This is a genomic window from Bradyrhizobium genomosp. III, assembly GCF_000261705.1.
GTDB classification, from domain to species: Bacteria; Pseudomonadota; Alphaproteobacteria; order Rhizobiales; family Xanthobacteraceae; genus Bradyrhizobium; species Bradyrhizobium ottawaense.
In genome coordinates this window covers 1-83432 of the sequence record NZ_AJQF01000351.1, presented here as the reverse complement: position 1 = coordinate 83432, position 83432 = coordinate 1, and the positions used below count along the sequence as shown (strand labels likewise).

The window sequence follows — 83432 nt, the reverse complement described above, 5'->3', positions numbered from 1 at the left end:
TCTTCATGGCGTCGGAGAGGAACTTGCCGATCTCCTGGTCGCCGTTGGCCGAGATGGTGCCGACCTGGGCGATCTCGTCGTTCGAGGTGACCTTCTTGGAGTTCTTCTGGAGGTCTGCAACGACGGCCTCGACCGCGAGGTCGATACCGCGCTTGAGGTCCATCGGGTTCATGCCGGCGGCAACCGACTTGGCGCCTTCGCGCACGATCGCCTGGGCCAGCACGGTGGCGGTGGTGGTGCCGTCGCCGGCCGCGTCAGCGGACTTGGAGGCGACTTCGCGCACCATCTGGGCGCCCATGTTCTCGAACTTGTCCTCGAGCTCGATCTCCTTGGCGACGGTGACGCCGTCCTTGGTGATGCGGGGAGCGCCGAACGACTTGTCGAGCACGACGTTGCGGCCCTTCGGACCGAGCGTGACCTTTACCGCGTTGGCGAGGATGTCGACGCCGCGCAGCATCTTGTCGCGCGCTTCAACCGAGAATTTGACTTCTTTGGCTGCCATCTGGAATTTTCCTTGAGGTTGACTGGAGGGAGAGAGGGGCTCTTAGGCCGCCTTCTTCTTGGAAGCGGGGACGTCGAGGACGCCCATGATGTCGCTTTCCTTCATGATCAAGAGATCGACGCCGTCGATCTTGACTTCAGTGCCGGACCACTTGCCGAACAGCACGCGGTCGCCGACCTTGAGGTCGATCGGGATCAGCTTGCCGGCTTCGTCGCGGCCACCGGGGCCGACGGCGACGACTTCGCCCTGGGAGGGCTTTTCCTTGGCAGTGTCGGGGATGATGATGCCGCCGGCGGTCTTCTCTTCTGCGTCGATGCGCTTGACCACGACGCGGTCGTGAAGCGGACGGAATTTCATGCAGCTCTCCTAAGCATTTGCACGAGTTGATGATTTTCGTCTGTTAGCAATCTGTGCCCGCGAGTGCTAGCACAGGCGAGGCTGAAATAGGACAGGAATTTTGCGGGAGCAAGGGCTTCTAGCAGAAAAATCAGCACCCGGAAGCGCGGACTGCCAGAATCTCTTTTCCATCGTTAACCGAGGCCGAGCCGTATTAGCACGGTGATCCATCTGCTGCTAACGCATTGAATTTCAACAGCTTGTTAAACTTTTGGGCTTGAGATGGGTTGTCAGTTTGCGTCACATTTCTCTCATGTGAGCGCATCAGTACCGGGTGGCTCGTAAGGCGCACACCGACCAGGCCGCCCCTTGAATGCGCTCCTGCAAAGGAGGTTGGCATGGGCGTGCGGAGTGGGGGCGTTTCCGAGGACTTTCGGAAACAGCTTTTAGGTTACGGGCTGACGACGGCACAAATCCTCTACCGGATGCCGGATCATCCCTCGCTGCTCCAGACCTACGTCTGGCAGAACTACGACATGTTTCCGAAATTCCCGGCGCTGAAGGATTTCCTGGCCTTCTGGCAGGAAAAGCTGGACGGTCCCCTCCATTCGGTCACCGTCGCGCACTCCAAGCTGATCAAGCCGGCCGAGCTGCGCGCCGTGGATGGCGTGTTCCGGCTGCATTGAGACGAATATCGGTCTCGTAGGGTGGGCCAAGGCGCTTAAGCGCCGTGCCCACCATCTCTCCATGATCGCGCGCGGAAGGTAGGCACGCTTCCGCCGTCGCTCTTCGAGCTATGGCGGACCAGTCGTTTTGCCAACCCTACCGATATCTCCCTTGCAGCTCGTCGGACGAACGCACTATTCCCGGGATCGCCTGAGGGGCGATCAGGCGCCCTCGCAGCAATAGCGTCTCCACATCGCGCGATAGGCCTCGTCGACCGCTCGCCCGTATGAGACGGGGTTGCTGGCGGCTGCGGCCCGGATCTTGTCGGGCAGCTCGCGGCGCAACCTGTCGAGCTCGCTGATCTCAGAACCTCGGCTCGTTGCGATTTCGATATACGCCTCATGGCTGTCCGTGACCCAGTCCGGCAAGCCGAGAGCGGTGAGGATGGAGCCGGCAGCACGGCTGGGCAGGCTGTTGCCGAGCTTCGCCACCACCGGCACGCCCATCTGCAAGGCTTCCCACGTGCTGACGCCGCCGTTCTGCGGGAACGGGTCGAGGCAGATATCGACGCGATTGAACGATGCCAGATGTTCGCTTCGCAAGGTGGCGCCGAGCAGATCGACGCGTTCGGCCGGCAATCCGCAAGCCTCGAACCGCGCCAGCAAATTTTCGCGGACCAGCTGGTCGTCCAGCGCAACATCCTTGATCAGCAGTCGCGAGCCCGGCACCCGCTCGAGAATCCTGGACCAGACTTGCGCCGCCTCGTCCGAAATCTTGCTGATGCGGTTGAAGACGCCGAAGGTGACGAAGCCGTTCGAGATCGCCGGCGTAGGTGCCCGCGGAATCTCGGTCGGCAGCGAGGCCAGCGTCACGAAGCACGGCAGGTCGACAACGGTCTCCGCAAACAGATGCCGAACCTCGAAGGGAATCGCGACCGGGTCCGAGAACAGATAATCGATCGTCGGCAGCCCGGTGCCAGTGCCGTGACCCCAGCCGTGCACCTGGATCGGTGCAGGCTTGCGCGCAAACACGCCGAGGCGGTTGCCTCTGGTATGGCCGGACAGATCGATCAGGATGTCGATGCCGTCGGCGCGGATCTCGGCGGTGAGGCGATCTTCGGTCCATTGCGAGGCGTCGCGCCAGCGATCGGCGATCCCCTGAAATTCACCGGTCGTCGCATCCACTTTCGACGAACAAGCGTAGCACACGACCTCGAACTGTGCCCGGTCATGGTGTTGGAGCACCGGCTTGAAAATCAACGCAGCCGAATGCGCGTTGAAATCCGACGAGACATAGCCGAGCACCAGACGGCGGTCCGGATCGCGGTTGTTGTCATGCGGGCCCGCCGCGCCTGAAGCGATTTTCGCGCCGACACGCTCCCACCACACCTGACGCGCCTGCTGATGCCGTTCAACGGTGGCGTCCCCCGCAAAATCGAGCGTGAATATCTTGTTGGAGATCGCGCTCTGCAGGTCAGGCTGGATGTCGAGGGCTCTGTCGAAACTGGCGAGGGCTTCGTCGACCCGGCCAAGTCCGGCGAGGCAAAGACCCAGCACCAGGTGAGCTTGAATGGAATCGGGATCGATCGCCAGCGCCTGCTGGCAGTCGTGGGATGCGTGGGCAATTTGCTGGATCTGGAGCAGGACACTGGCCCGCGCGAGCCACCCATTCGCGTCGTCGGGTGCCAGCGCAATTGCCTGATTGCCGTCTGCCAGCGCTTCGTCAAATCGCTGAAGTTCCCGTAAAGCCGTGGCACGGTTCGCCAGCGCCGCGGCATAGTCGGGCTTGATCGACAGCGCGCGGTTCAAGCTTGCGACGGCCTCGTCATAATTGCGTTGACGGCACAGCGCCCAACCCCGGCCGTTGTGGGCTTCGGCAAGGCTTGCGTCGAGTGCGATCGCCTTGTCGTAGCTGTGAAGCGCCTCCTCGTGAAGATCGAGGGCCACGCTCGCGTTACCGAGATTGGAGAGGGTTGCGGCGTGGTTGGGCCGCAAGGCGAGGGCCTTTCGATAGCTCGCGCAGGCCTCGTCGTGACGGCGCAGCCCGTTGAGCGCGACGCCCAGCCTCATATGAGCATCGGCAGATTGCGGATCCACGGCGACCGCCCGGCTCAGCAGGATTTCGGCTTGCTGAAAATTCTTGGCGTCGGACTCCAAAGCACCGAGCATGTGCAGCGCCATGAATTGGTTGGGCGCGAGCTGCAGGAGTTGCCGATAGGCAGCCTGGGCCTCGGCGAGAAGCCCCATCTTGTGTAGCTGGAGCGCATGCCCGAGCAACGGCAGCACTTCGGCTTTTTGCCGTTTCTGAAGCCGGGCATTTTGAAATGCACGCTGACCTACGCTGTTGCCCATGGCTTTAATCCCCCAGAATCTCTCTTCGAGATTAATTCAGCGGGAGAACGAATACGAGACGACGGCCGTTCGCCACGACAGCTTGGGACAAGCTACGACCGATCGGGTCATTGAGCCGCTAGCCTTGCGCCCGGCAATTGCCGCCTCATCCAAGACTGGATAATCTGTGCTCGGGTTGTACCCGTCCGGCGGGCGCGCTCAGATCAGGGAGGCAGACAATGGCCAAGCAAAAGGCATCAAGACCCGCAACGAAGACCGCAGTGAAGAAGCGGAGCGGCGCCAAAGCGGCGGCGCGATCCTCGGCACGCAAGGCGGTGAAGGCAAAGGCTCGCACTGCCGTATCGAAGAAGCCCGCACGTCCCAGGCAGCGCATCGCGATCAGCCATCACCGCGAGGAAGACTTCAAGGCCGATGGCCTGCGCGCTTACGCGAAATACCGCGACCTCGGCATCGCCGACGCTAGCCATGGCCTCGCGCAAGCGCACGTGATCCGGCTGCAAGGTCCTTGCGATCCGGCTGAGGTGTCAAAGCTGCATTTTCACGACGTCGACTTCCAGATGGTCTACGTGCTCAAGGGCTGGGTGAAGACTTATATGGACGGGCAGGGCGAGACGTTGATGAAAGAAGGCAGCGCCTGGACCCAGCCGCCGAAGATCAAGCACATGATCCTGGATTATTCGGATGACGTCGAACTGCTGGAGGTGATCCTGCCGGCGGAGTTCAGGACGGTGGAATTGAAGGCGTAGGCCGATCTCTCTCCTACGTCATTGCTGTGATGGGTACGTAGCCCGGATTGCGCTGCATTCCATCCGGGCTGCAGGACCGTCGCGACTCCAGCCCCCACACCGCCATCAAGCACGTCGTCAGCGTTCTCGTCACGATCGCTAAAAAGCACGCGATCTGGGAAACCGGGCAATTACCAGTCGGATGGTTTCAGCTGACCTGCAGGGCGGGCGCTAACCAATCGAAAATACCTCTCGCGGCAACTCAAGGATGTGAAAACGCGGGAGTGCTTTCATGGCGACCAACACTTTTGGCCGACGCGGCGTTACGGCGCCGCCGTCAAGAGCGTCGTTTCAACCCGTCGCCGCGCCGACCGTGCGGGAGATCGTGCGCGACCCCGCTCGGCCCTTGCCGAGCGAAGGGACGCTTTTTGGCGATAACAGGCTTCTGGCCGATATCCCTTTCCTCACCATTGGCCTGATTTTCGGTCTGCTTTTGATCTTCGCTCTGCAACGCAGCCTGGCCATCGACGTTGCGCGGGATGGTGACCTCGACGTCCGCTCGCTGATCGCCCAGGGCGCGTCGGGCTACGATCTCGTTGTCGGACGAGGAGAGTGGTGGAGGATTGGCCTTGCGCCGCTGCTGCACGGCAGCGGGTGGCACCTCGTCAGCAACTGCATTGGGTTGTTCATCGTCGGCGTCAGGCTGGAGTCTCTGATCGGCCGTGGCTGGTTTGCGCTGATCTTCGTCGCCAGTGCAGTGGCGGGCGAGGTCGGCTCTCTGCTGGGCAATGGCCCCGGCACGGTGGGCGTGGGCGCGTCCGGCGCCATCACCGGGCTCATCGCCGCGCTGTTCGTCGCGAGCTTCGAGCCCGAAGCGGACGCCGATCAAACCATATCGAGACTGAAGACGTCGCTCTTCTTCGGTGTTCCCGCACTGCTGCCGCTGGCATTCGGCGCCTCGGGCAATGTCAACTATTATGCCCATGCAGGCGGTGCGGTGGCCGGTGCCGCGCTTGCGATCACGCCGTGGCTCGCCTTCTGGTCCTATGACAGCCTGCCGCGGAGCGCCGGCATGACGTTGCTTGCAGCATCCCTCGGATCTCTGATCTGAGCCGGCTTCGCCGCCGTTCATTATTCGTCCTACATGGCCGATGCCGTGCACTATATCCGCGCGTCGGAAGTGCCGGCGAAGGCTGACGAGATGGTCAGCCGGTCGTTCGATCTCGTCACCCGCTACCCAAAAGACGCGCGGGCCCACGTGTTCCGTGCGGTCTTCTTCCTGGAACAAGCCAACCTCAGTGCCGCCGAGACGGAGGCGCGAACCGCCCTGTCGCTCGCCGCTTCAGATGTGGCGGGTGGGCCGGTGCGCTCCGGGGCACAGGGCTTGATGGCGGTGTTGCTGTGGGCGCAGGGACGAACGAGCGAGGCGAAGGCCATGGCGGTCGAGCCCTGCCGTGCCAAGCTGGCCGAGGTGCGCCGCATCTTGCAGAAGTCGAAATTGTGCAGTTGACCAGGCTACGGCATCACCACGGGTCACGTGATGACCCCCACCACCGCCCCCATCAAGCACGTCGTCAGCGTTCCTGATACGATCGACTTCAATCCCAGCGCGTTGATCTCCTCGCGCCGCTCCGGCGCCATCACGCCCAAGCCGCCGATCATGATGCCGAGGCTGGCGAAGTTAGCGAAGCCGCACATCGCGTAGAGCATGATCAGTCGCGAGCGCGGGTCGAGCGCATCGCCCGGCAGCTTCGCAAAGTCGACATAGGCGATCAATTCGTTGAGCACGGTCTTGGTGCCCATCAGGCTACCGGCCGTCACCGCCTGATCCCATGGCAGCCCCATCAGCCAGCACACCGGCGCCATCACGAGACCGAGCAGGCGCTGCAACGAGATCGCGGCGCCGCCAACATTCGGCAGCAGGCCGAGCATGGCGTTGACGAGATAGACCAGCGCCACCAGCACCAGCAGCATGGCGACGATGTTGATCAGCAGCTCGATCCCCGCGCTGGTGCCTTTCACGATCGCATCCATCGTGCTGGAGACTTCCATCTCCGGATCTTCGAGCGTGCCGCCGGTACGCGTGTTGGAGGTTTCAGGCACCATGATCAGGCTGACGAGGATCGCGGCCGGCGCGCCCAGCACGGAGGCGATGACGAAGTGCGCGGCCGCGTCGGGAATGAGAGGAGCAAGGAGCGTCGCATAGAGCACCAGCACGGTGCCGGCGATGCCCGCCATGCCGCCGGTCATCACCAGGAACAATTCGCTGCGAGTCATCTGCTTCAGATACGGCCGCACGAACAGCGGCGCCTCGACCATGCCGAGAAAGATATTGGCGGCGGTCGAGAGGCCCACCGCGCCGCCGACGCCGAGCGTCCGCTCCAGCAGCCAGGCCATGCCGCGCACGATCGGCGGCAGCACGCGCCAATAGAACAGCAGCGTCGTCAGCACGCTCATGACCAGCACGATCGGCAGCGCCTGGAACGCCAGGATGAAATCGGCGCCAGGCACCTTGAGGTCGAAGGGCAGGGCGCCGCCGCCGACATAGCCGAACACGAAGGCGGAGCCGGCGCGCGAGGCCGCGGAGATCGCGCCGACCGCATCGTTGATGGCGCCGAAGGCGTGCGCGACGACCGGCAGCTTCAGGAGCACGATCGCGGTGACGAAGGTGGCGACGAGGCCGATCGCCGCCTGCCGCAGCGACACGGCGCGCCGATTCTCCGCCAATGCGAAGGCGATCAACAGCAATGCGAAAATGCCGAGTGCCGATTGCAAACGCAGCATGATGTCCCCAAACCCTCAATGATTATGGCCGGGCCGGCGCTGCAAAGGCAATGCCGGGAGCCGCTAGAAGCGGCCCACTGTTGACAAGCGGGGCCACCTCGGCCACGCGGGGGCCTTCGACAGTGAGGGGGAGAGCGGTCCGAGGGTGACCCAAAAGGCGATGCCAGAGCAGCTAAATTCCGGACATCCGCCGGTCAGCGCCCGCGCGCTCCTCGCCCACCGCGCGTTCCTGTTCTTCCTGCTCTCGCGCAACCTGTCGCGCTTTTCCAGCCAGATCGCGGCGGTCGCGATCGGCTGGCAGATCTACGATCTCACCGGCTCGGCCTTCGACCTCGGCATGGTCGGCCTCGTGCAGTTCCTGCCCACCGCGCTCCTGGTGTTCGTCGCCGGCCACGCCGCCGACCGCTATGAGCGCAAGCGGGTGGTCCAGCTCTGCCAGCTCGTTGAAGCGGCGACCGCGCTCTATCTCGCAATCATCACCTATCTCGGCGCGGTCGGCGAAGTCCAGATCTTCATCGCGACCTTCGTGCTCGGCATTGCCGGCGCGTTCGAGAGCCCGACCACGGCGGCGCTGCTGCCGCTGATCGCGCCGCAGGGCTCGCTTCAGCGCGCCACCGCAGTCTCCAGCGGGGCGGCGCAGGTCGCGACCATCACCGGCCCGGCGCTCGGCGGCTTCGCCTATGCGGTCGCCCCGCATCTTGCCTATGCCATGATGGTGCTGTTCTGGATCTTCGGCATGATCCTGACCGGCTTCATCCGGCCGCGTCCGCAGGCGATCGCGAAGCAGGGGATGGACTCGGACAACATCTTTGCCGGCGTTCGCTTCATTCGCAGCAATCCGGCGATCCTTGGCACCATCTCGCTGGACCTGTTCGCGGTGCTGTTCGGCGGCGTCACCGCGCTGCTGCCGATCTATGCCCGCGACATCCTGCAGACCGGTCCGGTCGGGCTCGGCGTGCTCCGTGCCGCGCCGGCGGTCGGTGCGCTCCTGATGACCATGGTGCTGGCACGTCACGCCATCTCGAGGCACGTGGGCCTGCGCATGTTCCAGGCCGTGATCGTGTTCGGCCTCGCCACCATCGTATTCGCGCTGTCCTCCTGGATGTGGCTGTCGGTGCTCGCGCTCGCCGTGCTCGGTGCTGCCGACACGATCAGCGTCGTGATCCGCTTCTCGCTGGTGCAGCTGTCCACGCCCGACGAGATGCGCGGCCGGGTCGGCGCGGTGAACTTCCTCTTCATCAACGCCTCGAACCAGCTCGGCCAGTTCGAAAGCGGAGTGGCCGCCGCACTGCTCGGCGCCATGCCGGCCGCCGTGCTCGGCGGCGTTGCCACCGTTGCGGTGGCGCTTTTGTGGATGAAGCTGTTTCCGAGCCTGCGGCAGGTGGAGAGTTTGGAGTAGGGGAATGTCTCGTGTCCCGGACGCGGTGCGGAACGAAGTGACGCGCCGCTGAGCCGGGACCCAGGAGGCCAAGCACGAGATCGCGGAGGCATGGGCCCCGGCTCAGCGGCGCGTCATTGCATGCCGCGCCGCGTCCGGGGCATGGGACTGGATGCCCCCCGAAAGTCTCGGACAAAGCACAGAGGAATCAAAGAGATCCCTACTGTGCATGGGGTTGTTTTCGCAATTTTGAGTTCAGCCCCGCCCCACGAACGGCATCTTGGTCGCCATCACCGTCATGGTCAGCACGTTGGCATCGAGCGGCAGGCCGGCCATGTAGGCCACGGCATCGCCGACCGCTTTCGCATCCATGCGCGGCTCGTGCTTGGTGGTGCCGTCAGGCTGCAGCACGCCGGGGCCGTTGACCATGCGATCGGTCATCGGGGTCGCGGCGTTGCCGATGTCGACCTGGCCGACGGCGATGTCGTACATGCGGCCGTCGAGATTGCTGGCCTTGGTCAGGCCGGTGATGGCGTGCTTGGTCGAGGTGTAGGCCGCCGAGAACGGGCGCGGCGCGTGCGCCGAGATCGAGCCGTTGTTGATGATGCGGCCGCCGCGCGGGGTCTGATCCTTCATGATGCGGAAGGCGTGCTGGGTACACAGGAACGGCCCGGTGAGGTTGGTGTTCACCACCGCCTGCCACTGCTCGAGGCCGAGATCCTCGAAGTTGACGGCGGGGGCACCCATGCCGGCATTGTTGAAGAGCACGTCGAGGCGGCCGTAGGTCGCCTTCACCTTGTCAAACAGTGCCGCGATCGAATCAGGCTTGGTCATGTCGGCGGTGACGCACAGGCTTTTGCCGGCGGGGCCGAGCTTTGCCGTCTCCTCGAGCATGTCGAGCCGGCGGCCGACCAGCACCACGGTGAAGCCGGTGTTCATCAATGCCAGCGACGCGGCGCGCCCGACACCGGTGCCGGCGCCCGTCACCACTGCGATCTTCTTTGCTTCGCTCATTGTTTCCTGCCTTTTCTCATGCTGTCAGGTTTTGGGTTCTTTTTCGTTCTTGTAGGGCGGCCGCGGAATGTTCTGGTGCGCCGCGCGCAGCGCCGCCGACCAGCGCGAGCGCAGATCGTGGAAATAGGGCTCGCCCGCCTCGATGCGATGGTTGAGATCGGCCTCGCAGGCTCCGGCGCGCACCACCAGCACGTCGATCGGCAGGCCGACGCCGAGATTGGAGCGCATGGTCGAATCCATCGAGATCAGGCCGGTCTTCAGCGCCTCGTACAGCTCGACGTCGTAATGCATGGCGCGGTCGAGCACGGGCTTGCCGTATTTGTGCTCGCCGATCTGCAAGTACGGCGTATCGGTGGTGCACTCGATGAAATTGCCGGCGGTGTAGATCATGAACAGGCGCATGCGCGAGCCCTTGATCTGGCCGCCGAACAGGAACGAGACGTCGAACGAGACGTCCTCGGATCTCAGCGCGGGACCTTCGGTGGCGTGCACGGCGCGGATCGCCCGGCCGATGCGCTGGGCGGCCTGGAACATGGTCGGCGCGTTCATCAGCGTCTCGACCTCACCCGTGTTGGGGTCCTCCAGGCCTTCGGTCAGCGTGGACAGCACCGACTGGCTGATGGCGAGGTTGCCGGCGCTGGCGATCGCCATGATGCGCTCGCCGGGCTTCGAGAAGATGTGCAGCTTGCGGAAGGTCGAGACGTTGTCGAGGCCGGCATTGGTGCGGGTGTCGGCGATCATCACCAGACCGTCCCGAACCAGGATTCCGCAACAATAGGTCATTTCCAGTCCCCGAACGCGTTTGCGCGGAATTACTAGCCAATTTCGGAGGCCGGTCCAACCCCCGATTCCCATGGGAAGGTCGTCATTCCGGGAGCGGCAGCTAGCTCTGTCACTCAATCCGCCGCATCCACGAGAAACGCCTCGTCAACCGGCACGCCGAGTGCCGTGACCAGCCGGTTGGTCTCCGCGGCCATGCCGACGATGGCGAGCATCTCGGCATATTCGGCCTCCGTCATGCCCTTGGCCCGTGCAGCGGCGGTGTGCGAATGGATGCAGTAGCTGCAGCCATGCGCGATGGAAACCGCGACATAAAGCATTTCCTTGACCTTGGGATCGAGTGCGCCGGGAGCCATCACCTCCTTGATGCTCTCCCACGTCCTGCGCAGCGTCTTCGGATCATGCGCCAACGCGCGCCAGAAATTGTTGACGAAGTCCGACTTCCGCACCTTGCGGATATCGTCGAAGACGGCGCGCGCTTCGGTGGAGAGTTCATCGTCCGAAAGCAGCTTTACAGTGGCCATTGGTACCTCGCGGGGGGCAGCTTCGATCCCCGCGAGTGTAGCACGACCCATGCTTCGGACGGCTGCGCCTAGCTCTGCCGTTGGGATTGCGATTGCGACGGCCCGCCGCGGCCGGCCTGCTCGACCTTCACGGCCACGGCCAGCGTCTCAGCGCCGCCGCCATAGCGGGTGCCACGCACCGGGGCTGCGCCGAGATAGTCGAGGCCGATCGCGACGCGGACATGGGCGTCGGTGGCGCAGATGCTGTTGGCGGGATCGAATCCGACCCAGCCGAGATCGGGAACGTAGGCTTCAGCCCAGGCATGGCCGGCGTCCTGATGCACCGTGCCGTCCGAGCGCAGGAAGTGGCCGGAGACGAAGCGCGCCGGTACGCCGCCGGTGCGGGCGCAGGCAATGAAGATGTGCGCGTAGTCCTGGCAGACCCCGCGCTTGAGCGTGAACGCCTCCGCCGCCGAGGTTCCGCTGTTGGTCGGGTCCTCGTCGAAGGTCATGTGATCGCCGATCTCGGTCATCAGCGTATGCAGGAAGCCGAGCGTGTCGCTCTCGGCCTCGCTGCGCAACTGGCGCGCAACCGCCATCATCGCCGGATTGACCGAGGTGAGATCGGTGGCGCGCAAGAACATGCCGGCCGGAAAACGCTCGTCGGTCCCGCGCAGCACGCCGCCGGTGTCGTGGGTCTCGATCAGGCCTTCTGCGGTGATCTTGATGTCGCCGACAGGCCCGCAGGACAGCACATGGGTGACGTTGCCGAAGGCGTCCTCGTGGGTGTCGAGCTTGGTGTCGGTGGAGACGTCGATCTGCCATTCCGCCACATACTGCCCGTCATGGCTGCCGGGCGTCATGCGCAGGATCTGGATCACGCTGGTGGCCGCCGGCTCGTAGCGATAGGTCGTGGTGTGCAGGATTCGCAGGCGCATGGTGGACCGTGTCGTTAGTGGTTAGGCCCGACTGTCGCCGCAAAGAAGCTCGTCGTGCCCGGGCTTGTCCCGGGGATCCACTTTCTTCCTCGTCGCGCGAAAGCAAGAACGTGGATGGCCGGGACAAGCCCGGCCATGACGGTATCCCATGTCGTCAGCCGGGTGACATCAGATCAAATACTGCTTCGTGATGATTTCGCCCAGCCTGGAATTGTCGGTGATGAATTCCTGAATGAATTCATGCACGCCATGCTGGAAAATGTCGTTCATATTGCTGTGTTCCAGCCGGTTGCGGATGCCGCGGGCGTGGCGCTGGGCCGGGCCCTGGCGGCCATAGGCGACACCGATCTGGTCGAGGTTGCGCACGAGATTGCCGTAGCAGCTGGCCAGCGAGCGCGGCAGCGTGTCGTTGAGGATGAGCAGGTCCGCGATCAGCCACGGCTTCAGCGTCTCGCGATAGACCCAGTGATAGGCCGTCAGCGCCGAGACCGAGCGCAGGATCGAGCTCCACTGATAGAAATCGAGCGGGCCGCCGACATGCTCCTCCTCGGGCAGCAGCACGTGATACTTCACGTCGAGAATGCGCGCGGTGTTGTCGGCGCGCTCCAGATGCACGCCCATCCGCGAAAACCAGTAGGCGTCGTTGCGCAGCATGGTCCGGTACGCCGAGCCGTCGAAGCGCAGCGAGGTCTCCTGCACGAAGCGCAGGAATTTTGCGAGGTCCTCGCGCGTCGAGGTGCCCTTGCTCCAGACCGCCTGAAGCTCGATCCAGGCCGAGTTGATGGTGTCCCACATCTCGCTGGTCAGCGCGGTGCGGACCGAGCGCGAGTTCAGCCGCGCCGCCTCGATGCAGTTCCTGATCGAGGATGGGTTGTCCACGGAGAACGAGAGGTAGTCGACGACGTTGTGCTCGTTGGCTTCCTCGTAGGTCTGATAGAAGCTGGCAGCGACGCCGGCGGTGAGCAGCGCCGAGTCCCATTCATTGGTCTTGCCAATATAGGCGGCGGGAAGCGCGGTGACGCGCAGCGTCGCATCGATGGTGCGCGCGAGATACTCGGCCCGTTCGACGTAGCGGGCGAGCCAGTAGAGGTTTTCGGCGGTACGCGACAGCATCTGACTACTCGTCCAGGATCCAGGTGTCTTTGGTGCCGCCGCCCTGGCTCGAATTCACCACCAGGGAGCCTTCCTTCAGCGCGACGCGTGTCAGGCCGCCCGGCACGATGGTCGTGCTCTTGCTGCCGGTGAGCACGAAGGGGCGCAAATCGACGTGGCGCGGGGCGAGGCCGCTTGCGGTGCAAGTCGGGCAGGTCGAGAGCGCCAGCGTCGGCTGCGCGATGAAACCTTCGGGCTCGCGCTTGAGCTTCTCGCGGAACGCTTCGATCGTCGCCTTCGTCGCGGCGGGCCCGATCAGCATGCCGTAGCCGCCGGAGCCGTGCACCTCCTTGACGACGAGCTCGCTCAAATGATCCAGCACATAGGCGAGGTCCTTCGGCTCGCGGCAGCGCCAGGTCGGCACGTTCTTCAGGATCGGCTCCTCGCCGAGATAGAATTTCACGATGTCCGGCATGTAGGAGTAGATCGCCTTGTCGTCGGCAATCCCGGTGCCGACGGCGTTGGCGAGCGTGATGTTGCCGGCCGCATAGGCCGACATCAGCCCGGGCACGCCGAGCGCGGAATCGGGACGGAAGGTGAGGGGATCGAGGAAGTCGTCGTCGACGCGGCGATAGATCACGTCGACCCGCTTCACGCCCTCGGTCGTCCGCATGAACACTTCGTTGTTCTTGACGATGAGATCGCGGCCCTCGACCAGCTCGATGCCGAGCTTGTCGGCGAGGAATGAGTGCTCGTAATAGGCCGAGTTGTAGACGCCGGGGGTGAGCAGGGCGACCGTCGGCTCGCCCGAGGCGCTGAGCGGCGCGACGGAGCGGAGCGCCGAGAGCAGCTCGTCCGGATAGCGCTCGACCGGCGCCACCTTGTGGCGGGCGAACAGATCCGGAAACAACCGCATCATGATCTCGCGGTTTTCCAGCATGTAGGACACGCCGGACGGCGTGCGCGCATTGTCCTCCAGCACGATGAAGTCGTTGGCATCGACCCGGACGATGTCGATGCCGGCGATGTGCACATAGACGTCGTGCGGCACCTGCTGGCCGTTCATCTCGGGCCGGAACACCGGGTTCTGGAAGATCAGATCGTCGGGCACGATCTCGGCGCGCAGGATGTCGCGGCCATGATAGATGTCGCGCAGGAACATGTTGAGCGCGCGCACGCGCTGCTTCAGGCCCTTCTCCAGCAGTGCCCATTCCTTGCCCGACATGATCCGCGGGATCACGTCGAAGGGGATCAGGCGCTCGGTGGATTCGGCCTCTCCATAGACCGCGAAGGTGATGCCGATGCGGCGGAACAGCAGCTCGGCCTCCTGGCGGCGATATTCAAGCGCCTCGGGAGGCGTCTCCTTGAGCCAGCGCGCCAGCTCCTGGTAGGCGGGGCGAAGGTCCCCGCCCGGAATATTCATTTCATCAAACGCGACTGCCATAGATGCCGACTGTTCTCCGCAAGGCGTTGCGCCAATGGACAGGTCGCCAGGCCCTGGTGAAGCCGCAACGTCCTGACCATGCGGCAAGAGTGCATGACTTTCATGTGGTAGCAAGGGCCGGGCCAGCGCGATAAGCATGGACTGGCAGCATTTGTCGGGGATGGCCGGCGGCTTGCCTGAAAAAATGGCTGAGGACTGCTTATTTCGACAGCAAAACCGCGTGACTTCAACGCGTTACCTCGGCAAAGTCGGCGCCACAGGTGAGGGACTTAAGTTATGAGCGAGATCGTCACGGCGGGCATTCTGGTCATTGGGGACGAAATCCTGTCCGGCCGGACCAAGGACAAGAATATCGGCTTCATCGCCGAATACCTGACCAATATCGGCATCGACCTGAAGGAGGTCCGGGTCGTCTCCGATGACGAGTCCGATATCATCGCTGCCTTGGATGCACTGCGGCATCGCTACACCTACGTCTTCACCACCGGTGGCATCGGGCCGACCCATGACGACATCACCGCCGACAGCGTCGCCAAGGCGTTCGGAGTCGGCATCGACCACCATCCGGAGGTGGTCGCCCGTTTCAAGGAGCGCTGGAGCGAGCAGGATCTCAACGAGGCCCGGTTGCGCATGGCCCGCATCCCCGACGGTGCCGAGCTGATCCAGAGCGCGACCATCCTCGCGCCCGGCTTCAAGATCGGCAATGTCATCGTGATGGCCGGCGTGCCCTCGATCATGCAGGCGATGATGGACATCGTCTCGCCCAAGCTGAAATCGGGCGTGCGCATGCTCTCCGAATCGGTCCGCGCCAATGCGCGGGAAGGCGACATCGGCAGCCCCTTGCGCGCGATCGCCGCCGCCCATCCCGACACCATCATCGGCAGCTACCCCTTCATGGACGAAGAGCAGAAGCCGAATACGAACCTCGTGGTGCGCTCGCGCGATGCTGACAAGCTCGCGGCAGCCATGAGCGCGGTGAAGGAAATGCTGGCAGGATTGAACATCACTCGTTAGCAGGGAATTTGCCGGCAGGCGAAGCAGGAGACGACAATGGCAGGTGAAGCACCGGAACTGAGTGCGCAGGAGCGGGCGGGCAGGGCCTTCCCGGTCTCGTGGGACCAGTTCCACCGCGACTGTCGGGCGCTGACCTGGCGGCTCAACGAGGTCGGCCCGTTCCACGCCGTGATCGCGATCACCCGCGGCGGCCTGGTGCCGGCCGCGATCGTGGCGCGCGAGCTCGGCGTGCGCATCATCGATACGGTCTGCGTCGCCAGCTACGACCACGACAAGCAGGGGGACCTCCAGGTTCTCAAGGGTATTTCGGAACAGGCCATGAAGCTTGGTGGTGGCACTGGCAAGGGGTTGTTGATCGTCGACGATCTCGTCGACACCGGCAAGACCGGCAAGCTGGTGCGCGAGATGCTGCCCGACGCGCATTTCGCCACCGTCTACGCCAAGCCGAAGGGCCGCCCGCTGGTCGACACTTTCATCACGGAAGTCTCGCAGGATACCTGGATCTTCTTCCCCTGGGACACCGCGCTGTCCTACCACCCGCCGCTCCGCGACGGCGCGGCGTGACCAAGTGGGAATGGCGGGGGGCGAATGGCGAGTAGTGAATCCCCAATTCGCAATTCCCCATTCGCCACTCGCCCGCTCCAAAACCGCGTCACACCGCTCGGCGACATCATCGCCACCCCGCATCGCGGCACGTTCACCGGCAATCGCGGCATCATCCACGATCCCGCGACGAAGACGCTCCTGAAGAAGCGCTGGTCGTCGCCGGCCTGGATCACATGCCTGTGCGAATTCCGCGGCTGGCGCCGGCCGGTGATGGCGCGGCGGAGCTGGACCGAGCTGTTCTTTCTCGACGAGGCCACCGCCTTTGCCGCAGGTCACCGGCCCTGCTTCTTCTGCCGGCGCGAGGATGCCAACCGCTTTCGCGCGGCGTGGGAGAGGGGTAATGGCGTGAGCAAGGTGAGTGCGAAGGCGATGGACGCCCAGCTCCACCTCGAGCGTCTGGATCATGGCCGCAAGCGCCTGCACGCAGTGCCGGTGCCGCTCGCAGAATTGCCCGACGGCGCGATGGTTCAACGGGGCGAGGAGAGCTTTCTGGTGGTGCAGGGAAGGGCGCTGTTATGGTCGCCAGCCGGCTATGCCCCCGCCGAGCGCGAGCTGGAGAGCCCAATGCTGCTGACGCCCCCGTCCACGCTGCGTGCGCTGAACGCTGGATATCAACCGGCGCTGCATCCGACCGCGCTGGACTAGCAGGGCGGCCTGCGGATCCCAGCCGTCACCCGAGCTTCTCGCGCGCCAGCGCGGCACCGGCGCCGAGCGCCATCAGCTTGGCTTCGGCGATCTCGCGCCGCATCGGGGCCATGCCGCAATTGGTGGTGGCGATGATGTTGCTCTTGGGCACGAATTTCGACACCGCGTCGATCACCTTCACGACATCCTCCGCAGTCTCCACCGTGTCGCTCGCAACGTCGATCACGCCGGCCTGCACGATCTTGTTCTTGAGCAGCGCCAGCAGATCGAGCGGCACTTTCGAATTGCGGCATTCGATCGCGACCTGCTGGATCGGGCTGGCGTCGATCGCCGGAAAGATCTGCTCATACTGCCGCCATTGGCTGGCTAACGTTTCCTTCCAGTCGGTGTTGGCCTTGATGCCGTAGCCGTAGCAGATGTGCACGGCGGTGGCGCAGGTGAGGCCCTGCGCGGCGCGCTCCAGCGCCTTGATGCCCCAATCGTTGACCTCGTCCATGTAGACATTGAAGGCGGGCTCGTCGAACTGCACGAGATCGACGCCGTCGGCCTGCAGCGCCCGGGCCTCCTCGTTGAGCAACTCGGCAAAGGCAAACGCCATCTTGACGCGATCGCCATAGTAGCGGTCGGCAATGGTGTCGATGATGGTCATCGGGCCGGGCAGGGTGAACTTCAGCTTCCTCTTCGTGTGCGTGCGCGCCGCGCGCGCCTCGAAGGCATGGACGCGGCCCTTGAGCCGGAGCGGGGCGACCACCTGCGGCACCATCGCCTTGTAGCGGTCCTTGCGGATGCCCATCTCGACCTTGTGCGCGAAATCGATGCCGTCGATCTTCTCCAGAAAACCGTGCACGAAATGCTGGCGGGCCTGCTCGCCCTCGGTGAGGATGTCGATTCCGGCGTCCTCCTGGATCTTCAGCCAGATCAATGTCGCGTCGCGCTTGGCGCGGAGCAACTCCTCGCCCTGTGACTTCCAGGGCGCCCAGAGCATATTGGGTTCGGCAAGCCATTCCGGCTTCGGCAGGGAGCCGGCGATCGTGGTTGGAAACAGCATGGCGGCCCTCCCGGCAGGTTGTGTTGCGCCCCTTCCTGCCATGTCCTAACGTCGAGGTACAGAACAACAAAAGTCGTTATTTTAGCTGGCGGCATCGACAGGGAAGGCCAAAGGATGCCGAGGGAAAGGTCATGATCGATCTCCATTACGCGCCGACGCCGAACGGCTGGAAAATCTCGATCATGCTGGAAGAGCTCGGACTTCCCTATACGGTGAAGCCCGTCGACATCCGCGCCGGCGAGCAGTTCAGTCCCGAGTTTCTGGCGATCTCCCCGAACAACCGCATCCCCGCGATCGTCGATCACGCACCCGCCGACGGTGGCAGCCCGTTCCCGGTGTTCGAGACCGGCGCAATTCTGATTTATCTCGCGGAAAAGACCGGCCGCTTCCTGGCCGCCGACTTGCGCGGGCGTTCCGCCACAATTCAATGGGTGATGTGGCAGATGGCCGGCCTCGGGCCGATGCTCGGCCAGCACGGGCATTTTGCGCTCTATGCGGCGGAGAAGATCCCCTATGCGATCGAGCGCTACCGCGACGAGGCGGCCCGGCTCTACGGCGTGCTCGATCGGCAGCTGGAGAAGACCGGCGCATATGTCGCCGGCGACTATTCCATTGCCGACATCGCCTGCTTCCCCTGGACCATGACCCACAAGGCGCAGGGCTTTACGCTCGACCACTATCCGAACGTCAAACGCTGGTATGCCGAGGTCCGCGCCAGGCCGCAGGTGCAGGCGGGGCTTGCGATCGGAAAATTCGTGAAAGAGCCGTTCGACGAGGAATCACGCAAGATCATGTTCGGCCAAAGGGCTAAGGAAGTGTTGGGAAGGAAGTGACGGCCACGCCGTCATTCCGGGGCGCGACGAAGTCGCGAGCTATGGTGCGCAATTGCGCACCCGAGAATCCATCGGGCCGCAGAGCCAGGAGCGAATGGTTTCCGGGCTCGCGCCCAAGAGGGCGCGCCCCGAAATGACGAGAGCAAAGGAAACGCCATGATCGAATTCTTCTTCGACTGCTCCAGCCCCTGGACCTATCTCGCCTTCCACAACATCCGGCCGCTCGCCAAGGAGCTGGGCGTCGAGATCGTCTGGCGGCCGATCCTGGTCGGCGGCATCTTCAACACGGTCAATCCGAGCGTCTACGCGCAGCGCGAGACGCCGGTGCCGCTGAAGGCGCGCTACATGAAGAAGGATCTTCAGGACTGGTCGCGGTCGGCTGGCCTTGCGATCAAGATGCCCCCGACGGTGTTTCCGGTGAACAGCGTCAAGGCGATGCGCGGCTGCATCTGGCTGGCCGCGGACATGGTGCCGTTCGCGACCGCCGTGTTCGATGCCTATTGGGGCGAGGACAAGGATATCTCGCAGGACTCCGTGCTCGCCGAGATCTGCAGGAAGGTCGGCATCGACGAGCCGAAATTCTTCGCCGGCATCGCCGAGCAAGCGATCAAGGATCAGCTCAAGGCGAATACGGAAGAGGTCGTCGCGCGCGGCGGCTTCGGCTCGCCGACGATTTTCGTCAACAAGACCGACATGTATTTCGGCAATGACCGGCTGCCGCTGATCCGCGAGGCGCTCAAGCGCAGCAAGGCGAGTGCGGCCTGATGGTGCGCGCCGTCGTCTGCCACTCGCTCGGCGAGCCCGAAACCTTGCGGCTGGAAGAGTTTCCGTCGCGCGCCCTAAAGCCGGGCGAGGTGCGGGTCGCGATTCGCGCGGCCGGGCTGAATTTTCCTGATGTGCTGATGGCCGCCGGCCAATATCAGCTCAAGCCGGAGCTGCCGTTCACGCCCGGCATGGAAGCTGCCGGTGACGTGACCGAATTGGGTGCGGAGGCGAAGGGCGTTTCTGTTGGCGACAAGGTCATCGTGAAGATGCGGCACGGCGCATTCACCGACGAAGCCATCGTCGCGCCGTCGCAGCTCACCCTTAAGCCGTCGACGTTCGACTACGCCGAGGCTGCGACTTATCTTGCCGGCCATGGCACGGCCTATCATGCGCTGATCGATCGCGGCCGGATCGAGCCGGGAGAGGTGCTGCTGGTGCATGGCGCCGGCGGCGGCACGGGACTGGCGGCCGTCGAGATCGGCAAGATGCTGGGCGCGACCGTGATCGCGACGGCGTCCAGCGACGAGAAGCTCGCCATCGCCAAGGCCCGCGGCGCCGATCATCTCGTCCGCTATGACCGCGAGCCGTTTCGCGACGCCGTTAAACGCATCACCGACGGTCGCGGCGCGGACGTCGTGTTCGATCCCGTCGGCGGTCAGGTTTTTGAAGACTCGATGCGCTGCATCGCCTGGGGCGCGCGGCTGCTGGTGATCGGCTTCACCGGCGGCATCGGCTCGGCCAAGACCAACCTCCTGCTGATCAAGGGCGCCAGCGTGCTCGGCGTGCGCGCTGGCGAGGCGGTACGAAAGAACCCTGCGCTGGGAGAGGCGCGCCTGAAGGCGCTGCTGCAATGGGCGGAGGAGGGCAAGCTGCGCCCCAACGTTTCGCATCGCCTGCCGCTGGAAGGTTACGCGAAGGCAATGCGGCTCTTGATGGACCGCAAGGCAATCGGGCGTGTGGCGCTGATGATGGAGTGAAAGTGCCGTAGGGTGGGCAAAGGCGCTCTTGCGCCGTGCCCACCATCTCTCTCGATGGCGAAAAGTGCGTGGGCACGCTTCGCTTTGCCCACCCTACGAGAGCGTCACTTGTACTCCCGTTCCGTCCACCACGGGAAATAGTCCGGCATATCGCTGGACACCTTGTTCTTGAACTGCGCGGGGCGCTTTTCCAGGAACGACACCACGCCTTCCTTGACGTCGTCGGAGCGGCCGCGGGCGTAGATGCCGCGGCTGTCGACCTTGTGGGCTTCCATGGGATCGTCGGCGCCCATCATGCGCCACATCATCTGGCGGATCAGCGCGACCGACACCGGTGCGGTCTTCGCCGCGAATTCCTTGGCGAGCGCGCGGGCGGTCGGCAGGAGATCGTCAGGGGCGACGACCTTGCTGACGAGACGACCCGCCAGTGCCTCCTGCGCCGGGAAGACGCGGCCCGAATAGCACCATTCCAGCGCCTGCGAGATGCCGACGATGCGCGGCAGGAACCAGCTCGAGGCCGCCTCCGGCACGATGCCGCGCTGGGAGAACACGAAGCCGAACCGCGCGGCATCCGAAGCGATGCGGATGTCCATCGCGAGCTGCATGGTGACGCCGATACCGACCGCAGGGCCGTTCACTGCGGCGATGACGGGCTTGAGGCACTTGAAGATGCGCAAGGTCACCTGGCCGCCGCCGTCGCGCACCTGCGGATCGCTGTAGTCCACCTTGCCGTCGGCGAAACGTTTGACGGGGCCGCGCCGCGCGTCGCGGTCGAACGTGTCGGCGCCGGACGACAGATCCGCGCCCGCGCAAAAACCGCGGCCGGCGCCGGTGACGATAATGGCGCGGACGTTGTCGTCCTTGTCGGCGGCGTCGAACGCGTCGATCAGCTCTCCTTGCATCTGCGCGTTGAAGGCGTTGAGCTTGTCGGGCCGATTCAGCGTGATGGTGAGAATCTGCTCGGCGACCTCGTATTTGATCGTCTCATACGCCATGGCGGTTTCCTTCCTTGTTTCTTTATCGGTCTCTCTACCACGTCATTCCGGGGCGCGCGAAGCGCGAGCCCGGAATCCATCTCTCGGCATCAGTAGTGCCGATGAATGGATTCCGGGCTTGCGCCAAGAGGGCGCAACCCGGAATGACGACGGTGCGATTAGTTAGCCGGCGGCTTCGGCCAGGGTCGTTGCGGCCCGCGTAGGCCCTCAAAAGCCTTGGCCATGCCGAGCACGCCGATGTCGTCGAAGCGGCGGCCGACGATCTGCACGCCGATGGGAAAACCCTTGGCGTCGAAGCCGCCGTTGATCGAGATGGCAGGGTTCTCCGACATATTCCATGGCACGGTATAGGCGATGTGCTCGAACGGTTTCATGGGGTCGTTGGTCGGCGAGGCCCAGTCCGCCGGATAGTTCACGTTCGGTGCGGTCGGGGAGATCACGTAATCGAGCTCGCAGAACAGCTTCGACGCCGCCGCGCGGATTGCCATGGTCTGGTTGAAGCCGCGGATGACATCCACGCCCGACAGCTTTGCGCCGGATGCGCCCCATTTGAAGATATAAGGCAGCACCTTCGCCTGCTCGGCCGGCGTCAACCTGGCCAGATCATCCCACATCCGCGCGCGCCAAAAGTTGTCGAGGCCGTCGAGCATCTCGCGGGTGAGGATGCCGTCGACCTCGGTCACGACGCTGCCCGCGGATTCGAACGCTTTCGCCGCCTTCACCGCGACCTCGCGCACTGGTTTCTGCAGCGCCAGGCCGCAGCCGGGATCAAGCATCAACCCGATGCGGAGTTTGCGCGGAGACTTCTCTGCTCCCTTCCAGTTCAGCGGCTCGGCGGGCAGGCTCATGCCGTCGCGCCGGTCGGGCTTTGCGATCACGCTCATCATCAGCGCGCAATCGTCGACTGTGCGGGTCATCGGACCGGCGACGCGGCCGACATAGGTGGGGTCGATCGGCACGCGGCCGAAGCTCGGCTTCAATCCGACGAGGCCGCACCAGCCCGCGGGCAGGCGGACCGAGCCGCCGATATCGGTGCCGAGATGCAGCGGACCGTAGCCGGCCGCGGCCGCAGCGCCTGCGCCCGCGCTGGAGCCGCCGGGATTCTTCGAGAGATCCCAAGGATTGCGCGCGAGTGCGTGGAAACTGGAGAGTCCGGACGACAGCATGCCGTAATCGGGCATGGTGGTCTTGGCGAAGATGACCGCGCCGGCCTCGCGCAGGCGCGCGGCGGGCGGGGCATCCTTCTCGGCCGGCACGAGCTTGACGCTGGCAGCGCCCAGCGGCACCGGCACGCCCTTGGTCGCGATGTTGTCCTTCACCGTGACCGGCACGCCGTCGAGCGCGCCGGACGGCTCGCCGCCGGTCCAGCGCGCGGTCGAGGCCTTGGCGGCCTCGCGTGCGCCGTCGGGATCGAACGCATAGAGCGCCTTCAGATGCGGCTCCCACGCAGCGACATGCGTGAGCAAATCCTCCAGCACCTCGCTCGGCGAGAACTGCTTGGCGCGATAGCCCGCGATCAGATCGACCGCGGACAGATCGTGCAGCGAGGTGACGGCATCTTCGACGCTCTTCTTATGCATCGCTAGCCCACCGGCATGCGCGTTTCGATGATCCGGGCGAACATGCTGGCGCCGATCGGCAGGATCTTGTCGTCGAGCACGAAGCCGGGATTGTGCACGGGCACGTTGCCATCATGGCCGACCCAGAAATAGGCGCCGGGAATGGTCTCCAGCATGTCGGCGAAATCCTCGCTGCCCATCTTGGGCTGGGCGCGGGTGATCACGTTGGCGGGGTCGACGATGGTGCGCGCGACGTCCTCGACCACCTTGGACTGCTCGACCTGGTTGACCAGCACGCCGAAGGTGTCGCGGATGTCGACGTCGATCACACACTGGTAGGCGCTTGCGATGCCTGCGCAGATGGTGCGGATGCGTTCGCTGACCAGGGTGCGAACTTCCTTCGAAAAGGTGCGGATGGTGCCGCAAAGATGCGCGTCGCCGGGAATGACGTTGTAGGCGGAGCCCGCGTGGATCTGGGTGATCGACACCACCGCGGCCTGCAGCGGCTCGACGTTGCGGCTGACGATGGTCTGGATCGCCTGCGCCAGCGTGGTCGCGATAATCACCGCGTCCTTGGAGCGCTCGGGCATCGCGCCATGCGCGCCATAGCCGGTGATGCGCAGGTCGAAGAAGTCGGCGCTGGCCATCGCCGGGCCCGGCAGGATCGCGATCTCGCCGTGGTTGAGGTCGGGAGCGTTGTGCAGGCCGTACAGCTCGTCGCAGGGGAATTTTTCGAACAGCCCGTCCTTGATCATCGCGCGGGCGCCGCCGAGGCCTTCCTCGGCCGGCTGGAAGATCAGGTGCACGGTGCCGTCGAAGTTCTTGGTCTCGGCGAGGTAGCGCGCGGTGCCGAGCAGCATGGTGGTGTGGCCGTCATGACCGCAGCCGTGGAAGCGGCCGGGGATTTTCGAGCTCCACTTCAGATTGGTGTTCTCTTCCATCGGCAGCGCGTCCATGTCGGCGCGGAGGCCAATGCGCTTGTTGCCCGAACCCTTGCCCTTGATCACGCCGATCACGCCGGTGCCGCCGAGACCGCGATGCACCTCGATGCCCCAGCTCTTCAGCTTGTCGGCGACGATGCCGGAGGTGCGCACTTCCTCGAATCCGATCTCGGGATGGGCGTGCAGGTCGCGGCGGATGGCGGTGAGCTCGTCGGCGTAACCGTCGATGCGGTCGATCGTGGGCATGGGTTCTGTCCAGTTAGCTTGAGGGAGGCGAGAAAACGGGGCCGTTCGGCTTGATGCGAATGCCCGGCCGCAAACGCGTCCAGGGCAGGGTGGCGGTGTCGGCCGGCATCGCGCCGGGCGCGGCGCAGATCATCAGCTTTTCCGCGATCGGCTCGAAATCGGCGCGGAAGTGCACCGAGCTCTTGTTGACCAGAATCTTCTGTTCGGTCGGCTCGATGCCGACATAGCGGTACATCGCCTGGTCGGCGAGCTGCGCCTTGTGCGAGGAGACGACGACGCGGACGTCGCCGATGCGCAAGGCTGCCGAGGGACCCATCTCCATCTCGCGGCCGCCATAGTAAGGGCCCGGCGCGATGAAGCGGCCGTCGGACAGCTTTTCGACCACGAAGGTCTCGCGATAGGGCTCGTCGCCGGGGATGCCTGACTTGCCGCCGAGCGACAGCGTCACGGTGGCACCGACGCCGGCATCATGCGCGGCCTTGGCCGAGACGGGATCGTAGATCGCGCCAGTCGCGGCGCTCGCTCTGTTGCGCACCAGCGCGCGCAGCATGCCTGTGGTGTCGGAATCGCCGCCGGCGCCGGGATTGTCCTGGGTGTCGGCGATGATGATCGGCTTGCTCGCGCTCTTTGAAAGTTCCATGGCGTGGCGCACGCCCTCGTCGGGCGACCAGATCTTGCCGTCGAAATCGTCCTCGTGGCTTTCGATCAGCTTCACGATCGCGTCGGCGGCGCGGTCGGCATCCGCTTGCGTCCTGCCATAGGCGAACACGCTGGGGCCGCAATCGCGGAAATCGGCGGCGGGAAAGCCCGGCGCGAAAGACAGCGTCGGAACCGCATCGCTCTCCAGCGCGGCGAGCTGTTCGTAGATGCCTTTGGTCGGCTGGTCGTTGGTGCATTGCCAGCTGATCGGGATCAGGAACGGCAATTGCCGGAACGATTTGGCAAAGCGCTGCTTGGACTTGAGCAGCAGCGCGAGATGTCGCGCAGAGGCGCGGCCGGTCTCGGCCATGTCGACATGGGGGTAGGTGCGGTAGGCGATCAGCGCGTCGGCATGCGCGATCATTTCGGGCGTGACGTTGGCGTGCAGGTCGAGGCTGGTAACCAGCGGAACATCGTTGCCGATGACGCGGCGCACGCGCGCCAGTATCTCGCCTTCGCCGTCGTCGAGATGCTCGGTCACCATCGCGCCGTGCAGGTCGAGATAGACCGCATCGAGCGGGCCGGCAGCTTTGATGCCGTCGACCATCACCTTCACGATGCGCTCGAAGGCGTCCCTGGTGACGTGCGCCGACGGGCTCGCGCCGCAGGCGATCGTCGGAACAAGTTCCCAACCGTTGGCCTCGGCGCTGTCGACGAAGCCGGCAAGGCCGACATTGATGCGCCGCATCACCTTCAGCACGTCGGCGCCTTCAGTCATCGCCGGCCAGCCGCCGCCATGCTGGAAGTCGGCGAAGGTCGCCTTGGTGGGAGCGAAGGTGTTGGTCTCGTGCAGGAAGCCGCCGACGGCGATGCGTGTCATTCAGTTCAGTCCAATCAATCAAGAGGGCGCGACGTTAGCCTTGGCCCTGCGGCGAGAGCAAGGTGGGACGCACTCGCGCCGCGCATAGGGTCAAGCTGTTTTGGGAATGGTGCTCCGCCGTCCTTCCGGGGCGCGCCCGCTTGGGCGCGAGCCCGGAATCCATCCGACAGACTCTGAGGCGCGATGGATTCTCAGGTGCGCAATTGCGCACCGTAGCTCATCGCTTCGCGATGCCCCGGAATGACAGCGGTGAGTGTCGCTACGCCGTGGCCGCCACGCCCTCTGCCACCGGCCGGAAGTTCGCAAAATCCCAGTCGCGCCCCGGAGCGGCGTCCAGCAGAGCCCTGGTGTAGGCCTCCTTCGGATGCGTCAGCACCTCGGCAGCCGGGCCTTGCTCGACGACGCGGCCGTGCTGCATCACCACGACCTCGTCGCAGATCTGCGCTGCGACACGCAGATCGTGGGTGATGAACAGGATCGCGATGCCGAGACGCTTCTGGATCTCGTCGAAGAGTTCCAGCACCTGCGCCTGCACCGAGACGTCGAGCGCGGAGACGGCCTCATCTGCGACCAGCACGTCCGGATCGAGCGCGAGCGCGCGCGCAATGGCGATGCGCTGGCGCTGGCCGCCGGAGAACTGGTGCGGATAGCGCGATACCGCGTCAGCGGGCAGGCCGACGAGCTCGAGCAGCTCGCGGGCACGTTTCATCGCATCGGCATGCGCGACGCCGTAATTGATCGGGCCCTCCGCAATACTCTCGCCGACGGTGACGCGCGGGTTGAGCGAGCGATAGGGATCCTGGAACACGATCTGGATCTTTTGCCGGTGCGGCTGCAGCAGGCGACGCGAGATGCCGGCGATCTCGCGGCCGGCGAGGCGCACGCCGCCGGAGGTCGGATCGATCAGGCGGACGATGCAGCGCGCCACGGTCGACTTGCCGGAGCCGCTTTCGCCGACGATGCCGAGCGTGCGGCCCTTGCGCAGCGTCAGCGTCACCTTGTCGGCGGCGACGACCTCGCGGCCTTTGCCGAAGAAGGCGCGCTCTTTATAGACCTTGCTGAGGTCGTTGGCCTCCAGCACCACCGGCTCGCGGCTCTCCTCGCGCGGCGGCCGCGGCACCAGGCTCGGCACCGCCGAGAGCAGGTTGCGGGTGTATTCCATGGTCGGATTGCGCAGCACGGTCTCGAGCGGGCCGGTTTCGACCAGCCGGCCCTGCCGCATCACCGCGACGCGGTCGGCGATCTCGGCGACCACGCCCATGTCGTGGGTGATGAACAGCACGGCCGTGCCGTGATCGCGCTGGAGCTCGCGGATCAGGGACAGGATTTGCTTCTGCGTGGTGACGTCGAGCGCGGTCGTCGGCTCGTCCGCGATCAAGAGCTTCGGCTCCAGCACCAGCGCCATCGCGATCATGATGCGCTGGCGCTGGCCGCCGGAAAGGCGGTGCGGGTAGGAGGCGAAGATGCGCTCGACCTGGGGCAGGTGGACCTGTTCCATCATGTCGAGGATGCGCTTCTTCCGGGCCCTGGCGTCGAGATTGGTATGCGCGCGCAGCACCTCGTCGATCTGCCGGCCGACCGGCACCACCGGATTGAGCGCGGTCATCGGTTCCTGGAAGATCATCGCCATCTGCGTGGCGCGGAGCTGGCGCAAGCGGCGGTCGGTCGCGGTGAGCAGCTCTTCGCCGACCAGCTTGATGCTGCCGGCGGTCGGAACCAGCGTGCCCTTCGGCAAGAGGCCCATCGTGGTCAGCGAGGTCACCGACTTGCCCGAGCCGCTTTCGCCAACGAGGCACAGCGTCTCGCGCTCGCGGACCTGGATCGAGATGCCGTCGATGATCTTTGGGCCGCCCGGCTTCTTGCCGACGGAGACGACGAGGTTGTTGATGTCGAGGACGGTGTTGGTCATCAGGTCACTCCATCGTCATTGCGAGGAGCGAAGCGACGAAGCAATCCAGAAGTCCTTCCGCGGATGCAGACTGGATTGCTTGGCTTCGCTCGCAATGACGGAATAAGGGGCAGGGCCGGCGAGACAAATCACTTGCCTTCCCGCTGCTTCATGCGCGGATCGAGTGCGTCGCGGGCGGCGTCGCCGATCAGATTGATGCTGAGGATGGCGATCGAGAGCAGAAGGCCCGGCCAGAAGATCAGCGACGGCTTGATCTGGAAGTACTGGCGGCCCTCGGCCATGATGTTGCCCCAGGTCGGCGTCTCCGGCGAGATGCCGGCGCCGAGGAAGGAGAGGATCGCCTCGGTGAGGATGGCGCTGGCGCAGATATAGGTGCCCTGGACGATCAGCGGCGCCACCGTATTCGGCATCAGATGCCGCCACATGATCTTCGGCAAGGACGAGCCGACCGAGATCGCCGCCTCGACGTAAGGCTCCTCGCGCGCCGACAGCACGACCGAGCGGACCAGGCGCGCCACGCGCGGAATCTCGGGGATCGTGATCGCGATCAGCACGGTCCAGAGGCTGGCACCGGACAGCGACACCACGGCGATCGCGAGCAGGATGCTCGGCATCGCCATCAGGCCGTCCATGACCCGCATCAGCACGGCATCGACCAGCTTGAAGAAGCCGGAGACGAGGCCGATCGCAAGGCCGATGACGATCGACAGGATCGCCGAGCCGATACCGATCAGCAGCGAGATGCGGCCGCCATAGACGACGCGCGACAACAGGTCACGACCATAGGCATCGGTGCCGAGCAGGAATTGCGCGGACGACGGCTTGAGCCGTTGCGACGGCGCGAGCTGGATCGGATCATGCGGCGCGATCAGCGGCGCCAGGATCGAGATCAGGATGATCAGTGCGAGCAAGACTGTCGCCGTGGCGATGATCGGCGTCGAGGTGAGGAAGCCGAAGCGCGGCCGCAGCGGCGACGTGATCGGAATGGAGGACTGGGGAAGGGTATCGACCGACATGTTTGTCCTTATCCTTGCCTCAGTACCGGATCCGGGGATCGAGCAGGGTGTAGGCGACGTCGATGAGAAGGTTGACGACGACATAGATCAGCGACGTCAGCAGGATCATCGCCTGGATCACCGGATAGTCGCGCGCCAGCACCGCATCCACGGTGAGGCGGCCGATGCCGGGAATGTTGAACACGCTCTCGGTGACGACGACGCCGGAGATCAGCAGCGCAAAGCCGGTGCCGATCACGGTGATGACGGGCACGGCGGCATTGCGCAGCGCGTGGCGCATCATCACGGCGACCTCGTTGATGCCCTTGGCGCGCGCCGTGCGCACATAGTCCTCGCCGAGCACGTCGAGCATCGCCGCGCGCGTCATGCGCGCGATCAGCGCGATGTAGATGAAGGAGAGCGCGCAGGTCGGCAGGATCATGCGCTCGAAAAACGGTCCGAAGCCGTTAAAGATGCTGCGGAAGCCCTGCACCGGCACCCACCGCAGTTCGATCGCGAAGATCTGGATCAGGATGTAGCCGACCACGAACACCGGCACCGAGAAGCCGAGCACGGAAAGCCCCATCACGAAGCGATCGATCCAGGTGCCGTGCTTCCACGCGGCGATCACGCCGAGGGGAACCGCCACGATCACGGCGAGGATGATGGTACACAGGGCAATCGAGATCGACGGCTCGACGCGCTGGCCGATCATCTTCATGACAGGCAGATTGGAGATCAGCGAGGTCCCGAGATCGCCGTGCAGCAGCTTGTTCACCCAGGTGATGAACTGCACGATCAAGGGCTCGTTGAGGCCGAGCGAGGTGCGGATGCGCTCGAGCCGTTCCGGCGTTGCATTGTCGCCGGCGAGGATCGCGGCGGGATCGCCGGGGGTGAGGCGGAGCAGGAGGAAGACGAACAGCGCGACGACGCCCATCACGGGCACGGCGGCGAAGATTCGGCGAAGGAGATATCCGAGCAAGTTGGATCCGTCAGATTAGAGTAAATCGGCGGCAGCGGTCATAGCCTGTTCTGCCACCAGCCTAACATTTCAGCAATTCCCGTGCCATCAGGGCCACAGTTTTTGCAGTGCGGTCAGCTGTTTTGGCGACCCCTCTTCAAGGGGGCCAGCGGAGCGTGCCCGCCAGACGAAATATCGCGGCGCGCCACGCGCGCTCATCCAATCCGGTCACTCCAACGTCGCAAGCAGCCCGGCCATCAGCCGGCCGCGCTCAACGAGACTCTCGACTTCGATATACTCCTCTAACGTGTGGCCATTGGCTCCGCGCACGCCCAGGCCGTCGAGCGTCGGGATTCCCATCGCACCGGTGAAGTTGCCGTCGGAGCCGCCGCCGGAACTCGCATGCGGCAGTTCGGCGCCAAGCGACTTGGCGATGCCGCGCGCCTTCTCATACAACGCCATGGTGCCGGCATCCGGCTCCCACACCGGACGCGTCACCCCGCGCGTGACCTTGAAGGAGACATCGTTGGCCGTGCCCGACAGCGCCAGCATCCGCTCGACGCCGCGATCGAGATCGGCCTGCCGCTTGGCCATGGAGAGCGCTTCGCCGGTGGCGGTCGTGGCAACGCAGTTGACCCATTGCCCGCCATGCACGACGCCGACCGAGAAGGTGCAGTCCTCCGTCGTCATCGCGTCGATGGCGAGAATCTGCCGCGCCATCTCGCGGATCGCCGAGCGTCCCGCCGACAGCGTCGCGCCGGCGTGGCTCGGCCGGCCCGTCGCCTCGAGATTGAAGCGCGCGATGGCGTAACGTCCGGTGGTGACGCCGTTGTCGGCACGGCCGGGCTCGGGCACCAGCACATATTTGTTGCGCGCGGCTTCCGCCTCGATGATGTCGCGCGTCGAGGGCGTGCCGACTTCCTCGTCCGGCGTGAACAGCACGGTGATCGGCAGCGGCGTGGTGAAGGATGCACGCGCCAGTTGCCGGATCGCTTCCAGCGAGAGGTAGTTGCCGCCCTTCATGTCGTAGATGCCGGGGCCGTAGCACCGGTTGCCCTCGCGCCGCCATTTCAGCTTCTCGATGGTACCGACCGGGTGGACGGTATCCATATGGCCGGCGATCAGGATGCCCGGCTCGCCCTGTTTCGGATGCGGAAAGCGCGCGCGGATCACGCCGCCGAAACCTTGCCGGCCGGCGATGCGCTCGATCGTCGCACCCATGATCGCCATATCCCGCGCTGCGATATCGAGCATGCGATTCACCGCACCGGCGTCCCAGGTCGGGCTTTCGCATTCGACCCAGCCGCGCAGACCCTGGAGCATCGCCTCGGAATCGAAAGGAAGATTGGCTGGATTCATCTCAATGTCTCTCAAGCTTCGAAAGATGGAATGCGCATTGCATTGCTGCGGGGCAGGACGAGTGGAGAGTGTTGTAGAGCCAAACCGATCCTTGTGGAGCCCGTGCCCGCGCCGCCAGGGCTTGCAGCGAAACCGGATTGACGCGCTCGGCACTGTCTGCAAGTCTCGAAAGATAAAGGCATTGCATGAGGTTAGTTCGCCCAAGGAACGAGCCGCATGCTTAACCAATAACCTGCCTTTGAACAGTTTCACGTCAGGAGAAACTTTTTATGTTCCACTTCATGCGCCGGGGGCCTCGCGCGTTTGCCTCCAAACTTGCGCTGTCTGTCGTTGCGCTTTCGACGGCGCTTGCCTCGCCAGTGCTTGCAGCCGGCAAGACCATTACGGCGGTGATGCATTCGGATCTGCGCATCATCGATCCGATCTTCACCACGGCCTACATCACGCGTGACCATGGCTACATGGTCTACGACACGCTGGTGGCTCCCGATTCGAGCTTCAAGATCCAGCCGCAGATGGCGGACTGGAAGATCTCCGACGACAAGCTCACCTACACCTTCACGCTGCGCGACGGCCTGAAGTGGCATGACGGTGCGCCGGTGACGGCGGAAGATTGCGTCGCCTCGCTGAAGCGCTGGGCCGCGGTCGACGGCATGGGCCAGAAGCTCCTGGACTTCACCGCGAGCATCGAGGCGACCGACGCCAAGACCATCACGCTGAAGCTGAAGGAGCCCTACGGCCTCGTGCTCGATTCCATCGGCAAGCCGTCCTCGCGCGTCGCCTTCATGATGCCGAAGCGCCTCGCCGAGACGCCGCCGGACAAGCAGATCCCCGAGCAGATCGGCTCGGGCCCCTTCAAGTTCGTGGCATCGGAATTCCAGCCCGGCGTGAAGGCCGTCTACGTCAAGAACACCGACTACGTGCCGCGCAAGGAGCCGGCGAGCTGGACCTCCGGCGGCAAGGTGGCGAAGGTCGACCGCGTCGAATGGATCACCATGCCGGACTCGCAGACCGCCGTGAACGCGCTGCAGTCGGGCGACATCGACTTCATGGAAAACCTGCCCTACGACATGCTGCCGGTGCTGGAGGCAAACAAGGAGATCACGATCGAGGTCTCGAACAAGTTCGGCTTTCAGACGCTCGGCCGGATGAACTTCCTCTATCCGCCGTTCGACAACGTGAAGGTGCGACGTGCCGCTCTTCTGGCGATGAACCAGAAGGACGTTCTCGACGCGCTGGTCGGCAATGCCAAGTACCAGAAGATCTGCGGTGCGTTCTTCGTTTGCGATACGCCGTTCGCGACCGAGGTCGGCGCCGAGACCCTGGTGAAGGGCAATGGCATGGCGGAGGCCAAGAAGGCGCTCGCCGAGTCAGGCTATGACGGCACCCCGGTCGTGGTGATGGCGCCCGGCGACGTCACCACGCTCAAGGCCCAGCCCATCGTCGCGGCCCAGCTGCTGCGCGAAGCCGGCTTCAAGGTCGATCTGCAAGCGACCGATTGGCAGACGGTGGTGAGCCGCCGTGCCAGTCAGAAGCCGCCGAAGGAGGGTGGCTGGAACATGTTCTTCACCAACTGGGTCGCGGCCGACGTCTCCAACCCGATCGCCAATCTCTCGATCGGCGGCCAGGGCAAGAAGGGCGGCTGGTTCGGCTGGGCGGAAAGCGCCAAGATCGAGCAGCTCAAGGACGCGTTCGTCCGCGCGCCGTCGATCGACGAGCAGAAGAAGATCGCCGCCGACATCCAGAAGGAAGCCTATGAGCAGGTGATCTACATCCCGCTGGGGCAATACCTGCTGCCGAGCGGCTGGCGCAAATCGCTGACCGGCGTGCTCGACGGCCCGGCGACGCCGCTGTTCTGGAACGTCGACAAGTCGGAGTAAGGGAGGCGAATTCACGTAGCCTTCGTCGTCTTCACCACGCGGCGCCGCTGTCATCAGCGGCGCCGTTGTCTTTTGTGGTCTTGCGCCGGCGGAAAAGGCGTTGCGGCTTTTAACCTTTCCAGTTTCCAGTCATTGCTATTTGTTTCAATCTTGAAATAGATGCGTCGTCCTTACGCATCACTTTCCCTCCTCAACCTGATTCCCGTGCCGATCGATTTTGCATTCCAGGCGATGGCCGAACGGTCCGATCGCGCGCCGGCACGTTGGCGGCGGCCTTTCCTGCATTGGCTCGATGGCGTCGAGGCGGGCTGGGCCGTTCCGCTCCTCATCGGCTGCTTCGTCGCGATCTGGACGCTCTATCTGGCGATCGCCTATGCCGGCGGCGGCCTGCACCCTGATACGCTCGAGGCCTGGATGCTGGGGCAGCATTTCGCCTGGGGCTATCACAAGCATCCGCCCTTGACCGGTTGGATTGCCGCCAGCTGGACCTCTGTCTTTCCGCTCAGCGATTGGTCGTTGCAATTGATGGCGATGGCCAATGCCGGGCTTGCGCTGATCTTCGTTGATCGGATCGCGCGGCAATTCGTGACCGGGCACAAGCGCATCCTGGTGCTTTTGCTCCTGATGCTGACGCCGGTCTATCAATTCCATGCCCAGCGCTTCAATGCCAATTCGGTGCTGCTGGCGGTCTGGCCGCTGGCGACCTGGTGCTTCCTGCGCGCATTCGAGACGCGCGCCCCGCTGTGGGCGGTCGCAATGGGATGCACGACGGCGCTGGCGATGGTCGGCAAATATTATTCGATCTTTCTCGTCACGAGCTTCGCGTTTGCCGCGCTGGCGCACCCGGCGCGGCGCGCTTATTTCACCTCCGCTTCGCCCTGGATCTCGGTCGTCGTCGGGCTCGCGGCGCTGTCACCTCACGTCTATTGGCTCGCGACGACGGGCGCGTCGACCTTCACCTACGCGCTGGCGCACACCGGCGGCAACGCTGCGACCTCACTCGGCGAGGCGAGAAACTTTCTGCTGGGGCTGGCGGCGGCGATGAGCATGTCGGCCGTGTTCTGGGTGCTCGTCGCAGGAACGCGCTTGAAGCGGTTTCCCGCGGACTTCGCCGCAATGGGCCCGGGCCTGCGGCTCTTGTTCTACGTCACGATGGGCACGATCGTGCTGCCGGTGGTGACGTCGCTCGTGATGGGCACCGATCTGCCGTCGCTATGGGCGCTGCAGGGACTGTTCCTCTTCACCGTTCTCGTGGTCTGCGGGACGAGCTACCCGATCGAGCGCTTCTACACGGTCAACCTCACCGTGATCGTGGCCGGCGTCGCGCTCGCGGCCGTCCTGATCGCCGCGCCGATCCATGCCGTCTATCGCAATGATCACGGGTATGAGGAGGGCCGGAATCTTTACGCCCAGGCGGCTAGTGAATTGACGCGCGAGTGGCGGGAGCAGACCGGCGTGCCGCTGAGCGCGGTGAGTGGTGATGGTTCGCTGGCCTTCGCCTCCGCGTTCTACAGCCCCGACCATCCACGTCATGCGGCGCCCTTCGAGTACGAACAGACCTTGGGCTTGCCGCGCAAGACGTCGCTCGACCGCGGCTGGGCCGCGCTGTGTTTCCGCGACCAGGAATCTTGCACGCGGTGGATGGCGTGGGCGTCCTCGCAGACCGGGCACTTCGTCAGGCGCGAGTTCACCGTGCGGGCCACCCTGTGGGGGCGGCCCGGTCTCTCGCGGGAGGTGGTCGCTCTGATCGTGCGGCCCCGGGGAATGCGGATGATACCCAAGAGCGCTGCGGATGATTTCAGCGCCAGCAGGCGCGGTTCGGAATAGGCTCCGCGCTCAGCAATGACTATCGCGGATCTGCTCGAGGCCCTCGCTCGCCAAAGGCGTCGTCAACGTGGCCTGCTCTGCGCTCGGCTCCGAACGTTCCGTCTTCCGCCGTTCGACGTCGTGGTGGTCGTCCCGGTGTTCCGGTTCCATTGAATGTGACCTCTCGAATTGCTGCAGGACAACATCGAGGCGATCGGGAAGTTCCTTAAGCGACGGGACGATGATACGGCTTGAACAGCCGGCCCTTTTCCACCACCAGCACGATCGCGAGCGCAGCGAGCGTCGACAGGAAGAAGCCGATCGAGAACGGCAATAGCGTTCCGTCGAAGCTCTGTCCGATCGCCATGCCGACCACGATTCCGATCAGCGTCGTGATCGAGCCGTAGAGCGAGGAGGCGGTCCCGGCGATGTGGCCCTGCGGCTCCATCGCGAGCGCCGTGAAGTTGGCAACCATCATGCCGAACGAGAACATCATCAGAGCCGAGAGCACCATGAACAGAGCAAGCGGCAGGATGCCGAGCATTTCCGTCAGCAGCATCACGGCAGCGACGATTGTGTAGAGCGTCAGCGCGCCATGCGAGATCACGCGCATGCCGAGCCGCCCGACCAGTCTCGCATTGAGGAAGCCGGCGACGGCCGTGCCGGCTGCAATCGCGGCAAAGGCGAGTGGGAAGTAATGGCCGAGGTGATAGATGCCGGTGAAGACCTGCTGGGCGCAGAAGACAAAGGCAAAGAGCGCGCCGATGACGCTGCCGGCGGCCGTGGCATAGCCGATGGTCTGGCGATTGGTCAGGGTCTGCCGGAATGCCGAGAGCACATCGGCGGGCGCCAGCGATCTACGTCCGGACTCGGGGAGGGTTTCCGGCAGCCGCAGCACGCACCAGGCGAGTGCGAGCAGGCCGTACAGCATCAGTACGACGAAGATGCCGCGCCACGCCGTCACCAGCAGTACCGCCTGTCCGAACGAGGGGGCGATCACGGGCACCGCGATGAACACCATCATGGCAAGCGACATCACGCTCGCCATGCGGCGGCCGACATAGCAGTCACGCACGATCGAGGTCGCGATCACGCGCGTGGCCGAGGTGCCGAGCCCCTGCAGCGCGCGCGCCAGCAGCAGCGTCTCGAATGAGGGTGCCGCGACCGCCAGCACGCTCGCCACCGCATAGACCGCCATGCCGCCGAGCAGCACCGGCCGGCGGCCGAAGCGGTCCGACAGGGGACCCATGACGAACTGGCCGGCGCCGAAACCGATCAGGAAGGTCGACAGCACCAGCTGGAGATGGTTGGCGACGGGGATGTTGAAGGCTGCCCCGATATTGGGCAGTGCAGGCAGCATCATGTCCATCGCAAGCGGATTCAGCGCCATGATGGACGCGATCACGATGACGAATTCTGGAAATCCCATCGGGCGGTGTCCCGCGGACACCCAATCGTCGGCATTGACGTCAGACAAGAAGCTCACCTCTGAAATTGAGCGACTTTATCCATCGCTCATGCTGCGTTGCACAACCCATGTTTCGGGATGGCTGGCAGGCGGAGGAGGGGCGGACAAGAATTGGTGAGGGGAAGCCCCCGCGCGAGCCGACCGCGGGTCCTGCTATGGCCCGGAAACCAGTGATTCACCATCCCTCCCTAAAGATCGGCGCCGAGCGGGGCAGGTCGGGTCCGGCGGGATGAAACGGAAACGCCTCCTGTCCACTGTGGCGGCCGATCGATGAGGCGCCGCGCCGGCGCCGAGAGAAACCAGGCCAAACAAGGTATCCGATTGTGTCTGATGTCAGCGGTACAGCACGTTGGTTGGAGCCCTCGGCCGACATGGCTTCGAGGCGTAACCTCTGGCTTGCCTGCCTGATCGCACTGACCGCGCTTCTGGTGATCGGCAATCTCGCCAGCGACGTCGGGCTCGATGTGAAATATGGCTGGGACACTCGCGTCAATTGCGCGGCGGTGGATGCCTATGCCGGCGGACTCGATCCCTACTTCGTCAAGAACCTGAAGGGCACCAAGCTCTCTTACCCCTATCTGCCGGTGACGCTGGAGGCCTTCCGTCCCTTTTGCGCGGATGGCATTCTGGTCGCTCATTACAAAACTATCTTTCCCGTGCTGGCCGTGCTCTGCGGCCTTCTCTTGCCAGGTCTTGGCTTGCCCGGTCTTGGCGTGCCCGGTCTTGGCCGAGCGCGCCCGAGCGCTCGCGACGTTGGGCTCAGGGTGCTCTGCGCGCTCGGCGCATTCGTCGGTTTCGAATGGGTCCAGGCGTCGGGCAACTTCGCGATCCTGAGCGGCGTGCTGACCGCGATCGCGCTGAGGCTTCTGCTTTCTCCGCCCGCATCCGGAGCGGCAGAGGACCGCAGCTTTCCGTCGCGCCTCGCTGGCGCCGCGCTGCTCGGCCTCGTGATGTCGTTCAAGCTGGTGTTCTTTCCCGTGCTGGCCGCGCTGTACTTCCTGCCGCTGCCGCGCCGCCGCAAGCTGATGCTGATCGCGATGGCTGTGTTCAGCTTCGCCTTGCCGATCCTGATATCGCGGCTGGCATACCCCGATCTGTTCGCGAGCTGGCAACTTGCGGTGGCCGGAAAGATTCCGGACCAGCACCTCGTCGAGCTGTTCGAGAGCAATCCGTCCCTGCTGCTGCTGGCGCGGGATCTGATGGGGCATGTGGGCCTGATCGATAGCAAACCGGCGATCTTCGCAACCTATGCCTTCGCCGTGACCGCACTGGTGCTCGTGCCGTTCGCCCTGTCCATCCTGCGCTTGATCGGGAGCCGCCCGGCGCACGAGGGAGATTCGCTTCCTGCGCGAGTGGATCGCTGGCTGATGGATCACCCCCGTGCAGCCATGCGCATCACGGTGCTGGCGATGTTTGCGCTCTATCTCAGCTCGCCGCGCCTCAAGGAATATGCCTTCTTCGAGCTCGCGCTCTATGCCGCGATCCTGCTGGTCGATCTTCCAGCCAGGGCACTGGCCGCCGCGCTCACCGTCGGTCTCCTGATGCCCTCATTGATCTTCGTGACGGGGAGTTCCCCCGAGGACAATTCCATCCAGCTCTTCAGCGGGCTGATGTTCTTCTGGGTCCTGCTGCTCGACGCCCGTCATGCGGGCCGGGTGCCGGACACGGTCCAGCTATAGCCGTGGCGGTGGTAGAGCCGAACATCCCCGAATCCGCCATCCGACAGCAGTGCCTCCGCTTCGGCGCGCGTGTAGTATTTCGCGTAGGCGGGATTGAGCTGATCGTAGATGGTCAAGCGGCGAACGCTGCGCGGAAACTTCGCCAGCACCGAACGCATGTAGGACCGCATCGGTAGCGGCAATATCCGGCACAGCCCGATATAGGCTGTCAGCGCCCATTCCAGACCATGCGACAGCACCACCAGCAGCCGGTGCGGCAGCAGCACGGTGAGCTTGCGCAGCGGGATCGCGAGCGACAGATAGGTCTCGTTGCCTTCGTAGCCGTAGAGCCAGACGATGCAGCGTCCGCCGGGGCGCAACGCATCATAGGCCGCGTGAACCACCGGCGCCGGCTCGGGGATGTGATGCAGCACCCCCATCGAAACCACATAGTCGAGCCCGAGATCGGGCGGCAAGCGGTCGCCGGGCGCCTGCAAATAGTCGATGCGCTCCGCGCGGGCCGCCGTGTTGTCCTTCAGGACCAGCATGGCATCGGAGGGTTCGACCGCGACGACACGATCCGCTCCGGCATCGAGCAGCATGTTGACGATGCGTCCCGTGCCGCTCCCGATATCGGCGATCCGCTTGCCCTTGACCTCGTCGAGGGAAAGCAACGGACCGAACAGATCGGCAAGCAGGTCCGCCGAGCCGTAATAGGCGGGGTTTTCGCGGAACGCGGTCCATTGCTCGCCGAAATCGTTGATCGTCTGGTCCTTCAGGTCCGGCATGTGCCCGCTCCCTACGCTCGGCGCGGCGAGGGGGTCGCAAGCCCCGTCAACCAGATGCCCAGCGTCAGGATCGGCCACAGCGCGAACGCATTGTCGCTCCTGGCCTCGCGATGCGCAGTCCACAGCAGCCGGATCGCCTCCGGTTTCAGGAAGGGCGCAAAAACGTCGGCCTCCCTGTCGAGCACCCGGTCGCAGATCGGCCGCAGCCCACCGCGTCGCATCAGTTGCGCGATCGGCACGTTGAAGCCGCGCTTGCGCGACCATGCGGCCTCTCCCGGCATGCCCAGGCGCTCGGCGAGTTTGCGCAACACATATTTCGGTGCGCCCTTGGGCCAGGGATTGAGCAGCGAGACATCGAGGCTGCCGGCGAGGTCCATGACCCGTCGATCGAGGATCGGCACGCGCACTTCGAGACCATGCGCCATGCTCATGGCATCGACCTTGGTGAGGACGCTTTGCAGATGGAAGCGCTGGTCGGCGATCAGCGCCCGATCCAGCACGTTGTCATGCGGCTCCGAATAATATTCGGCGTATTCCGCGAACGGGTCAGTCGATGCAAGATCGGCCATACCGCGGTCATAGATCTTCTCGGCGAGAAAGCGGGGAACGAGCCGCCGCCATTGCAGATGCGGGCTGTTGCCGGCTTCGCCCAACCCGAGTGCGAAGCGGGCGAGTTGCGCCGCTGCCGGAAGCCGCTTCTCGTTGCCGCGCACCGACGCATAGGCGAGGCGTCCGGTCAGCCCGGCAAGGCCGCGCGGAACGACGTGGCGCGCGCGCTCCGCCATCATGGTCGCGGCATAGGTCTCATATCCGGCGAAGAACTCGTCTCCGCCATCGCCGGACAGAACCACCGTGGAATGCCGGCGGACCGCACCAGCCAGATGATAGAAGCCCAGCGCGCCCGTGTCGGCGCATTGGCCGTCGAAATGATAGACCACCGCCCGCAGCGACGCCTCGGCATCCTCGCCCGCTTCCCCGTCGATGACGTTGAGCGACAGGCCGGCGGCGGTGGCGATCTGCTGCGCCACCGCGGTTTCATCATGGCTTTTCTCGGTGAAGCCGGCCGTGAACAGCGGCGGCTTCAAGCCGAGTCGGCCGAGCGTCAGGCTGATCAGCGAACTGTCGATGCCGCCGCTCTGCAGCACGGCGAGCGGCACGTCGCTCACCATCTGGCTTTTGACCACGGTCTCGATCGTCGATTGCAGCCGGACAACGGCTTCGTCGAGGTCGCGGATCGCAGGCGCACGCACCGGCCGCCAGAAGCGTCGCTCGGTTCGCTCGCGCTCGGTGAATCCGATCATCGTGCCGGGCGGGAGCTGCTTGATGTCCTGGTACAGGCTCGTTTGCGTCCCTGGATGGCCTGCGGCGAGATAGGTATGCAGGGCCACGGGATCGATCCGCGCGGTGAGGTCTCCGCCCGCCGTAAGTCCCTTGATCTCGCTTGCGAACAGAACGCGGCTGCCGTTCTCGGAATAATACAGCGGCTTGATCCCGATGCCGTCGCGCGCCAGGATCAGGCGGCGCTCCTGCCGATCCCACAGGCCGATCGCGAAAAATCCCTCCAGGCGTTCGAACATCGCCTCACCCCAGGCGAGATACGCGTAAGGGAGGATCTCGGTGTCGCAGGTGCTGCGAAAGCGGACGCCGAACGATCGCTCGAGCTCGCTGCGCAACTCGTGATCGTTGTAGATCTCTCCATTGTAGGTGACGACGATGCGTTCCGAGGCATCGAGCATCGGCTGGCGCCCGGCATCGGAGAGATCGCGGATGGCGAGCCGGCGGTGGGCGAGGCCGACGGGGCCGTCCAGCCAGGTGCTCTCGCCGTCCGGCCCGCGATGGACCAGCGCTGCCGACATCGCCGCAACCGCACGGCCGTCGGCGGGCCGACCGTCACGATGAAAGATGCCCGCTATGCCGCACATCGCGTTCCCTTGCCGCGGGAGGTCATGGTCGCTGATTCATGATCTGCTTCAGCAGCACCGCGAGCAGTCCCATGGCGACGACGAGAATGCTGAGCAGGATCGCGCCGACGCCCAGCACGAAGGCGCTGACGACCTGCAGGATGATCCCGCCGATCAGCGAGACCAGCGCGAGCGCCATGCACATCATCGCCAGCAGCACGAAGATCTTCAGCGGATTGTAGTAGGTGCAGGCCTCCAGGACGTATTGCAGCGTCCGAATGGAGTCGCGGAACAGGTTCACCTTGGAGCGGCCGATGCGCTCCTTGTAGTCGATGTCGATGTAGTCGACGAACTTCGCGTTCATCATGTAGGCGAGCGTCAGCGACGTCGTGAAGCTGAAGAGGTCGCTGACATGCTCGAAATAGGAGATCGCGACCTGCCGGCCGAACACGCGCAGGCCGGAATTGATGTCGGGGATCTCGCGGTTGGCGGTGAATTCGACGATCGCCTTGAGGATCGCGCGCAATGGCGATTTCAGCCTCGACTCGCGGTAGTTGGGCCCGGTCCGGGCGCCGACGACCATGTCGAACCCCTGGTTGAAGCGCGCGACCAGCGCCGGGATCGTCTCCATCGGGTAGGAGCCATCCGCGTCGCTGATGACGATCGTGTCGTAGGACGCAGCGCGAATTCCATCCTTCAGCGAGCGGCCATAGCCGATGTTGTGGGGATGCCTCAGCACCTTTGCACCGGCCTGTTCGGCAAGCTCGCCGGTGCCGTCGGCCGAACCATCGTCGACAATGATGATCTCATAGGGAGTGAGCTGAGCGCCGTCGAGGGCCGCCTTGGCTCGATCAATGGTTTCAACGATGCCGTTGCGCTCGTTGAGCGCAGGAATGACGACTGAAATCATAAGCGGCGTGCAATGCAGGTGACGGATTGCCCAAAGAAGCTTCGCGAGAGCGGATCGAGCGCCCGCGACAGCGGCACGGCATATTTGTCGAACAGGGCGATCTGCCCGTTGACGGCGGCATCGTTCAGCGACTGATGCCGCTTCAGACGATTGGCAAGCCATCCCAGCCCGCCGATCGGATTGAAGTAATTCAGCCGGACCAGCTCGACCGGTTGATCGGCGAGCAGCTTGGCGAGGCGCGCGGTGGTGTAGCGGCGGCAGTGTCCCGCCAGGCGATCGAGATCGTTGTAGAGCAGCATCAGGGCGGGAACGCTGATCAGGAGATGGCCGCCGGGCTTGAGCACCTGGACCAAATTGGCAACCGCCGTGGCGTCATCCTCGATGTGCTCGAGCACATTGATGGTGAAGACCGCATCGACGCCTTGGGGAAACAGGGAACTCAGCTGATCGCGGACCAGAATGTCGCAGACGGCGTACTTGCGATCGGGCATCGCCTTGGCGGCACGTTCGACGCTTTCGCGGTCGTGGTCCACGCCGCAATAATCGCCCAGCTCGCCCAGCACTCTGCTGTAGAGCCCATGCCCGAACCCGACCTCGAGGATCGCACCCTTCAGGTAGGGACGGAACTGGTCGATAACCCAGTTCATGTAGTTCTGCGCGTCGGCGATTGCGCTCGAATAGGTATCGGCCCCGACTTTCAGGCCTTCCGTCGTGGACTGGGCGGGAAAGGAGGTTTGAGCCATGGAGCCTGCGCCTTGTTCTCGCTCGGGTTAGCAGCGAGCGCCACATTTCTCAAGGACATGTGCAGCACAATCGCCTTAAAGTTGACGGCTCGTGCGACAGGAACATGATGTGCTCCGACGCGCGCTCGATGCGCTGAAATCCCGCCTCGATCATCGATCCGTCGCCTGCTTTCGGTGAAGCGGCTGCTTGGACTCGGGCGAGGGCGATCTTCAGATGCTGAAGCCGTGCAACAGAGCTGTTGGGCAGATCGAGACGTCACCGGAGGCGTGTTCGATGATCGCTCAGCTGAAGCGGAGGGTAGACCGCCTTCATCGCGGAGCATCAAATCTCGTGGTGCGGGCAGCCGGGGTCGAACCGGCACAGCGCTTGCGCACCGAGGGATTTTAAGTCCCTTGCGTCTACCAATTCCGCCATGCCCGCTTGATCCAACGAGATCAAACACTTAAGTCCATCCTGGCCGTCTGGAATTGGCGCGTTGCGAGCCCGGAGGGACGGTTCTTCCTTAAGCGAGCCGGGCGCACAAGGCAAAGCCTCAATCCGGACATCTGTTGTTGCTTTAGGCATTCTCAATCCACGGGGACTATTCATCCGGCATGGCTGCTTCGTTTTCCACTTCGCCGCGCGGCTTCGGCGCGCTCCTCGCGCTGCTTGCGGCCGGCGCCGCGCTGTCCGGCTGCGCCGGCATGAGCGAGACGGTCGCGCCGGCCTTTGCCGATCCCGCCAAATACGAATTGTACGACTGCAAGCAGCTGGAGACCGAGCGCAAGTCGCTCGCCAAGCGCACTGACGATTTGCGGGGGTTGATGGAGAAGGCGGAGACCGGGACGGGTGGCGCCGTGGTGTCCGAGCTCGCCTATCGCAACGACTATGTTGCCGTGCGCGGGTCGGCGCAAATGGCCGAGGACGCCTGGCGCCGCAACAAGTGCCGGGAAACGCCGCCGGAGGCGACCCCGCCTGCCACGCAATTGTCGCCCGCGGCGGCTGGCAAGCCCGCTTCGAAATCCGGGAAAATGTCCCGCTGAGGCGCCGCGCTGGAGGCGCTTCGCATCAGGGCCGCCAGCCGTAGATCCAGTCCTGCCGCGCCAGCATGCGGTCCGGGCCGAGCGCGCGGATCGCAAGATCGCGTGCGGCCGCAAGCGGCCCGCCGAGATGATAGATGCGGCCCTGCTGCCGCGCGGTCCGCTGCACCCGCCGCACCCGCGCCTGACGGGCACGGCCGTATTGCGTCAGCGCAGCACTGATGCCTGCCGTGCTCTCGGCGGCTTCAAAGCTCAGATGCCGGGCGAGCACCGCGGCATCCTCGATCGCCATGCCGGCGCCCTGGGCCGCAAAAGGCAGCATCGCATGCACGGCATCGCCGAGCAGCGCCACCGGACCTCTGCTCCAGGGGCAGCCGTCGGGCACGCCGAACAGCGCCCATTTCCGCCAGCTGTCGACCGTGGCCAGCATCATCCGCGCCGAGGCCGGCCAGCGCGGCGCGGCGAAGGCGTCCATCACTTCCAGCGGATCGCCGGGCGTGCTCCAGCCCGGCCTGTTCCAGGTGCCCGGCAGCACAGCGACCACGTTGATCTGGCGTCCGCCCGCGATCGGATAGGCGACGAGATGGGCGTTCGGCCCCATCCACAGCTGCACCCGGCGCGCGGTGTAGTCCTTTGGCAGTTGCGTGGCATCCAGCGTGCCGCGCCAGGCGATCAGCCCGGAGAAGCGCGGCTGCACCTCGGGAAACAGATGCTGGCGGACCGTCGACCAGATGCCGTCGGCGCCGATCAGCGCGCTGGCGAGATCGCTGCGGCGGATCGTGCCGCTGCGATGGACCACCGTCAGCCCCTTGGCATGAGGCGCGACATCTTCGAAGGTCGCGCCCAGCTTGAGGTCGATGTCGGGATGATCGGCGACAGCACCGGCCAGCGCGGATTGCAGGTCGGCGCGGTGCACTACCCAATAGGGAGCGCCGGCCCGCAGCGAAGCTGCCTCGCCGAGCGGCATGCGCAAAAGCTCGCCGCCGGCCCGCGCGCTCATGATCGAGACCGCCTCCGGGATGACGGCGCGCAGCCTGAGGCGCTCGGTGAGGCCGAGCTCGACCAGCACGCGGCTGGCATTGGGGGAGAGTTGCAGGCCGGCGCCGACTTCCTCGAGCCGCTCGGCCTTTTCCAGCACAACGATGCGGAAGCCGCGGGCTGCCAGCGCCAGCGCGGCCGTCAGTCCACCGATGCCGGCACCGGCGATGACAATCGTGCGGGAGAGCGCCACCCCTGACCGATGGAAACGGTCAGGCCACCTTGTCCTTCAGGACGCATTCCGGCGGGCGGGCTTCGCCCGCCTTCAGATCGGCCGCGAAGCGGTACAGCGTCGAGCAGTAGGGGCAGATGATCTCGTTGTCGTTGCCGAGGTCGAGGAAGACGTGCGGATGGTCGAACGGAGGGTTGGCGCCAACGCACATGAACTCTTGCGAGCCGATCTCGATGACGGGGACACCGGCATCGTTATGGAAGTGCGGGACGACATGGTCGGACATCGTAACTCATCCTGGAGTGGCAATGGCGGCAGACACAATCACGAACTGACGCGGCATCTTTAAGGCGCCGCGGACCATACTGGTGGGTGTGGATGATTGCTAGTCCAGCGGAACCGAAAGGTTCGCAATTGCCCCATGCTCATTTGCTCATGCAAATTCGACACAATCTTAAGGCCTGAGAGAAGCCCTTCTTTCGTCGGGGACGTTGTGTCGCAATTTTGGCATACTATGTCTGTGGACGAGCAAATTTGCGCCGAAAGACGAATCGACCGGCGCAAGGGATCCCAGGGACTTCCGGGCTTTTCCACATGAAGTGGCTGCGAATCACCACAGCGTTGACCGGTATCGCCGCGTGCGGCTTCATGCTCGCGCAGGTAGCACCGCACGCCCGCGAGGCCGGCGCGATCCTCGCCGCCCAGGATGATCCGGCCGTGCTCTCCGAGCTGAAGCTCGATGCATTGCTGCGGCAGAACGACCATCTGGTTCAGGACAACATCGAGGCCGCACTCGCCGCCGGCGATGCGGATCTCGCCGACAGTTTTGTCGCGCTCGCGCGCGACCGCAACATCGCGCTGCCCGACGACCTCCTGGGCCGCGTCAATGACGCGGTCAAAGCCGAAAGCTCCACCTCGCATTTCGCCAAACGTTTCGCCACCGGCCTCGTCACCGGCAATGCCGACGATGTCGCGAGCCTCTCGGGGACGGTGGCGGGCGATCTCTTCGTGATCGGCGACATCAGGGACGTGGTGCGCGAGGGCAAGCATCTTGCCATGGGCGAGGACACCGACCGGCTCGTGCTCGGGCTTGCGGCGGCCGGCCTTGCGGTGACGGCGGCAACCTACGTGTCCGTCGGTGGTGCCGCGCCGGTGCGCGCCGGACTGACGCTGGTGAAGGATGCACGCAAAGTCGGGCGGCTCGGCGAGGGGCTGGCGGTCTGGGCCGGCCGTTCCGCGCGCGAGGTCGTCGACACGCCGGCGCTGTGGAATGCGGTGGTATCAGGCTCGGTGCTGCGGCCGGGCGAGACCGTCAGCGCGATCAAGGCGGCGTTCCGGGCCGAGAAGGCCGGTGCGCTGGTCCGGCTCGGCAAGGATGTCACGCGCGTCGCCGAGAAGACCGGCACGCGCGGGGCGATGGACACGCTGCGCATCGCCGAAGGTCCCAAGGATGTCGCGCGCGCGGCGCGGCTTGCCGAAGCGCAAGGCGGCAAGACGCGCGCGATCATGAAGCTTTTGGGTCGGGGCGCCCTGCTGCTGATCGGCGGCGCGTTCAATCTGGCGCTCTGGCTGCTCAGCGCGGCACTGACGCTGTTCGGCCTTCTCTCCTCCATCAAGGCGACCACCGAGCGCCTGACCCAGGCCTGGTGCGATCGCAAACGGGCGCGGCGGCTTCGCCGTGCCCGGATCGCCGCGGAAGCTGCTCTGGCCAACGCGGCCGTCACGGCGTGAGGCGCGCGGCGCTCCAGGCTATTGTTTGAGCATGATGTTGCCGGAAAACCGCTGCACGCTTTGCCGGATCGTGCTCTAAGATCAATCACTCCCCACAACACCACGGAACTGCTGATGCCGAGCTTTCACAACGGCGCCGTTGAAATTGCCTATCTCGATGAAGGCGAGGGCGATCCGATCATCCTGGTGCACGGCTTTGCCTCGAGCAAGAACGTGAACTGGGTCTATCCGACCTGGGTCTCGGAGCTGCGCAAGAACGGCCGCCGCGTGATTGCGCTCGACAATCGCGGCCATGGCGAAAGCGCAAAGCTCTACGAGCCCGCGCAGTATTCGATCCCGACCATGGCCGGCGACGTGCTTGCGCTGATGGATCATCTCGCCATCCCGCAGGCCGACATCATGGGTTATTCGATGGGCGGACGGATGGCGGCGTGGCTCTCCCTCAACGAGCCGCAGCGCCTGCGCTCGGCAATCCTCGGCGGCATCGGCATCGGCGGCCTGATCGAGGGCACGGGCCCCGGCGAGAACGTCGCCAAGGCGCTGGAAGCGCCAGATCTCGACGACGTCACCGATCCCGTCGGCCGCACCTTTCGCGCGTTCGCCGATCAGACCCGCTCCGACCGCCGTGCGCTGGCCGCCTGCCTGCGCGGCACACGCGACCTCATGACGAGGGACGAAGCTGCGCGTATCGACGTGCCCGTGCTGATCGCGGTCGGCACCACCGACGACGTCGCAGGAAGTGCCAGCGCGCTCGGTGCGATCATCCCCGGCTCCGAAGTGCTCGACATTCCGAACCGCGACCACATGCGCGCGGTCGGCGACAAGGTCTACAAGACCGGCGTGCTGGATTTCCTCTCGCGCCGCGGCTGAGGCATGGTGTCTGAGGCCAGGAGGTTGTTGCCCCGCTATCCTGAAATGTCCCATCACAAGGGGCTGTCCGCTCCCTTCAGGTCCGCGCGAACCCGGGGCGCTTGCACGTAAGATGCCCCCCGCGTGAGGCGGCTATTTTGGGAGGCGACTGTAATCTATGCCCAGCCCGGGCGCGTCGCTCCGCCTCTTCGACTCGAAGGCGGAGATCTTCCAGTTCTGAGAGTCGGGAAGAGAGGTCGTTCAGCCGTTGGGCGAAGAGGATCGCGCAAGACTCCTTCATCAACGCCTCCCGCTCCAAGCTCGGGCCGACTGCGTTGCCCTAGGGGATGGGCGGCGGGAAAACAGGATACCCGTCCAACCGTTCCACTTGCCGTTGAGGCTATGACTTTCGGCATATGGTCCTAACCTGGCGAGGGCACCAAAATTCTCGAAAGAGAGACTTGGCTGGTACGCCGGCCAAATCTCGATTTTTGGCATCGAGGTGCTTGTATGTCCTTTGACGCGATGGCCGCGGCGGTCGATTGGTTAGATGCCTACCGCGCCGGCGATGTTGACACGATCTTGCGGATGTACGCTGAAGACGCGGTCATCGTCTGCGGTTGCGGTTGCACGAAGACCATTACAGGGCCCGAAGGTCATCGCGCGTATTGGGTCGATCGGATGATCCAATATCCTGCGTCGAAGCTCGACAACTTACAGCAGGCGGAGGAGGGAGCGCTGATCTCTTACGTCGTGCGTGAAGGCCTGGTCAGCGCGGTCTTGAAGTTCAACGCCGCTGGCCAGGTAGCGGTGCACACCTGCGGACCTTCAAACTGACGTGCGATAGGAAAGCCGCCATCGCGGGCAACGGGATGCGAGCTGGTGCCTCTCCCGGGAACACGGTCCTTCCGCTCGATCGGGAAACACGTGGTAACCCATTTGTGGTTCCGGCAGCCGCGATCCTCGCTTTCCCGAGGCCCTTTTCGCCTGTGCGTTCAGGATTGGGCTCGGAGGAGCACCGCTATGAGCGCGGCAGCCAAGATCACTAGCCATATCAACGAGACGATCGTGGAGGCGAAGTGCCAATCTACGTCGCGGCGCCTGGGGTGCATTGTGTCTCCTTCCGGAGGCCGCGCGTCGGCTCAGCGGCCTCTATCGTCCTTCCCGTTGGGGCTGCCATCGCGGCCGCCATTGCCCCAGCCATTGTTGCCATGGTGCTGATGGTCGTGGTGAACCGCCCTCGCGCCAGACTGTGCAATCGCGTTGGACGTGAGGGACGTTGATAGCAAAAGGGTGATGGTCGGCGGCGTCACGGCGGCGAACTTTCCGCAGGTCTTCAAGAATTCCCGTCGGTCGTCGTCTTGGTCTGGCATTGCAGTGTCTCCAGAGGGGTAAAGCGATTAAATCATATTAAATAAATTAAATAAATTAAATTTTGTTCCTGGGAACGGGCGGGAATTCCGGCGCCGGGCGCTGACCTTTCGGCATCCTGGAGTCCGCTAAGGGTTATCGGACCTCAGCTCGAGGCGGGTTGGAACGTCGGCAAAGGGGCCCACGAGCGGACGTGCAAGCGGGTCGCTCGAGAGTGATTGGAGTCCGCCCAGGGGCTGCTATCGGACTCTGGTTCTTTGCCGACGCGGATAGGCTGTTGAACGCCAAGTCAGTTCCGGGTGTTGCTTTCGATGAAAGCGTTCGCTGCTCGGACGAAACCAAGCGCGATGACTCTTCATTCCAATCTCATGGCGCTTTGACGTCGTCGCCAAACCGCCGCGCCAGCGCCGCCAGCACCACGAAGGTGGCGACCCATACCATCCGCGCGCCATAGCGGTCGTGCGGGCCTGAGATGACGGCACAGATGAAGGCGTTGCCGAGCAGGGCCAGCGTCACGGTCGCCGCCAGCAGCGTCAGGTCGTCGAGCCGGCGGTTTGCCAGCGCGTTGCCGAGCAGCGCGACCAGGGCCAGCATCGAGGCCAGCGCCACCGGCACGTGCAGCCAGTTGATCGCGGTGAAGTCGAGCTGCCAATTCTGCTGTCGCGCGGAGCGCATCGGCGCGGCCTGCGCGGGGATGTAGCGCTCGATGATGCCACGGGTGTGCGGGATCCAGCCATTGGTGCCTTCGCCGGTCGCGACATGCAGCAATTGCTGGCCCATCGCCCGCAACGCCGCGCCGGCCTGCCAGGCCGGATAATCCCTGAGCGACTGCACGACGATGTAACCCATCTCCTCGTTCATGCCTTCGAAGCGGCCAAGCGTGTTGAACATGCTCTTGCCCCACAGGAACTCATCTGCCGTCGCCGGCAGCTCATTGCGATAGGGACAGAGCTTGTAGCGTTCGCGCGGGCAATGGTCGTCGAGGTAACGCGCGACGATGCCGTCCTGCATCATGCGGCCGAAGGCGACGCCGTAACCGCCGGGCGTCCAGGCCAGCTTGCCGGACAGCGCATAATTCGCCGAGACCAGCATCAGGCCGCCCGCAACGATGCTGAGGCTGGCCTGCGCCAATCCCGCCAGCGGTAGGCGCTCCTTGAGAAACGGCCGGGCGATCCAGCCCGCGACGCAAAGACCGAGCAGCACGCCGAGCGTGGCGCTGTGGGTGGCGGCGGCAAAGGCGGTGAAGACGAACAGCGAGATCTTCTCGAGCGCCGAGGTGCGGCTTGCGCCGACGACCAGGAGAAACAGCGACAGCACCGAGAGGCCGGCAAAGATGTCGGTGAGCAGCATGCTCGCAAGCCAGGGCAGCGCGGTCGACAGGATCAGGCCAAGGCTGATCGCGACGAAGCGAAAGGTCTGCATCATCGAGAGCACGCGCAGGGTGAGCTGCAACAGCCATAGCGTTGCCAGCGACTGGACCGCGAGGTTGATCCAGAAGCCAAAACTTTCGCCATAGTGCAGATAGAGGCCGAACACCGTGGAGCGGCTCGGGACGAGATAGCCCTCGTACCAGCGCGCCAGATAGCCGCCGGTATCCCATTGCAACAGCGGGTAGCCGTTCCAGAACGCCGGCGCGATCATCAGGAGGGGCAGGGCCACCGCCGCCAGACGCAGCCAAAGCGTATCCGCGGCGCGCCCGCGCAATTGATCGGTGGTGATGCTCAAATCTGCTCCCCGTCCTCGCCCCGAACCATGCTCGCAATAACGGTCGGGAGAGAATTCACCAATAGTTTGACGCCGCCCGACTTGAATTTGGCAAAACTCTGACCACTTTGAGCCAACCTTGCCGCTTGGGGGCTTCGAAAAAAATCTTTTGTTTCAACGTCTTGGCATGCTTTCGCGGGGCAAGGCGCTGTTCACTCCCAGGCAAGCCGGTCAGGACTTCGTCGCCTAAACTATGCTATAGAGCGGGCAAAACGAGCCCACTCGAAAGAGCAAATCCCAAAGAGCAAATCCATGGCAGTGCATCAGGTCAATCCGGGAGGAAAGCTCGCATCGCTCGATCCGATCTGGGATCGGATCCGGGGCGAAGCGGAGGACATCGTCCGTCGCGAGCCGGAGCTTGCGACTTTCATCTATTCGTCCGTGCTGCATCACAGCCGCCTTGAGGATTCGGTGGTCCACCGCGTCGCCGAGCGGCTCGATCACTCCGCATTGTCGGGCGACTTGGTGCGCCAGGCCTATATGGACGCGCTGCGCGACGATCCCGATCTCGGCAACGCCTTCCGCGCCGATCTCGTGGCCGTCTACGACCGCGATCCCGCGACCTCGCGCTTCATCGATCCCTTGCTCTACTTCAAGGGCTTTCACGCGATCCAGACCCATCGCCTCGCGCACTGGCTCTATCTGAGAGGCCGCAAGGATTTCTCGTATTATCTCCAGAGCCGCGCCTCCGCGGTGTTCCAGACCGACATCAATCCTGCCGCGCGCATCGGCCGCGGCATCTTCCTCGACCACGCCACCGGCTTCGTCTGCGGTGAGACGGCGGTGATCGAGGACGACGTCTCGATCCTGCACGGCGTCACGCTCGGTGGCACCGGCAAGGAGAACGAGGACCGTCATCCGAAGATCCGGCACGGCGTCCTGATCGGCGCCGGCGCAAAGATCCTCGGCAACATCGAGATCGGCCATTGCGCGCGCATCGCGGCCGGCTCGGTCGTGGTCAAGCCCGTGCCGCACAACGTGACCGTCGCGGGCGTGCCTGCCAAGGTCGTCGGCGAGGCCGGCTGCGCCGAACCGTCGCGCACGATGGATCAGATGATCAACGCGATGGGGCTTTAAGACCTGGCCTTGAAGGCGAAAAGGGCCGGATTTCCGGCCCTTTCGGTCCCCAAATTCTTTGGCAATTCATGCTGGCGGTTCGTCGCGTCTCGTCCTAAAACCCGCCGACCATTTTCGATCGGAGACTTGCCGTGGACGTCAAAGAAGTCAGAAAGTTAGATGCGTATTTGAAGCGCGTATTCGGCAATCCCAAGATCCGCGTCGTGCCGCGGCCGAAGAAGGACGATTCCGCCGAAGTCTATATCGGCGAGGAGTTCATCGGCGTGCTCTTCGTCGACGACGAGGACGACGATCGCTCGTTCCAGTTCCAGATGGCGATCCTCGAGGACGATCTCGTCGATCAGGAGTAGATGCGAGCGTGGTCCGGAAAAGTGCGCAGCGGTTTTCCGAAAAGATCATGCTGGAACAACAACCTGAAGCGCGATGACGATTCATCCTGATCGCATCGCGCTTTAGCGCGGTCCGGTGGCGCGATCGGTTCCGGGGTTACGCGCCCACCGCTGCGAGCATGTCGGGGATTGTGACGAATTTTTCCCGCGGCTTGCCGAGCAGGGCTCCCCTGGATTTCTCGGCAGTATCGATCACCATCCAGTCCGGATAGCTCACGACGCGGGTGACGCGGCCGACGACGCGTGCCAGCAGCGCATCCGGCGTGTCCGGGCGCGCTCGCCGATGCGCAAGATCTGCCAGCACGGCCTCTGCCGTGGCGATGCCGCAGCCGCGATTGGTGCCGATCGTGCCGTTCGGACCGCGCTTGCTCCATCCGCAGGCATAGAGGCCCTCGATCACGCAATGCCCGTTCGTGACACGTCCATTGGCATTGGCATGAACGCCGCGATGTGTGTCGTAGGGTACGCCGGTGACGGGCGCCGTCCTGCGGCCGACGCTGCCGAACACGAGGCCGCCGGCGATGTCCTCGACGGCGCCGGACCGGTGCGTCACCGAGAGGGTCTCCACCCGGCCTCGTCCGTGGATCGCGAAGGGCGAGAAGCCAAATCGAAAGACACAATGGCGCGGCCTGGTCGCGGTCTGCTGCGAAAATCCGCGCAGCAGCGACAGCTTCTCGACCAGCTCCGGATCTGCGGGATGCTGCGGTTCGAAGTCCTTCGGCGTGACATCGCGGTCGTCGACGAGCGTGTCGCATGACCTCAATTCGAGGAAATCGCGCAATTCCTTGGCGCTGAATTTGGCCTGCACCGGTGCGCCGCGGCCGACGATGGAGATCTGGCGAATCCGGCTCGCCGCCAGCACCTCGAGCGCGTGGCGCGCGATGTCGGTCTGTCGCAGCTCGTCGGCGGTCTTGGCGAGAATGCGTGCGACGTCGAGTGCGACATTGCCGTGACCGATGATGATTGCCGCCTGATGGTCGAGATTGAAGCTGAGATCGGCGAAATCGGGGTGCCCGTTGTACCACGCGACGAAATCGCCTGCGCTGTGGCTCCCCGGCAGAGCCTCGCCCGGAATGCCCAGCGGCCGGCTCAGTTCGGCGCCCGTTGCCAACACGACGGCGTTATAGGCCTCACGCAGCTCGTCGACCGTGACATCGTCTCCGACCGTGACACCGCCGAAGAAGCGAAAGCCGGGCATGGCGGCGATGCGGTCGAACGCTGCCGTCACCTGCTTGAGCTTCGGGTGGTCGGGCGCCACGCCGAACCGCACCAGCCCGTACGGCACCGGGAGCCGTTCGAACATGTCGACCGTCACAGATGCACCCGAACGCAAGAGGGCCTCGGCCGTGTAGAAGCCGCTCGGTCCGCTGCCGACGATGGCGACGCGGCCTTCGCTTGCAGCGAGGCCTGTCATCGGCCCAGCGCCTGCCGGCGTTCGTCCGCTCCGGGCAGCGCCGGCAGGCGGCCACTGATGACGGGAGTTTCGGCAGCGCGCTTGCGGTTGACGTCGATCCAGAATTTTTTGTCGGCTGCAAGGCGATAGTCGGGCTCGATCGCACCGACCGGGCAGGCCGGCGCGCAGCCGCCGCAGTCGATGCAGTTTTCCGGATCGATATAGGTCATGGACTCATCGAGGTGAAAACACTCGACGGGACACACCGTGACGCATTCGGTGTATCGGCACCCCCGGCAATTGTCGGTGACCACATAAGTCATCGTCAGGCCCCGCTGACTTGGACGAGGATGTCGGAGAAGGTCGGGGCCCGGCCGAGGTCGGCGAACGCCGGCGGCGTCAGCACGTGGACCGTCGCGCCCTTGCGATTGGACCGCTGCCAGTAACCGGACGGCGCCACCACGACTCCAGGCATGATATCGGACGAAACGGTCGCAAAGGCTTCGAATGAGCCCCGATCGTTGAACACGCGAATGGGCGCGCCGGCGACGATCCCGCGCTGTGCGGCATCATCTGGATTGAGAAGCACCGCCTGTTCTTCGCCGGCCTGGGCGGTTTGCGCGGGAAGATTGCCGTAATTCGAGTTCAGGAAGGCGTGGCTCTTCGGCGAGATCAGGCTGAGCGGGTAGCGCGTGGCGAGCACCGGCGCCGTGCGCGGGTTCTCGTTGGGCGGGATGTAGTGGGGCAGGGGATCGACGGGCGTGGCATCCTGGTCGCCATTGTAGCCCTGGCGGAACAGCGGCACCACGAAGTTGCCGCCGCCCGCGATCGTCGATTTGAATTCGCACTTGCCGGAGGCGGTCGGGAAATTGCCCTCGCGATGCGGCGCCCAGTCGGCGGGCGCCGGCATGTTGAGGCGCGCATAGCCCTTGGTCTTGACGCCGTCGAGCGTGATGCCTTCGAGAACCGGATTGCTCCAGTCGAGCGAAGCTTCGATGATTTCGTCGTCGGTCCGGAAGAAAGTGGGGTCGGTGATGCCCATTGCGCGCGCCAGGCGGCGGAACAGCTCGGTGTTGGAGACGGCTTCGCCAAGCGGCGCGATCGCCTGGTTGTTGTAGGAGAGGTAAAGGTGCCCCCAGGAGAACATGATGTCCTTCTGCTCGAGCTGCGTGGTTGCGGGCAAAACGATGTCGGCATATCTGGCGGTGTCGGTCAGGAAGTGCTCGCTGACGACGGTGAAGAGATCCTCGCGTCCGAGCCCATTTTCGAGCTTGGCCTGTTCGCTCACCATCGCCATCGGGTTGGCGTTGTAGACGAACAGCGCCTTGATCGGCGGATCGAAGCCGAGTTCGCCGGTCAACGCCGGGCCGAGGCGCCAGGAGTTCAGCACGCGCATCTTCTCGGGCTGGAGGTCGGGCCGCATCAAGACGTCCCATCTGACCGGGAAGGCCCAGATCGGCAGCTGGAGCAGGCCGCCACCGACATGCTTCCAGGCGCCGATCAGCCCCGGAAGGCAGGCGATCGCACGCACGGTCTGGCCGCCGCCGGCATGCCGCTCGACCGCGACGCCGATGCGTATGACGGCGGGCGGTGTGGTCGCAAATTCTCTGGCCAGCTTGAGGATGTCGTCGACGGGAATGCCAGTTTCCTGCGACGCAAATTCCGGGGTGTAGCTCGCCGCGCGGTCCACCAGCTCGTCGTAGCCGATGGTGTATTTGTCGACGTAATCGCGATCGAGCAGGTTCTCCTTGATGATGACGTGGATCATCGCCAGCGCGAGCGCGGCGTCAGTGCCGGGCCGGATCGGAATGTGCCAGTCGGCGAGGCGCGCGGTGCGGGTGCGGACGGGATCGATCACGATGAGCTTGGCGCCGGCCTTTTTTGCCTGCTCGATGAACGGCCAGTGATGCGAGTTCGTGCTCAGCGTGTTGCAGGCCCACAGGATGATGTATTTCGAGTGCACGAAGCTTTCGGGGTCGACGCCGGGCGTGTGCCCGATCGTCATCATGTACGCTGTGCAAGAGGCAGAGTCGCAGAAGGTGCGCTCCAGAACCGTCGCCCCTAACTTGTTGAAGAGGGGATCTCCGACATTCAACCCGTTGATGATGCCCTGCGTGCCCAGATAGCTGTAGGGCAGGATCGCCTGCGCGCCGTGCTCGGCGATCACTGATTTCCAGCGCGATGCGATGGTGTCGATGGCTTCGTCCCAGGAGATCCGCTGGAATTGCCGTGAGCCCTTCGGGCCGACCCGCTTCAGCGGAAAGAGGACGCGCTTGTCGCTGTAGACGCGCTCCTCGTAATTGTTGACCTTGACGCAGAGGCGTCCGCGCGTGAACGGGTGATCAGGATTGCCGCGGACGGCAATCGCCTTCCCGTCCTCGACCGTGGTCAGGATGGAGCAGGTGTCGGGGCAGTCGTGGGGGCATGCGCCTATGACCGTGGACCTCGCCATGGATCTCTCCGCTTCCTGATTCAAGACGGTCCGAAGGATGCGGCGGCCGGGCGCGCCCTGGCTTTTCAAAACGTGCGGTGTTGTTGTCCCGGACTGCTCTCGGCCGGTGGACGCCCTGCCGGTTCTCTGGCATGCTAATTGCCTGAACCGGCAATACCTCTCTACCCATACATCGCGTGATCTGGCGGAGATTTCCGATGGGTATGCTTGGCAACTCTGTCGATAAATATGTGACCGGCAGAATGCTCCAGACGTCCAACGACCGGCGGTGGGGGCATCTCCTGGCCGAACGATGGAGTCATGAGCCGGGCGACCTCCCTCCGCAATTGCCGCGCGACACCGAGATCGCGATATTGCTCCGCGGCAGCTCGGTCGTCGACCGCGAAGGCGCCGGCATGCGGCAGCGCACCTTCGGCAGGAGAGGCACCGTCTGGCTCTGCCCGGCCGGCATCCGCGAAGACTTCATCCGCGTCGAGGACCAGATGCAGGAATGCCTGCATCTCTTTCTTCCGGGCAAGCCGTTCGACGACACCATGCTCAGGGATCTCGACATCGATCCCTCGGGCATGTCGATCCGCTACGAGAGCATCGACCGGGACATGTTCATCGAGCACGTCGCGGACCGCATTCTCGCGGAGCTCGCGCAGGAGACCTCCACAGGCCGCCTTTTGATCGAAAGCCTGGGGCGGGCCTTGTCCGCCCATCTGGTGCACAGCTACGCCGCCAGTTCAGTCCGGCTGAAGCAATCCTATGCCGTGCAGAAACCGCTCGATGCGAGGCGCCTGTCGCGCGTCACGGAATTCATCGAAGCATCCGTCGAGCGCGAGTTCACCGTGAAGGACCTTGCATCTGTGGCCTGCATGAGCCCGGCGCATTTCTCCCGCAGCTTCAAGGCGGCGACCGGAACTGCACCGCACGAATATGTCAGCCGTCAGCGCCTCGATCTCGCCAAGCGGCTCCTGTCGACCAGCGATCGCCCGCTGGTCGATATCGCGTTTGCCGCGGGATTTTCCTCGCAGGCCAATTTCAACCGCGCCTTCCGCAAGGCGGTCGGCACGACGCCGAGCCATTATCGGGCGCGGAAGGGGCAGGATTGAGCCTGCCCGCATCAAGTCTGGATGATGTGGCCTTGAGATCCCCACGGGTTTTGCCCGATGGGTCAAGCTCTAATTCGGAAATAATGAATATTTAAAAATACGAAGTGCGGCCGTGACTTGGCTACTGTGCATGGGGTTGTTTTCGAGATTTTGTTCGGCGAGGGGTTGAGCCCGGCCTGCAAGCCGATCTCGCGGCCGCGCTTACCCCTTCGGTCCGCGCAACTGCGCCGTCAGCCTGTCCATCGCCTCCGCCGCATCGCGCCACTGTGACAGCCAGCTGCGCGGAAAGCGGAAGGTGAGGTCGGCGCCGCCGACGCGGCGCTCGGACAGGCACATGCCGGGCGTTGACGCATCGCGGGTGCAGCGCGCGGTCAGCGCGGGGCTTGCAGCCGAATAAAAATCTTCGCTGCCGTAGGGCGTGTCAGCCCGGAACATCCGCATCGTCAGGCCGTCCGCGGGCATCGCTGCTGCCTGGTCGAGATAGCGCGGATAGATCGTCGCAGTTCGCTGCTCGGGCGAGAGCGCATCGTGGTGGGCTGTGATCGACAGGAAGATGCGGTCGATCGATTGCACCGCCGCTTCCACCGTGTCGGCGGTGACGTGCTTTGGGGTGCCGGGCGGCTCCAGAGAGGGATAGAGGAAGTCGAGGTCGATACGCTCCTGCGGTCCGGAGTGCCGCTGGATCTTCATGCGGATCGCCGTCACCGGCAGGTTGAACAGCGTGCCGCCGACGCTCACCGGCAGCTTGTCCGGGGCGTTCGCGCCGCGGGTGCCCCAGGTCGGCCACAACAGATAGGCGACGAGCGCGACCGCGCACACCGCAGCAATGCCGCCGAGCACGATCGGGACGGCATGCGCCCAGGTGCGCGTGCGGGGGGACCTATGGGGAACTGCCGAAAACACCGTCATGAGCTTGCGCGAGGTCGAGCCGGAAGTCGGCCGGTGGCCGACGAATCAGCGGCGAATATGCCATGCGGCGCCGATTTCGCGCAGCGTTCCCGGCTGCGGGGGGCGGGGACGGCCCTGCGTGGACGGGACGGCGGCGTTAACCTTCCCTTAAGGATAATGTAGCGTTAACCGGCACCATTTGTCACAGGAATGCTCGGCGTTGCGTAAGGGCGGACCGTTCCGATGACACCTGAAGCTTTCAACACCTTCTTCTCGATCTGCATTGGCTTCGCGCTCGCGGGCGCGCTCGTGAACGGATACCAGGCGCTGGCGCGGCGGCCCGCCGGCTTCGGCCTGCTGCAGGACGGCGTGGCGCCGAAGACCTTCGCTGCGGTGCCGTTCCTGGTGTTCGCCGCGCCCTTCATCATCATGCGCAACACGCTGCGCGGCATGCGCGTGGAAAGCCGCCGTGCCGAGTTCGTGATGATGGCGACCCTCATCGCCGGCTTCTGGAGCATGATGAGCGGCACCTTCTTCCTGATGACGTTGCGCGCGGCCGGCGTTCTGGGCTGACGCCCGCGCATTGAGCGCTGCCGGCGCGGGGCCTTTGCGTCGCGGCTGCCGTTTGGCTATGCCAGTGGTCAACGCGACAGGAGACCTCCATGGCGATCTACAAACTCGACGGGCAGGCGCCCGACCTTCCCGCCGACGGCAATTATTTCATCGCCGAGACCGCCACCGTGATCGGCCGCGTGCGCCTGAAGCCGGGTGCGAGCGTCTGGTTCGGCGCGGTGCTGCGCGGCGACAATGAATGGATCGAGATCGGCGAGGGCGCCAATGTCCAGGACGGCTCGACCTGCCACACCGATCTCGGCTTTCCGCTTCACATCGGCCGGAACTGCACGGTTGGCCACAATGTCATCCTTCATGGCTGCACCATCGAGGAGGGCGCGCTGATCGGCATGGGCTCGATCGTAATGAACGGGGCGAAGATCGGCCGCAACAGCATCGTCGGAGCCGGTTCCGTCATCACCGAGGGCAAGGAGTTTGCCGAACGTTCCCTGATCATCGGCTCACCGGCGCGCGTGATCCGCACGCTCGACGACGCCCAGGTGCAGCGAATGGGAAGCGCGGCCAGGTTCTACGTCGCCAATGGTCCGCGCTTCAAAAAGGGCTTGAAGCGGATCGGTTGAGAAAGTCTGCGCGGCCGGTCCGCCCAGTGGCACGGTTCCGTACCGTACAAATACAGGCCGGTACTTTAATCCTCCGCTAGCGCGATCACGCTTATTGTTGAGCGTTTTCAACCAGGAGGAGCGGCGCCATGGATGCGACGGCGCTGGGATCCGGCTTCGGTGCCGGAACCAATCTATTGAAGAAGTTCGTAAGACTCGCGCGCGGCCGACACGCTGACGGTCGCCGAGAAGGTCTACAGCATTGCCGCCTTCCTTGCGATTGTCACCACCTTCCTCCTCGTGATGTCGGTCCAGTCCGTACGCTTGCAGACGACGTATCGCCACATGCATGTCACCGCCGCCGAGGCGGCGATCGGCGTCGGGCGCATCAATGCGCTGATCTATGCCATCGTGATGGAATCACGCGGCATCTACATGTCGGCCGATCGTCGTGCGATGAAGCCGTTCGCGGACGGGCTGGTGCGGCGCAACCACGAGCTCGCCGAGGCCGTGAAGAGCATGGAGAAGAACGTCGGCAACGACGACGCCGAGCTGTTCGCGAGCTTCCGCCAGCGCATCATGCAATTCATCGACTTCCGTCAGGAACTGGTGCGGCGCGGGATCGAGATCAGCCCGGCCGCGGGGCGCGAATGGGGCGACAACGACGCCAACCGCACCGTGCGCAGCAAGCTCAGCAGCGATATCGAGGCGCTCGAGCGCATCTACCAGCAGCGCGCCCGCGAGGCGGACGAGCTTGCCAATGAGAACCGCTATGCGGCTGCCTATCTGTTCGCACTCGGACTCGCCGCCTTGATGCTGGCGGCGCTCAACGTCGTCGTCATGCGCAGTTCGGTCGTCGGCGCCCTGGCCGATATCACGCAGGCGACCGACCGGATCGCGCAGGGCGACGTCAAGAGCGAGGTGCCGCATCTCGGCCGTCACGACGAGATCGGACGTCTTGCGCGCGCCGTGCAGAACTTCCGCGACGCCGTCGCGCGCATCTTCGAGCTCGAGGAGCTCGAGCTCGGCATCGCCCAGGCGCGCGACGCCGCGAGGACCGAGCGCGACCAATTCAACGACAAGTACCAGGCCAAGAAGTGGCAGCTCTCGGCCGCTATCAACAGCATGCCGCAGGGACTGATCATGCTCGACGGCAAGGCGGTCGTGGTCGCGATGAACTCGAACTACCGGCAGATCTACAATCTGCCCGAGACGATCCAGGCTGGATCGACCCTCGAGGATATCCTCCAGCACCGGGTCAAGAGCGGGCTGTTCAGCGGCGACGTCGCGAAATATGTCGCGGCCGTTCTCGACCGGATCGCCAGGCGCGAGCCGGCGGCCTACGAGATCGCCTTGAACGACGGCCGCATCATCAAGATCTACGAGCGTCCGATGGACGGCGGCGGCTGGGTTTCCGTGCAGGAGGACGTCACCGAACAGCGTCAGCGCGAGCGCATTCTCGAGCGGATGGAGCGCTTCCTCGCCACCATCATCGAGAACGTGGCCGAGGGCATCATCGCCAAGGATGCGCGCAATCTGCGCTACGTCTTCGTCAACAAGGCGGCCGAGAAGATGATCGGCATGTCGCGCGGCGAGATCATCGGCAAGACCGCGCGGGAATTGTTCTCCCCGGAGGCGGCCGAGCTGATCGAGCGGCGCGACAAGCAGCTGCTCGCGCAGAAGCAGCAGCTCGCGCCGATCATCGACACCATCGACAATCCCGCGCGCGGGCGTCGCGTGATCTCCGCACGGCGGGTTCAGATCGGCGGCGCCAGCGAAGAGTCCCACATGTTCGTGACCATGGTCGAGGACCGGACCGAGAATAGGGTGGCGGCCGCATAGCGATCGGTGCGCGATCCGGAGCGGGACGTCAGCTTCCCTCGGATTCGCTCGCTTCGGTCGCGCCTGCGACCTTCTCGTGGCCGGCGGCCCACAGCGCATGCTCGTCGCTGCCGCCGAGATAGGGATTGGCCTCGGCCGGAATGTTGTCGCGCGCGGCGCGTTCGCCTTCTGCAAAAGGATCGCGATCGGTCATCCTGATTGAGCCTCCTCGCTTTCAAGCTGATGTGACGGCATTTGTTCCGGAACCTGCCTTCGCCGCGGCGGTTGACCGGCAAAGGAGAATTCTCATGGCTGCATCGCCTGCAACCGTCTCGATCAAGACCATGATGGTGATCTTCGCCCTCGCAGCGATGCCGGCCGCCGCGTTCGCGCAGGCGAGCGGCGGTTCGGCCGGATCGACCGGAGGCGCCGCGGGATCGACTGGAGGCTCCGTTGGATCGAGCGGTGGCGTCGCCAACTCGCCGGCTCCACCGCCCGGCACCAACAGCCTGGGTACGGCTCAGTCATCCGGCCCGGGCTCCGGCGGTACGACTGGCAGCGGCACAGGCGGCGGCGCCGATGCCGCCGTCAATGCCGAGAATCGGATGCTCGACAAGAAGCTCAAGAGCATCTGTCGCGGCTGCTGATCCTCGCGCGGAAGTGAGACAGCGTGGCTGTCCCGAATGCCCAAGTGACGTTAGCTTGATCCCGCTTTGAAGCGTGGAGCGTGTCCACGCGGAGGATCGAGTGATGTTACGCAGGATGATGATGGCGGCGCTGGCCGTCGCGGCAGTCGGGCTGTCGGCGCCGCAGGTGGCCCACGCCGGGGGTTTCGGACATGGCGGGGGACATGGCGGCTGGGGTCATGGCGGTGGTGGCTGGGGCCATGGCGGCCATTGGCATGGCGGCGGCTTCTGGCCAGGTGTCGCGATCGGGGCGGGCATCGCCGGCGCCGGCTACTATGGCGGTTATTACGGCTACGGCTCCCCCTATTACGGCGGTCCCACCTATTATAGTACCGGCTACGACGACTACAACGATGGCTATGGCGGCTGCTACGTCGCGCGCAAGCGCGTCATGACGCCGGCGGGCTGGCGTATCCGCCGCGTGGACGTCTGCGAATAGCGTCCCACAAAAAACAAGGCCGTTGACGCAGTATACCGTCAACGACCTTGCCAGCCCCGGACATTGAAATCGGCTCACGCCATCCGGTAAGGGCGACCATCGCGCGGAATCATACGGCCGAATGTGATCCAGTTCACAAGTGGCGAAAATAAAGTTCCACGGGGCGTGGTGGGAGTTAGCCGCGCGAGCGCTTTCGCGCACTGGCGTGGACACGGTGCCGCGCCGGTTTCCTGCGGGTAACCGAGGGCGTTTCAACCTCGGTCGCCCGTGCGCTGGCAAACGACTGCCGCAAGCTGTCGATGGACTCGTTCAGCGATGCGACCTGTTCGGACAGGCGCTTGGTGTCGGCCTGCTGCGCCGCCATCAGCCGCTTCATCGTCTGGAGTTGGTCCTGCACGACCTGGAGCTGGTCAATCGATTCCTGCTGGGTCGCCTCCAGCCCCTTGGTCTTCTCGACCAGCTGCTCGGAGGCCTGGGCCGTACGGGCCTGGAGCTGCCGCGATGCCACCACCCGGTCAGCTTCAGGTGCGGCGCCGGTATAGGCCCGCCAGATCGCGATCGAGGTCACCCCCGCGATCAGGAGCAGCAGCGCAGCGGCGGTCAGCGCGATGGGCTGGGCGCCAAGGCGAAGCAGGGGGTTCGACGGTGTGTCCTGGGCGAGATCGATCATCGCTGACAAAACCCAAATTGAAACTTGGTGAGTGGCGAAGACCGGCAACCAGAGGTCGCCGGGGCGTCCCGAAAGTGTTACGTTTCCGCAAGGAATGGGACCAAAAAGAGGCTAAGGGCCAAAAAACCAGGAATCAGCGGGTCTTGCGGCTTCCAAGGCTCCGCCCTGGCGCGGGAATCAAGGTTGAAACGGCGCAAACGGCCCGGAATAGGTCTTCGCGCGCGGTGCCGCGTAGGGCCCGAGGCGGGAGGTCTTCAGGCCCAGCCGCACCAGTGATTCCGCCAGCGTCACCGCAGCAGCGACGCCGTCGATCACGGGCAGGCCATGGGTGGTGGCGAGCTCAGCGGCGAGATCGGCCATGCCGGCGCAGCCGAGCACGATGGCTTCCGCCCGGTCGTCGCGGATCGCGGCCGTGATCTCCGTGGAGATCTTTGCGAGCGCGTCCGTGTTGCGCTCCTCGAGCGCAAGCACCGGGACCTCGGCGGCGCGGACGCGGGTGCAGCGTTCGGCGAGGCCGTACTTCTTGAGATTATGTTCGATCGGCACGATGGAGACACCGAGCGTCGTCACCACGGCAAAGCGCGCGGCGATCAGGCTCGCCATGTGGAAGCCGGCCTCTCCAATGCCGATCACCGGCGCCTTCGCGATGGCGCGGGCGGCATCCAAGCCGGTGTCGTCGAAGCAGGCGATGATGTGGGCCTCCGCACCATCGCGGTCGGCCTCGCGGATGCAGCCGAGCATGCCGGGCACGGCGAAGGCTTCGTCGTAAAATCCCTCGATCGAGACCGGGCCCATTGTCGGCTGCCGCGCATCGATCACCGTGCCGGGCAGGGCGACGCTGCGCGCTGCAGCGGCGATCTTCGCCGTCATCGTAGCAGTGGTGTTGGGATTGACGATGTGCAGTCGCATTTCGATCAGACGAGTCCCTTCGCAGACAAGTCCCTTCTCAGACAAGGCCTTTGCCGGCGTCCGAACCCTTGGCCGCCTGCCGCTTGTTGAGCATGTGGATGGTGCCGAGCGCAAGCGTGATCACCGTGAACGAGACAGCCGAGATCACTGTGCCGAGCGCATAGATGTCGGGATTCGTCACCGTGGTGGTCAGGCCCTGCAGATCGAGCGGCAGCGTATTCACCGCCCCGATCGCCTGGCTGGAGCGGGCGAGTTCGTCCCAGGATAGCGTGAAGCCGAACAGGCCGATGCCAATTACGGAAGGCAGGATGATCGGCAGCACGACATGGCGGAACGTCTGCCACGGCGTCGCCCCGAGATCGCGCGCGGCTTCCTCGAGGCGGGGATCGAAGCGGTTGAAGATCGCGAACATGATCAGAAGGCCGAACGGCAACGTCCACGTCAGGTGTGCGCCGAGACCCGATGTGAGCAGGCCCATCGAGGTCTCGAAATTCTCGTTCCAATGCGCCTTGATCAGATCGTCGATGATGCGAAATTCAAGGGAGATGCCGAGCGAGGTGATGATCGAAGGCACGATCAGGCTGGCGATCGCCGAATAGAACAGAATGCTCTGCGCCCTGAACTTCCTGCGGAAGGCCATGCCGGCGGCGACCGACAGCACGACGGTGACGATCATCACGATGATGCCGAGCAATAGCGAGCGGCGGAAGGCCGCGCCGAGATCGACGATGCCGGTGCCCTGGAACAATTTTGCGATCCAGAAGGTCGACACGCCATTCATCGGGAAGGTGAGGCCGCCCTGCGGCCCCTGGAACGACAGCACGTAGATCGCGATCATCGGGCCGTAGAGGAACAGCACATAGGCCGCGAAGAAGATCGCGAGGATGTAGAAAGAGCGCGGGCGTCCTTCCTTCATGCTCAGAGCTCCTTCTTGATGTCGACGATGCGCGACATCATGGTGATGATCAGGAAGGTGATCGCGAGCAGGATCACGGCGTTGGCCGCAGCGGCCGGGAATTGCAGCGCGTTGACCCGCGTCTCGATGATCTTGCCGGCAGCTGCGATCTGCTGGCCGCCCATCACGCCGATGGTGATGAAGTCGCCCATCACGATGGTGATGACGAAGATCGAGCCGATGACGATGCCCGGCTTTGCCAGCGGGATGATGACGTTGACCAGCGTCTGGAATCCGGTCGCGCCGGCGTCATAGGCGGCCTCGATCAGCGACTTGTCGATGCGGATCATCGAATTGAAGATCGGCACCACCATGAAGAAGGTGAAGAGGTGCACCAGCGCCAGCACCACCGAGAATTCGGAGAACAGCAGCCATTCCAGCGGGTGGTTGATCAGGCCGGTCTTGACGAGGCCCGAATTGACGAGGCCGTTGCGCCCGAGCAGCGGGATCCAGGCGATCATGCGGATCACGTTGGAGGTCCAGAACGGGATCGTGCAGAGCAGCGACAATCCCATCTGCCAGGTCTTGGACTTGACGTGGAAGGCGAGGAAATAGGCGACCCAGAAGCCGATGAACAGCGTGATCGCCCAGACCAGGAAGCAGAGCTTCAGCGTCTTCACATAAGTCTTGCCGATCGTGCAGAGATCGGGCAGCTGCGCGATGCAGCCTTCGAACGTGTCGGTGTAACCGCGGCCGGAGAACGCCGGCAGCAACTGGTATTCGTTGTAGTCCCAGAACGAGACGATGACGACGAAGACCAGCGGAATGAGAAAGAAGGCGAGAAACACCAGCATCATCGGCCCGGCCTGGAGCCAGGAGATGAAGGACGGCGACAACCGCGCGGCCTTTGCGGCGCGCGCGGTGTCGGGTCCCCGGGCGAGGTCCGGGGATGCCTGTTGCAGGATGTCCTCTGACGTGTCCATCAAATCACGCTGCGATGAACTCGTTCCACTTGCGGACCATGTAGTCGTTCTCGTCCATCACCGCGTTCCAGCAGGCGACGCCGCCCATGCGGTCCTCATAGGAGCCGCCGTCACGCACGGCGCCCGCCTTTTCGAGCAGCGAGCCGTCGGGTGCCTTGATGTCCTTCTCGGCCGGCTTGCCTTCCATCCAGTACGCCCACTCGTAGGGCTCCATATGCGCCTTCGCGGTGGAGAGCACGGCGGAGTAGTAGCCCTGGCGATTGAGATAGGCGCCGGCATAGCCTGACAGAAACCAGTTCACGAACTCATAGGCCCATTCGAGCTTCGCGCCCGAGACGCCCTTGGAGACGCAGAAGCCCGAGGCCCAGGAGCGATAGCCTTCCTTCAGCGGCTGGAAGGTGCAGGCAATGCCCATCGAGCGGACCTTGGTGACTGCCGGCGACCACATCGACTGGATCACGGTTTCCCCTGATGCCATCAGGTTGACGCTCTCGTTGAAGTCTTTCCAGAACGCGCGGAACTGGCCCGCCTTCTTGGCCTCGGTCATCACCTTCATGGTGAGATCGATCTCTTCCTTGGTCATGTTGCCCTTGTCGGCATATTTGTACTTGCCGGTGGCTTCCACGACCATCGCGGCGTCCATGATGCCGATCGAGGGGATGTTGAGGATCGAGGCCTTGCCCTTGAATTCGGGGTTGAGCAGCTCGGACCAGGAGCTGATCGGACGCTTGATCAGATCGGGGCGGATGCCCAGCGTGTCGGCGTTGTAGACCGTTGGAATCAGCGTGACGAATTCAGTCGCCGACGTCGCGAACTTCTTGGAGTCCTTGCCTTCGAGATAGAGGACCTTCCAGGGCGCGGTGCCCTGGCCGCCGATCTTCTTGCCACCGGGCGTCTCGCCCTTGGTGAAGACAGGCGTGATGTTGTCGAACTGTTTGATCTTCCTGGCGTCGAGCGCAAGGATGTTGCCCGACGGCACGATCTTCTTCAGCGAGAAATATTCGGTGTCCAGCACGTCGAAGGAGTTCGGCTGGGTCATCACGCGCTTGGTGACGTCGTCGGTGGTCGCGGTGATGTATTCGATCTTGATGCCGGTGTCTTTCAGGCACTGCTTGGAGATGTCGTCGCCCTCGTTCACGGCGGTGCCGAGATAGCGCAGCACCTTGGTCTCGGCCGACTTCACATAGGGAAAGCCGGTGATGGCGCCGGAGCCGGCGGCAAGGCCGGCCAGACTGGCGGTGCCCTTGAGCAGCGTGCGGCGGCTGACGCCCTTTGTCCTGGTGGTCTCGCTCATGTCAGTCACTCCTCTGTTGCGCATTCCAGTGATCGATCGGCGCTATTGCAGGCGTTGCGCCTTGGCGGGATCCCAGGTGGCCAGCACGCGATCGCCCGGACGGAACGGGTGGACGTCGAAAGTGGCTTCGGGAACGTGGGAGAACAGGGCGGTGCCGTCGTCGAGCGTCAGCGAGACGGCGATGTAGGAGCCCTGGTACTCGGTCTGGGTCAGCCGCGCCGGTGCGCCGAACACGCCGTCAGCGAACGGCGCGATGCCGAGCTGATCGGCGCGCACGGCGATCAGCTTGCCGGCGTCGCTGAGCACGTTGTGGCCGCCGATGAAGCGCGCCACGAATTCGGTGCGGGGATGGTGGAAGATGTCGCGCGCGGTGCCCTGCTGCTCGATCCGGCCGTGGTTCATCACCACGATGTGGTCGGCGAGCGCCATCGCCTCTTCCTGGCCGTGGGTGACCTGGATGAAGCTGATGCCGAGCTCGCGCTGCAGCCGCTTCAATTCACCGCGCATCTTCACCCGCAGGAACGGATCGAGCGCGGAGAGCGGTTCGTCGAGCAGGAGGATCTGCGGCTCGGTGATCAGCGCGCGGGCGAGTGCGACTCGCTGCTGCTGGCCGCCGGAGAGCTGTGCCGGGAGACGGCCCGCATATTGGCTCATCGCGACCAGCTCGAGCAGTTCGCCGGCGCGCTTGTGCCGCGTCGGCTTGTCGACGCCGCGCATCTTCAGGGCGAAGGCGACATTGTCGATCACGCTGAGATGCGGAAACAGCGCGTAGGACTGGAACATCATCGCGGTGCCGCGCTCGGCCGGCGGCAGGTCGGTGACGTTCTGCGCGCCGAGGATGATGTCGCCCCCGCTGACCGCCTCGTGGCCCGCGATCATCCGCAGGGTCGAGGTCTTGCCGCAGCCGGACGGGCCGAGCAGGCAGCAATAGGTGCCGGCCGGGATCTTCAAATTGACGGTGTCGACCGCCAGCGTCGTGTCGTAGCGCTTGGTGACGGCGACCAGTTCGAGAGCGGCGGGAGTGGCCATGGCGTGTCCGGGGAGGGGCGGTGCTTCCGGCCTCTCTCCGCAAGGTCCGTGCCAACCAGCTTCGGTCCGCCGATTTCTCAAAACTGTGCAGCGGAGTCAGATCGTTAGATCGAATCCGGTGCATCCGGGCTGCCCGCCGCCTGCACGGTCATTTGCACACAAAATAGGCGAAGATTGTATAAAGTTTCGCCTGTGATTGGATACAGGTCGTCGACTAACATTCAAAAGCGAACGTCGTCGACCGAGCCCTCAAGCCCAACTCTCGAACCAATGGCCGCCAAGACCCGCCCCAAATCCGACGCGCCAGACGCGAACGATCGCGTCAGCCGCATCCGGGAGGGCGTGACCGCCGCGATCCTCGAGCATCGCCTGCTGCCGGGCACGAAGCTCGGCGAGGACGAGATCGGCGAGATCTACGGCGCGAGCCGCACCCTGGTCCGCACCGCGCTGCAGCAACTTGCGCATGAGGGCATCGTCAACATCGAGAAGAACCGCGGCGCGTTCGTCGCGCGCCCCACGCCCGCCGATGCCCGCGAGGTGTTCGAGGCGCGGCGCCTGATCGAGCCCACCATCGTCGATCATGCCATCGACGCGATGTCGCCGGCCTGGCTCGATCGTCTCCAGCAACATCTCACCGAGGAGCGCGAGGCCGAGCTGCGCGGCGACGCGCGCGCCTCGGTTCGGCTTTCCGGTGAGTTTCACAAGCTTGTCGCCGAGATGAGCGGCCACAGCATCTATCTCGGCTTCCTCAAGGAGCTGATCGCGCGCTCCTCGCTCATCATCCTGCTGTACCGCCGCCACGACACGCCCGCTTGCGGCACCGATCATCACGCCGGCATCGTCGCCGCGATCCGCAAGCGCGACAAGCAGGCTGCGCGCGCGCAGATGCTCTCGCATCTGACCGAGATCGAGGACGAGCTGTTCCTCAAGGACCCCGCCGCCGACGAGCTGCGGCTCGCGGACGTGCTGGGCGTCTGATCCGCATCGATCGCAAGCGCCGGGAATCGCCGCCGAGAGCTGCGATCCCGCGTCAGTGGCTGAGTTCGCGTTCTGCGGCGAGCTGCCCGTCGGGGGTGATCTCGTAGTCGCCGCCTCGCTTTGTCATCCATCCTGACCTGACCATCTCCCGTGCAAGCTGCACCGAGCAGATGGGATGGTTACCTCCCGGGTAATACAGCCTGTCATTTCGGACGAGCAAGTGACCGTACAGTTGGGCATGACGTAATGCCCTGCGCATCCCGGGTGATGGATCTTTCATGCCGGTTCAAGCGCGAGCGCGACGAAGGTTCCTAATCAGCGCCGGGACTTTCGATGGCGTTTGCGCTGCGCAGGGTGGGCAGGAACCCACATTCTGCCGCATCGTTGTTCTTTTCGAAGGAGCAGCGTCATGAACGTACGGGACGAGTACACGCGATCGCTCTGGATGGATGTTTCGGTCGCGGATGCCCCCGCGCTGTCGCGCACCGTGGCCGTGGACGTCGTTATCATCGGCTCTGGAATAGCCGGGCTGTCCGTGGCTTATGAACTGGCCTGCCATGGACGCTCCGTCGCGGTGCTCGATCGCGGCGGCATTGGTAGCGGGATGACGGCGCGCACCACGGCGCATCTAGCGACGGCGCTCGACGATGGCTACGGCGAATTGGTCAGGGTCCGCGGCCCAGATTGTGCGCGGCACTATTATCAGAGCGTCGAAGCCGCAATCGCCCGCGCCGAGGCCATTCAGCGCGATGAGCACATCGATTGTGATTTTCGGCGTGTCGACGGCTACTGGGTGCAGGCGCCCGAAACGCCCGCATCCGAGCTGGATACAGAATTGGATTGCTGTCGCAAGCTCGGGATTCCCGTCGAAAATTGCGCCGAGCCGACCGTATTCCATTCTGGAGGTCTGGTGCGCTCGTTGCGCTTTGCCCGCCAGGCGCGCCTGCACCCGACCAGATATCTTGCCGGACTGGCCGGCGCACTTCAGCGCCGCGGGGCGCAGCTCTACGCCGACACCTGCGTTGAAAGCATCCGTCAAGCGCGTGGCGACATGATCGTGACGACCGGCTCGGGCTACGAGGTCCGCGCCGCCGACGTGGTCGTCGCGACGAACTCGCCGGTCAATGTGCAGGTCGCGATCCATACCAAGCAGGCGCCTTACCGCACTTATGCGCTCGCCGCCAAAATCCCGGCCGGCGCGCTCAAGGATGCGCTGTATTGGGACACGCTCGATCCCTATCACTATGTCAGGCTTCAGCCGCTCTCTGCGGAGGAGGATCTCGTCATCATCGGCGGCGAAGATCACAAATCCGGTGAAGCGGACGACGGCGCACAGCGCCTTGCCGCGCTCGAGCGCTGGGCGCGCGAGCGATTGCCGGCGCTGCGCGGGGTCACTCACCGATGGTCAGGTCAGGTGCTGGAGCCGAGCGATTTCGTCGGCTTCATTGGCCGCAGCCCCGGCGAGGAGCATCTCTTCATCGTCAGTGGTGACTCCGGACAGGGCATCACGAACGGGCTGGTGGCGGGCATGCTGATTGCAGATCTCGTCATGACCGGGGCGAGCCCGTGGGAGGAAGTCTACGCCCCGGCACGCAAGATTCAGAAAAACATCGGCGAGTTCATCAGCGAGAACATCACGCCGCTGAAGAATTTCGCGGAGTATCTGACGGCGAGCGAGATCGCGGGCGTCGAACGTCTGCGCCCCGGGGAGGGGCGCCTCGTCCGGAGCGGCCTGAAGAAGATCGCGGCGTGCCGGGACCGGAACGGACATTTGCATCTGCATTCGGCAAGCTGCACCCATCTCGGCTGCGTCGTGCACTGGAATGCGCTCGAGCAATGTTGGGATTGCCCGTGTCACGGCTCGCAATTCGCTCCTGATGGCACCGCGCTGAACGGCCCTGCGGTGTCTCCGCTCGGCGACATCGACAAACCCGCCAATCTTGAAGCCGCAGAGTGAGGCGTGCAGTCCTTGCGGACGCGCTGGGCGCGGTCCCTGATTTCGCACACGGCAATATCTGTTTGATTCAAATTGGAGCCGATCGCGGCGACCTCTCATCAATGTAGATGGCAGGACTGCATATTTGCCGCTGTGGTGGCCAGTTGACGGAGGCCAGACGTCGGCGTCAACTGGCGCCGAGACGTTGCGTGCCTGCCATCACCCCTCGCGTAGCCCTGCACCTCAGCGGAGGCCGGCCATGTCGGGTTTGAGGATGCCGGCCAGAGTGTCCGGAATCGCCACGCTGCTTGCGGCCGTTGCAATGATCCTCGGCAGCGCCTCCTCGGCGAAGGCCCAGCAGGACTCCGTCGTCCTGTTTCGCAACGTCCGGATATTCGACGGCAAGAGCGCCGCGCTGTCAGCCGCGTCCAACGTCCTCGTCAGAAATGGGAAGATCGAGAAGATTTCGACCGCGGACATCGCGGCCGCCGGTCAGGTGGTCGACGGCGGCGGCCGTGTCCTGATGCCGGGACTGATCGATGCGCATTGGCACGCGATGCTGGTGCGCCCGACGCCGATGGCCGTGCTCGCGGGCGATGTCGGCTACAACAACCTGCTCGCCGCCAGCGAGGCGACGGCCACGCTGATGCGCGGCTTCACCACCGTGCGCGACATGGGCGGGCCGAGCTTCGGCCTCAAGCAGGCCATCGACGAGGACCTGGTCGCCGGCCCGCGCATCTATCCCTCCGGCGCCATGATCACCATCACCAGCGGGCACGGCGACTTCCGCCAGCTCTCCGATCTGCCGCGAACGATCGGCGGCATGCTGAGCCGCATGGAGCGGATCGGCGGCAGCATGGTGGCCGACAGTCCGGATGAGGTGCGTGTGCGTGCGCGCGAGCAGCTCATGCAGGGGGCCTCGCAGGTCAAGCTCACCGCAGGCGGCGGCGTTGCATCGCCCTTCAGTCCGCTCGACGTCTCCACCTTCACCGAGCCCGAGCTGCGCGCGGCGGTCGAAGCCGCCGACAATTGGGGCACCTATGTTGCTACGCACGCCTATACGCCGGTCGCGATCCAGCGCTCGGTCGCAGCCGGCGTCAGATGCATCGAGCATGGTCATCTCATGGACGAGGCGAGCGCCAAGCTGATTGCGGAGAAGGGGATCTGGTTGAGCACGCAACCGTTCCTGGATATCTCCGGTGCCGCCGCGCTCGGCCCCGCCGAGCAGGACAAGATGAAACAGGTGGTTGCCGGAACCGACCGCGTCTATGCGCTCGCGAAGAAGTACGGCATCAAGACCGCGTGGGGCACCGACGTCCTGTTCTCGCAGGCGCTGGCGGATCGACAGGGCGCCATGCTGGCCGCACTCACGCGCTGGTACACATCGGCCGAAGCGTTGGCGATGGCGACGTCGGCCAATGCCGAATTGCTGAGCCTGTCGGGTCCGCGAAATCCCTATCCGGGCAAGCTCGGCGTGGTCGAGGAGGGCGCGTTCGCCGATCTCCTGCTGGTCGACGGCAATCCGCTCGACAACATCAAGCTCGTCGAAGATCCCGCGAAGAATTTTGTGGTGATCATGAAGGGCGGCAAGGTCTACAAGAACATCCTCGTACGCTGACAAGCGCGCGCGTCGATCACGTCTTGCGTGCCTGCCAGACATAGGTGGCGGGATCGCTCCTAGGGGCGATCGTCCGCAACCGGCCTGTTGCGCCGCGAACCGGCCGCGATCTCCGGAACCGCGGCAGGCCGCCCAGGGCTTGTCACAATTGCAGGCCTGTCATCGGGGGCATGGCTTCTCAGCGTCTCCAGAACCAGAAAGAATTTCTCGGCTAGCATGAGTCAAACTCGCTGGCGCGTTCATTTCGGTTTCGAGAGCAGCGAATTTCGCTCGTCGAATCGATCATTTGCTGCGCTCAGGGCAGTTTAGCTTCTATTGGCACGCCGGATTGTGACAAGCGTTGCCGGATTCCTGCGTCTGGCACGTCGTGTCGATGATCACGCACTGCTGCATAACGTGACTATTCCTCGCGGGCCGCTCCCGCTATATGCTGTCGCTCTGTCATTGAACTGTCATGTCACCGTAAATGCTGAAATCAGACGCAACCCCGGCTCGCAAAACCCCGAGTGCGCCGGACGGGAATCCTGTCCCGAAGGACAACAACAGGACGCAAGTCGTCGCCGGCTTCCTCAGGCAGATTGAACCGGCCGAGCCCGGCGCGGAACCTGCGATCGTCGAGGGCGCTGTGAGTGATCAGACGCCATCGCAAGATGCCCCGCCTGCTCCGGAACCAACTCGGTCGAGCCTTGCCGCGCACCCCGGCGAGATCGAGCTCAAGCTGCTCGTCGATGCCGATCGCATGGCGCATTTCAACGCCGCGCCGGTCATTGCGGCGAATGCGCGCAACAAGGGCTCGCGAAAACACCTCAAATCCGTCTACTATGATACGCCCGATCGGATGCTTCGGCGCAACGGCCTGAGCCTGCGCGTTCGCCAGAGCGGCGCGCGCTTCGTGCAGACCGTGAAGACCGACGTGGCGGACGATCCGCTGCGCCGCGGCGAGTGGGAGGCGAGCGTGGCCTCGCTTGCGCCCGATCTCGCTCTGGCGATGCCGTTCATTCCAGAGAAGCTTCGCAGCCATCTCGAAGCGCAGCCGCTCGAAGCTATCTTCACCGCCGATGTCCATCGCCACGCGCGGATGATCGACCTGCCGTCCGGCACGGTCGAGATCGCCTTCGACCAGGGCGTGCTCACGGCGAGTGATCGATCGCTGCCGGTAAGCGAGATCGAGCTGGAGCTCAAGAGCGGCAGCGCGAGCACGATCTACGAGGTCGCGTTGCGGCTTGCGGAGCACGGCGCGGTGAAGCCGTCCATCCGCAGCAAGTCGGCGCGCGGCTTCGACCTTGCCGCAGGCGTGCCGCCCTCGGCACGACGCCCGCGAAAACTTCGCCTCGATCCGTCGGTGACGCTCGACGAAGCCTTCGCGACGATCCTGCGCTCCTGCTTCCTTCATCTGCTTCAGTCGCTGCCGGCGGCCGAGGATGGGCGCAATCCGGAAGGCGTGCATCAGCTGCGTGTCTCGCTGCGCCGGATTCGATCGGCGCTCGACCTGATGCGCTCGGTCGGCGCGCTCAGCAATCTCGACGCATTGAGGTCGGAAGCGCGCTGGCTGGCGCAAGACCTGTCCGCCGCACGCGACTGGGATGTGTTCCAGCTCGAGACCCTGCCGACGATCGCGAAGGCTTGCCCTTCAATCGCCGGCTTCGATGCGCTCGGCCGGGCTGCGGCCGAGCGCCAGTCCGACGCCTATCGCAAGGCGCATCAGGCGCTCGACGATCGCCGCTGCGCCATGTTCCTGATCGGCCTCGGCAACTGGATCGAGACACGGGGCTGGCGCAACGACGTCGCCGCCGAAGATCTCGGCCGGCTCGCCGACCCCGCCGTCAACTTCGCCCAGCGCATTCTGTCGGAGCAATACGCCAAGGTGCTCAAGCGCGGCCGCCGCTTCAAGTCGCTCACGATGGACGAGCTGCACCGGGTGCGGCTCGCGACCAAACGGCTGCGTTATCTCAGCGAGTTCCTGTTGCCGCTGTTTTCCGATCGCAAGTCCGCGAGGAAATTTGCCCGCAGGCTGGCCGGTTTGCAGGAGGAGCTCGGCGCCTACAACGACATGGCGGTCACGGCTTCGCTGCTCGACGGGCTCGGAGCCGATCCCGACAGCGCCATCGCCGGCGCTGCGATCGCCGGCTGGCAGGCGCGTGCATCGATCGGCATCAAGCCGGCCTTGCAAGGCACCTGGCGCGATTTCACCGCCGCGCGCGTGCCTTGGTCCTCACAGGACTGATCACGCATCCCCCCAAAAGTTGCGGCCAGCCATTGGGGGATGGCTGGCCGCGCGCGAACCGGTCTGGGACGGGGAGGGGTGGGGATGTGACCGGGCCGCGTAACTCCTTGTCTCGTTCTCAATCTCTGGCGCTGGCGGTGGAGACCGCCGGCTTGGTATCGCCGAGCGAAACCCAGACGTTGGGATCGCTCTGCGACTGGCGCTTGACGAAGCGGTAACCGGTCTCCGTCCAGGCAACGACGTTCTCGTTCTGATTGTCGAGAACGAACTCGCCCTTGTCGGTCTTCACCGTCAGCACCGCGTGTCCTTCGCCCTTCTTGTCGCGCACGACGGTGATCAGCAGGGCCTGGCGCGGCCATCCGGCATCGATCAGCATCTTGCGCTTCAACAACACGTAGTCTTCGCAGTCGCCGTAACCGTCGGTCGGCAGCGACCATTTCTCGATCACGCCCCAGTGCTCCTGGTCGGTCAAAGGCTTGACGGTCTCGTTGACCCAGCGATTGACCTTGACGAGGTCACGCCATGCGGCCTGCGACATCACGATGTCGCGCGGCTGTGCCGGCGTGCCCTGGCACTGGGCGGTATTGTCCGCGCAGAACTCGACCCAGCCGATCGGCGCACGCGTGGTGTCACCGAGGCTTGCGTAAAGCAGACGGCTCTCGCCGGCCTGCGCTGCCGCGCTGATCCCGAAGAGCATGGCAGCCAGCGCCAGCCCTTTCCCCTGTCCCTTGAAGTCAAACATTGCGGCCCCCGTTTCTTGTTGGGACCACATTTCGCACGGAGCTTTTGAGTTGCCGCTAAGTCAACCAAGTCAAGTCGAGACGAATACAAGTAAAAGGCGCGGCGAATTCGATCTATACTTGAATCTAATTCTCATAAAATTTGAAACAACTGCAATTGATTCAAATTTTATCGATTAACGCGGAAACGCTGGCGGAACGGCCGTTTCCACTCCAAACGGGCCGCGCGTTAACCGGCGCGAGGTCGGCCATCACGCATGAAAAAGGCGGCGTCCGCATTGCGGAGGCCGCCTTCAGGGCTGAAAATACAGGGGTTTTGGCGTCCTTGCGCTTTACCGCGCGGTAACGCTCTCTTCGAGTGTCTCGATCGGCTGCGCGTGGACGAACTCCAGCGCGAAGCCGTCTTCGAGGTTTCGGACCACGCGGCCCTGGACCCGGCCGAGCATGACCGTCGATTTCAGCGGCGGCCGGTTCTCCGCGGCAATGGCGGCACCGGACAAGGAAAGGTCGATGATGCGGCAGGTCATCTTGGTGCCGTCCTCGAGCGTCAGCACCGCGATCGGGTTGCGCGGCACGATACGGTCGTGGCGGCGGTCCTCCGGCAGATTGAGGATGTCGCGGTTGGCGAGCCAGGTCAGCTGCGCCGCCAGCTTGTCGCGCTTTCGGGGCGTCGCCCCGATCGTCATGGCGAAGCCATTGTCGATGATGCGGGTGATCTTGCCCTCGACGCGACCGATATGGTCGAGATAGGCGACGACGCGGTCGCCGACATTGCCGATGCCGGGGGCGAGCAGCGCCAGGCCGCCCGGCGACATGTTGATCACCTGGCAGGGGAATTCGCGGCGGTCCGGCAGCATGTAGCGGCCGAGCAGGTGCACCTTCACCCGCTGGAAACGCCGACGCTCTTCGGCGGCAGGAAGAAATTTTTTGTTCGCCAACGCCATTTTCAACACCCGACCCCCCGCCCGGGCGGAGTCCGGGACGACCCTAAGGTGCATAGGGTTAATGCCGCGTTAGGATCGGGCGCGGCGGCAACGGACAGACACAATGCGTTCGGAAAGCCACACCCGGAGGGGTGCTCACGCCGGCCTCGTCGCCCGCCGCTGCAGCAGGAGCAGCAGCGCCAGCAGCACCGCGGCGGACAGCCCGAGCGACCAGTGAATGCCGATCGCCGCGCCAAACAGCCCGACGGTGATGCCGCTGAACGCCCGCATCCCGAGCCCCGCCATATTATAAAGACCGACGACGCGGCCGCGAATGTCGTGCGGGGCATTCACCTGCACCAGGGCCTGCGCCATGGTATTGAACGATAGCTCGAAGAAGCCGGCGCAGAACAGCAGCACGATCGCAACCGGATAGATCCGCACCGTGGCGAAGCCGAGCAGCGCCGCGCTCCAGAGCATCGCCAGCATGATCGCGGTGCGCGGCGTGCCCTTGAGCCGTCCCCAGGATTCCAGCGCGATAGCGGCGAGCACCGCGCCGGCCGCATCCGCCGCGAGCAGCACGCTGTAGGAGACGCCGGGATCGCCATGACCGAGATCGCCGGCATAGCCCGGCATCTGGGCGTGGTAGGCATTGCCGATCATGAAGGAGGTGAGGCCGGCAAGCCAGGTCATCGACGTCAGGGTCGGCTGGGTGCCGATGGCGCGGATGGTCAGCACGATGTCGGCAATGCCGCGCACGGCAAAGCGCCGCACCGCCACGCTGTTGTCGCGCACAGGCGCCCAGAACAGCCAGAGCAGCATCGGCAGATAGAACAGCGTGTTGAAGATGATGCCGTGCGAGGTGCCGAGCGTCAGCATGATGATTCCGCCGACGGCAGGCCCGACCAGGATGCCGAGATAGCGCGCCATCGCGTTCAGCCGCACCGCGCTCGGCAGGTCGGCGGGGCCGACGAGGTCGTAGAGCAGCAGTTGGTTCGGCGTCTGCCACAGCACGCCGGCGCAGCCGTGGATCACCAGCAGCAGCATCGCGTGCCACATCTGGATCGTGTCGGTGATGAAGAAGAAACCCCATCCGCTCGATGCCACGATGAACAGCAGCATGCCGCACTGGATGATGCGGCGCGGATCGAACCGGTCGGCAAGCCCGCCGACGGCGACCGAGAACAGCAGGAACGGCAGCCAGTGCGACAGCACGGCAAAACCCGCCAGCGCCGGCGAATGGAATTTCTGGAACACCACCCAATAGCTGATCACATGCTCGATGTTGTCGGCCATCATCGCCAGCACATAGGCGGTGAACTGCAGCCGGTACGGCACCGACTTCATCGCCGCGAACGAGCCGGACGCAGCGACGGGATTTTGGGGGAGGGGGTTCAAGGGGGCACCTGGGTGGGGTTCAATTCGTCCCTACACGGTCGCAGGTATGCGCTCAAGACTTGGACGCTCACGAAGATCAGCCATGCACTGTCGCAGCACACTCAATCATCATCCCTGCGCAACCGCGAAGCGGTTGTCGCTGGAGGTGCGCGCTCTTGCGCGCCTCGAAGGATGAGCCGCAAGCTCCCGGAGCCATCCTTCGAGGCTCCCCGCGGGGCGCTACGCGCCGCAGGTCTCGCACCTCAGGATGACGGCTGAGGTTGTAGCAGCCCCGTAGCCCGCATGAGCGCAGCGATATCCGGGGCCGCTGATCCCGCATGTCGCTTCCGCCTTCGCTCTCCGAGCTACGGCGGACAAGTCGCTCATGAGGGCCACGAATTCCTGCATCTTGGCACGCGCGTACATCTCACATACGCTTCGCCTCAGCCCGCGCCAATCAATCATAACAGACGGGCATCGAGGAAATAGCCATGGAATCCATTCGCGTCTGCACCCATGCAGGGCCGGGCTCAGAGCCCGTCATCCGCACCGTGCCGTGGCCGAAGGTCGGCCGCAAGGCCGCGCTGATCAAGGTCGGCGCCTGCGGGGTCTGCGGCACTGATCTGCATATCCTCAAGGGACATTGGCCGAAGCCGCTGCCCTGGCCGTTCACGCTCGGCCACGAGCTCGGCGGTGTCATCGTCGAATGCGGCGAGGAGTTCACCGAGGACTTCATGAGCAAGCCGCTCAAGGTCGGATCAAAAGTGATGATCCCGCCGCTGATGCCCTGCGGCCATTGCTATTACTGCATCCATTATCCGCAGACCGCGAACAAATGCCTGACGCCGGTCTATTACGGCCGTTATCTCGGCTTCGACAAGGCGCCGCACATGTGGGGCGGCTGGGCCGAATATGTCTATGTCGATCTCGAGATGCTGCCGGGCACCAAGATCTACAAATTGCCCGACGACATGTCGCTGCGCCTCGGTGCTCTCTCCGAGCCGTTGACCTCCTGCATCCGCGCCTTCAACCGCGCCAGCCGCGCCGGTGGTTTTTCCTGGGGCGACACGGTGGTGATCCAGGGATCGGGCCCGATCGGCATTCTGGCGGTCGCGGCTGCGAAGGAGATGGGGGCAGGGCGCGTGATCTGCGTCGGTGCGCCCGAGGAGCCGCGGCTCAAGCTGGCGCGCGAGTTCGGCGCGGAGGCGACCGTCAACATCGAGGAGATCAGATCGCCGCAGGAGCGCATCGCGCGTGTGCGCGAGATCGTCGGCGGCTTCGGGGCTGATCTGGTGATGGACTGCTCGGGGCACCCCATCGCCGGCCCCGAAGGCATCGAGATGCTGCGCGACGGCGGCACCTATGTCGAGATGGGCCAGTTCACCGATGCCGGCTCGATCGACACCTCGTGGCACCGCATCTGCACCAAGGACCTCAACGTGCTCGGGTCCTGGGGCTTCACCGGCAATGACCTGCCGCTCGGCGTCGACATGCTCTATCGCACGGCGGGCAAATATCCCTGGCTGAAGATGCAGACGATCTATCCGTTCACGGAGGAAGGCGTCGCGCAGGCGGTGAAGGACGCCATGGCGATGAAGACGGTGAAGTCGACCATCGTGCCGTGGCCCGAATTGGTGGAATAGAAGATGCCGTCGATCCCGCACGATCTCGCGGCGTTCCTGGTCGAGGCCAAGCGGCGCACCTATGCCGGCCTCGACGACGACGCGACGGTGGCCGCGCCGCTGCTCGCCGGCTCAAAACAGCTCGAGCATCGCGCGCCGCCTTACGCTTATCGCGATATCTATTTCGGGATGGGATTTTTCGTCGGGCAGGAGACCGTCTCCCGGGACGACCGCGTCATCTGGTCGATGAGTTACAGCGGTGGCGCCCGTGCCGAGATCACGGACCGGGACACTTTCCTCGCGATCTACAAATTCCTGCGTCACGCGCTGCTGGCTGTGAGCGTCGAGCAGCCATACCGCGGACCGCGCCGGTTCGAACAGGCGGGGATGCTCTACCGCAACGAGGTCGAAGGCGCGCTCGATCGTTTTCATGGGGTCGAGACGATTGCGCGGCAGGATGGCACGCAGTTGTATGAGCTGCGCTTCAGTGGCGGCTTGCTGCGATAGACGATCCCGTAGCCCGGACGAGCGAAGCGACATCCGGGGACACCGGCCCTGCTTTCCGTTTTGCTCCATGCGGGCAACGAGACGGAATTACGGAATGAAGGACGCGATGACAAACGAACAGACACCCGACCGAACCCCACGCGCCTCCTCCCCCTTCAACGCCATCCGCGCGATCGACTACACCGTCATCTTCGTGCGCGACATGGCGGCGATGCGCCGCTTCTATGAGAACATCCTCGCCTTTCCCCTGCTGCGCGAGCTGTCGCCGAACTGGATCGAGTTTGGCTTGGGCAGCAACACGCTGGCGCTGGCGCGACCGAGCCGAACCGCCGCCGATGCGCCGACGCCGCCGGGCAGTGCTTCGCTGCAGCTGGCGTTCAAGGTCTCCGCGGCCGAGGTCGATGCATGCGCCGACGAACTCGTTCGGCAGGGTGTCGCGCTGGTGTCGCCGCCGACCAACCAGTCGTTCGGGCATCGCACGCTGTTCTTCCGCGACCCCGACGGCAATCTTCTGGAGATCTATGCCGAGATTTAGCGGTTACCGTCCCGTCGCCCGAAAAGTTCCACCGGAAATCCCCGACTTATTCACGCCGCGGTGAAACTTAGGTCCAGGTTGCGGCTTTCAGTTCCCAGGAGAGCGATCGTGAAGCGAATCCTGAAACCCGTCACTTACGTGCTAGCTGCCATCTACTTCGTGGTGGATGCTGTCTTCATGGCCGTGGCGCGGCCAATAGCGCGCTGGGTCGGACGGCATTTCGAATTCAGGCGTTTGCGCGCCTGGATCAGATCGCTGTCGCCTTATGCGTCGCTCGCTCTGTTCTCCGTGCCCGTCATCGTTCTGGAGCCGGTCAAGCCGGTCGCTGCTTATCTCACCGCAACCGGTCAGTTCCTGAGCGGCGCGGTAACGTTCATTGCCGGCGAATTGCTCAAGCTGGTGCTGGTCGAGCGCTTGTTTCATCTCACACGCGACAAGCTGATGCGAATTCGCGCCTTTGCCTGGGCTTACGGAAAATACGCCGGGGCGAAGGCGTGGCTGCAGGCGACCGAAGCCTGGCGCGCCATCCGGGCGCTGGCCCGTGCGGTCAAGGACGCTGTTGCGCGTGTGAGAGCCAGGCTGGTCGGCGGCTTCAGCGGACTGGCGGCCTCCAGGGATTAGACCGCGCAGGCGCGCTGCGCGCTATGCGAGCTTGCGCTTTGCTGCGGTTGCCTTGTCCCCGGTGTTTGGTGTGCCGGTCGGCTCGATGAGCAGGAGATGAACCTCCTCGCGCGCCACTGGACGATGCTCGACGCCTTTGGGCACGACGTAGAGTTCGCCCGGACCAAGCGTTACTGTGCGATCCCGCAACTCGATGTCCAGATTGCCTTTCAGGACCAGAAAGAAATCATCGGTGTCCTCGTGCTTGTGCCAGGTGAACTCGCCCTTCACCTTCACCACCATCACGTCGCAATCGTTGAAGGTCGTGACCGTGCGCGGCGACCAATGATCCTCAAAGGTCGCGAGCTTGTCGGCCAGCGATATGCTACCTGTCATGTTTTCTCCGTTGCTCTCTCGTGAGGCACGATTTGGGATCGCGGGGCGGGTGCGACAAGACCGTCCTCGTTGACCGGTCGATCTTGCCGTACCGATGCGGTCCGAGATCTTGCCACAGCCTGCTATTTGACGCATCCGGTCAACATGGCCTGCGCCCATTCGGGGCGGTTGTTGGCCAGCGCGCGCGCCGATGCGACGTCCCAATCATATTCGAGGGCCAGCAGCTCGACCTGCCAGCCCCTCTTTTTTTTCGTGAGGATCGCATAGCGGGCGTGAGGCGAGCGGTGCTCCAGGTTTGCGGCATACGGAATGTCCGCGAAGACGGGGCAACCAACGCTTCCCGGATTGAGAACCAGGCAGTCGCCCGGTCCCTGAACCGCGGCCTGGCGGTGGCTATGGCCACACAGCACCACGCGCGCCGTCGGCTCGCTTGCGAGGCGCGTCGCCAGCACCTCGCGGCGTGCCGGCACAAAGCGGCCGTCGTCGAGCGATTCTTCCAGCAGGCACGCCGTATCGTTGTCGGGCGTGCCGTGGCAGGCGAGGATCCCGTCGTCGAGACGAATTTGCGAGGGCAGGCCATGGAGCGCGCGTCGTTGCTCCGCAGTCAATGCGCGACGCGCAAACAGGCCTGCCGGCGAGAGCTTGTCGTCCGGAAACTCCTCGATCCAGCGGTCATGGTTTCCGCGCACGGTCGGCAACGCCAGCGATTGCAGGGCCTCGAAAGTCTCTTTCGGCCACAAAGGGCTGGTGACGCAGTCGCCGAGGTTCACGGTGCGATCGACGCCGCGCGCCTTGATGTCGGCCAGCACGGCCTCCAACGCAGCAAGATTGCCGTGGATGTCGGAAATGACTGCCAATCGCATCGTTGCGCTCCCCCTCTAACTCGGTTCGATCTCGGCCCATTTGCCTTGCCGCCGGACCCCGTTGCGCCGATGTTAATCAAGGTGGCCGCAAAAATCCGCTGCAACCTCTGAGGCGCGGCTCTTTTCGCGAAGCCATGCATCATTGGCATGGTGATTTCCGAACTCTTGGCGTAAAGAGCACCCAGATCAAATCCAGCGTGCGGCCGGGCCGTTTGCCGCGCACGCGAGCTCAGGCCCCTCGGCTCACCGTTTGCGCGCCTGAATTAACCAAGGTTCTCCATCCCGTGTCTTTTCCGGCCCTGACCCCGCCGCTCGCCCGCGCTTTGGCCGAGCGGAACTATGATTCACCGACCCCCGTTCAGCTCGCCGTGCTCGCGGACGAAGCCGCCGGCCGCGACCTCCTGGTTTCGGCCCAGACCGGCTCCGGCAAGACCCTCGCTTATGGCCTCGCCATGGCCAAGGATCTGCTCGGCGATGCCGAGCGGTTCGAGCGGGCGGCCGCTCCGCTCGCCCTGATCGTGGCGCCGACCCGCGAGCTCGCGATGCAGGTTCAGCGCGAACTCGCCTGGATCTACCAGCATGCGGAGACGCGCGTCGTCTCCTGCGTCGGCGGCATGGATCCGCGCCGCGAGCAGCGCGAGCTTGCCGCGGGCGCTCACATCGTCGTCGGTACGCCCGGCCGGCTGTGCGATCATTTGCGCCGCGGCCGTCTCGACATCTCGGAATTGAAAGCGGTCGTCCTCGACGAGGCCGACGAGATGCTCAATCTCGGCTTTCGCGAGGACATGGAGTTCATCCTCGAGACCACGCCGGAGACGCGCCGCACCCTGCTGTTCTCGGCGACCTTTCCGCGCGGCATCGTCGCGCTCGCCAAGCAATATCAGCGGCAGGCGTTCCGGATCGAAGTCGCCGGCGACGAAGGCGGTCATGCCGATATCGAGTACCGCGCCATCCGGATCGCACCCGCCGATGCCGAGCATGCGGTCGTCAACGTGCTGCGCTTCTACGAGGCGCCGAGCGCGCTGGTGTTTTGCAGCACGCGCGATCACGTCAGGCATTTGCAGGCGGCGCTCCTGGAGCGCGGATTTTCCGTCGTCGCTCTGTCGGGTGAATTGACGCAGAACGAACGGACCATGGCGTTGCAGTCGCTGCGTGACGGCCGCGCGCGCGTTTGCGTCGCCACCGACGTTGCCGCCCGCGGTATCGACCTGCCGAGCCTCGACCTCGTCATTCATGCCGACCTGCCCAATGACGCCGAGGTGATGCAGCACCGCTCGGGCCGAACCGGGCGCGCCGGACGCAAGGGGACCAGCGTCCTGCTGGTGCCGCCCGCCCGCCGGCGTCGCGCAGAGCTGCTGCTCAATCTCGCAGGTGTCGATGCCGACTGGGGCACGGCGCCGCAGGCGGACGAAATCCGCAAGCTCGACCATGAGCGCATGAAGGACGTGCTGTTCACCGAGGAGACGACGGCGGACGATCTGGTGCTCGCCCAGGCGCTGCTGGCCGAGCGGTCGGCCGAGGATATCGCAGCTGCCTTGGCGCGGCTTTATCGCGCGCGGCTGCCGTCGCCCGAGGACATCCTCGATCCCGGCGAGCGCAGCGGCCGGCCGCGCGATGATCGCGGTCGGGACAATGTTCGCACGCCGCGCGACGATGGCCGCACCTCACGCGGCGACGATCGCCCTGCGGGGCCGCGATCGAAATCAGGCAAATCCTCGCCGCGTCACGGCATGGGAGAGGCCAGCGTCTGGTTCCGCGCCAACATCGGACGACGCAAGAATGCGGAAGCGCGTTGGCTGCTGCCGATGATCTGCCGTCGCGGCGGCATCGACAAGGGCGATATCGGCGCCATCAAGATCATGGACACCACGACCGAGTTCGAGATTTCCGAGCGGGTCGCGGAGTCTTTCGCGGTCAAGATCAAGCGTCCGGACA

At 64.5% G+C, this 83432-nt stretch carries 79 protein-coding genes and 1 tRNA gene; 35 read left to right on the top strand and 45 right to left on the bottom strand.

The genetic code is table 11. The annotated features are described in order from the left end of the window. Window positions 1-502, bottom strand: a 502-nt coding sequence (locus tag IC66_RS0128490; RefSeq protein ID WP_038949947.1) for a TCP-1/cpn60 chaperonin family protein, incomplete at its 3' end; no start/stop codon positions are given. A gap of 42 nt (window positions 503-544) precedes the next feature. Next, the gene (locus IC66_RS0128485; protein ID WP_014494241.1) at window positions 545-859 is read right to left on the bottom strand and encodes a co-chaperone GroES; all 315 of its coding nucleotides are present in this window, start codon (window positions 857-859) and stop codon (window positions 545-547) included. Between the two features lie 377 nt (window positions 860-1236). Here IC66_RS0128485 and IC66_RS0128480 point away from each other — a divergent pair, with 377 nt between their 5' ends. Further along, the gene (locus tag IC66_RS0128480; protein ID WP_028141201.1) at window positions 1237-1524 is read left to right on the top strand and encodes an usg protein; all 288 of its coding nucleotides are present in this window, start codon (window positions 1237-1239) and stop codon (window positions 1522-1524) included. Between the two features lie 201 nt (window positions 1525-1725). On the opposite strand, the gene IC66_RS0128475 is transcribed toward IC66_RS0128480, so the two are convergent. After that, window positions 1726-3855, bottom strand: coding sequence for an O-linked N-acetylglucosamine transferase, SPINDLY family protein (locus IC66_RS0128475; protein ID WP_038949946.1), 2130 nt, complete (start codon window positions 3853-3855; stop codon window positions 1726-1728). Between the two features lie 218 nt (window positions 3856-4073). Here IC66_RS0128475 and IC66_RS0128470 point away from each other — a divergent pair, with 218 nt between their 5' ends. From IC66_RS0128470 to IC66_RS48475, 3 genes are all read left to right on the top strand, one after another. Beyond that, window positions 4074-4601 carry a cupin domain-containing protein gene (locus tag IC66_RS0128470; protein WP_038949945.1) on the top strand — a complete coding sequence of 176 codons (528 nt, stop codon included), beginning with the start codon at window positions 4074-4076 and terminating at the stop codon, window positions 4599-4601. Between the two features lie 271 nt (window positions 4602-4872). After that, the gene (locus tag IC66_RS48480; protein WP_244429182.1) at window positions 4873-5691 is read left to right on the top strand and encodes a rhomboid family intramembrane serine protease; all 819 of its coding nucleotides are present in this window, start codon (window positions 4873-4875) and stop codon (window positions 5689-5691) included. A 33-nt stretch (window positions 5692-5724) separates the two neighbouring features. Then, window positions 5725-6090: a hypothetical protein gene (locus tag IC66_RS48475; protein WP_244429181.1), complete on the top strand. Its 366-nt coding sequence runs from the start codon at window positions 5725-5727 to the stop codon at window positions 6088-6090. A gap of 23 nt (window positions 6091-6113) precedes the next feature. Here IC66_RS48475 and IC66_RS0128460 read toward each other — a convergent pair whose 3' ends face one another. Continuing rightward, entirely contained in the window at window positions 6114-7364 is a 1251-nt protein-coding gene (locus tag IC66_RS0128460; protein ID WP_038949944.1) for a NupC/NupG family nucleoside CNT transporter, read from the bottom strand. Window positions 7365-7524: 160 nt separating this feature from the next. Between IC66_RS0128460 and IC66_RS0128455 the strand changes: the two genes are divergently transcribed. After that, on the top strand, window positions 7525-8763 hold the full coding sequence (locus IC66_RS0128455) for an MFS transporter (protein WP_038949943.1): 1239 nt from the start codon (window positions 7525-7527) through the stop codon (window positions 8761-8763). Between the two features lie 234 nt (window positions 8764-8997). Here IC66_RS0128455 and IC66_RS0128450 read toward each other — a convergent pair whose 3' ends face one another. The 6 genes from IC66_RS0128450 to IC66_RS0128425 form a co-directional block, all read right to left on the bottom strand. Next, complete coding sequence (locus IC66_RS0128450) at window positions 8998-9756, bottom strand: SDR family oxidoreductase (protein WP_028141195.1); 759 nt, start codon at window positions 9754-9756, stop codon at window positions 8998-9000. 24 nt (window positions 9757-9780) lie between these two features. Then, entirely contained in the window at window positions 9781-10539 is a 759-nt protein-coding gene (locus IC66_RS0128445) for a proteasome-type protease (RefSeq protein WP_038949941.1), read from the bottom strand. Window positions 10540-10652: 113 nt separating this feature from the next. Then, complete coding sequence (locus IC66_RS0128440; protein WP_028141193.1) at window positions 10653-11060, bottom strand: carboxymuconolactone decarboxylase family protein; 408 nt, start codon at window positions 11058-11060, stop codon at window positions 10653-10655. Between the two features lie 68 nt (window positions 11061-11128). After that, window positions 11129-11977 (bottom strand): transglutaminase family protein, encoded by an 849-nt coding sequence (locus IC66_RS0128435; RefSeq protein ID WP_038949940.1) that lies wholly within the window; start codon window positions 11975-11977, stop codon window positions 11129-11131. A 168-nt stretch (window positions 11978-12145) separates the two neighbouring features. Beyond that, complete coding sequence (locus tag IC66_RS0128430) at window positions 12146-13090, bottom strand: alpha-E domain-containing protein (RefSeq protein ID WP_028141191.1); 945 nt, start codon at window positions 13088-13090, stop codon at window positions 12146-12148. Between the two features lie 4 nt (window positions 13091-13094). Next, a complete protein-coding gene (locus IC66_RS0128425; protein ID WP_038949939.1) occupies window positions 13095-14513 on the bottom strand; it encodes a circularly permuted type 2 ATP-grasp protein in 1419 nt (472 codons plus the stop codon). Between the two features lie 276 nt (window positions 14514-14789). Between IC66_RS0128425 and IC66_RS0128420 the strand changes: the two genes are divergently transcribed. Genes IC66_RS0128420 through IC66_RS0128410 form a run of 3 tightly spaced genes read left to right on the top strand, consistent with a single transcriptional unit; the run spans window position 14790 to window position 16778 of the window. Further along, entirely contained in the window at window positions 14790-15527 is a 738-nt protein-coding gene (locus IC66_RS0128420; protein WP_038949938.1) for a competence/damage-inducible protein A, read from the top strand. Window positions 15528-15563: 36 nt separating this feature from the next. Then, the gene (gpt, locus tag IC66_RS0128415; protein ID WP_028141188.1) at window positions 15564-16091 is read left to right on the top strand and encodes a xanthine phosphoribosyltransferase; all 528 of its coding nucleotides are present in this window, start codon (window positions 15564-15566) and stop codon (window positions 16089-16091) included. 24 nt (window positions 16092-16115) lie between these two features. Further along, the gene (locus IC66_RS0128410; protein WP_049806658.1) at window positions 16116-16778 is read left to right on the top strand and encodes a hypothetical protein; all 663 of its coding nucleotides are present in this window, start codon (window positions 16116-16118) and stop codon (window positions 16776-16778) included. Window positions 16779-16803: 25 nt separating this feature from the next. On the opposite strand, the gene IC66_RS0128405 is transcribed toward IC66_RS0128410, so the two are convergent. After that, window positions 16804-17826 carry a methionine synthase gene (locus IC66_RS0128405; RefSeq protein WP_038949936.1) on the bottom strand — a complete coding sequence of 341 codons (1023 nt, stop codon included), beginning with the start codon at window positions 17824-17826 and terminating at the stop codon, window positions 16804-16806. Between the two features lie 131 nt (window positions 17827-17957). Here IC66_RS0128405 and IC66_RS0128400 point away from each other — a divergent pair, with 131 nt between their 5' ends. From IC66_RS0128400 to IC66_RS0128390, 3 genes are all read left to right on the top strand, one after another. After that, complete coding sequence (locus tag IC66_RS0128400; RefSeq protein ID WP_038949935.1) at window positions 17958-18659, top strand: glutathione S-transferase N-terminal domain-containing protein; 702 nt, start codon at window positions 17958-17960, stop codon at window positions 18657-18659. 156 nt (window positions 18660-18815) lie between these two features. After that, the gene (locus tag IC66_RS0128395) at window positions 18816-19424 is read left to right on the top strand and encodes a 2-hydroxychromene-2-carboxylate isomerase (protein WP_038949934.1); all 609 of its coding nucleotides are present in this window, start codon (window positions 18816-18818) and stop codon (window positions 19422-19424) included. Further along, window positions 19424-20401, top strand: a complete 978-nt coding sequence (locus IC66_RS0128390) for an NADPH:quinone oxidoreductase family protein (RefSeq protein ID WP_038949933.1) — start codon at window positions 19424-19426, stop codon at window positions 20399-20401. Before IC66_RS0128395 ends, IC66_RS0128390 begins: the two co-directional genes overlap by 1 nt. A 104-nt stretch (window positions 20402-20505) precedes the next feature. Here the strand turns inward: IC66_RS0128390 and IC66_RS0128385 are convergent, their stop codons facing one another. From IC66_RS0128385 to IC66_RS0128350, 8 genes are all read right to left on the bottom strand, one after another. Further along, window positions 20506-21396 (bottom strand): crotonase/enoyl-CoA hydratase family protein, encoded by an 891-nt coding sequence (locus IC66_RS0128385; RefSeq protein WP_028141182.1) that lies wholly within the window; start codon window positions 21394-21396, stop codon window positions 20506-20508. A gap of 158 nt (window positions 21397-21554) precedes the next feature. Continuing rightward, complete coding sequence (locus IC66_RS0128380; protein ID WP_028141181.1) at window positions 21555-22976, bottom strand: amidase; 1422 nt, start codon at window positions 22974-22976, stop codon at window positions 21555-21557. Between the two features lie 2 nt (window positions 22977-22978). Continuing rightward, window positions 22979-24142, bottom strand: a complete 1164-nt coding sequence (locus IC66_RS0128375) for a M20 aminoacylase family protein (RefSeq protein WP_038949932.1) — start codon at window positions 24140-24142, stop codon at window positions 22979-22981. Between the two features lie 13 nt (window positions 24143-24155). Beyond that, a complete protein-coding gene (locus tag IC66_RS0128370) occupies window positions 24156-25661 on the bottom strand; it encodes a M81 family metallopeptidase (protein WP_038949931.1) in 1506 nt (501 codons plus the stop codon). Between the two features lie 259 nt (window positions 25662-25920). After that, window positions 25921-27570, bottom strand: coding sequence for an ABC transporter ATP-binding protein (locus IC66_RS0128365; protein WP_038949930.1), 1650 nt, complete (start codon window positions 27568-27570; stop codon window positions 25921-25923). 128 nt (window positions 27571-27698) lie between these two features. Then, window positions 27699-28586 (bottom strand): ABC transporter permease, encoded by an 888-nt coding sequence (locus tag IC66_RS0128360; protein ID WP_028141177.1) that lies wholly within the window; start codon window positions 28584-28586, stop codon window positions 27699-27701. A gap of 19 nt (window positions 28587-28605) precedes the next feature. Next, the gene (locus tag IC66_RS0128355; protein ID WP_028141176.1) at window positions 28606-29547 is read right to left on the bottom strand and encodes an ABC transporter permease; all 942 of its coding nucleotides are present in this window, start codon (window positions 29545-29547) and stop codon (window positions 28606-28608) included. Between the two features lie 207 nt (window positions 29548-29754). After that, on the bottom strand, window positions 29755-30885 hold the full coding sequence (locus IC66_RS0128350) for a M20/M25/M40 family metallo-hydrolase (protein WP_028141175.1): 1131 nt from the start codon (window positions 30883-30885) through the stop codon (window positions 29755-29757). Between the two features lie 269 nt (window positions 30886-31154). Here IC66_RS0128350 and IC66_RS0128345 point away from each other — a divergent pair, with 269 nt between their 5' ends. Together IC66_RS0128345 and IC66_RS0128340 are read left to right on the top strand one after the other, a co-directional pair. Then, on the top strand, window positions 31155-32765 hold the full coding sequence (locus IC66_RS0128345; RefSeq protein ID WP_028141174.1) for an ABC transporter substrate-binding protein: 1611 nt from the start codon (window positions 31155-31157) through the stop codon (window positions 32763-32765). Window positions 32766-32924: 159 nt separating this feature from the next. Then, window positions 32925-34592: a glycosyltransferase family 39 protein gene (locus IC66_RS0128340; protein WP_049802010.1), complete on the top strand. Its 1668-nt coding sequence runs from the start codon at window positions 32925-32927 to the stop codon at window positions 34590-34592. A 205-nt stretch (window positions 34593-34797) separates the two neighbouring features. On the opposite strand, the gene IC66_RS0128330 is transcribed toward IC66_RS0128340, so the two are convergent. Then, entirely contained in the window at window positions 34798-36048 is a 1251-nt protein-coding gene (locus tag IC66_RS0128330; RefSeq protein WP_038949929.1) for a multidrug effflux MFS transporter, read from the bottom strand. A 362-nt stretch (window positions 36049-36410) separates the two neighbouring features. Here IC66_RS0128330 and IC66_RS0128325 point away from each other — a divergent pair, with 362 nt between their 5' ends. Continuing rightward, on the top strand, window positions 36411-37718 hold the full coding sequence (locus IC66_RS0128325; protein ID WP_049806660.1) for a hypothetical protein: 1308 nt from the start codon (window positions 36411-36413) through the stop codon (window positions 37716-37718). On the opposite strand, the gene IC66_RS0128320 is transcribed toward IC66_RS0128325, so the two are convergent. The 5 genes from IC66_RS0128320 to IC66_RS0128300 all read right to left on the bottom strand — a co-directional run bounded on the left by IC66_RS0128320 (window position 37682) and on the right by IC66_RS0128300 (window position 42460). Further along, entirely contained in the window at window positions 37682-38485 is an 804-nt protein-coding gene (locus tag IC66_RS0128320; RefSeq protein ID WP_028141170.1) for a class I SAM-dependent methyltransferase, read from the bottom strand. The two genes, IC66_RS0128325 and IC66_RS0128320, sit on opposite strands and share 37 nt — an antisense overlap. A gap of 11 nt (window positions 38486-38496) precedes the next feature. Then, a complete protein-coding gene (gene asnB / locus IC66_RS0128315) occupies window positions 38497-40407 on the bottom strand; it encodes an asparagine synthase (glutamine-hydrolyzing) (RefSeq protein ID WP_038949927.1) in 1911 nt (636 codons plus the stop codon). 22 nt (window positions 40408-40429) lie between these two features. Beyond that, a complete protein-coding gene (locus tag IC66_RS0128310; RefSeq protein WP_028141168.1) occupies window positions 40430-41296 on the bottom strand; it encodes a glycosyltransferase family 2 protein in 867 nt (288 codons plus the stop codon). After that, on the bottom strand, window positions 41293-42039 hold the full coding sequence (locus tag IC66_RS42700; protein WP_049806657.1) for a class I SAM-dependent methyltransferase: 747 nt from the start codon (window positions 42037-42039) through the stop codon (window positions 41293-41295). The genes IC66_RS0128310 and IC66_RS42700 overlap by 4 nt, the downstream gene beginning before the upstream one ends. 332 nt (window positions 42040-42371) lie before the next feature. Then, window positions 42372-42460, bottom strand: a tRNA-Leu gene (locus IC66_RS0128300). A gap of 173 nt (window positions 42461-42633) precedes the next feature. On the opposite strand from IC66_RS0128300, the gene IC66_RS0128295 reads away from it, so the two are divergent. Then, entirely contained in the window at window positions 42634-43062 is a 429-nt protein-coding gene (locus tag IC66_RS0128295) for a hypothetical protein (protein WP_028141167.1), read from the top strand. Between the two features lie 25 nt (window positions 43063-43087). Here the strand turns inward: IC66_RS0128295 and IC66_RS0128290 are convergent, their stop codons facing one another. Together IC66_RS0128290 and IC66_RS0128285 are read right to left on the bottom strand one after the other, a co-directional pair. Continuing rightward, window positions 43088-44290: an FAD-dependent monooxygenase gene (locus IC66_RS0128290; protein WP_028141166.1), complete on the bottom strand. Its 1203-nt coding sequence runs from the start codon at window positions 44288-44290 to the stop codon at window positions 43088-43090. A gap of 19 nt (window positions 44291-44309) precedes the next feature. Continuing rightward, the gene (locus IC66_RS0128285; RefSeq protein WP_007602543.1) at window positions 44310-44555 is read right to left on the bottom strand and encodes a zinc-finger domain-containing protein; all 246 of its coding nucleotides are present in this window, start codon (window positions 44553-44555) and stop codon (window positions 44310-44312) included. Between the two features lie 308 nt (window positions 44556-44863). On the opposite strand from IC66_RS0128285, the gene IC66_RS0128280 reads away from it, so the two are divergent. The 3 genes from IC66_RS0128280 to IC66_RS0128270 all read left to right on the top strand — a co-directional run bounded on the left by IC66_RS0128280 (window position 44864) and on the right by IC66_RS0128270 (window position 47686). Then, window positions 44864-46000, top strand: coding sequence for a hypothetical protein (locus IC66_RS0128280; RefSeq protein ID WP_038949925.1), 1137 nt, complete (start codon window positions 44864-44866; stop codon window positions 45998-46000). A gap of 114 nt (window positions 46001-46114) precedes the next feature. Then, complete coding sequence (locus IC66_RS0128275; RefSeq protein ID WP_028141164.1) at window positions 46115-46870, top strand: alpha/beta fold hydrolase; 756 nt, start codon at window positions 46115-46117, stop codon at window positions 46868-46870. Between the two features lie 489 nt (window positions 46871-47359). Further along, the gene (locus tag IC66_RS0128270; protein WP_028141163.1) at window positions 47360-47686 is read left to right on the top strand and encodes a nuclear transport factor 2 family protein; all 327 of its coding nucleotides are present in this window, start codon (window positions 47360-47362) and stop codon (window positions 47684-47686) included. A 305-nt stretch (window positions 47687-47991) separates the two neighbouring features. On the opposite strand, the gene IC66_RS0128265 is transcribed toward IC66_RS0128270, so the two are convergent. Together IC66_RS0128265 and IC66_RS0128260 are read right to left on the bottom strand one after the other, a co-directional pair. Next, complete coding sequence (locus IC66_RS0128265) at window positions 47992-48222, bottom strand: hypothetical protein (protein ID WP_038949924.1); 231 nt, start codon at window positions 48220-48222, stop codon at window positions 47992-47994. A gap of 364 nt (window positions 48223-48586) precedes the next feature. Beyond that, window positions 48587-49945, bottom strand: a complete 1359-nt coding sequence (locus tag IC66_RS0128260) for a hypothetical protein (protein ID WP_028141162.1) — start codon at window positions 49943-49945, stop codon at window positions 48587-48589. Between the two features lie 291 nt (window positions 49946-50236). On the opposite strand from IC66_RS0128260, the gene cysE reads away from it, so the two are divergent. Continuing rightward, window positions 50237-51061 (top strand): serine O-acetyltransferase, encoded by an 825-nt coding sequence (gene cysE, locus IC66_RS0128255; protein ID WP_038949923.1) that lies wholly within the window; start codon window positions 50237-50239, stop codon window positions 51059-51061. Between the two features lie 131 nt (window positions 51062-51192). Next, on the top strand, window positions 51193-51411 hold the full coding sequence (locus IC66_RS0128250) for a DUF3126 family protein (RefSeq protein WP_007602550.1): 219 nt from the start codon (window positions 51193-51195) through the stop codon (window positions 51409-51411). Window positions 51412-51547: 136 nt separating this feature from the next. On the opposite strand, the gene IC66_RS0128245 is transcribed toward IC66_RS0128250, so the two are convergent. The 3 genes from IC66_RS0128245 to IC66_RS0128235 are packed head-to-tail and all read right to left on the bottom strand — an operon-like array spanning window position 51548 to window position 55295. Beyond that, window positions 51548-52864 carry an FAD-dependent oxidoreductase gene (locus tag IC66_RS0128245; RefSeq protein ID WP_038949921.1) on the bottom strand — a complete coding sequence of 439 codons (1317 nt, stop codon included), beginning with the start codon at window positions 52862-52864 and terminating at the stop codon, window positions 51548-51550. Beyond that, window positions 52861-53166: a ferredoxin family protein gene (locus IC66_RS0128240; protein WP_028141159.1), complete on the bottom strand. Its 306-nt coding sequence runs from the start codon at window positions 53164-53166 to the stop codon at window positions 52861-52863. The genes IC66_RS0128245 and IC66_RS0128240 overlap by 4 nt, the downstream gene beginning before the upstream one ends. A gap of 2 nt (window positions 53167-53168) precedes the next feature. After that, the gene (locus IC66_RS0128235; RefSeq protein ID WP_038949920.1) at window positions 53169-55295 is read right to left on the bottom strand and encodes a molybdopterin-containing oxidoreductase family protein; all 2127 of its coding nucleotides are present in this window, start codon (window positions 55293-55295) and stop codon (window positions 53169-53171) included. 197 nt (window positions 55296-55492) lie between these two features. Between IC66_RS0128235 and IC66_RS0128230 the strand changes: the two genes are divergently transcribed. Continuing rightward, complete coding sequence (locus IC66_RS0128230; protein ID WP_244429180.1) at window positions 55493-56392, top strand: AraC family transcriptional regulator; 900 nt, start codon at window positions 55493-55495, stop codon at window positions 56390-56392. Window positions 56393-56593: 201 nt separating this feature from the next. On the opposite strand, the gene IC66_RS0128225 is transcribed toward IC66_RS0128230, so the two are convergent. Continuing rightward, a complete protein-coding gene (locus IC66_RS0128225) occupies window positions 56594-57301 on the bottom strand; it encodes a hypothetical protein (RefSeq protein WP_028141156.1) in 708 nt (235 codons plus the stop codon). Between the two features lie 222 nt (window positions 57302-57523). Here IC66_RS0128225 and IC66_RS0128220 point away from each other — a divergent pair, with 222 nt between their 5' ends. The 3 genes from IC66_RS0128220 (at window position 57524) to IC66_RS47830 (ending at window position 60294) form a co-directional block, all read left to right on the top strand. Beyond that, on the top strand, window positions 57524-57853 hold the full coding sequence (locus tag IC66_RS0128220; protein WP_028141155.1) for a DUF6949 family protein: 330 nt from the start codon (window positions 57524-57526) through the stop codon (window positions 57851-57853). 89 nt (window positions 57854-57942) lie between these two features. Continuing rightward, window positions 57943-58473, top strand: a complete 531-nt coding sequence (locus IC66_RS0128215) for a gamma carbonic anhydrase family protein (RefSeq protein WP_038949917.1) — start codon at window positions 57943-57945, stop codon at window positions 58471-58473. Window positions 58474-58797: 324 nt separating this feature from the next. After that, window positions 58798-60294, top strand: coding sequence for a PAS-domain containing protein (locus IC66_RS47830; protein WP_244429179.1), 1497 nt, complete (start codon window positions 58798-58800; stop codon window positions 60292-60294). A 28-nt stretch (window positions 60295-60322) separates the two neighbouring features. Here IC66_RS47830 and IC66_RS47825 read toward each other — a convergent pair whose 3' ends face one another. Next, window positions 60323-60487 (bottom strand): hypothetical protein, encoded by a 165-nt coding sequence (locus tag IC66_RS47825; RefSeq protein ID WP_193375319.1) that lies wholly within the window; start codon window positions 60485-60487, stop codon window positions 60323-60325. A 94-nt stretch (window positions 60488-60581) separates the two neighbouring features. On the opposite strand from IC66_RS47825, the gene IC66_RS0128195 reads away from it, so the two are divergent. After that, window positions 60582-60920, top strand: a complete 339-nt coding sequence (locus IC66_RS0128195; protein WP_038949915.1) for a hypothetical protein — start codon at window positions 60582-60584, stop codon at window positions 60918-60920. Window positions 60921-61023: 103 nt separating this feature from the next. Then, window positions 61024-61398 (top strand): hypothetical protein, encoded by a 375-nt coding sequence (locus tag IC66_RS0128190; RefSeq protein WP_038949914.1) that lies wholly within the window; start codon window positions 61024-61026, stop codon window positions 61396-61398. 175 nt (window positions 61399-61573) lie between these two features. Here the strand turns inward: IC66_RS0128190 and IC66_RS0128185 are convergent, their stop codons facing one another. From IC66_RS0128185 to IC66_RS0128160, 6 genes are all read right to left on the bottom strand, one after another. Then, entirely contained in the window at window positions 61574-62068 is a 495-nt protein-coding gene (locus IC66_RS0128185) for a hypothetical protein (RefSeq protein ID WP_038949912.1), read from the bottom strand. Window positions 62069-62245: 177 nt separating this feature from the next. Then, complete coding sequence (locus tag IC66_RS0128180) at window positions 62246-62977, bottom strand: aspartate/glutamate racemase family protein (RefSeq protein ID WP_038949911.1); 732 nt, start codon at window positions 62975-62977, stop codon at window positions 62246-62248. Between the two features lie 37 nt (window positions 62978-63014). After that, window positions 63015-63893, bottom strand: a complete 879-nt coding sequence (locus tag IC66_RS0128175; RefSeq protein WP_038949910.1) for an ABC transporter permease — start codon at window positions 63891-63893, stop codon at window positions 63015-63017. 2 nt (window positions 63894-63895) lie between these two features. Beyond that, on the bottom strand, window positions 63896-64855 hold the full coding sequence (locus IC66_RS0128170; protein ID WP_038949909.1) for an ABC transporter permease: 960 nt from the start codon (window positions 64853-64855) through the stop codon (window positions 63896-63898). A gap of 4 nt (window positions 64856-64859) precedes the next feature. Then, window positions 64860-66149, bottom strand: coding sequence for an ABC transporter substrate-binding protein (locus IC66_RS0128165; protein WP_026202682.1), 1290 nt, complete (start codon window positions 66147-66149; stop codon window positions 64860-64862). 42 nt (window positions 66150-66191) lie between these two features. After that, window positions 66192-67178, bottom strand: a complete 987-nt coding sequence (locus tag IC66_RS0128160) for an ABC transporter ATP-binding protein (RefSeq protein ID WP_038949908.1) — start codon at window positions 67176-67178, stop codon at window positions 66192-66194. 270 nt (window positions 67179-67448) lie between these two features. Here IC66_RS0128160 and IC66_RS0128155 point away from each other — a divergent pair, with 270 nt between their 5' ends. From IC66_RS0128155 to IC66_RS0128140, 4 genes are all read left to right on the top strand, one after another. Beyond that, window positions 67449-68156: a GntR family transcriptional regulator gene (locus tag IC66_RS0128155; RefSeq protein WP_038949907.1), complete on the top strand. Its 708-nt coding sequence runs from the start codon at window positions 67449-67451 to the stop codon at window positions 68154-68156. A gap of 409 nt (window positions 68157-68565) precedes the next feature. Next, the gene (locus IC66_RS0128150) at window positions 68566-70113 is read left to right on the top strand and encodes an FAD-dependent oxidoreductase (RefSeq protein WP_028141144.1); all 1548 of its coding nucleotides are present in this window, start codon (window positions 68566-68568) and stop codon (window positions 70111-70113) included. Between the two features lie 301 nt (window positions 70114-70414). Next, on the top strand, window positions 70415-71710 hold the full coding sequence (locus IC66_RS0128145) for a metal-dependent hydrolase family protein (protein ID WP_244429183.1): 1296 nt from the start codon (window positions 70415-70417) through the stop codon (window positions 71708-71710). 466 nt (window positions 71711-72176) lie between these two features. Beyond that, complete coding sequence (locus tag IC66_RS0128140) at window positions 72177-73934, top strand: CYTH and CHAD domain-containing protein (protein WP_038949905.1); 1758 nt, start codon at window positions 72177-72179, stop codon at window positions 73932-73934. Between the two features lie 118 nt (window positions 73935-74052). Here the strand turns inward: IC66_RS0128140 and IC66_RS0128135 are convergent, their stop codons facing one another. From IC66_RS0128135 to IC66_RS0128120, 3 genes are all read right to left on the bottom strand, one after another. After that, complete coding sequence (locus tag IC66_RS0128135; protein WP_028141141.1) at window positions 74053-74676, bottom strand: transglutaminase-like cysteine peptidase; 624 nt, start codon at window positions 74674-74676, stop codon at window positions 74053-74055. Window positions 74677-75006: 330 nt separating this feature from the next. Further along, window positions 75007-75618, bottom strand: a complete 612-nt coding sequence (locus tag IC66_RS0128125; protein ID WP_026202686.1) for a PilZ domain-containing protein — start codon at window positions 75616-75618, stop codon at window positions 75007-75009. Between the two features lie 135 nt (window positions 75619-75753). After that, the gene (locus IC66_RS0128120) at window positions 75754-76995 is read right to left on the bottom strand and encodes an MFS transporter (protein WP_038949904.1); all 1242 of its coding nucleotides are present in this window, start codon (window positions 76993-76995) and stop codon (window positions 75754-75756) included. 470 nt (window positions 76996-77465) lie between these two features. Between IC66_RS0128120 and IC66_RS0128110 the strand changes: the two genes are divergently transcribed. From IC66_RS0128110 to IC66_RS0128095, 4 genes are all read left to right on the top strand, one after another. Then, window positions 77466-78617: a zinc-binding dehydrogenase gene (locus tag IC66_RS0128110; protein WP_038949902.1), complete on the top strand. Its 1152-nt coding sequence runs from the start codon at window positions 77466-77468 to the stop codon at window positions 78615-78617. A 3-nt stretch (window positions 78618-78620) separates the two neighbouring features. Next, entirely contained in the window at window positions 78621-79103 is a 483-nt protein-coding gene (locus IC66_RS0128105) for a DUF5680 domain-containing protein (protein WP_028141136.1), read from the top strand. Between the two features lie 106 nt (window positions 79104-79209). Then, window positions 79210-79638 (top strand): VOC family protein, encoded by a 429-nt coding sequence (locus IC66_RS0128100; RefSeq protein WP_038949901.1) that lies wholly within the window; start codon window positions 79210-79212, stop codon window positions 79636-79638. Window positions 79639-79746: 108 nt separating this feature from the next. After that, window positions 79747-80259 carry a hypothetical protein gene (locus tag IC66_RS0128095; RefSeq protein ID WP_038949900.1) on the top strand — a complete coding sequence of 171 codons (513 nt, stop codon included), beginning with the start codon at window positions 79747-79749 and terminating at the stop codon, window positions 80257-80259. A 21-nt stretch (window positions 80260-80280) separates the two neighbouring features. On the opposite strand, the gene IC66_RS0128090 is transcribed toward IC66_RS0128095, so the two are convergent. Next, window positions 80281-80634 carry a cupin domain-containing protein gene (locus IC66_RS0128090; protein ID WP_038949899.1) on the bottom strand — a complete coding sequence of 118 codons (354 nt, stop codon included), beginning with the start codon at window positions 80632-80634 and terminating at the stop codon, window positions 80281-80283. 122 nt (window positions 80635-80756) lie between these two features. Further along, entirely contained in the window at window positions 80757-81497 is a 741-nt protein-coding gene (locus IC66_RS0128085; RefSeq protein WP_038949898.1) for a metallophosphoesterase family protein, read from the bottom strand. 284 nt (window positions 81498-81781) lie between these two features. Here IC66_RS0128085 and IC66_RS0128080 point away from each other — a divergent pair. Next, the coding region (locus IC66_RS0128080) for a DEAD/DEAH box helicase (protein ID WP_049806659.1) at window positions 81782-83432 on the top strand (1651 nt) is incomplete at its 3' end.

Bases quoted from the DNA above. Each gene is read 5' to 3' on its own strand.
- IC66_RS0128190 (WP_038949914.1), top strand. From the start codon at position 61,024: ATGTTACGCAGGATGATGATGGCGGCGCTGGCCGTCGCGGCAGTCGGG.
- IC66_RS0128390 (WP_038949933.1), top strand. From the start codon at position 19,424: ATGGTGCGCGCCGTCGTCTGCCACTCGCTCGGCGAGCCCGAAACCTTG.
- IC66_RS0128430 (WP_028141191.1), bottom strand. From the start codon at position 13,090: ATGCTGTCGCGTACCGCCGAAAACCTCTACTGGCTCGCCCGCTACGTC.
- IC66_RS0128360 (WP_028141177.1), bottom strand. From the start codon at position 28,586: ATGTCGGTCGATACCCTTCCCCAGTCCTCCATTCCGATCACGTCGCCG.
- IC66_RS0128245 (WP_038949921.1), bottom strand. From the start codon at position 52,864: ATGACAGGCCTCGCTGCAAGCGAAGGCCGCGTCGCCATCGTCGGCAGC.
- IC66_RS0128310 (WP_028141168.1), bottom strand. From the start codon at position 41,296: ATGATTTCAGTCGTCATTCCTGCGCTCAACGAGCGCAACGGCATCGTT.
- IC66_RS0128440 (WP_028141193.1), bottom strand. From the start codon at position 11,060: ATGGCCACTGTAAAGCTGCTTTCGGACGATGAACTCTCCACCGAAGCG.
- IC66_RS0128270 (WP_028141163.1), top strand. From the start codon at position 47,360: ATGTCCTTTGACGCGATGGCCGCGGCGGTCGATTGGTTAGATGCCTAC.
- IC66_RS0128140 (WP_038949905.1), top strand. From the start codon at position 72,177: ATGCTGAAATCAGACGCAACCCCGGCTCGCAAAACCCCGAGTGCGCCG.
- IC66_RS0128100 (WP_038949901.1), top strand. From the start codon at position 79,210: ATGACAAACGAACAGACACCCGACCGAACCCCACGCGCCTCCTCCCCC.
- IC66_RS0128145 (WP_244429183.1), top strand. From the start codon at position 70,415: ATGATCCTCGGCAGCGCCTCCTCGGCGAAGGCCCAGCAGGACTCCGTC.
- IC66_RS0128110 (WP_038949902.1), top strand. From the start codon at position 77,466: ATGGAATCCATTCGCGTCTGCACCCATGCAGGGCCGGGCTCAGAGCCC.
- IC66_RS0128265 (WP_038949924.1), bottom strand. From the start codon at position 48,222: ATGCCAGACCAAGACGACGACCGACGGGAATTCTTGAAGACCTGCGGA.
- IC66_RS0128230 (WP_244429180.1), top strand. From the start codon at position 55,493: ATGGGTATGCTTGGCAACTCTGTCGATAAATATGTGACCGGCAGAATG.
- IC66_RS0128320 (WP_028141170.1), bottom strand. From the start codon at position 38,485: ATGCCGGACCTGAAGGACCAGACGATCAACGATTTCGGCGAGCAATGG.
- cysE (WP_038949923.1), top strand. From the start codon at position 50,237: ATGGCAGTGCATCAGGTCAATCCGGGAGGAAAGCTCGCATCGCTCGAT.
- IC66_RS0128385 (WP_028141182.1), bottom strand. From the start codon at position 21,396: ATGGCGTATGAGACGATCAAATACGAGGTCGCCGAGCAGATTCTCACC.
- IC66_RS0128370 (WP_038949931.1), bottom strand. From the start codon at position 25,661: ATGACACGCATCGCCGTCGGCGGCTTCCTGCACGAGACCAACACCTTC.
- IC66_RS0128420 (WP_038949938.1), top strand. From the start codon at position 14,790: ATGAGCGAGATCGTCACGGCGGGCATTCTGGTCATTGGGGACGAAATC.
- IC66_RS0128375 (WP_038949932.1), bottom strand. From the start codon at position 24,142: ATGCCCACGATCGACCGCATCGACGGTTACGCCGACGAGCTCACCGCC.
- asnB (WP_038949927.1), bottom strand. From the start codon at position 40,407: ATGTGCGGCATAGCGGGCATCTTTCATCGTGACGGTCGGCCCGCCGAC.
- IC66_RS0128425 (WP_038949939.1), bottom strand. From the start codon at position 14,513: ATGGCAGTCGCGTTTGATGAAATGAATATTCCGGGCGGGGACCTTCGC.
- IC66_RS0128180 (WP_038949911.1), bottom strand. From the start codon at position 62,977: ATGCGACTGCACATCGTCAATCCCAACACCACTGCTACGATGACGGCG.
- IC66_RS48480 (WP_244429182.1), top strand. From the start codon at position 4,873: ATGGCGACCAACACTTTTGGCCGACGCGGCGTTACGGCGCCGCCGTCA.
- IC66_RS0128220 (WP_028141155.1), top strand. From the start codon at position 57,524: ATGACACCTGAAGCTTTCAACACCTTCTTCTCGATCTGCATTGGCTTC.
- IC66_RS0128160 (WP_038949908.1), bottom strand. From the start codon at position 67,178: ATGGCCACTCCCGCCGCTCTCGAACTGGTCGCCGTCACCAAGCGCTAC.
- IC66_RS0128170 (WP_038949909.1), bottom strand. From the start codon at position 64,855: ATGGACACGTCAGAGGACATCCTGCAACAGGCATCCCCGGACCTCGCC.
- IC66_RS0128295 (WP_028141167.1), top strand. From the start codon at position 42,634: ATGGCTGCTTCGTTTTCCACTTCGCCGCGCGGCTTCGGCGCGCTCCTC.
- IC66_RS0128195 (WP_038949915.1), top strand. From the start codon at position 60,582: ATGGCTGCATCGCCTGCAACCGTCTCGATCAAGACCATGATGGTGATC.
- IC66_RS0128175 (WP_038949910.1), bottom strand. From the start codon at position 63,893: ATGAAGGAAGGACGCCCGCGCTCTTTCTACATCCTCGCGATCTTCTTC.
- IC66_RS47830 (WP_244429179.1), top strand. From the start codon at position 58,798: ATGCATGTCACCGCCGCCGAGGCGGCGATCGGCGTCGGGCGCATCAAT.
- IC66_RS0128165 (WP_026202682.1), bottom strand. From the start codon at position 66,149: ATGAGCGAGACCACCAGGACAAAGGGCGTCAGCCGCCGCACGCTGCTC.
- IC66_RS0128380 (WP_028141181.1), bottom strand. From the start codon at position 22,976: ATGCATAAGAAGAGCGTCGAAGATGCCGTCACCTCGCTGCACGATCTG.
- IC66_RS0128470 (WP_038949945.1), top strand. From the start codon at position 4,074: ATGGCCAAGCAAAAGGCATCAAGACCCGCAACGAAGACCGCAGTGAAG.
- IC66_RS0128285 (WP_007602543.1), bottom strand. From the start codon at position 44,555: ATGTCCGACCATGTCGTCCCGCACTTCCATAACGATGCCGGTGTCCCC.
- gpt (WP_028141188.1), top strand. From the start codon at position 15,564: ATGGCAGGTGAAGCACCGGAACTGAGTGCGCAGGAGCGGGCGGGCAGG.
- IC66_RS0128225 (WP_028141156.1), bottom strand. From the start codon at position 57,301: ATGACGGTGTTTTCGGCAGTTCCCCATAGGTCCCCCCGCACGCGCACC.
- IC66_RS0128350 (WP_028141175.1), bottom strand. From the start codon at position 30,885: ATGAATCCAGCCAATCTTCCTTTCGATTCCGAGGCGATGCTCCAGGGT.
- IC66_RS0128435 (WP_038949940.1), bottom strand. From the start codon at position 11,977: ATGCGCCTGCGAATCCTGCACACCACGACCTATCGCTACGAGCCGGCG.
- IC66_RS0128365 (WP_038949930.1), bottom strand. From the start codon at position 27,570: ATGACCAACACCGTCCTCGACATCAACAACCTCGTCGTCTCCGTCGGC.
- IC66_RS0128395 (WP_038949934.1), top strand. From the start codon at position 18,816: ATGATCGAATTCTTCTTCGACTGCTCCAGCCCCTGGACCTATCTCGCC.
- IC66_RS0128460 (WP_038949944.1), bottom strand. From the start codon at position 7,364: ATGCTGCGTTTGCAATCGGCACTCGGCATTTTCGCATTGCTGTTGATC.
- IC66_RS0128090 (WP_038949899.1), bottom strand. From the start codon at position 80,634: ATGACAGGTAGCATATCGCTGGCCGACAAGCTCGCGACCTTTGAGGAT.
- IC66_RS0128085 (WP_038949898.1), bottom strand. From the start codon at position 81,497: ATGCGATTGGCAGTCATTTCCGACATCCACGGCAATCTTGCTGCGTTG.
- IC66_RS0128450 (WP_028141195.1), bottom strand. From the start codon at position 9,756: ATGAGCGAAGCAAAGAAGATCGCAGTGGTGACGGGCGCCGGCACCGGT.
- IC66_RS0128135 (WP_028141141.1), bottom strand. From the start codon at position 74,676: ATGTTTGACTTCAAGGGACAGGGGAAAGGGCTGGCGCTGGCTGCCATG.
- IC66_RS0128345 (WP_028141174.1), top strand. From the start codon at position 31,155: ATGTTCCACTTCATGCGCCGGGGGCCTCGCGCGTTTGCCTCCAAACTT.
- IC66_RS0128155 (WP_038949907.1), top strand. From the start codon at position 67,449: ATGGCCGCCAAGACCCGCCCCAAATCCGACGCGCCAGACGCGAACGAT.
- IC66_RS0128185 (WP_038949912.1), bottom strand. From the start codon at position 62,068: ATGATCGATCTCGCCCAGGACACACCGTCGAACCCCCTGCTTCGCCTT.
- IC66_RS0128240 (WP_028141159.1), bottom strand. From the start codon at position 53,166: ATGACTTATGTGGTCACCGACAATTGCCGGGGGTGCCGATACACCGAA.
- IC66_RS0128275 (WP_028141164.1), top strand. From the start codon at position 46,115: ATGCCGAGCTTTCACAACGGCGCCGTTGAAATTGCCTATCTCGATGAA.
- IC66_RS0128150 (WP_028141144.1), top strand. From the start codon at position 68,566: ATGAACGTACGGGACGAGTACACGCGATCGCTCTGGATGGATGTTTCG.
- IC66_RS0128125 (WP_026202686.1), bottom strand. From the start codon at position 75,618: ATGGCGTTGGCGAACAAAAAATTTCTTCCTGCCGCCGAAGAGCGTCGG.
- IC66_RS0128280 (WP_038949925.1), top strand. From the start codon at position 44,864: ATGAAGTGGCTGCGAATCACCACAGCGTTGACCGGTATCGCCGCGTGC.
- IC66_RS42700 (WP_049806657.1), bottom strand. From the start codon at position 42,039: ATGGCTCAAACCTCCTTTCCCGCCCAGTCCACGACGGAAGGCCTGAAA.
- IC66_RS0128455 (WP_038949943.1), top strand. From the start codon at position 7,525: ATGCCAGAGCAGCTAAATTCCGGACATCCGCCGGTCAGCGCCCGCGCG.
- IC66_RS47825 (WP_193375319.1), bottom strand. From the start codon at position 60,487: ATGACCGATCGCGATCCTTTTGCAGAAGGCGAACGCGCCGCGCGCGAC.
- IC66_RS0128485 (WP_014494241.1), bottom strand. From the start codon at position 859: ATGAAATTCCGTCCGCTTCACGACCGCGTCGTGGTCAAGCGCATCGAC.
- IC66_RS0128215 (WP_038949917.1), top strand. From the start codon at position 57,943: ATGGCGATCTACAAACTCGACGGGCAGGCGCCCGACCTTCCCGCCGAC.
- IC66_RS0128480 (WP_028141201.1), top strand. From the start codon at position 1,237: ATGGGCGTGCGGAGTGGGGGCGTTTCCGAGGACTTTCGGAAACAGCTT.
- IC66_RS0128325 (WP_049806660.1), top strand. From the start codon at position 36,411: ATGGCTTCGAGGCGTAACCTCTGGCTTGCCTGCCTGATCGCACTGACC.
- IC66_RS0128475 (WP_038949946.1), bottom strand. From the start codon at position 3,855: ATGGGCAACAGCGTAGGTCAGCGTGCATTTCAAAATGCCCGGCTTCAG.
- IC66_RS0128445 (WP_038949941.1), bottom strand. From the start codon at position 10,539: ATGACCTATTGTTGCGGAATCCTGGTTCGGGACGGTCTGGTGATGATC.
- IC66_RS0128400 (WP_038949935.1), top strand. From the start codon at position 17,958: ATGATCGATCTCCATTACGCGCCGACGCCGAACGGCTGGAAAATCTCG.
- IC66_RS0128340 (WP_049802010.1), top strand. From the start codon at position 32,925: ATGCGTCGTCCTTACGCATCACTTTCCCTCCTCAACCTGATTCCCGTG.
- IC66_RS0128405 (WP_038949936.1), bottom strand. From the start codon at position 17,826: ATGCTGTTTCCAACCACGATCGCCGGCTCCCTGCCGAAGCCGGAATGG.
- IC66_RS0128410 (WP_049806658.1), top strand. From the start codon at position 16,116: ATGGCGAGTAGTGAATCCCCAATTCGCAATTCCCCATTCGCCACTCGC.
- IC66_RS0128105 (WP_028141136.1), top strand. From the start codon at position 78,621: ATGCCGTCGATCCCGCACGATCTCGCGGCGTTCCTGGTCGAGGCCAAG.
- IC66_RS0128235 (WP_038949920.1), bottom strand. From the start codon at position 55,295: ATGGCGAGGTCCACGGTCATAGGCGCATGCCCCCACGACTGCCCCGAC.
- IC66_RS48475 (WP_244429181.1), top strand. From the start codon at position 5,725: ATGGCCGATGCCGTGCACTATATCCGCGCGTCGGAAGTGCCGGCGAAG.